Source organism: Bradyrhizobium hereditatis (assembly GCF_020329435.1).
Taxonomy (GTDB): domain Bacteria; phylum Pseudomonadota; class Alphaproteobacteria; order Rhizobiales; family Xanthobacteraceae; genus Bradyrhizobium; species Bradyrhizobium hereditatis.
Window position 1 is genome coordinate 215,172 of record NZ_JAGKJK010000005.1, and the last position, 112,144, is coordinate 327,315.

110 protein-coding genes, 1 tRNA gene and 3 pseudogenes (2 of these 114 only partly in view) are annotated in these 112,144 nt (G+C 63.1%); 48 read left to right on the forward strand and 66 right to left on the reverse strand.

The window, feature by feature from the left end:
• From J6524_RS13690 to argH, 4 genes are all read right to left on the reverse strand, one after another.
• Positions 1-1,014 carry the 5' portion of a hypothetical protein gene (locus J6524_RS13690; RefSeq protein WP_225671240.1) on the reverse strand. Its footprint begins 60 nt before the window's first position, so only the first 1,014 of its 1,074 coding nucleotides appear in the window; it begins with the start codon at positions 1,012-1,014; the stop codon falls past the left edge of the window.
• Positions 1,015-1,241: 227 nt separating this feature from the next.
• Positions 1,242-2,507, reverse strand: coding sequence for a diaminopimelate decarboxylase (gene lysA / locus J6524_RS13695; protein ID WP_225671242.1), 1,266 nt, complete (start codon positions 2,505-2,507; stop codon positions 1,242-1,244).
• Positions 2,508-2,520: 13 nt separating this feature from the next.
• Positions 2,521-2,781, reverse strand: a complete 261-nt coding sequence (gene lptM, locus J6524_RS13700; protein ID WP_225671244.1) for an LPS translocon maturation chaperone LptM — start codon at positions 2,779-2,781, stop codon at positions 2,521-2,523.
• 101 nt (positions 2,782-2,882) lie between these two features.
• Positions 2,883-4,280, reverse strand: a complete 1,398-nt coding sequence (gene argH / locus J6524_RS13705; protein ID WP_225671246.1) for an argininosuccinate lyase — start codon at positions 4,278-4,280, stop codon at positions 2,883-2,885.
• A 130-nt stretch (positions 4,281-4,410) separates the two neighbouring features.
• On the opposite strand from argH, the gene tlpA reads away from it, so the two are divergent.
• Positions 4,411-5,079 (forward strand): thiol:disulfide interchange protein TlpA, encoded by a 669-nt coding sequence (gene tlpA / locus J6524_RS13710; RefSeq protein ID WP_225671248.1) that lies wholly within the window; start codon positions 4,411-4,413, stop codon positions 5,077-5,079.
• A 185-nt stretch (positions 5,080-5,264) separates the two neighbouring features.
• Here tlpA and J6524_RS13715 read toward each other — a convergent pair whose 3' ends face one another.
• The 6 genes from J6524_RS13715 to J6524_RS13740 all read right to left on the reverse strand — a co-directional run bounded on the left by J6524_RS13715 (position 5,265) and on the right by J6524_RS13740 (position 9,341).
• Entirely contained in the window at positions 5,265-5,453 is a 189-nt protein-coding gene (locus J6524_RS13715; protein WP_225671250.1) for a putative motility protein, read from the reverse strand.
• A 201-nt stretch (positions 5,454-5,654) separates the two neighbouring features.
• A complete protein-coding gene (locus J6524_RS13720) occupies positions 5,655-6,536 on the reverse strand; it encodes a 3-hydroxybutyryl-CoA dehydrogenase (protein ID WP_225671252.1) in 882 nt (293 codons plus the stop codon).
• A 194-nt stretch (positions 6,537-6,730) separates the two neighbouring features.
• A complete protein-coding gene (locus tag J6524_RS13725) occupies positions 6,731-7,675 on the reverse strand; it encodes an electron transfer flavoprotein subunit alpha/FixB family protein (protein ID WP_225671253.1) in 945 nt (314 codons plus the stop codon).
• Complete coding sequence (locus J6524_RS13730; protein WP_225671255.1) at positions 7,675-8,424, reverse strand: electron transfer flavoprotein subunit beta/FixA family protein; 750 nt, start codon at positions 8,422-8,424, stop codon at positions 7,675-7,677. The genes J6524_RS13725 and J6524_RS13730 overlap by 1 nt, the downstream gene beginning before the upstream one ends.
• Before the next feature lie 127 nt (positions 8,425-8,551).
• Complete coding sequence (locus J6524_RS13735; protein ID WP_225671257.1) at positions 8,552-9,124, reverse strand: cob(I)yrinic acid a,c-diamide adenosyltransferase; 573 nt, start codon at positions 9,122-9,124, stop codon at positions 8,552-8,554.
• A 22-nt stretch (positions 9,125-9,146) separates the two neighbouring features.
• On the reverse strand, positions 9,147-9,341 hold the full coding sequence (locus J6524_RS13740; RefSeq protein ID WP_225671259.1) for a twin transmembrane helix small protein: 195 nt from the start codon (positions 9,339-9,341) through the stop codon (positions 9,147-9,149).
• 206 nt (positions 9,342-9,547) lie between these two features.
• Here J6524_RS13740 and J6524_RS13745 point away from each other — a divergent pair, with 206 nt between their 5' ends.
• Complete coding sequence (locus J6524_RS13745; RefSeq protein WP_249789459.1) at positions 9,548-10,408, forward strand: YihY/virulence factor BrkB family protein; 861 nt, start codon at positions 9,548-9,550, stop codon at positions 10,406-10,408.
• Here J6524_RS13745 and J6524_RS13750 read toward each other — a convergent pair.
• Entirely contained in the window at positions 10,332-11,588 is a 1,257-nt protein-coding gene (locus J6524_RS13750) for an ATP-binding protein (protein ID WP_225671263.1), read from the reverse strand. The genes J6524_RS13745 and J6524_RS13750 overlap by 77 nt on opposite strands.
• Positions 11,589-11,651: 63 nt before the next feature.
• Positions 11,652-12,554 carry a tRNA glutamyl-Q(34) synthetase GluQRS gene (gluQRS, locus tag J6524_RS13755; RefSeq protein WP_225671265.1) on the reverse strand — a complete coding sequence of 301 codons (903 nt, stop codon included), beginning with the start codon at positions 12,552-12,554 and terminating at the stop codon, positions 11,652-11,654.
• Positions 12,555-12,676: 122 nt separating this feature from the next.
• On the opposite strand from gluQRS, the gene J6524_RS13760 reads away from it, so the two are divergent.
• The gene (locus tag J6524_RS13760; RefSeq protein WP_225671266.1) at positions 12,677-13,330 is read left to right on the forward strand and encodes a DNA-3-methyladenine glycosylase family protein; all 654 of its coding nucleotides are present in this window, start codon (positions 12,677-12,679) and stop codon (positions 13,328-13,330) included.
• Positions 13,331-13,494: 164 nt separating this feature from the next.
• Here J6524_RS13760 and J6524_RS13765 read toward each other — a convergent pair whose 3' ends face one another.
• Positions 13,495-14,382, reverse strand: a complete 888-nt coding sequence (locus J6524_RS13765) for a LysR family transcriptional regulator (protein WP_225671268.1) — start codon at positions 14,380-14,382, stop codon at positions 13,495-13,497.
• A 176-nt stretch (positions 14,383-14,558) separates the two neighbouring features.
• Here J6524_RS13765 and J6524_RS13770 point away from each other — a divergent pair, with 176 nt between their 5' ends.
• The 3 genes and pseudogenes from J6524_RS13770 to J6524_RS13780 form a co-directional block, all read left to right on the forward strand.
• Positions 14,559-15,533: an NAD(P)H-dependent flavin oxidoreductase gene (locus J6524_RS13770; RefSeq protein ID WP_225671270.1), complete on the forward strand. Its 975-nt coding sequence runs from the start codon at positions 14,559-14,561 to the stop codon at positions 15,531-15,533.
• Between the two features lie 55 nt (positions 15,534-15,588).
• A complete protein-coding gene (locus J6524_RS13775) occupies positions 15,589-16,776 on the forward strand; it encodes an ABC transporter substrate-binding protein (RefSeq protein WP_225671272.1) in 1,188 nt (395 codons plus the stop codon).
• Between the two features lie 15 nt (positions 16,777-16,791).
• Positions 16,792-18,339 (forward strand): annotated as a pseudogene (locus tag J6524_RS13780) (acyl-CoA synthetase); the annotation flags it as partial.
• A 32-nt stretch (positions 18,340-18,371) separates the two neighbouring features.
• Here the strand turns inward: J6524_RS13780 and J6524_RS13785 are convergent.
• The gene (locus J6524_RS13785) at positions 18,372-19,778 is read right to left on the reverse strand and encodes a collagen-like domain-containing protein (protein WP_225671276.1); all 1,407 of its coding nucleotides are present in this window, start codon (positions 19,776-19,778) and stop codon (positions 18,372-18,374) included.
• 253 nt (positions 19,779-20,031) lie between these two features.
• Here J6524_RS13785 and J6524_RS13790 point away from each other — a divergent pair, with 253 nt between their 5' ends.
• Together J6524_RS13790 and J6524_RS13795 are read left to right on the forward strand one after the other, a co-directional pair.
• Complete coding sequence (locus J6524_RS13790; protein ID WP_225671279.1) at positions 20,032-21,117, forward strand: DUF2855 family protein; 1,086 nt, start codon at positions 20,032-20,034, stop codon at positions 21,115-21,117.
• A 98-nt stretch (positions 21,118-21,215) separates the two neighbouring features.
• Entirely contained in the window at positions 21,216-22,982 is a 1,767-nt protein-coding gene (locus J6524_RS13795) for a flavin-containing monooxygenase (RefSeq protein WP_225671281.1), read from the forward strand.
• Here J6524_RS13795 and J6524_RS13800 read toward each other — a convergent pair.
• Positions 22,942-23,490, reverse strand: coding sequence for a DUF2380 domain-containing protein (locus J6524_RS13800; protein WP_225671283.1), 549 nt, complete (start codon positions 23,488-23,490; stop codon positions 22,942-22,944). The two genes, J6524_RS13795 and J6524_RS13800, sit on opposite strands and share 41 nt — an antisense overlap.
• 44 nt (positions 23,491-23,534) lie before the next feature.
• Positions 23,535-24,053: a DUF3280 domain-containing protein gene (locus J6524_RS13805; protein WP_225671285.1), complete on the reverse strand. Its 519-nt coding sequence runs from the start codon at positions 24,051-24,053 to the stop codon at positions 23,535-23,537.
• Positions 24,054-24,431: 378 nt separating this feature from the next.
• Between J6524_RS13805 and J6524_RS13810 the strand changes: the two genes are divergently transcribed.
• Positions 24,432-25,400: a peptidyl-alpha-hydroxyglycine alpha-amidating lyase family protein gene (locus tag J6524_RS13810; protein ID WP_225671287.1), complete on the forward strand. Its 969-nt coding sequence runs from the start codon at positions 24,432-24,434 to the stop codon at positions 25,398-25,400.
• 145 nt (positions 25,401-25,545) lie between these two features.
• Here J6524_RS13810 and J6524_RS13815 read toward each other — a convergent pair whose 3' ends face one another.
• Positions 25,546-26,493 carry a LysR family transcriptional regulator gene (locus J6524_RS13815; protein WP_225671290.1) on the reverse strand — a complete coding sequence of 316 codons (948 nt, stop codon included), beginning with the start codon at positions 26,491-26,493 and terminating at the stop codon, positions 25,546-25,548.
• A 199-nt stretch (positions 26,494-26,692) separates the two neighbouring features.
• Between J6524_RS13815 and J6524_RS13820 the strand changes: the two genes are divergently transcribed.
• From J6524_RS13820 to J6524_RS13830, 3 genes are all read left to right on the forward strand, one after another.
• Positions 26,693-27,118 carry a YybH family protein gene (locus J6524_RS13820; protein WP_225671292.1) on the forward strand — a complete coding sequence of 142 codons (426 nt, stop codon included), beginning with the start codon at positions 26,693-26,695 and terminating at the stop codon, positions 27,116-27,118.
• 34 nt (positions 27,119-27,152) lie between these two features.
• Positions 27,153-27,785: a LysE family translocator gene (locus J6524_RS13825; RefSeq protein WP_225671294.1), complete on the forward strand. Its 633-nt coding sequence runs from the start codon at positions 27,153-27,155 to the stop codon at positions 27,783-27,785.
• A gap of 265 nt (positions 27,786-28,050) precedes the next feature.
• Complete coding sequence (locus tag J6524_RS13830; protein WP_225671296.1) at positions 28,051-28,608, forward strand: HNH endonuclease; 558 nt, start codon at positions 28,051-28,053, stop codon at positions 28,606-28,608.
• 157 nt (positions 28,609-28,765) lie between these two features.
• Here J6524_RS13830 and groL read toward each other — a convergent pair whose 3' ends face one another.
• On the reverse strand, positions 28,766-30,406 hold the full coding sequence (gene groL, locus J6524_RS13835) for a chaperonin GroEL (protein ID WP_225671298.1): 1,641 nt from the start codon (positions 30,404-30,406) through the stop codon (positions 28,766-28,768).
• Between the two features lie 133 nt (positions 30,407-30,539).
• Here groL and J6524_RS13840 point away from each other — a divergent pair, with 133 nt between their 5' ends.
• The 7 genes from J6524_RS13840 to J6524_RS13870 all read left to right on the forward strand — a co-directional run bounded on the left by J6524_RS13840 (position 30,540) and on the right by J6524_RS13870 (position 37,294).
• Positions 30,540-30,767, forward strand: a complete 228-nt coding sequence (locus J6524_RS13840; protein ID WP_225671300.1) for a hypothetical protein — start codon at positions 30,540-30,542, stop codon at positions 30,765-30,767.
• A gap of 168 nt (positions 30,768-30,935) precedes the next feature.
• A complete protein-coding gene (locus J6524_RS13845) occupies positions 30,936-32,453 on the forward strand; it encodes an AMP-binding protein (protein WP_225671302.1) in 1,518 nt (505 codons plus the stop codon).
• Positions 32,454-32,608: 155 nt separating this feature from the next.
• On the forward strand, positions 32,609-33,580 hold the full coding sequence (locus J6524_RS13850) for a S1C family serine protease (protein WP_225671304.1): 972 nt from the start codon (positions 32,609-32,611) through the stop codon (positions 33,578-33,580).
• Between the two features lie 63 nt (positions 33,581-33,643).
• Positions 33,644-34,717: a carboxylesterase family protein gene (locus tag J6524_RS13855; protein WP_225671306.1), complete on the forward strand. Its 1,074-nt coding sequence runs from the start codon at positions 33,644-33,646 to the stop codon at positions 34,715-34,717.
• A gap of 112 nt (positions 34,718-34,829) precedes the next feature.
• On the forward strand, positions 34,830-36,167 hold the full coding sequence (locus J6524_RS13860) for a hypothetical protein (RefSeq protein ID WP_225671308.1): 1,338 nt from the start codon (positions 34,830-34,832) through the stop codon (positions 36,165-36,167).
• An 8-nt stretch (positions 36,168-36,175) separates the two neighbouring features.
• Positions 36,176-37,030: a COG3904 family protein gene (locus J6524_RS13865; RefSeq protein WP_225671310.1), complete on the forward strand. Its 855-nt coding sequence runs from the start codon at positions 36,176-36,178 to the stop codon at positions 37,028-37,030.
• Positions 37,031-37,087: 57 nt separating this feature from the next.
• Entirely contained in the window at positions 37,088-37,294 is a 207-nt protein-coding gene (locus tag J6524_RS13870; RefSeq protein ID WP_225671312.1) for a hypothetical protein, read from the forward strand.
• 57 nt (positions 37,295-37,351) lie between these two features.
• Here J6524_RS13870 and J6524_RS13875 read toward each other — a convergent pair whose 3' ends face one another.
• The 4 genes and pseudogenes from J6524_RS13875 to J6524_RS13890 form a co-directional block, all read right to left on the reverse strand.
• A complete protein-coding gene (locus tag J6524_RS13875) occupies positions 37,352-38,020 on the reverse strand; it encodes a DsbA family protein (protein ID WP_225671314.1) in 669 nt (222 codons plus the stop codon).
• Between the two features lie 31 nt (positions 38,021-38,051).
• A pseudogene (locus tag J6524_RS13880) lies at positions 38,052-38,240 on the reverse strand (TSUP family transporter); the annotation flags it as partial.
• A gap of 15 nt (positions 38,241-38,255) precedes the next feature.
• A complete protein-coding gene (locus J6524_RS13885) occupies positions 38,256-38,732 on the reverse strand; it encodes a PaaI family thioesterase (RefSeq protein ID WP_225671812.1) in 477 nt (158 codons plus the stop codon).
• A 5-nt stretch (positions 38,733-38,737) separates the two neighbouring features.
• Positions 38,738-39,163: an acyl-CoA thioesterase gene (locus J6524_RS13890; RefSeq protein WP_225671318.1), complete on the reverse strand. Its 426-nt coding sequence runs from the start codon at positions 39,161-39,163 to the stop codon at positions 38,738-38,740.
• 99 nt (positions 39,164-39,262) lie between these two features.
• On the opposite strand from J6524_RS13890, the gene J6524_RS13895 reads away from it, so the two are divergent.
• The gene (locus J6524_RS13895) at positions 39,263-39,853 is read left to right on the forward strand and encodes a TetR/AcrR family transcriptional regulator (RefSeq protein ID WP_225671321.1); all 591 of its coding nucleotides are present in this window, start codon (positions 39,263-39,265) and stop codon (positions 39,851-39,853) included.
• 41 nt (positions 39,854-39,894) lie between these two features.
• Here J6524_RS13895 and J6524_RS13900 read toward each other — a convergent pair whose 3' ends face one another.
• On the reverse strand, positions 39,895-40,374 hold the full coding sequence (locus J6524_RS13900; protein WP_225671323.1) for a hypothetical protein: 480 nt from the start codon (positions 40,372-40,374) through the stop codon (positions 39,895-39,897).
• 255 nt (positions 40,375-40,629) lie between these two features.
• On the opposite strand from J6524_RS13900, the gene J6524_RS13905 reads away from it, so the two are divergent.
• Positions 40,630-41,712, forward strand: a complete 1,083-nt coding sequence (locus tag J6524_RS13905; protein WP_225671325.1) for an AbrB family protein — start codon at positions 40,630-40,632, stop codon at positions 41,710-41,712.
• A gap of 897 nt (positions 41,713-42,609) precedes the next feature.
• On the opposite strand, the gene J6524_RS13910 is transcribed toward J6524_RS13905, so the two are convergent.
• Positions 42,610-43,167 (reverse strand): disulfide bond formation protein B, encoded by a 558-nt coding sequence (locus J6524_RS13910; RefSeq protein ID WP_376712017.1) that lies wholly within the window; start codon positions 43,165-43,167, stop codon positions 42,610-42,612.
• A 153-nt stretch (positions 43,168-43,320) separates the two neighbouring features.
• Here J6524_RS13910 and J6524_RS13915 point away from each other — a divergent pair.
• Positions 43,321-43,405 (forward strand) — tRNA-Leu (locus J6524_RS13915).
• Positions 43,406-43,449: 44 nt separating this feature from the next.
• Here J6524_RS13915 and arsH read toward each other — a convergent pair.
• The 4 genes from arsH to J6524_RS13935 form a co-directional block, all read right to left on the reverse strand.
• Entirely contained in the window at positions 43,450-44,226 is a 777-nt protein-coding gene (gene arsH / locus J6524_RS13920; RefSeq protein ID WP_225671328.1) for an arsenical resistance protein ArsH, read from the reverse strand.
• Positions 44,227-44,316: 90 nt separating this feature from the next.
• On the reverse strand, positions 44,317-45,357 hold the full coding sequence (locus tag J6524_RS13925; protein ID WP_225671330.1) for a permease: 1,041 nt from the start codon (positions 45,355-45,357) through the stop codon (positions 44,317-44,319).
• A gap of 47 nt (positions 45,358-45,404) precedes the next feature.
• The gene (locus J6524_RS13930; protein ID WP_225671332.1) at positions 45,405-45,716 is read right to left on the reverse strand and encodes an ArsR/SmtB family transcription factor; all 312 of its coding nucleotides are present in this window, start codon (positions 45,714-45,716) and stop codon (positions 45,405-45,407) included.
• Between the two features lie 152 nt (positions 45,717-45,868).
• Positions 45,869-46,252, reverse strand: a complete 384-nt coding sequence (locus J6524_RS13935; RefSeq protein WP_225671334.1) for a YybH family protein — start codon at positions 46,250-46,252, stop codon at positions 45,869-45,871.
• Positions 46,253-46,327: 75 nt separating this feature from the next.
• On the opposite strand from J6524_RS13935, the gene J6524_RS13940 reads away from it, so the two are divergent.
• Complete coding sequence (locus tag J6524_RS13940; protein WP_225671335.1) at positions 46,328-46,702, forward strand: winged helix-turn-helix transcriptional regulator; 375 nt, start codon at positions 46,328-46,330, stop codon at positions 46,700-46,702.
• A gap of 208 nt (positions 46,703-46,910) precedes the next feature.
• Here the strand turns inward: J6524_RS13940 and J6524_RS13945 are convergent, their stop codons facing one another.
• Positions 46,911-48,701 carry a peptide ABC transporter substrate-binding protein gene (locus J6524_RS13945; RefSeq protein ID WP_225671338.1) on the reverse strand — a complete coding sequence of 597 codons (1,791 nt, stop codon included), beginning with the start codon at positions 48,699-48,701 and terminating at the stop codon, positions 46,911-46,913.
• Positions 48,702-49,026: 325 nt separating this feature from the next.
• Here J6524_RS13945 and J6524_RS13950 point away from each other — a divergent pair, with 325 nt between their 5' ends.
• Positions 49,027-50,193 (forward strand): Kelch repeat-containing protein, encoded by a 1,167-nt coding sequence (locus J6524_RS13950; protein WP_225671340.1) that lies wholly within the window; start codon positions 49,027-49,029, stop codon positions 50,191-50,193.
• A gap of 12 nt (positions 50,194-50,205) precedes the next feature.
• Here J6524_RS13950 and J6524_RS13955 read toward each other — a convergent pair whose 3' ends face one another.
• The 4 genes from J6524_RS13955 to J6524_RS13970 form a co-directional block, all read right to left on the reverse strand.
• Positions 50,206-51,840, reverse strand: a complete 1,635-nt coding sequence (locus J6524_RS13955) for a caspase family protein (protein WP_225671342.1) — start codon at positions 51,838-51,840, stop codon at positions 50,206-50,208.
• Positions 51,841-51,890: 50 nt separating this feature from the next.
• The gene (locus J6524_RS13960; RefSeq protein WP_225671344.1) at positions 51,891-52,415 is read right to left on the reverse strand and encodes a DUF3592 domain-containing protein; all 525 of its coding nucleotides are present in this window, start codon (positions 52,413-52,415) and stop codon (positions 51,891-51,893) included.
• Between the two features lie 115 nt (positions 52,416-52,530).
• Complete coding sequence (locus J6524_RS13965) at positions 52,531-53,481, reverse strand: oxygenase MpaB family protein (RefSeq protein WP_225671346.1); 951 nt, start codon at positions 53,479-53,481, stop codon at positions 52,531-52,533.
• 74 nt (positions 53,482-53,555) lie between these two features.
• Positions 53,556-54,659: an MFS transporter gene (locus J6524_RS13970; protein ID WP_376712018.1), complete on the reverse strand. Its 1,104-nt coding sequence runs from the start codon at positions 54,657-54,659 to the stop codon at positions 53,556-53,558.
• Positions 54,660-54,927: 268 nt separating this feature from the next.
• On the opposite strand from J6524_RS13970, the gene J6524_RS13975 reads away from it, so the two are divergent.
• Positions 54,928-55,965: a lytic transglycosylase domain-containing protein gene (locus J6524_RS13975; RefSeq protein ID WP_225671348.1), complete on the forward strand. Its 1,038-nt coding sequence runs from the start codon at positions 54,928-54,930 to the stop codon at positions 55,963-55,965.
• Between the two features lie 67 nt (positions 55,966-56,032).
• Here J6524_RS13975 and J6524_RS13980 read toward each other — a convergent pair whose 3' ends face one another.
• The 5 genes from J6524_RS13980 to J6524_RS14000 all read right to left on the reverse strand — a co-directional run bounded on the left by J6524_RS13980 (position 56,033) and on the right by J6524_RS14000 (position 59,605).
• Positions 56,033-56,344 carry a hypothetical protein gene (locus J6524_RS13980; RefSeq protein ID WP_225671350.1) on the reverse strand — a complete coding sequence of 104 codons (312 nt, stop codon included), beginning with the start codon at positions 56,342-56,344 and terminating at the stop codon, positions 56,033-56,035.
• Positions 56,345-56,737: 393 nt separating this feature from the next.
• Positions 56,738-57,244, reverse strand: coding sequence for a hypothetical protein (locus tag J6524_RS13985; RefSeq protein ID WP_225671351.1), 507 nt, complete (start codon positions 57,242-57,244; stop codon positions 56,738-56,740).
• Positions 57,245-57,342: 98 nt separating this feature from the next.
• Positions 57,343-58,170, reverse strand: a complete 828-nt coding sequence (locus J6524_RS13990; protein ID WP_225671816.1) for an ABC transporter substrate-binding protein — start codon at positions 58,168-58,170, stop codon at positions 57,343-57,345.
• A 17-nt stretch (positions 58,171-58,187) separates the two neighbouring features.
• Positions 58,188-58,910 (reverse strand): ABC transporter ATP-binding protein, encoded by a 723-nt coding sequence (locus J6524_RS13995; protein ID WP_225671818.1) that lies wholly within the window; start codon positions 58,908-58,910, stop codon positions 58,188-58,190.
• A 2-nt stretch (positions 58,911-58,912) separates the two neighbouring features.
• Positions 58,913-59,605, reverse strand: coding sequence for an ABC transporter permease (locus J6524_RS14000; protein ID WP_225671352.1), 693 nt, complete (start codon positions 59,603-59,605; stop codon positions 58,913-58,915).
• Between the two features lie 88 nt (positions 59,606-59,693).
• On the opposite strand from J6524_RS14000, the gene J6524_RS14005 reads away from it, so the two are divergent.
• Together J6524_RS14005 and J6524_RS14010 are read left to right on the forward strand one after the other, a co-directional pair.
• On the forward strand, positions 59,694-60,581 hold the full coding sequence (locus tag J6524_RS14005; RefSeq protein ID WP_225671353.1) for a substrate-binding domain-containing protein: 888 nt from the start codon (positions 59,694-59,696) through the stop codon (positions 60,579-60,581).
• Positions 60,582-60,736: 155 nt separating this feature from the next.
• On the forward strand, positions 60,737-61,129 hold the full coding sequence (locus J6524_RS14010) for a hypothetical protein (protein ID WP_225671354.1): 393 nt from the start codon (positions 60,737-60,739) through the stop codon (positions 61,127-61,129).
• Positions 61,130-61,209: 80 nt separating this feature from the next.
• On the opposite strand, the gene J6524_RS14015 is transcribed toward J6524_RS14010, so the two are convergent.
• Positions 61,210-62,544: a hypothetical protein gene (locus tag J6524_RS14015; RefSeq protein WP_225671355.1), complete on the reverse strand. Its 1,335-nt coding sequence runs from the start codon at positions 62,542-62,544 to the stop codon at positions 61,210-61,212.
• A gap of 26 nt (positions 62,545-62,570) precedes the next feature.
• Complete coding sequence (locus tag J6524_RS14020; RefSeq protein ID WP_225671356.1) at positions 62,571-63,839, reverse strand: threonine ammonia-lyase; 1,269 nt, start codon at positions 63,837-63,839, stop codon at positions 62,571-62,573.
• A gap of 315 nt (positions 63,840-64,154) precedes the next feature.
• Here J6524_RS14020 and J6524_RS14025 point away from each other — a divergent pair, with 315 nt between their 5' ends.
• Entirely contained in the window at positions 64,155-64,832 is a 678-nt protein-coding gene (locus J6524_RS14025; RefSeq protein WP_225671357.1) for a response regulator, read from the forward strand.
• Positions 64,829-66,778: a sensor histidine kinase gene (locus J6524_RS14030; protein ID WP_225671358.1), complete on the forward strand. Its 1,950-nt coding sequence runs from the start codon at positions 64,829-64,831 to the stop codon at positions 66,776-66,778. The genes J6524_RS14025 and J6524_RS14030 overlap by 4 nt, the downstream gene beginning before the upstream one ends.
• Positions 66,779-66,938: 160 nt before the next feature.
• Here the strand turns inward: J6524_RS14030 and J6524_RS14035 are convergent, their stop codons facing one another.
• Entirely contained in the window at positions 66,939-67,229 is a 291-nt protein-coding gene (locus J6524_RS14035) for a hypothetical protein (protein ID WP_225671359.1), read from the reverse strand.
• A 240-nt stretch (positions 67,230-67,469) separates the two neighbouring features.
• Between J6524_RS14035 and J6524_RS14040 the strand changes: the two genes are divergently transcribed.
• A complete protein-coding gene (locus tag J6524_RS14040) occupies positions 67,470-67,703 on the forward strand; it encodes a cysteine rich repeat-containing protein (RefSeq protein ID WP_225671360.1) in 234 nt (77 codons plus the stop codon).
• A gap of 136 nt (positions 67,704-67,839) precedes the next feature.
• On the opposite strand, the gene J6524_RS14045 is transcribed toward J6524_RS14040, so the two are convergent.
• From J6524_RS14045 to J6524_RS14055, 3 genes are all read right to left on the reverse strand, one after another.
• Positions 67,840-68,595: a hypothetical protein gene (locus J6524_RS14045; RefSeq protein ID WP_225671362.1), complete on the reverse strand. Its 756-nt coding sequence runs from the start codon at positions 68,593-68,595 to the stop codon at positions 67,840-67,842.
• Between the two features lie 105 nt (positions 68,596-68,700).
• A complete protein-coding gene (locus J6524_RS14050) occupies positions 68,701-69,378 on the reverse strand; it encodes a hypothetical protein (protein ID WP_225671363.1) in 678 nt (225 codons plus the stop codon).
• 128 nt (positions 69,379-69,506) lie between these two features.
• Positions 69,507-69,755 (reverse strand): hypothetical protein, encoded by a 249-nt coding sequence (locus J6524_RS14055; RefSeq protein WP_225671365.1) that lies wholly within the window; start codon positions 69,753-69,755, stop codon positions 69,507-69,509.
• 148 nt (positions 69,756-69,903) lie between these two features.
• On the opposite strand from J6524_RS14055, the gene J6524_RS14060 reads away from it, so the two are divergent.
• Positions 69,904-70,551: a hypothetical protein gene (locus tag J6524_RS14060; RefSeq protein ID WP_225671367.1), complete on the forward strand. Its 648-nt coding sequence runs from the start codon at positions 69,904-69,906 to the stop codon at positions 70,549-70,551.
• Here J6524_RS14060 and J6524_RS14065 read toward each other — a convergent pair.
• Positions 70,548-71,471, reverse strand: coding sequence for a DMT family transporter (locus J6524_RS14065; protein ID WP_225671369.1), 924 nt, complete (start codon positions 71,469-71,471; stop codon positions 70,548-70,550). The two genes, J6524_RS14060 and J6524_RS14065, sit on opposite strands and share 4 nt — an antisense overlap.
• 95 nt (positions 71,472-71,566) lie before the next feature.
• Here J6524_RS14065 and pdxR point away from each other — a divergent pair, with 95 nt between their 5' ends.
• Positions 71,567-73,003: a MocR-like pyridoxine biosynthesis transcription factor PdxR gene (gene pdxR, locus J6524_RS14070; protein WP_225671370.1), complete on the forward strand. Its 1,437-nt coding sequence runs from the start codon at positions 71,567-71,569 to the stop codon at positions 73,001-73,003.
• Positions 73,004-73,268: 265 nt separating this feature from the next.
• Entirely contained in the window at positions 73,269-74,246 is a 978-nt protein-coding gene (locus J6524_RS14075) for an MBL fold metallo-hydrolase (protein WP_225671373.1), read from the forward strand.
• A 36-nt stretch (positions 74,247-74,282) separates the two neighbouring features.
• On the opposite strand, the gene J6524_RS14080 is transcribed toward J6524_RS14075, so the two are convergent.
• Both J6524_RS14080 and J6524_RS14085 read right to left on the reverse strand, forming a co-directional pair.
• Positions 74,283-76,604, reverse strand: a complete 2,322-nt coding sequence (locus J6524_RS14080; protein ID WP_225671375.1) for a mechanosensitive ion channel family protein — start codon at positions 76,602-76,604, stop codon at positions 74,283-74,285.
• 201 nt (positions 76,605-76,805) lie between these two features.
• A complete protein-coding gene (locus tag J6524_RS14085) occupies positions 76,806-77,786 on the reverse strand; it encodes an NAD(P)H-dependent flavin oxidoreductase (RefSeq protein WP_225671377.1) in 981 nt (326 codons plus the stop codon).
• A 160-nt stretch (positions 77,787-77,946) separates the two neighbouring features.
• Between J6524_RS14085 and J6524_RS14090 the strand changes: the two genes are divergently transcribed.
• On the forward strand, positions 77,947-79,509 hold the full coding sequence (locus J6524_RS14090; protein ID WP_225671379.1) for an AMP-binding protein: 1,563 nt from the start codon (positions 77,947-77,949) through the stop codon (positions 79,507-79,509).
• Between the two features lie 44 nt (positions 79,510-79,553).
• On the opposite strand, the gene minE is transcribed toward J6524_RS14090, so the two are convergent.
• Genes minE through minC form a run of 3 tightly spaced genes read right to left on the reverse strand, consistent with a single transcriptional unit; the run spans position 79,554 to position 81,383 of the window.
• Positions 79,554-79,850: a cell division topological specificity factor MinE gene (minE, locus tag J6524_RS14095; RefSeq protein WP_225671381.1), complete on the reverse strand. Its 297-nt coding sequence runs from the start codon at positions 79,848-79,850 to the stop codon at positions 79,554-79,556.
• Positions 79,847-80,662: a septum site-determining protein MinD gene (gene minD / locus J6524_RS14100; protein ID WP_225671383.1), complete on the reverse strand. Its 816-nt coding sequence runs from the start codon at positions 80,660-80,662 to the stop codon at positions 79,847-79,849. Before minD ends, minE begins: the two co-directional genes overlap by 4 nt.
• A gap of 19 nt (positions 80,663-80,681) precedes the next feature.
• Entirely contained in the window at positions 80,682-81,383 is a 702-nt protein-coding gene (minC, locus tag J6524_RS14105; protein WP_225671385.1) for a septum site-determining protein MinC, read from the reverse strand.
• 597 nt (positions 81,384-81,980) lie between these two features.
• Between minC and J6524_RS14110 the strand changes: the two genes are divergently transcribed.
• Positions 81,981-82,538, forward strand: coding sequence for a hypothetical protein (locus J6524_RS14110; protein ID WP_225671387.1), 558 nt, complete (start codon positions 81,981-81,983; stop codon positions 82,536-82,538).
• 70 nt (positions 82,539-82,608) lie between these two features.
• Complete coding sequence (locus J6524_RS14115; RefSeq protein WP_225671389.1) at positions 82,609-84,177, forward strand: ABC transporter substrate-binding protein; 1,569 nt, start codon at positions 82,609-82,611, stop codon at positions 84,175-84,177.
• Positions 84,178-84,232: 55 nt separating this feature from the next.
• Here J6524_RS14115 and J6524_RS14120 read toward each other — a convergent pair whose 3' ends face one another.
• Positions 84,233-85,006, reverse strand: coding sequence for a thioesterase family protein (locus J6524_RS14120; RefSeq protein ID WP_225671391.1), 774 nt, complete (start codon positions 85,004-85,006; stop codon positions 84,233-84,235).
• 376 nt (positions 85,007-85,382) lie between these two features.
• Between J6524_RS14120 and J6524_RS14125 the strand changes: the two genes are divergently transcribed.
• Positions 85,383-85,637: a hypothetical protein gene (locus tag J6524_RS14125; RefSeq protein ID WP_225671392.1), complete on the forward strand. Its 255-nt coding sequence runs from the start codon at positions 85,383-85,385 to the stop codon at positions 85,635-85,637.
• 38 nt (positions 85,638-85,675) lie between these two features.
• The gene (locus J6524_RS14130) at positions 85,676-86,365 is read left to right on the forward strand and encodes a Fic/DOC family protein (RefSeq protein WP_225671394.1); all 690 of its coding nucleotides are present in this window, start codon (positions 85,676-85,678) and stop codon (positions 86,363-86,365) included.
• A 79-nt stretch (positions 86,366-86,444) separates the two neighbouring features.
• On the opposite strand, the gene J6524_RS14135 is transcribed toward J6524_RS14130, so the two are convergent.
• From J6524_RS14135 to J6524_RS14160, 6 genes are all read right to left on the reverse strand, one after another.
• On the reverse strand, positions 86,445-87,179 hold the full coding sequence (locus J6524_RS14135; protein ID WP_225671396.1) for an SDR family NAD(P)-dependent oxidoreductase: 735 nt from the start codon (positions 87,177-87,179) through the stop codon (positions 86,445-86,447).
• Positions 87,180-87,227: 48 nt separating this feature from the next.
• Positions 87,228-88,196, reverse strand: coding sequence for an NAD(P)H-dependent flavin oxidoreductase (locus tag J6524_RS14140; RefSeq protein WP_225671398.1), 969 nt, complete (start codon positions 88,194-88,196; stop codon positions 87,228-87,230).
• Positions 88,197-88,348: 152 nt separating this feature from the next.
• Entirely contained in the window at positions 88,349-88,927 is a 579-nt protein-coding gene (locus J6524_RS14145) for a hypothetical protein (RefSeq protein ID WP_225671400.1), read from the reverse strand.
• Positions 88,928-88,967: 40 nt separating this feature from the next.
• Complete coding sequence (locus J6524_RS14150) at positions 88,968-89,549, reverse strand: YqaA family protein (protein WP_225671402.1); 582 nt, start codon at positions 89,547-89,549, stop codon at positions 88,968-88,970.
• Positions 89,550-89,611: 62 nt separating this feature from the next.
• Positions 89,612-90,037, reverse strand: a complete 426-nt coding sequence (hisE, locus tag J6524_RS14155) for a phosphoribosyl-ATP diphosphatase (RefSeq protein WP_225671404.1) — start codon at positions 90,035-90,037, stop codon at positions 89,612-89,614.
• A 124-nt stretch (positions 90,038-90,161) separates the two neighbouring features.
• A complete protein-coding gene (locus J6524_RS14160) occupies positions 90,162-90,551 on the reverse strand; it encodes a hypothetical protein (protein WP_225671406.1) in 390 nt (129 codons plus the stop codon).
• Positions 90,552-90,791: 240 nt separating this feature from the next.
• On the opposite strand from J6524_RS14160, the gene J6524_RS14165 reads away from it, so the two are divergent.
• The 6 genes and pseudogenes from J6524_RS14165 to J6524_RS14190 all read left to right on the forward strand — a co-directional run bounded on the left by J6524_RS14165 (position 90,792) and on the right by J6524_RS14190 (position 98,681).
• Positions 90,792-91,868 (forward strand): ABC transporter substrate-binding protein, encoded by a 1,077-nt coding sequence (locus J6524_RS14165; RefSeq protein WP_225671408.1) that lies wholly within the window; start codon positions 90,792-90,794, stop codon positions 91,866-91,868.
• Positions 91,869-92,186: 318 nt separating this feature from the next.
• Positions 92,187-93,965, forward strand: coding sequence for a glucan ABC transporter ATP-binding protein/ permease (locus J6524_RS14170; RefSeq protein WP_225671410.1), 1,779 nt, complete (start codon positions 92,187-92,189; stop codon positions 93,963-93,965).
• 213 nt (positions 93,966-94,178) lie between these two features.
• On the forward strand, positions 94,179-95,654 hold the full coding sequence (locus J6524_RS14175; protein WP_225671412.1) for a D-alanyl-D-alanine carboxypeptidase family protein: 1,476 nt from the start codon (positions 94,179-94,181) through the stop codon (positions 95,652-95,654).
• A 180-nt stretch (positions 95,655-95,834) separates the two neighbouring features.
• Positions 95,835-97,517, forward strand: coding sequence for a long-chain fatty acid--CoA ligase (locus J6524_RS14180; RefSeq protein WP_225671414.1), 1,683 nt, complete (start codon positions 95,835-95,837; stop codon positions 97,515-97,517).
• 22 nt (positions 97,518-97,539) lie between these two features.
• A pseudogene (locus tag J6524_RS14185) lies at positions 97,540-98,082 on the forward strand (DUF924 family protein); the annotation flags it as partial.
• Positions 98,083-98,195: 113 nt separating this feature from the next.
• On the forward strand, positions 98,196-98,681 hold the full coding sequence (locus J6524_RS14190; RefSeq protein ID WP_225671416.1) for a peroxiredoxin: 486 nt from the start codon (positions 98,196-98,198) through the stop codon (positions 98,679-98,681).
• A gap of 294 nt (positions 98,682-98,975) precedes the next feature.
• Here J6524_RS14190 and rnhA read toward each other — a convergent pair whose 3' ends face one another.
• The 3 genes from rnhA to ispH are packed head-to-tail and all read right to left on the reverse strand — an operon-like array spanning position 98,976 to position 101,403.
• The gene (gene rnhA, locus J6524_RS14195) at positions 98,976-99,440 is read right to left on the reverse strand and encodes a ribonuclease HI (RefSeq protein WP_225671418.1); all 465 of its coding nucleotides are present in this window, start codon (positions 99,438-99,440) and stop codon (positions 98,976-98,978) included.
• Positions 99,437-100,417 (reverse strand): homoserine kinase, encoded by a 981-nt coding sequence (locus J6524_RS14200; RefSeq protein WP_225671420.1) that lies wholly within the window; start codon positions 100,415-100,417, stop codon positions 99,437-99,439. The genes rnhA and J6524_RS14200 overlap by 4 nt, the downstream gene beginning before the upstream one ends.
• 8 nt (positions 100,418-100,425) lie before the next feature.
• Positions 100,426-101,403, reverse strand: coding sequence for a 4-hydroxy-3-methylbut-2-enyl diphosphate reductase (gene ispH / locus J6524_RS14205; RefSeq protein WP_225671422.1), 978 nt, complete (start codon positions 101,401-101,403; stop codon positions 100,426-100,428).
• A gap of 218 nt (positions 101,404-101,621) precedes the next feature.
• Here ispH and J6524_RS14210 point away from each other — a divergent pair, with 218 nt between their 5' ends.
• Entirely contained in the window at positions 101,622-102,320 is a 699-nt protein-coding gene (locus J6524_RS14210) for a DUF1013 domain-containing protein (protein ID WP_225671424.1), read from the forward strand.
• Between the two features lie 221 nt (positions 102,321-102,541).
• On the opposite strand, the gene J6524_RS14215 is transcribed toward J6524_RS14210, so the two are convergent.
• The 5 genes from J6524_RS14215 to J6524_RS14235 all read right to left on the reverse strand — a co-directional run bounded on the left by J6524_RS14215 (position 102,542) and on the right by J6524_RS14235 (position 107,507).
• Entirely contained in the window at positions 102,542-102,748 is a 207-nt protein-coding gene (locus tag J6524_RS14215) for a DUF6494 family protein (protein ID WP_225671426.1), read from the reverse strand.
• Between the two features lie 13 nt (positions 102,749-102,761).
• Positions 102,762-103,022 carry a hypothetical protein gene (locus tag J6524_RS14220; RefSeq protein ID WP_376712019.1) on the reverse strand — a complete coding sequence of 87 codons (261 nt, stop codon included), beginning with the start codon at positions 103,020-103,022 and terminating at the stop codon, positions 102,762-102,764.
• Between the two features lie 140 nt (positions 103,023-103,162).
• Positions 103,163-105,073, reverse strand: coding sequence for a propionyl-CoA synthetase (locus J6524_RS14225; protein WP_225671428.1), 1,911 nt, complete (start codon positions 105,071-105,073; stop codon positions 103,163-103,165).
• 191 nt (positions 105,074-105,264) lie between these two features.
• Complete coding sequence (locus J6524_RS14230) at positions 105,265-106,623, reverse strand: tetratricopeptide repeat protein (protein ID WP_225671430.1); 1,359 nt, start codon at positions 106,621-106,623, stop codon at positions 105,265-105,267.
• Between the two features lie 119 nt (positions 106,624-106,742).
• Positions 106,743-107,507, reverse strand: a complete 765-nt coding sequence (locus J6524_RS14235) for a tetratricopeptide repeat protein (RefSeq protein ID WP_376712020.1) — start codon at positions 107,505-107,507, stop codon at positions 106,743-106,745.
• Between the two features lie 215 nt (positions 107,508-107,722).
• On the opposite strand from J6524_RS14235, the gene J6524_RS14240 reads away from it, so the two are divergent.
• Both J6524_RS14240 and J6524_RS14245 read left to right on the forward strand, forming a co-directional pair.
• Positions 107,723-108,490, forward strand: coding sequence for a hypothetical protein (locus J6524_RS14240; protein WP_225671432.1), 768 nt, complete (start codon positions 107,723-107,725; stop codon positions 108,488-108,490).
• Between the two features lie 95 nt (positions 108,491-108,585).
• Positions 108,586-110,124 (forward strand): cation:proton antiporter, encoded by a 1,539-nt coding sequence (locus J6524_RS14245; protein ID WP_225671434.1) that lies wholly within the window; start codon positions 108,586-108,588, stop codon positions 110,122-110,124.
• Between the two features lie 43 nt (positions 110,125-110,167).
• On the opposite strand, the gene J6524_RS14250 is transcribed toward J6524_RS14245, so the two are convergent.
• A complete protein-coding gene (locus J6524_RS14250; protein WP_225671436.1) occupies positions 110,168-110,971 on the reverse strand; it encodes an SDR family NAD(P)-dependent oxidoreductase in 804 nt (267 codons plus the stop codon).
• Positions 110,972-111,230: 259 nt separating this feature from the next.
• On the opposite strand from J6524_RS14250, the gene J6524_RS14255 reads away from it, so the two are divergent.
• Positions 111,231-112,144 carry the 5' portion of a TRAP transporter permease gene (locus J6524_RS14255; protein ID WP_225671438.1) on the forward strand. Its footprint extends 1,114 nt past the window's final position, so the window shows 914 of its 2,028 coding nt (coding positions 1-914); the start codon lies at positions 111,231-111,233; its stop codon lies beyond the right edge, outside the window.

Consider the following 112,144-nt stretch of genomic DNA (forward strand, 5'->3'; position numbering starts at 1 on the left):
GTTGAACAGCCACATCGCATCGAGAATTTCGCGGTACGTCGCGGATGTTTTGGCCCGGTCAGCCTGTCCGAAGGTGAAGACGCTGTTGTTTCGCAGATAGGCCATGATCTTTGGGTCGGAAATTCTGTAGTCGACCAGGTTGCGCGAGCCGAGCGCAGACTTGGTCGGGCTCGGGATAATCTGGATCAGTTCAAACAGCTTCATTTGATCGATCGGATCCGGCAGTGTTTTCACGATCGCCGGCACTTGCCGGAAAATATCCGCGTGTGCGTTCATGAGGCCATCCCGCACGGCGGTCCAGTGGTTGTACCGATGGTCCAAATTGCCGGCCCGGGCCTCTTCCTTGTCGTCGCGGGCGTTCAGTGCGGGATCAAAGGCCGCGATCGACTTCTTTATCGCGGCCCATTTCCTTCGCCCGTTTTGATCCTCGGATACGCCGGTTTGCAAACTGCCCTTGTATTTGTTCGAGCGCGCATTGCCGATGTTCTGATTGCCATTCGTCTCGGCAAAGAACAGGCCCAGGCTGATGCGGCCTGCCACTTCGGCATTGGCCGGATCGAGGCCCCTGGCGCGTGCAATGGCCGTGCCCAGATCGACGACGTCCCTGAATGGCGTATCTGATTTTTGCGCATTGGCGGGCGGCGCCTGCATTAGGTCGAAAAGTCTTCGGTACTCATCGAGCAGCGGCTCATTGTCTGCATCAAAGTAGGCCGGCGGAATTCCATATTTGTTGGGCCCGCCAATTCTGGACGGAAGCGCGTCGGTCAGGTCCTTGTACGCGCTCATCATATTGTTGCGTGCAAGGTAGAGCGCCTGTCCCGGCAAATTTGGCAGCCCCTGGTTCGAATTGATCTGCGCGCGTCGCTGAGCGAGGACCTGCTCAAACTGGCTTTTCGAATTGTTGTACGCATTGAGCGCGTCCGATTGTTTTTTCGTGAGTGGCTCAGCCACTGCAGGCGACATGAAACCGAGATTGCCGAAGGCGACTGCGATGAGCGGCGCGACGGTGCCCATGATCACGTTCGTGGCGATGGCAGCCGGCGGTGTGAACGAGAGGCCGAGAGCAAGAGCTGCCGCGGGCGCCGCAGCATGTTTTCTTATCCCCATGGAGATTTCCCATACCCAGGTTTCATCTGTCTGATAACCGGGCGAGCGCGTAGGATGGGTGGAGCGCAGCGATACCCATCAATCCCGATGAGAAAACGTGATGGGTATCGCTTCGCTCCACCCATCCTGCGGGATCACAGCCAGGGCGCCGGTTTGTCCATCGCGATCAATTCATCGACCTCGATGCGCGGGCGAACCACGGCGTACTGATCGTCCTTGACCAGCACTTCCGGCACGAGCGGCCTTGTATTGTAGAAGCCGGACTGCACCGCGCCGTAGGCGCCGGCGGTCATGATGGCGAGGAGATCGCCGGCCTTGGGCTCGGGCAGGTTGCGGTCGAGCGCGAGATAGTCGCCGGTTTCGCAGACGGGGCCGACCACGTCGGCCGTGATCGTGCGTGCATCCTTGGCCGCCTCCCGCACGGGGAGGATATCGTGATGGGCTTCATAGAGCGTCGGGCGGATCAGATCGTTCATCGCGGCGTCGATGATGACGAAGTTCTTGGCTTCACCCGGCTTCACATAGATCACGCGGGAAACCAGGATGCCGGCGTTACCGACGATCATCCGGCCCGGCTCGAACATCAGCGTGCAGCCGAGATTATGCGTCACCCGCTTGACCATCGCGGCATAGGCCGACGGCAACGGCGGCGCTTCGCGGTCGGCGTGATAGGGAATGCCGAGCCCGCCGCCGAAATCGATGTGCTCAATCTTGTGGCCGTCGGCGCGCAGCGTCTGGACGAAATCGGAGAGAATCCGGAACGCGGTTTCCATCTTCGAGAGATCGGTGATCTGGCTGCCGATATGCATGTCGGTGCCGGTCACCTCGATGCCCGGCAGCCTCGCCGCACGGGCATAGACCTCGCGCGCGCGCAAGATCGGAATGCCGAACTTGTTTTCGGACTTGCCGGTGGCGATCTTGGCATGGGTGCCGGCATCGACGTCCGGATTGACGCGCAGCGAAATCCGCGCGGTCCGGCCGGTCTCGACCGCGAGCTTCGACAGTAATTCCAGCTCGGGCTCGGATTCGACATTGATGCAGAGAATGTCGGCGGCGAGCGCCGCGCGCAGTTCGGCCTCGGTTTTGCCGACGCCGGAAAACAGGATCTTGTTCGGCGGAATCCCTGCCGCCAGCGCGCGCTTGAGTTCGCCGCCCGAGACGACGTCGGCGCCGGCACCGAGCTTGGCCAGCGTACGCAGCACCGATTGATTGGAATTCGCCTTCATGGCGTAGCAGACCAGCGTCTTCTCGCCGGCAAAGGCCTCGGTAAAGACGCGGTAGTGACGCTCCAGCGTCGCCGTCGAATAGCAATAGAAAGGCGTGCCGACGGTTTCAGCGAGATCGGACAGGTTGACGGCTTCGGCGTGAAGCACGCCGTTGCGATAGTCGAAGTGATTCATGGCGCGCCCAGTCTCAGTCCAGCAGCGGATCGAGAACGAATTTCTTCTTGCCACCCTTGGGGGCGCTGGGGCCGGCCTCGGCGCCGTAGGTCGGATTGAAAACGCCGGGCTGTGCCGCGCGCTCGGCTTCCGTATCCGGCGTGGCCTGGGCCGCCGCGGCGTTCGGCGGCAAATCGAGCCCGCCCTTGCGTCCGCAGCCGCCGAGCGCAAGCGCGGTCACGCTGAGCAGGATGATGGCCCATCCCGACGATGACGGGCGGTAGTTACTGATCACGACGAAATCCCCAATGCGCGGCGCACCATACAAAGATTGCCTTGGTCTGGCGAGTGCCGATGCGCCACGGAAACCCAAGAAATCGCAGCGAATTTTTCCGGTCAGCCCAATTTTTGCTCTTTTTCGAGCCGCTTCAGCCAGGCTTTGGCCTGCGAGGCCACGTTCTTCGGCGCCGTACCGCCGAAGCTGGTCCGGCTTTTCACCGACGCTTCGACCGACAGCACGCCCAAAGCATCTGCGGTGATCTTGGGCTCGACCTCCTGCATCGCCTTGAGCGGCAGCTCGTGCAGGGCGACGCCTTGCTTGGACGCGAGCGCGACGATCCGTCCGGTGACGTGATGGGCGTCGCGAAACGGCATTTTCAGCGTCCGCACCAGCCAGTCGGCGAGATCGGTGGCGGTGGCATAGCCCTCGCCGGCCGCCGCCTTCATCCTGTTCTCGTCGGGCACGAGATCGAGGACCATGCCGGTCATGGCGCGAATCGCCAGGGAGAGCGCAGCGAACGCCTCCATCGCGCCCTGCTTGTCTTCCTGCATGTCCTTTTGATAGGCGAGCGGCAGGCCCTTCATCACGATCAGGAGGCCGTTGAGCGCGCCGATCACCCGGCCGGTTTTGGCGCGCACCAACTCGGCGGCATCAGGATTGCGCTTCTGCGGCATGATCGAGGAGCCGGTGGTGAACTTGTCGGAGAGCCGCACGAGGCCCACCAGCGGCGAGGTCCAGATCACGATCTCCTCGGCGAAGCGCGACATGTGCACGGCCGCAATTGACGCCGCCGACAGGGTCTCCAGCACGAAGTCGCGGTCGGAGACCGCATCGAGCGAATTGGCCATCGGCCGGTCGAAGCCGAGCGCCTTGGCAGTCGCCGCACGGTCGATCGGGAACGAGGTTCCGGCCAGCGCCGCGGCACCCAGCGGCGATTCGTTCAGCCGCTTGCGGGCATCGGCAAACCGGCCACGGTCACGCGCGGCCATCTCGACATAAGCAAGCAGATGATGGCCGAAGGTGACGGGCTGGGCGGTCTGCAGATGGGTGAAGCCCGGCATCACGGTCGCAGCGTGTTCCAGCGCGCGGGCCGCCAGCGCGTGCTGGAAGGCGGCGAGCGCGGCGTCGGTCGCGTCGATCGTGTCGCGGACATAGAGCCGGAAATCGGTCGCGACCTGGTCGTTGCGCGAACGCGCGGTATGCAGCCTTCCTGCGGCCGGCCCGATCAGTTCGGACAGCCGGCTCTCGACGTTCATATGGATGTCTTCGAGCGCGCGCTTGAAGTCGAACGAGCCCTTGCCGATTTCTGACAAAATCGTGTCTAGACCCTTGCCGATATTTTTCGCATCACTCGCGGTGATAATGCCTTGTGCGGCGAGCATCGCCGCGTGGGCCTTGGACGCGGTGATGTCCTGGGCATAGAGGTGACGGTCGACGTCGATCGAGACGTTGATTTCCTCCATGATCGCATCGGGACGTTCGGTGAACCGGCCGCCCCACATCTTGTTGCTCATGACTTCCCAAGCCCTGCCATCTATATCGTCGAGGTGCGCGAAACGCCGCGCCGGTTTCGGCCGTACTCGACCGTAATCTTGAGCCCTGCATAGCCATATCTGACACAGGATGACAAACGATATGCTCGAAATGTCCTCGCCCCGCCCGGCCCCAACGCGCCGGATCCCGATCGCCATCGGCGCAGTGGTCGCTGCGGGCGTGGTCGGATTGGGCGCGTTTTACACGGTCGGCGGCCTCAAACGCGGCACGGGCGGTGATCCCTCCTGCACGGGCGCGGTCGAACTCGCCCGCAAGATCGCCCCGCTGGCCCATGGCGAAGTGGCCGCGCTGACCATGGCGACGACCCCGCTGCGGCTGCCCGACCTCGCCTTCGAGGACGCCCAAGGCAAGCCGCGAAAACTGTCGGAGTGGCGCGGCAAGACCGTGCTGCTTAACCTCTGGGCCACCTGGTGCGTGCCTTGCCGTAAGGAAATGCCGGCGCTGGACAGCCTGCAGGCCCAGCTGGGCGGCAAGGATTTTGAAGTGGTCGCCGTCAATATCGACACCCGCGACCCCGAGAAGCCGAAAAACTTCCTGAAAGAGGCCAATCTGACCCGGCTCGGCTATTTCACCGACGCAAAAGCCAAGGTCTTTCAGGACCTTAAGAACATAGGCAAGGCATTGGGCATGCCGACCTCGGTGCTGGTCGACGCCCAGGGCTGCGAGATCGCCAATCTCGCCGGCCCCGCCGAATGGGCCAGCGATGACGCCATCAAGCTGATCAAGGCCGCGATGCAGCCGATGAAGGCGGGGTCGTAGCGGGCCGGAGCGTGTACCCGGACCTCAGCCGTCAGACCTCATCCTGAGGAGCTGCGCAGCAGCGTCTCGAAGGATGAATGGCACCACTGGGGCCGCATGGTTCGAGACGGCGCGAGCCTGTCATCGGGCCCCGCTACGCGCGGACCCGTTGGCGCCTCCTCACCACGAGGGTCGAACAGGGATTTTCAGGCCGTGACGTTCAGATTGCCGCCGACGCCGGGGGCGAGATTGGCGGTTGAGGGGATGCCGAGCAGCGTGTGAACCGCCGCCTTCTCCGCATCTGCATTCTGCTTGATGATCGACGTCTGGATCTGCTGCTGCGTACCCGCCGCCTGCATGGCGAGCATGCTTGAAACCATAGCCATCATATCCATACGCGACACTCCTTACACGCGAGCGCACCCTACCAGAGCACCGGTTAACGAATTTCCAATCGCGTGTCCCGGACGCGGTGCAGCGTTGCGACGCTGCTCCGCTGAGCCGGGACCCATGTGACTGCAGGGGAGTGTGTGGCTGTGGCCCCCGAATCAGCTGCGCACCACTTCGTGCTGCGCAGCATCCGGGGAAGGCGACCGTCAACGCGTCGGGACCGGCTTGTCGCCGCGATAGTCGTAGAAGCCGCGCTGCGTCTTGCGGCCGAGCCAGCCGGCCTCGACATATTTCACCAGCAGCGGGCACGGCCGGTACTTTGAATCCGCAAGCCCCTCGTGCAGCACCTGCATGATGGAGAGGCAGGTGTCGAGGCCGATGAAGTCGGCCAGTTCCAGCGGCCCCATCGGGTGATGCGCGCCGAGCTTCATCGCCGCATCGATCGCCTCGACGTTACCGACGCCCTCGTAGAGGGTGTAGATCGCCTCGTTGATCATCGGCAGCAGGATGCGGTTAACGATGAAGGCCGGGAAATCCTCCGACACCGCGACCTGCTTGCCGAGCTTGCCGACAAATTCCTTGGCGGTATCGAAGGTGGTGTCGTCGGTGGCGATGCCGCGGATCAGTTCGACCAGTTCCATCGCCGGCACCGGATTCATGAAGTGAATGCCGATGAAGCGCTCGGGACGATCTGTCGAAGCGGCGAGCCGCGTGATCGAGATCGACGACGAGTTGGTGGCGACGATCGCCTCCGGCTTCAGGATCGCGCAGAGCTCGTGAAAGATCTTGCGCTTGACTTCTTCCTTCTCGATTGCGGTCTCGATCACGAGATCGCAATTGGCGAGGTCGTCCAGCGACTCGGTGGAGGTGATCCGCTCCAGCGCCTGCTTGCGGGCGTCGTCGGTGATGGTCTTCTTGGCAACCTGGCGCGACAGATGGCCATTGATCGTCGCCATCGCCGATTTCAGCCTTTCGTCGGAGACGTCATTGAGTATCACGTCGAAGCCGGCGAGCGCCGCCACATGCGCAATCCCGTTGCCCATCTGGCCCGAGCCGATCACGCCGACCTTCTTGATTGTCACCGCCATTTTGTCATCCACCGGAACGGCGCGCACATCGCGCCTGTTCATCTCTAAACCCCAGCTACGATATCATCAGACGCGAGGTTTCGGTCCCACCATTGGCACGTATTCTTCACGCGAAGCTTAATCCACTTCGCCCGCAACCGCTTAAGGTAAATAATCGGCCGGACGTTGCCGTCCGGCCGATATCTGGTGCTTTTTTACTTCCCGAGCTTACCGAGCGCCTCGGTGAGCTCAGGAACCGCCTGATAGAGATCCGCGACCAGGCCATAGTCGGCAACCTGGAAGATCGGCGCGTCTTCATCCTTGTTGATCGCAACGATCACCTTGGAATCCTTCATGCCGGCGAGATGCTGGATCGCGCCGGAGATGCCGATGGCAACATAGAGTTCCGGGGCCACCACTTTGCCGGTCTGGCCGACCTGCCAGTCGTTCGGCGCATAGCCAGCATCGACCGCCGCGCGCGAGGCGCCGACGCCCGCGCCGAGCTTGTCGGCGAGCGGCTCAATATACTTGGCAAAATTCTCGCGGCTCTGCATGGCGCGGCCGCCGGAGACGATGATCTTCGCCGAGGTCAGTTCCGGCCGGTCGCTCTTGGCGACTTCCTCGCCCAGGAAGCTGGAAAGGCCCGGATCGGCCGCAGCGGCGGCGTTCTCCACCGGCGCGCTGCCGCCCTCACCGGTCGCGGCGAAGGTCGAGGTGCGCACCGTAATGACCTTCTTGGCGTCCTTGGACTTCACCGTCTGGATCGCGTTGCCGGCATAGATCGGCCGCTCGAACGTATCTGATGAAACCACCTTGATGATCTCGGACACCTGCATCACGTCGAGGAGAGCCGCGACGCGCGGCATCACGTTCTTGAAGCGCGAAGTCGCGGGCGCGACGAAAGCGTCATAGCTGGAAGCGAGCGACACGATCAGCGCGGCCAGCGGCTCGGCGAGGTCGTGCGCGTAGGCGGCGTTATCGGCGAGCAGCACCTTCTTGACGCCGGAAAGCCTGGCCGCAGCATCGGCGGCCGCCTTGGCGTTCTCGCCGGCGACCAAGACGTGCACGTCGGCGCCGAGCGCAGCGGCTGCCGTGAGCGCCTTGTTGGTGGCGTCCTTGATCGACGCGTTATCGTGTTCGGCAATCAGCAGCGTCGTCATCAGAGCACCCCGGCTTCGGTCTTGAGTTTGGATACCAGCTCGGCGACGTCCTTGACCTTGACGCCAGCCTTGCGGCCCGCCGGTTCGGCAGTCTTGAGCACTTCAAGATGCGGCGTGAGATCGACGCCGTAGTCGGACGCGTTCTTGTCGTCGATCGGCTTTTTCTTCGCCTTCATGATGTTAGGCAGCGACGCATAGCGCGGCTCGTTGAGCCGGAGGTCGGTGGTGACGATCGCCGGTCCCTTCAGCTTCACAGTCTGCAGGCCGCCGTCGACCTCGCGCGTCACCTTGAAGTCAGAACCTTCGACTTCGAGCTTGGAGGCAAACGTCGCCTGCGGCCATCCGAGCAGCGCCGCCAGCATCTGGCCGGTCTGGTTGGAATCGTCGTCGATCGCCTGCTTGCCGAGAATGATCAGGCCGGGCTTTTCAGCTTCCGCCACGGCCTTCAGCAGCTTGGCGACCGCCAGCGGCTCCACATGACCTTCGGCCTTGACGAGGATGCCGCGGTCCGCGCCCATCGCAAGGCCTGTGCGGATCGTCTCCGAGGCCTGCGCCGGACCGATCGAAACCACCACGACCTCGGTCGCCTTGCCGGCTTCCTTCAGCCGCAGCGCTTCCTCGACGGCGATTTCGTCGAACGGATTCATCGACATCTTCACGTTGGCGAGTTCCACGCCCGTTCCGTCGCTCTTGACGCGGACCTTGACGTTGAAATCGACTACCCGCTTTACCGGCACAAGAACCTTCATCGATCCTCTTTCGCTTGAATTCTGGGGTTAATTAGCTTGGGTATTAGCTTGGGCGCGGAACCTAAAGGTCCCGCTATCGGCGGTCAACGCGCGAAAGCCAAAAATCAGCCCCGGAAAAGGCCCTACCTTAACGGTTCTGACCCGGCACCCACAACACATCTCCAGCCCCATTATCGTTCATGGCGCGGCTGGCGACGAACAGAAAATCCGACAGGCGGTTCATATACTGAATGGCGGCCTCGCTGACCGGCTCCTCCGGCTGCGCCGCGAGCTCCACCATATTCCGTTCCGCCCGGCGGCATATGGTTCGGGCGAGATGCAGGTATGCGGCAGCCGGGGTGCCGCCCGGCAGGACAAAGGAGGTCAGGGGCGCGAGGTGCTCGTTGAGCGCGTCGATATCGCGCTCGAGCCGCTCGACCTGGCTCGACAGCATCCGCAAGCGCTCCGCCTTGCCTTCGCGCTGGGGCACCGCCAGATCGGCCCCGAGATCGAACAGATCGTTCTGGATCCGCCCCAGCATCGCATCGAGCTCGCGCGCCTCGTTAAGATGCAGCCGCACCACGCCGATGGCGGCGTTAGTCTCGTCGACGGTGCCATAGGCTGCGATGCGCAGATCGTATTTCGGCCGGCGCTCGCCGCTGCCGAGCGCCGTGGTGCCGTCATCGCCGGTCCTGGTATAGATGCGGTTGAGCACGACCATTGGCGCTTTCCTTTGTCCCAGCTTACCTGCTCATCGCCCAGACCACCACCATGGTGATCACGATGGCAATGAATTGCAGCAAGACGCGAAGCCGCATCAGGTTCTGCGAGCGGTTCGGCGAGCCACCCCGCATCATGTTGACAAGGCCGAGCACCAGCACGATGGCCACCGCCGCAAGCGCGATGGGAAGAACGATCGAACTCAGAAAGGATGTCATCGGCGCTACATAACACCCGGAAGCGCCGACTTCCACACGTTCACATCCTCTCGCACAGCTGCTCGACGATCTGGCTTTTAAGCCAATAATATCAGATGCTAGCCCACATCTTGAGACCAGTCTTGAGACCAATCGTTGGACCGGGACCGCCATCCCCCTGATTGAGGTGAGATGTGAGGCTCATTCGCTTTGTTTATCTCGTCGTGATGGAGGCGTTCTATACGTTCCTCGCCGATGACGGCTGGGCGATCGCGAGCCATATCGCGCTATCGACGTTGATGGCGCTCTTCCCGTTCCTGATCGTGCTGACGTCGCTGGCCGGCTTTTTCGGATCCAAGGAACTCGCCGACGGCGCCGTCGCGCTACTCCTGCAGACCTGGCCGCAACAGGTCGCGGACGCACTGTCAGGTGAAATCCACGATGTGCTGACCACGACGCGCGGCGACATCCTTACCGTTGGCGCGGTGCTGGCGGTTTATTTCGCCTCCAACGGCGTCGAGGCGCTGCGGGTGGCGCTGAACCGTGCCTATTCGGTGGTCGAGCCGCGGGCCTGGTACTGGCTGCGGCTGGAATCGATCGGATACACGCTAGTCGCCGCCGTCACCTCGCTCTTGATGGCGTTCCTGATCGTGCTCGGTCCGCTAATCCTTGAGACCGCGCGCCGCCACATTCCGTTTTTCATCGAGAGCAACGAAAGAATTCTGTTTTTCGCCCGTTACGGCATCACGATCACGGCGATGACGGTTGCACTATTCGTGCTGCATGCCTGGCTGCCCTGCGGCCGGCGGAGCTTCCTGCAAATTCTTCCCGGCATCGTCTTCACGATGGTGGCGTCGCTGATCTCGGGCATCATATTCGGCCAGTATCTGGCGCGGTTCGCCAGCAACTACGTGACGATGTATGCGGGGCTTGCCTCTGTCATCATCGCGCTGGTGTTTCTCTATTTCATCTCTGCAATTTTCGTTTATGGCGGCGAACTGAACGCGGCCATCATGAAGTCGCAGCTGCCGAAGGGGATGTCGCTTCATGCAGCGCAGTCGCTAAGGCGCGTGGGGACACGGGTTTGACAAGGAAGATATCGGCGCCCGCGGCCCGAGATGCGGCCTCATCCTCGCTGCGGCCGGATATGCCGATGATCGGAATGCCGCCAAGCGGCGCATCCAGTGCGCGAATACGCCTGATCGCCTCGACGCCATCAATGCCGGGCAGGACCATATCCATCAGCACCGCGTCGAACGCGCCCTGGGCGAGCCGCTCGGTCGCCGCCTCGCCCTGGCCGATGAATTCGGTCTGGTGACCGAGTTCGGTCAGGATTGCGTTGAGCACGACGCGGCCGAACGGATTGTCCTCGACGCTGAGCAGGCGCAGCGGCCGCGGCGAACCGATCGAGGCTTCGCCGTCGGCGCCGGATTCCGCCGCCACCGCTCCCTGTACGGGAGACATCAGGACATTGAGGGTAAAAGTGGTGCCCCCGCCGCGCCGCTGGGTCACGGTGACGTCGCCGCCCATGGCACGCGCCAATTGCCTGACCGACGACAGACCGAGCCCGGCGCCGCCGAAGCGCGAGGCGATGGAGACATTGGCCTGCGAGAACGGCCGGAACAGGCGTTTGATCTCGTTCAGCGTGAGGCCGATGCCGCTGTCGGAGACCGCGAATGCGACCGCGATCTTGCCCTTCGGGCCGCGCACCGGCGTGACCTGCAGCGCGACGCTGCCCTGTTCGGTGAATTTCACGGCGTTGTCGATCAGGTTCTCCATCGCCGCGCGCAGGCGGACGGGATCGCCGATCGCAAATACCGGGAGCTTCTCGGAAATCGTGACCGACGACTGCAGGCCCTTGGCTGCCGCGCGCCCGGTCAGCGAATCACCGACATTGCGCGCGAGCGTACGCAGGTCGAAGAAGTCCTGCCGTACGCTCAGTCCCGGACCGCTACTGCGCGCCGCATCGACGAATAGCGTCGCCAGGCTCGCCAGATGTTCCGCGCCGGCCTTGATGGTATCGACCCAGCGCCGTTCACGCTCGTCCAGTTCGGAGGTCGCCAGGAGATTGCTGATCGCCAGAATGCCTGTGAGCGGCGTGCGGACCTCGTGCGCAAAGGCCGCCAGCGCGGCCTCGACCATGTCAGGAGCTGAGACGGCAGACTTGCGCGCGGCGCGCGCCGTTGCCGCGGCGCTGGATACGCGCTTCTTCGCTCGCCGCTTCTTTATTGGGCGTGTGATGCGCCGTGAACGCCGCTTCGCCGCCATGTTCCCCTTCCTCTGCCGCAACCAGCATGACACGCGATGGCGGCCGGTGTCACGGAGACGTTTTCAACAACCCCCAGTAGAACTACGGGAGTCGTCCAACAAGCCGACGAGGCGGCGGATCTCCGCAGGCGTGGCACCTTGCCCACGCAATTCGCGCAACCCTGTGGCCTTTGTCGATTTCGAGAGCTTCTGTCCCGACGCATCTTCGATAAGTCGGTGGTGCCGATACACCGGTTGCGGGATACCCAGCAGCCGCTGCAACAACAGGTGTACGCTGGTCGACCAGAACAGGTCCCTGCCCCGCACCACGTCGGTGACGCCCTGCACGGCATCGTCGATCACGACCGATAGATGGTAGCTGGTCGGCGTCTCCTTGCGCGCCAGAATGACGTCGCCCCAGGCTTCGGGATGCGCGCTCACCGCGCCGGTCTCGCCATCAGGACCTTCGCCATGCTCGATCCAGATGAGGCGATTCGCCCGCGCGCAAGCTGCGGCCATATCGAGCCGCAACGCGTAAGGCAGCCCCTGTTCGAGCAGCCGGCTGCGCTCCTCCGCCGGCAGTGACTTCGCCGCGCCCGGATAGAGCGGCGCCCCGTCCGGATCGCGCGGCCAGGGCGCGCTGGCCTCACGTTCCCTGACCATGCGAGCGATTTCCGCGCGGCTCTCGAAACTTGGATAGACCAAACCCATCCCCGACAATTGTTCGACCGCCTGCCGATAGCGCGCAAAATGTTCCGATTGCCGCCGGACCGGCATCTCCCAGGAGATTCCGAGCCAGGCGAGGTCTTCATAGATCGCCGCCTCGAATTCCGGCCGGCACCGCGTCGCATCGATGTCCTCGATCCGCAGCAGGAACCTGCCGCCGCTGCGACGCGCGAGGTCGAAGTTGAGCAGCGCCGAATAGGCGTGGCCGAGATGGAGGTAGCCGTTCGGGCTTGGAGCAAATCGGAAAACGGGTGGCGGCATTGGTTGCGAACACTGTCATTGCCGGGCTTGACCCGGCAATCCATCATCTCAAGACTCCCTTATGAGATGGATGCGTGTTCGTGGGTCAAGCCCGCGTATGACGCTTTGAGCAAGAACAGACAATGCACGTTCGCCTCGAAAACCAGTCCGACCTTGAAGACGCCATGCTCGTGCTGGTGAAGCAAGATCCGCGTCTGAAGCCGATCCTGGCGCAGACGGGCATGCCGGCGCTGCGCCAACGCGAGCCGGGCTTCGCGGGCCTTGCGCATATCATCTGCGGCCAGCAGCTTTCGACCGCGAGCGCCGCCGCGATCTGGGCGCGACTCTCGACCGCCTTCGATCCACTCGACCATGAAGCCATATGCAAAGCGCGCGCCGACCGGCTCGGGCGGCTCGGGCTGTCTGCCGCCAAGATCAAGACGCTGAAATTCATTGCAAAGGAACTTGCGGCCGAGCGGCTGAACCTGGAAGTGCTGGCGAACGAGGACGTGGATGCCGCGCACCACGCGCTGACCGCGCTGCATGGCATCGGCCCATGGACCGCCGACATTTACCTGCTGTTCTGCCTCGGCCATGGCGACGCCTGGCCGGCCGGCGACCTCGCCGTGCAGGAGGCGGTCAAGATCGGTCTCGGCCTGAAGGCACGGCCAACCGCAAAGCAGATGGCGCCGCTGGCCGAACCCTGGCGGCCTTATCGGGGCGCCGCCGCGCATCTATGGTGGGCGTATTATCGCATGCTGAAGAAGCGAGAGGGCGTGCTGGCAAGCAAGCCGTGATGCTCTCGCGTCCCGGACGCGGCGCAGCGCGCAAGCGCTGCTCCGCAGTGCCGGGACCCCATCTCACCTCTTGGCTCGAGGTTCGTATGGGCCCGGCTCAGCAACGCATCACTCGCGTGCTGCGCTGCGTCCGGGGAACGAAGACCGTCAGCGCCTCACCTCTCTCATCCCCGCAGCCTCACCCGGTCCTCCCGCGCGCAGGCGGTGACGAAATCGATCACGGCGCGCACCGCGGGGAGTTCGACCAAGTCCGGATGCGCCAGCAGCCAGATATCGGCCACGCTGACGAGCTTTTGCGGGGCGACGCGCACCAGATCCGGATAGGTAGCGGCAACGAAGCAGGACAAAGCCGATATGCCGAGGCCGGCGCGGGCCGCGGCCAGCATGTCGCCCTGCGATGAGCAGCGCATCACCACCTGGCCCTGCCGCGTGATGACATCGCTCCAGCGCGCTAGGCGCTCGTTCGAGGCGCGGTCGGCAAAGCCGATCACGCTGTGGCCCTTCCATTCGTCGCGCCGTTCGGGCAGACGCCGCCCGGCGGCATAGTCGCGCGAGGCGTAGAAGCCGGTGCCGAGGCGGCCGATCTTGCGACCGACTAGGTTTTCCTCGCCGCTGTCGACGGGGCGCAGCACCACATCGGCTTCCCGGCGGCGGACGCTCGCCGGAAACGGATGGGTGATGATCTCGAGCTGGATATGGTCATGCGTGCGAAGGAACGGGCCGAGCCGCGGCATCAGCCAGTGCGAGGCGAGCGTTGCGCCGATCGACAGCTTGACGACGCCCCTCGCCTGCGCGCCGGTGGCGGAGACCGCGGCTTCGGCGCGCAAGGCTGCCGCGGCCATCGCCTCGACGTGCTCGTGAAACTTGCGGCCCTGCGAGGTCAGGGAAAGGCCGTCATTTGAGCGCGCGAACAGGGGAATGCCGAGCTGGCTCTCCAGCTCGGTGATCCTGCGCCCGACCGTCGGATGGCTGGAGCGCAGCCGTCGCGCCGCCGCCGCGAAGCTGCGGGTTTCGGCGACGGCGACGAAGGTCTTGCAGAGGTCCCAGTCCATCGATCGGCTGTGTTCATTCCTGGTGCATTATCTGTTCAATATTGAACAGGCCGAGGGCCGCGTCCAGTCCTATAATGCATCCAACAAACCACGGCCGTCGCCCGTGGCGCAGCAAATCAAAACATCAAGCGCGCATTCCGGAGATCTGTCGGCTTGCGCTGCAGAGGAGGAACCGAATGCCGTTGCCTGCTTCGCTTGCCGACAAGCTCGACCTGCCGGTCGTGGGATCGCCGCTGTTCATCGTCTCCGGGCCCGAGCTCGTGATCGCTCAGTGCAAGGCCGGCATCGTCGGCTCCTTCCCGGCGCTGAACGCGCGCCCGGTGGAGAAGCTCGACGAGTGGCTGACGCGCATCGAGAACGAGCTCGGCGAGTACAAGGCGCAGAATCCTGATCGGAAGGTCGCGCCCTACGCGGTCAACCAGATCTGCCATTCTTCCAACGACCGGCTGATGAGGGACATGGAGACCTGCGTGAAGCATAAGGTCCCGATCATCATCACCTCGCTGCGCCCACCCCTGGAAATCGTCGAAGCCGCGCATTCCTATGGCGGCGTGGTGTTCCACGATGTCATCAACGTCAAGCACGCGCGCAAAGCCGCCGAACAGGGCGTCGATGGCCTCATCCTGGTATGCGCCGGTGCGGGCGGGCATGCTGGCACGCTGTCGCCGTTCGCGCTTGTGCGCGAGGTCAAGCAATGGTTCAAAGGCACGATCCTGTTGTCGGGCGCGATCTCCGACGGCTGGAGCATCGCGTCCGCGCTCGCGCTTGGCGCCGACCTCGCCTATATGGGCACGCGCTTCATTGCCACTGCTGAAGCCAATGCCGATCCGGCGTATAAGGCCGCGCTGATTGGGCATGCCGCGCACGACATCGTCTATTCCAACCTGTTCACCGGCGTGCACGGCAACTATCTGGGACCGTCGATTGCCGCCGCCGGCCTCGATCCCAGCAACCTGCCGGTCGCCGACAAGTCGAAAATGAACTTCGGCTCCGGCGGCAACATGAAATCCAAGGCGTGGCGCGACATCTGGGGCTCGGGCCAGGGCATCGGCCAGATCGCGGACGCGCCTCCTGTCGCCGAACTCGTCGAACGCCTGAAGGCCGAGTTCGCCGACGCCAGCGGCGACTTTCTCAGGCGGGCGAGCGCGTAATCGCGATCGCCATCATCAACAACAAAAAACAAAGCAAAGCAGAGGGACGAAACCAATGAGGCTGTCACGGGCCATATTGACGATTGCGCTTGCTTCTCTCGGCAGCGCCGCAGCGCTCGCCGAGGGAGAGAAGGACGAAATCCGCATCGGGCAGACCCTGCCCTATAGCGGCCCCGCTTCCGGCTTCGGCATCATCGGCCGCGCGCAGGAAGCCTATTTCGAGAAGATCAACGCGGAAGGCGGCATCAACGGCCGCAAAATCAAGTTCATCAGCCTCGACGATGCCTACTCGCCGCCCAAGACGGTCGAGCAGACGCGCAAGCTGGTCGAGCAGGACGAAGTGCTCTTGATGTTCGGCTCGCTCGGCACCGCCACCAACAACGCCGTGCACCGTTACCTCAACAACAAGAAGGTGCCGCAGCTCTTCGTGCTGAGCGGTGCGACCAAATGGGCGGACCCAAAGAATTATCCGTGGACCATGCCCGGCATGGCTACCTACCAGTCCGAAGGCGTGATCTATGCCAAGCACATCCTGCGAACCAAGCCGGACGCGAAGATCGCCATTCTCGCCCAGAACGACGATTTTGGCCGCGACTATGTCGCCGGCTTCAAGCGCGGGCTAGGCGACAAGGCCGCCAGCATGATCGTCTCGGAAGCGAGCTACGAGACGTCAGCGCCGACCATCAGCTCGCAGCTCGCGACGCTGAAGGCTTCCGGCGCCAATGTGCTGTTCGGCGTCGTGCTCGGCAAGTTCACCTCGCAGATGATCAAGGGCGTCGCCGAGATCAACTGGAAGCCGGACCTGTTCTTCGTGCCGACTTCGGCCTCGTCGATCTCGTTCCTGGAGCCGGCCGGCCTCGACAACGCCGTCGGCCTGATCTCGTCTTCTAACCAGAAGGACACGCTGGATGCACAATGGGCCAATGACGAGGGCGTGAAGGAATATTTCGCCTTCATGAAGCAGTATATGCCCAATGCCGACCTCTCCAATTCGAACTACGCCGCCGGCTATCACTATGCGAACCTGATGGTGAAGGTGCTGACCGCCTGCAACGGCGATTTCAGCCGCGCCAACATCATGAAGCAGGCGGCCTCGCTGCGCGAGGTGTCGCTGCCGCTATTGCTGCCGGGCATCACTGTTACGACCGATTCCGAGGATTACCTGCCGTTCCAGCAATTGCGGCTGCGCCGCTTCGACGGCAAGAGCTGGGTTGGTTTCGGTGACATTCTGGACGACCGCTAGGGTTATACGGCCGCGACCGAGGAGGACAATTTGACATCGATTATCGGCGGCGACCGCCAGATCAGCTATCCAGACATCCACGCCCGCATCGCGCGGGCGGCGACGGGCTTTAAGGCGCTGGGCGTCGGCGGCGGAACGCCTGTTGGCATGATGCTGCGCAATGACTTTGCGTTCTTCGAGGTCTCGGCCGGCGCGGCGGCGCTGGGCAGCCCGGTGGTGCCGATCAACTGGCATCTGAAGGCCGAGGAGGTCGCCTATATCCTTGCCGACAGCGGCGCGAAGATCCTGGTCTGCCACGCCGACCTGCTGCCGCAGATCAAGGACGGCCTGCCCGCCGATGTGCGGCTGCTCGTAGTGACGACGCCGCCGGAAATAGCCGCCGCATTCAATGTTGCGCCGGAGCTGACACAGGTCCCTGAAGGCATGACCGATTGGGACCTCTGGCGCGACACGCATGCGCCATCGCAGCAAGCGCCGATCGGCAGCGCGCCGATGTTCTATACATCAGGCACGACCGGCGCGCCCAAGGGCGTGCGCCGCAAGCCGATGACGCCGGAACAGCAGGCGGCCTCCGCGCGCGTCGGCGGCATCGCCTATGGCGTCAAGCCGAACGAAAACCAGGTTATCCTGATGAACGGGCCGATGTACCATTCGGCGCCAAATTCCTACGGCATGCTGGCGTTCCGCAGCGGCTGCAAGATCGTGCTCGAGCCGCGCTTCGATCCCGAGGACATGCTGCAGCTGATCGAGCGACACCGCGTCACCCACATGCATATGGTGCCGACGATGTTCGTGCGCCTGTTGCGGCTGCCGGATGAAATCAAGCGGCGTTATGATCTGTCGTCGCTGCGCTTCATCGTGCATGGCGCAGCGCCCTGCCCGCCAGAGGTCAAGCGCGCGATGATCGAGTGGTGGGGGCCTGTCATCAACGAATACTTCGGCTCGACCGAAACCGGCATTCCGGTGTGGCATTCGGCGGCGGAGGCGCTAGCAAAACCCGGCACCGTTGGCCGCGCCATCGAGGGCGGCATCGTGAAAATCTTCCGCCCCGACGGTTCGCTGTGTGGCGTGGGTGAGCCCGGCGAGATCTTCATGCGGCAGATGTCGGTGCCGGATTTCGACTATCACGGCAAGGCCGAGGCGCGCGCGGAGGCCGGGCGCGACGGCCTCGTCAGCGTCGGCGACGTCGGCTATCTCGACGAGGACGGTTATCTGTTCCTGTGCGACCGCAAGCGCGACATGGTGATATCAGGCGGCGTCAACGTCTACCCGGCGGAAATCGAGAACGCGCTGATCGGCATGGACGGCGTGCGCGACTGCGCGGTGTTCGGTGTGCCCGACGACGAGTTCGGCGAACGGCTGTTCGCCTGCATCGAGCCCGAAGCGGATGCAACGCTGTCGCCAGCCGCCGTGCAGGAGTTTCTGCGCGGCAAGCTGGCGAACTTCAAGGTGCCGAAGGACATCCAGTTCATGGACGCAATGCCACGGGAAGCCACCGGCAAGATCTTCAAGCGCAAGCTGCGGGATTTGTATGCTGAGGGCAAACTGAGGGCCGCAATGTGAGCGCAGATCGGAGAGCTGTCTTGGAGTTGCCGTTAACGCGATTGCTTTCGGTTCCCCCACCGCTGACGAATCTCATCGCGATGCCTCTCCCATAGCGCTGTCGCGACTTCCGCAGCGTTGGGGCTTTGGCCATTAGTACCACTTGTTCCGTCCTTGCCGAGCGGTCCGCGCAATTGGTCGCCATACCGCTTCACGACCAACTCCGCGATCTCGCCAAGTTCCGGACTGACACCATCCCGGCCATTCACGCCGTCCTTGCCGGGTAAACCATCCTTTCCGTCCTTGCCATCGACCCCGTCCTTGCCGTTGATGCCATCCTTGCCGCGAAGCTCCGCTGCATAGGATTTCATCAATACGGCCGCTACCTCTGCTGCGCCGGGACCGTCCTTGCCCGGCAGACCATCCTTCCCGTCCTTGCCATTGGCCCCATCCCTACCATTGCTGCCGTCCTTGCCGCGAAGATCGGCAGCATGAGACTGCATCAACGCAGCCACAAGCTCTGCAACACCAGGGCCATCCTTGCCGGGTAAACCATCCTTTCCGTCCTTGCCATTGACCCCATCCTTGCCGTTGCTGCCGTCCTTTCCACGAAGCTCGGTCGCATAGGATTGCACCAATACGGCCGCTACCTCCGCAGCCCCGGGGCCGTCCTTGCCCGGCAGACCATCCTTTCCATCCTTTCCGTCCTTGCCATTGGCCCCATCCCTACCATTGCTGCCGTCCTTGCCACGAAGCTCGGCAGCATGAGACTGCATCAACGCAGCCACAAGCTCTGCAACACCGGGACCATCCTTGCCGGGCAGACCATCCTTCCCGTCCTTGCCATCTACCCCATCCTTGCCGTTGCTGCCGTCCTTGCCGCGAAGCTCGGTCGCATGAGATTTCATCAATGCTGCCACAACGTCTGCGACAGAGGGGCCGTCCTTGCCGGGGAGACCGTCAGCGCCATTCTTGCCGTCAGCACCGCGCAACTTGTCGGGATAACGCGCGACCAAATCGTCCGCCACTGCCTTCGGAAATGTTTTTGAATCGTTGATACGTTCGACGGCTACTTTGAGCGCGGCGTTGGCATCCGCAAACTTATCCATCTGGCTCGATAACGGCTTTTGCATTTCGTTGAGAGCCGTCTGGATGGCCTTTTCGGTGGCAAGATCCTTGATCATGTAACCCGCGATACCCGAAAGGATTCCAATGACCGTACCGCCCACTGCAAGAAGGCTGAACATGTAGTTCCAGATCGCGTATTTGGCGGCCGTCGAAAGCTCACCCTTGCTGGTTAGGTTAGGCTCCTCGATCTCTGCAGGTGGCGGCAGAATTCCTTTCTTGCGCCAGCCTTCAACCCGCCGGTCCCTCCACCACTTGTATTGATCCAGGACAAGGTATGCCACGCCGGCAAAAATGATGATGAAGACTAGTTGAAAAAACTGCGTGAAATCCATGGCGTCTCTCCCCAAAACGCGTGTGCAGCTTAGGCAGACTGAAACGACTAACGGATGTATTCTTCAATAATACAATTTTACCGAAGTGAGCGCAAAGCGAATTTCCGGCTGCGGGCTTTTAGAACGATCGATGACAGGTCACACCCTCATGATCACGGCGGAAAGGCAAACGCCGTTTAAAACATTGTTGCTCTTGCAAAGCGATCATCGGAGGGCGCAAAGATCGCGGCATGTGAGCAGCAGGGATCGACACATGCCATCAACCGACTTCATCGTCGCCCGTAACGATCTGCAGCAATGCAAGGTGATCGAAACGAAACTGCCCGATGCCCTTCCTGACGACGCGCTGCTGGTGAAGGTTACGCGCTTTGCCTTCACCGCCAACAATATCACCTATGCCGTGCTCGGCGATCATCTGAAGTATTGGCAGCTGTTTCCGGCGCCCGAAGGTTTCGGCAACGTTCCGGTGTGGGGACTTGGCGAAGTGATCGCCTCAAAGCATCCCGGCATTGCCGAAGGCGAAATCCTGTTCGGTTACTTCCCGATGTCGACGCATCTTGTTATCGAGGCCGCCGATGTCAGTAAGCGCGGCCTGCGCGATGCCGCCGCGCATCGGCAAGGAGTGGCGCCGGTCTATAACGCCTATGCGCGCGTCAGCGGCGATCCGGCTTTTGCGGGCAAGCAGGGAGCCTATCAGGCGCTGCTTCGGCCGCTGTTCGTGCTATCGTTCCTGGTCGATGACTTTCTCGCCGAAAATGAATTTTTTGGTGCGAAAAGTGTGATGCTATCCTCGGCTTCCAGCAAGACAGCTTACGGTCTCGCGCATCTCGTGCACGCGAGAGGCATCAGGGTCATCGGCCTGACCTCGGCCGGCAATGTCGACTTCGTCCAATCGCTCGGATGCTACGACGAGGTCGTGACCTATGACCGCGTGAGTTCGCTGCCGGCAGAGCAGCCCGTAGCCTATGTCGACATGGCCGGCAACAGCCCGTTACGTGCGACGCTGCACCAGCACTTCGGGGAGCAAATGAAATATAGCGGAATCATTGGGCTCACCCATCGCAAGTCATCGCCCAATGAACCGCCGCAGGCGCTGCCGGGCGCTAAACCGCTGTTTTTCTTCGCGCCGGATCATATCCGCAAACGCGCCAAGGAATGGGGGCCCGGCGGCTTCGACATGAGGTTTGGCGCGGCATGGGCCGGCTTCGCGCCGAAGCTGGACCAATGGATGAAGGTGAGCGAACACCGCGGGCCCGCGGCGGTTCAGCGAGCCTATCTCGATACCCTCAACGGCCGCGTCCCGCCGGATCAGGGGCTGATGCTCTCACTATCGGAATAGGCGGCATCTCCTCACGCCCTTTCTGCGCCGTCGCGAATGGGTATAGGCTTCGCGGATAAGGGAAACGCCGCGAAGACGGCAGGTGATGGGAAGCGCCCATGCTCGACAGGACGGACGACAGTTCGGTTGCCGCCGACACTTGGCTTGCGCAATTCGAGGAAGCGCTGGTAAAACCCGACGACGACCTGCTGCAGCAGCTGTTCCATTCCGACAGCTACTGGCGCGACGTGCTGGCGCTGAGTTGGAACATCCAGACGCTGAACGGCAGGCACGCTATCTTGCAAGCGCTGCCGTCGCTGGCCCGCAACACGGCGCCGAGTGGTTTCGCCATCGCTCCCGGCCGCGCCGCACCGCGCAAGGTAATGCGCGCCGGCACCTCCGCGATCGAGGCCATCTTCAACTTTGAGACCAAGGTCGGGCGCGGCAACGGCATCATCCGACTGGTACCAGATGAGGACGATGGCAATCGCCTGAAAGCCTGGACGCTGCTGACCGAGCTCGTTGAGCTCAAGGGTTTTGAGGAGCAACTCGGCGTCAACCGGCCGCGCGGCAACGCCTATTCGCGCGATTTTCGCGGGCCCAACTGGCTCGACATGCGCAAAGCCTCGGTCGAATATGCCGACCGCGATCCGACCGTGCTCGTCATCGGCGGCGGACAATCCGGTCTCTCCATCGCTGCGCGGCTGAAGCAGCTAAACGTCGACACCCTGATCGTCGATCGCGAGAAGCGCATCGGAGACAATTGGCGCAAGCGCTACCACGCGCTGACGCTGCACAACCAGGTGCAGGTCAACCACCTTCCTTACCTGCACTTCCCGCCGAACTGGCCGACCTATATCCCGAAGGACAAGCTCGCCAACTGGTTCGAGGCCTATGTCGAGGCGATGGAGCTGAACTTCTGGACCGAGACCGAATTCGAGGGCGGCAGGTATGACGAGCAACAAGGCCAATGGACGGTGACACTGCGTCGCGCCGACGGCGGTAAGCGCACCATGCATCCGCGTCATGTGGTGCTGGCGACCGGCGTCAGCGGCATCCCGAACGTGCCGGAGATTCCCGGGCTGAAGGATTTTGCCGGCAAGGTCGTGCACTCCAGCCAGTATGACGACGGCGAGAACTGGAAGGGCAAGCGCGCCATCGTGATCGGCACCGGCAATAGCGGCCACGACATTGCACAGGACCTCTATTCCAGCGGCGCTGAAGTCACGCTGTTCCAGCGCTCCTCCACGCTGGTGGTCAGCATCGAGCCGTCGGCGCAACTGGTCTATGCGCCCTATAATGAAGGCACGCTGGAGGACAACGATCTGATCGCCGTGTCGATGCCGCTCAAGCTGGCGCGCAAGAGCCATGCGCTGACCGCTGAGAAATCCAAGGCGCTCGACAGGGAGTTGCTCGAAGGTCTCGAGCGCGTCGGCTTCAAGCTCGATTTCGGCGAGGACAATACCGGCTGGCAGTTCAAATACCTCACTCGCGGCGGCGGCTACTATTTCAACGTCGGCTGCTCCGACCTGATCATCAAGGGTGATATCGCGCTGAAGCAGTTCGCCGATCTCGACACGTTCACGGCCGATGGCGCCAAGATGAAGGACGGCGAGACCATCAAGGCCGATCTCGTGGTGCTGGCGACCGGCTACAGGCGACAGGAAGAGCTGGTGCGAAAGCTGTTCGGCGAAGCCGTGGAACAACGCGTCGGCACGATCTGGGGCTTTGGCGAGGAGCAGGAGCTGCGCAACATGTATACCCGCACCAAGCAGCCCGGGCTCTGGCTGATCGCCGGCGGCCTTGCGCAATGCCGCATCGGCTCCAAGCATCTCGCGCTGCAGATCAAGGCGATCGAGGAAGGGCTGCTGCCGCGGAGCGCGTGAGCATCGCTTCGCGCTCGATGATTTCCCGGACGACGAACGATTCCGCGCGGCGCCAGGCTTCGTCATTGCCGCCGCGGAAGCTGAAGAGGCGATCGTAAACCACTTTTTGAGACGTCACGTCGACAATGCTGAACTTCGCCCATTGCACGAGCGTGCTCATTTTGTGAACGCTGCCGATCACGAGAAAGCCGGCTCCGGCCGCCTGCGCCTTGCCGGCCAGTTGGGCGACGTTGATGTCGCCGACCGAGCAGGCGTCAGGCGGACAATCTAGGACGACGCTTCGTATCTTTCCGCTCGCCGCGAGATCGGTCCGCAGCGAAGCTTCGAATTCGCGCAGGCGCCGCTCGTGGTCGGCGCGCTGATCGATGACCTCGCCGGAAGTGTCGACATATTCGATTCCGGCGACCGCAATCACAGGCGGGCCGCCCTGCGCATGGCCCTGTCGAACCGGCCACATGCAGACAACGGCGGCGGCGGTCAAGACGAGGCCAAAGACCCGCAGTTTCATCAGCTTTTCCATTGCAAATGGTTCCTTTCGGCTACGCTTCTATTTCACCGCTCCAGCAGACGGCGCTCGATCAGCCAGCGCGCGCCCCGGCTCCAGGCCACGTTGGCGCCCATGCGCAAATCCGTCTGTTTGACGTCGATCAGCGCTCCGGACCGGGCGTCGCGGATTCTGTAGGTCACCGCATATTCCGTCCGGGTGATGCGCGTAACGATTCCGATCATCGACTGATCGGCGCCAAGGCCGGCGGCGATCCTGGCGTCGCAGCCCTCGCAGTCGCGCAGTTTGCCGGCCTTCGCTGTAGGGTCGTTGACCGTGCTGACGTCAACAAGCTGGTAGCGTCCGGATTCCGCGATCAGCCGTCGCGCCTCTTCCGTCGCAAGCCGCAATTGCTCACGGTCGATCTCGTCAGGCGGGACGTAGGCGGCACCGGCGCTGAAATCCTCAAGTTCAAAAGGAAACACCGCCAGTTTGATCGGAGGCCGCCCAGCTACTTCGACGGTTCCGGCCGCAATGGGTCCTCCAAGCAACATTGCCGACGCGAGAAGAAAGGCGATGTAACGCATGGAGCACCTTGAAGCTGCGAACATGGCGTTTGCCAGGCCATGTCGCCCGATCCGCCGTCACCCTGATACGGCAACTTTCCTTCGATCGGCCGGGTGAAATACCCGATTTTGCCCTGCCGCTTTCTTCCCGGCGAAATTTGCCTTTATAGTCGAGGCAGAGGGAGGAAGCTTGCGACAGGCACTCCACGCCATGGCGGGCCCGCTGCGCGCCATCGATTTGAAGCTGCGGCTGACGTTGCGAGTCGCGGCGGTGGCGGCGGTTTGCTTTATCGCTGTCGCGCGGCCTGGTGGAGGATATGCAAAGCTAGACCAGTAGGCACGGCGCGGCTTCTTTCGCTCCTGACCGTCGCATAAGAACAACAATCTGAGGAAACAGACATGCCAACCATCCTGGGCTCGGGTGAACATCGTTACCGCGTGGTGGAGAACTGGGCGAAGCTGCCTGACGGATGGCGCCTGACCGATGTCGCTTCCGTTGCCGTCGACAGCAAGGACCACATCTATGTCTTCAACCGCGGCGACCATCCGATGGTGGTGCTGGACCGCGAGGGTAATTTCATCAAGAGCTGGGGCGAAGGCCTGTTCAACCGTGCGCACGGTTTGCACATCGACGCCGACGATAATCTCTATTGCACCGATGACGGCGACCACACCGTGCGCAAATGCAGCGTTGACGGCAAGGTGCTGCTGACGATCGGCATCCCGAACAAGCCGGCGCCGTTCATGAGCGGCGAGCCGTTCCACCGCTGCACTCACACAGCGCTGTCGCCGAAGGGCGAAATCTATGTCTCCGACGGCTACGGCAATGCCTGCGTCCACAAATATTCGCCGGATGGAAAGCTCCTGAAGACCTGGGGCGAGCCCGGCACCGACCCCGGCCAGTTCAATATCGTGCACAACATCGCGACCGATGCGGATGGTTGGGTCTATGTCGCCGACCGCGAGAACCATCGCGTTCAGGTGTTCGACGGCAACGGCAAATACGAGACGCAATGGAATTTTCTGCACCGGCCCTGCGCGCTGTGTTGCTGCGGCGGCAAAAATCCCACCTTCATCGTCGGCGAACTCGGGCCCGGCATGGCGGTCAATCGCAAGGTGCCCAACCTCGGCCCGCGGCTTTCGGTCGTCGATTCAAAAGGCAACCGCATCGCCCGCCTCGGCGGCGAGAACGGTCCGGGGTTAGAGGCCGGCAAATTCCTCGCGCCGCACGGTATCGCGCTGGATTCCAGAGGCGATATCTATATCGGCGAAGTCGGCGTCACCGACTGGAAGACAAGCTTTCCGGATGCGCCGATGCCGCCGGAGGTCAGCGTCAGCCGCTGCCTGCAGAAGCTGGAAAAGCTGTAGGCTTCCCCCCTGATCTGCAGCGTGGCCCTCGCGGGGTGATCACTGCGCTCCGCTCCCCGGCTGCTGCGCAGCACGCAGTGATGCGCTGCTGAGCCGGGGCCCCAAGGCAACATGCGGTGAGATGGGGTCCCGGCTCTGCGGAGCGTCACTTCGTGCCGCGCCGCGTCCGGGACGCGGGAGTATTACGGTTTGCTAGCCCGCGAAACAAATTGTGCTCACGAGCCAGGCCTTCGCCGACGAGGTCGAAGAAGGCACGAACACGCGCGGTCCTCTTCAGGTCGGCGTGTGTCACGATCCATAGTTCACCGGCGAGGTCCGGCACCGGATTCGGCAGCGCGCGGACGAGGCCGGATTCTTCATCGCCGAGATAGCAGGGAAGCAGCGCAAGGCCGATGCCGGCCTTGGCGGCCATGAACTGATTGACGAGGCTGTTCGTCCGATAAACGAAGGCATCATCTGACACCGTTCGATTCAGCCAATCTGCAGCCATGATGCCGGCCGCAGTATCCTCCCATCCGATCAGCGCATGGCGGCTGAGATCTTCCGCGGAAGAAACCGCTCCGCCTCTCTCGTCGAGATAGCTCACAGCGCCATAGACCGTCCATGCGACGTCCGCGAGCTTGCGGCCCCAGAGGTCGCCCTCCTTCGGCCGCATCGGGCGAAGCGCAATATCGGCCTCGCGGCGCGAAAGGCTGAGCACGCGGTTATCGATCACGAGCTCGACGATGATGCCGGGATGGGTCTGCCGGAACCTTGCGAGATGGCCGGTCAGCTTTCGATAAGCGAGAGTCTCCGAGGAGGTGACGCGCAAGCGACCGGAGAGGCGGTGGTCGCGCCCGGCGATGTCGCGGTCGATGGCGAGCGCCTCATCCTCCATCCGCTCCGCTGCGGCTGCCATCCGCTCGCCCGCCGGCGTCGCCTGATAGGCTCCGCCGGGAAGCCGTTCGAAAAGGCGAACCCCGAGCCGCGCTTCCAGCGCATTCAGGCGCCGGAACGCGGTCGAATGGTCGATATCAAGCGTTTTAGCGGCGCCGGTAAGGCTGCTTGCCCGATGCACCGCCAACACGAGTTGGGGCTCGTTCCAGTCCTCCATGGCTCGACAGCTATAGAGGACTTGCAACTTCGCAAGTGACGCTGGCACAATTTCAACGTGCTTTCCGTTCCGCCAGACGTTATCTCCAGCAGTGGAGTGATGAGGAACCTGAGATGACGCCGACGCGACTTTGCATCGAAGCATAAGGCCGCTGCCTCATCGCGACGATCAATCAACCTTCAACATGGGAGTCCGAGACATGGGTGCTCCATCACCCGAACTTTGCAATCTCTGGCTGGCACGCGCCTTCAACGCGCAGGATGTCGATGCTGCCGCTGCGATGTACCATCCCGATGCCTCGATCGTTCAGGTCGACGAAGTTCATGGCGGCAGCACGGTGGCGCGGGGTGCCGACGGCATCCGAAAGACGATGGCGGCCTATGTCGGCCTGAAGCCGCACATGGATGTCGTGACCCATCACACGACGGTCTCCGGCGATTTCGCGATGACGCGGTCGCAGTGGTTGATCAAGGGCACTGACAAAAACGGCAAGCCGACCGAGGTCCATCACCACGGCATGGAGGTTCACCGCCGCATGCCCGATGGCACCTGGGTGTTCTTCATGGATCATCCGTTCGGCGCCGACCCGAGCTGGGCAATCGAGGCTCCGCCACACACAGAATAACGAAGCTCGCGCACAGCGACCCGGAGAATTGCCAATGCAGGAACTAGCATCGCTCGCCAGCATCGTCGCCGCACTCAGCATCGGGGTGATCAGCCCCGGGCCGAGCTTTGTGATGGTGGCCCGCGTGGCCGTCGCATCAAGCAGAATCAGGGGGCTCGCTACGGCACTGGGCATGGGCGCAGGCGGCGCCATATTCGGCGCGGCGGCGCTGCTCGGGCTGCAGAGCGTGCTGCTGGCTGTGCCGGCGCTCTATGCCGGCCTCCGCGTGTTGGGAGGCCTCTATCTCTGCTACCTGGGCTTTCTCATCTTCAGATCGGCGCGGCGGCCTCTGATGGTCGTCGACGCCGACGGGCACGCCGGCGCCCGACCCTTCCGCGCATTTTGGCTAGGTCTCACGACGCAGATCAGCAACCCGAAGACGGCGATCGTCTATGCAAGCGTGTTCGCTGCCTTTCTTCCACCTTCCTTTTCCATGGGGTTTGCCGCCGCGCTGCTTGCGGCGGTGTTTTGCGTGGAAACGGCCTGGTATGCGCTGGTCGCCCTGCTCTTCTCGTCGGCCGGGCCGCAACGCGCATATCTGTCGTATAAGTCGTGGGTCGATCGCGCAGCCGGCGCCGTCATGTTCGGCCTTGGCCTGAAGCTCGTGACCAGCGCTGCCAAACCGTAGAGAGCCGCGCGAAGAGCGCCATCGGGAGCGTGAAATGGCAATCAGCGGCCCTGTCCGCCCGCCGCAGGCCTCTATCACGATGGATTGACTACGCGTTCCGGCGTCGGCGAGGCGAGGAACCAAGGCTTTTCCCGGGTCGCGGTGGCCGTACACGCGTTCCCTCTGCTGGATAAGCCCCGGAACGCTCTTCACAATCCCGTCACGCTGCCTGTAGTATGCAGGGCGCATGCTGCTTCGCAGCTAACATGGGGGTCAGGAGCGTTACTTGAACGCACATGTCTCGCAGGGCGGTTGGCCGGTACTGGTGCTGAACGCAGACTTCCGGCCGCTGAGCTACTACCCGCTGTCTCTCTGGTCGTGGCAAGACGCGATCAAGGCGGTGTTCCTCGACCGCGTCAACATCGTCGAGCATTACGATCGGGCGGTACACAGCCCGAGTTTCGAAATGCAGCTTCCGAGCGTGGTGTCGCTCAAATCCTTCGTCAAGCCGACCACGCATCCCGCCTTCACCCGCTTCAACGTCTTCCTGCGCGACCGCTTCGTCTGCCAGTACTGCAACGCGCATGACGATCTCACCTTCGATCACATCATCCCGCGCAGCAAGGGCGGCCAGACCACGTGGGAAAACGTCGTCGCCGCCTGCTCGCCGTGCAATCTGCGTAAGGGCAATCTGACGCCGCAGCAGGCGAAGATGTTTCCGAAGCAGACGCCCTACGCGCCAACGGTGCACCAGCTGCACCGCAACGGCCGCCTGTTCCCGCCGAACTATCTGCACGACAGCTGGCTCGACTATCTGTACTGGGACACCGAACTCGATCCGTAAGTTTCGACCCTGCGCACTTATCGCGCCTTCCATCAGTTGCCTTCGGTTCAAGCTCGCAGCGACATCAAACGCGTTCCGAAGGCGCGCGCCACCGTGAAAATTGAATCTCCGGTGACTGGCGAGCCCATTGCGAGCCTGCCAGTCACGGGCGGTTTGTTTAGATCTGATAGTCCATGTCGGCCATGCTGGCGCCCGGAGCTGTCGGCGGCGCTTTCTTCTTCGGGAGTTCAGCGACCATCGCCTCCGTAGTGACCAATAGGCCCGCCACTGAAGCGGCGTCCTCGAGTGCCGTGCGCACCACCTTGGTGGGATCAATAATGCCCTTTGCGATCAGGTTACCGAACTCGCCGGCCTGGGCGTCAAATCCGAAGGCGTATGTATCGTTGTCCAGGATCTTGCCGACCACGAGCGAACCATCCTCGCCCGCGTTGATGGCGATCTGGCGCGTGGGCCAAGACAGCGCTTTCTTCACGATGTCGACACCATAGCGCTCATCCTCGTTGGCTGCTTTCAGCCTATCGAGCGCCTTGACGGCGCGGAGCAGGGGAACGCCGCCGCCCGGCAAAATGCCTTCCTCGACCGCGGCGCGGGTGGCATGCAGCGCGTCATCGACGCGATCCTTGCGCTCCCTCACCTCGACCTCGGTGGCGCCGCCGACGCGGATCACTGCGACACCGCCCGCGAGCTTGGCGAGCCGCTCCTGGAGTTTCTCACGATCATAGTCGGAGGTGGTCTCTTCGATCTCGGCCTTGATCTGGGCAACGCGAGCCTCGATATCGGCCTTCTTGCCGCCGCCGCCGACGATCGTCGTATTCTCCTTCTCGATCCTCACCTTCTTGGCCTGACCGAGCATATTGATAGTCACGCTCTCCAGCTTGATGCCGAGATCCTCCGAGATCATCGTGCCGCCGGTAAGGATGGCAATATCCTGAAGCATCGCCTTGCGGCGATCGCCGAAGCCGGGCGCCTTCACTGCAGCGACTTTCAGCCCGCCCCGCAGCCTATTCACGACAAGAGTGGCAAGCGCCTCGCCCTCCACGTCTTCGGCAATGATGAGCAGCGGCTTGCCTGACTGCACGATCGATTCAAGCAACGGCAGCAGCGGCTGCAGTCCCGACAGCTTCTTTTCGTGAATCAGAATGTAGGCGTCCTCGAGTTCGGCGCGCATCTTCTCGGCGTTGGTAACGAAGTAAGGCGAGATATAGCCACGATCGAACTGCATTCCCTCGACCACTTCGAGCTCGGTCTGCAGCGACTTGGCCTCTTCCACGGTAATGACGCCGTCGTTACCGACCTTCTTCATGGCATCAGCCAGGAAGCGGCCGATCTCGGCATCGCCGTTTGCCGAAATGGTTGCAACCTGCGCGATCTCGTCATTCGAAGTGACCTTCTTAGAGTTCTTCTCGATATCGCTGATCAGCGCATCGATAGCGCGGTCGATGCCGCGCTTGAGGTCCATCGGATTCACGCCTGCGGCGACGGCCTTCGCTCCCTCTTTCACGATCGCCTGGGCAAGCACCGTGGCAGTTGTGGTGCCGTCGCCAACTCGATCTGATGTCTTCGACGCCACCTCGCGTACCATCTGGGCGCCCATGTTCTCGAACTTGTCCTCGAGTTCGATCTCCTTCGCGACGGTCACGCCATCCTTGGTGATGCGTGGCGCACCGAACGACTTTTCGATTACGACGTTTCGTCCTTTCGGACCAAGCGTGACTTTCACCGTATTGGCGAGAATGTCGACGCCGCGCAGCATCTTCTCGCGGGCATCGACCGAAAATTTGACTTCCTTGGCAGCCATGGTCTTGCTCCTAAGATACTGTTTCTCGGTTGCTCATTTTGCCTAACAGCACGCGATCCTCCATGAGGTCGATCGGAACCTACATCATGCGACCTAGGTGGATCAGAATTGCGCCGCAAGGGGCCCAGCAAAAATGATCGGCAGGATCGGGCTCCATGCGCTGTTATGCCGTCCCTTGCAGCGCAGGACCGCCGCCGCCTTGCCGATCGCATCCCCAGCGGGCATCGTTGTTGCCCCGCACCTCATTTCCGTACCGACGATGGCGACGGGGCGGTTGCGCCGCGCGTCGCCGAAATGGCAGGCCGCTGCAATCTCCGTCTATGCCATTACCGAGACGCGGCTATTACCGGCGAAGGCGTAGCGCTTCATTGAATTCATCGGCGACCCTGGCCGAACGTGACGGCAGCCAAGCCCGGGAGGCAGCAAGCAGCGGCTTCACTCAGCCTTCCAATTCTGCCACGATGTTTTCGGGGCATCCGCCTCATCAGAACCACAAGAGCGGCATCAACGCCCGAACGGAAAACGCCCCATGCTCATCCCCATCGCCGACGTGCCACGCTGGTATGCCGAACGGAAGCCGAAGGACACCATCGCGGTCAGTCACGGGACTGATGCCATCACCTGGGAGCAGCTCGAACGCAACGCCAACCGGCGCGCCCGCGCCTTCGCCGCCAAGGGGGTCAAGCCCGGCGATTTCGTCGCCATCGGTCTTCCGAACAGCAACGTGTTTTTCGAGACAACCTTTGCGGTGTGGAAATGCGGCGCGACGCCGACCTCGCTGACCTGGCGGCTGCCGCGCGGCGAAGCCGCTGCCGTCCTCGACATCCTGAAGCCATCGCTGGTGGTCGGCGGACAGGTGGACTGGAACGCGCCGAATTCGCTGCCGGCCGATTTCATGCCCGACGGCTTTTCGGACGAACCGGTGAACAATCCGGTGGCGCGCTATTGGAAAGCCATGACCAGCGGTGGCTCGACCGGCCGGCCGAAGGTGATCCTCGACCACATGCCGGCGGTGGTGGAAACAACGGCCCCCTCGCCGCTCGGCATTCCGCAGGATGCCTCGCTGCTCAATCCCGGCCCGCTCTATCACAATGCACCATTCATCGTGTCGCATATGGCGCTATTCAACGGCGGCCGCGTCACCGGCCTCGTCAAGTTCGATGCCGAGGAGACGCTGCGGCTGATCGAGAGGAACCGTGTGCAATGGGTCAATTTCGTGCCGACCATGATGCACCGGATCTGGGCTCTGCCGGACGAGGTGCGCAACCGATACGATCTTTCCAGCCTGCACATCGTGTTTCACATGGCGGCACCGATGCCGCCCTGGCTGAAGGAGAAATGGATCGAGTGGCTGGGGCCTGAGCGCATCTATGAGCTCTATGGCGGCACCGAGCGGCAGGGCGCGACGATCATTTCCGGCGCCGAATGGCTGACGCATAAGGGCTCGGTCGGCAAGATCGGCGACACCTGCCGCTTAAGGATCATCGGCGAGGACGGCAATGATGTCGCGCCCGGCGAGACCGGCGAAATCTATTTCCTGCCCAATGACGGCCCCGGCTGCACCTACCACTATCTCGGCGCGGAGCCGAAGCGACGCGCCGACGGCTGGGAATCGCTCGGCGATATCGGACGTCTAGATGCCGAGGGTTATCTCTATCTCGGCGACCGGCTCGCCGATATGATTTTGCGCGGCGGCGCCAATATTTATCCGGCCGAGGTCGAGGCCGCCGTGACCGAGCATCCCGACGTGCGCTCTTGCGTCGTGGTCGGTCTGCCCGACCCGGAATTCGGCCAGCGCGTGCATGCCATCCTCGAGCTTGACCGGAATACCGATGCGCAAGCCGTGGCGGACGGCATGGCCGCATTCCTGGCCGACCGGCTCAGCCGCTACAAACACCCCGAGAGTTTCGAGGCTGTCCACATCGGCCTGCGCGACGATTCCGGCAAGGTTCGCCGTACCTTGCTGCGCGATGAACGCGCCAGCTGGCTCAAGGAGAACCGCGATTTCCGGATCATACCGACCCGGATACGGGCGAACGTAGAATGATCCTCAACCCCGGAACATTTGTGAATCTGCCCTCTTATGAATCGCACACGGCGGTTCATTTTGGGGAACACTTTCAAGACGGCCGTTTGCAGCATAGATTGTCGTGAATTCCCCCGCGCCCGCCGGAAGCGCGCCGGTTCGCCAGGAGACCTTCCATGCCTTCCCTGACCGAATGGAAAGTGCCGCCCGCCAACCAGCCCCGCCCCGGCGATTACGCGTTCGACCTCGACAAGACGCTGTCGTCGGTGGTCGGGCTGCATTCGATCATTCCACCCGATGCCTTCAGCGCCGAGACGCTCGGCACCGAACGTGCTGGCAACGGCGTGCTGATCGACGACGGGCTGGTGTTGACCATCGGCTACCTCATCACTGAGGCGGAAACCGTCTGGCTGCATCGCGCTGACGGCCGCGTGGTGGAAGGCCACGCGCTCGGCTTCGATTTCGAATCCGGCTTCGGCCTGGTGCAGGCGCTCGGCGATCTCGAACTCGATCCTCTGCCGCTCGGCTCGTCCGCCACTGCTGCGATCGGCGATCGCGTGGTGGTCGGCGGCGCCGGCGGACGCACGCGCTCGGTCGCCAGCCAGATCGCGGCAAAGCAGGAATTCGCCGGCTATTGGGAATATCTGCTCGATGAAGCGATCTTTACCCATCCTGCGCATCCCAATTGGGGCGGCACCGGGCTGATCTCGAGCCGCGGCGAGCTGATCGGCATCGGTTCGCTGCAGCTTGAACGCGAGCGCGACGGCAAGGCCGAGCACGTCAACATGATCGTGCCGATCGACCTGTTGAAACCGGTCATCGACGACATCAGGAAATTCGGCCGCGTCAACAAGCCGGCGCGGCCGTGGCTTGGCATGTACACCACCGAAATCGACAACCGCGTCGTGGTGGTCGGCATCGCCAGCAAGGGGCCGGCGGCGCGTGCCGAGTTGAAGACCGGTGATGTCATCCTCGCCGTCAACGGCGACAAGATCACGAGCCAGACCGGCTTCTATCGCAAGCTCTGGTCGCTCGGGAATGCCGGCGTCGACGTGCCGCTCACGGTCTATCATGAGGGCCTCACCTTCGACGTGGTGCTGGCCTCGACCGATCGCGCCAAGCTGTTGAAGGCGCCAAGACTTCATTGAGCAAGGCTTCATTGAGCATGGCTTCATTGAGGCCGGGCGTTCGTTGAACTTAGAGAGTACCCGATGAGTGAGGCCGTGGTGGAGGACATCGTGGCCGTACTGCCGCCGCTGCTGCAATCGCTTGAGGCGCTAGGGTTCGTCGCGCGCTACCTCAACCCGCCCGATTTCGACCGTGTGATGGAAGCGGCTGGCCAGCCGGACGACGACTTGCGCGCGGTTCGGCCGCGACTCGAGCAGTGGCCCGCGGAATTTTCCGACATCAAGACCGCGCTGGCGACGGCGAGCGATGCGGCCCTGGCGGCGTTCGCGGGCCTGCGAGTAGTCCAGAATGGCAGAGGCGATTTCGTCAGCCTGTTTCGTGCGCTGCGTTACGCGCCCCGCGCGCAGGAGGCGCTCTATGCGCTGGCGAAGAGATTGCCGCCGGTCAGTGAGTTCTTCGTCGATCCCTCGCTACGGCAGGATGCCGACCTCGCGGCCAAGCTGGCCGCGCCACCAAACGAGAACACCGGTGTCTTTCATCATAACAACGAGCCCGGCAGCCGCGGCGGCTTCTCGCTTTACGTGCCGGAATACTACACGCGCGAGCGCGTCTGGCCGCTGGTGATGGCGCTGCATGGCGGCAGCGGCAACGGCCGCAGCTTTCTGTGGAGCTGGCTGCGCGACGCCCGCAGCCGCGGCGCCATCCTGGTCGCGCCGACCGCCACCGGTTCGACCTGGGCGTTGATGGGCGAGGATACTGACACGCCGAACTTGATGCGCATCCTGGAATCGGTGCGCGCACGCTGGAACATCGATGCGGAACGGATGCTGCTGACCGGCATGAGCGACGGCGGAACCTTCTGCTACGTGACCGGCTTCGATAGCGCCTCGCCCTTCACCCACCTCGCGCCAGTGGCGGCGGCATTTCATCCGCTGATAGCCCAGATGGCCGACGCCGAGAGGCTGCGCGGCCTGCCCGTTCACATCTCACATGGCCGGCTCGACTGGATGTTCCCGGTGCAGGTGGCGCGGCAGACCGCCCAAGCGCTGTCGGCGGCGGGTGCCAACGTCACCTACCGCGAGCTCGACGACCTCAGCCACACCTACCCGCGCGAAATGAACGCGGAAATCCTCGCCTGGCTACGCGGCGACACCTGACGCCGCCGCTGACACAATCTCGTCGGAATTTATTTCTACGAGTTGAGATACTTAGCGAACAAAATGGGGGCGTTGACCAGAACGGTTCATTTGAACCGCGACAGGATGCAACATGCCGTCAGACACCGGCCTCGCCGCTCCCGCGGCTCCTATGCGTGCCTCCAATTCGCTGCTGCTTTCGAAAGGCGTCACTCGCCTCGAAGTCACGCTGAAACTGACCACCGCGATCCTCGCCCTCGCCGCCGGTGTCTACACCTATCTCGGCGTCCGTGAACTGCTCAATGGCAGCCCGACTACGGTCTTTTTCGCGGCCGTGATCTATTCGGTTGCGGTGTCGGTCGGCATCTACGCCTTCTGGGTCTTCCTCATGCAGTTCATGCCGCATGTGGTTGACCGCACCGGGCGTGCGCTGATGTTCGGCTGCATGCTGCTGGGCTCGCTGATGATCGTGGCGATGTCGTCCTGGCTCAACGCCTCGGCGCTGGCCGGCGCCGCCGCGATCCAGCAGCATCTCGCCATCACCGTGCAGAACTACACCCGCGATCTCGATACCGCCAACAGCAACGCCATCGCGGCGCAAGGCCTGTTGCCGGATATCCAGCTCGCTTCCTCACGGTTTGCGAAATTGGCTGACGCCGAACGCGCGGGATCGCTGACGGGCACGGCGGGCTCGGGCACCGTCGTGCAGCTTCTGACCCAGATGTCGGGGCAGCTCGACAGCCTTGGCCAGGAGGTGCAGGCGTCAGGCAAGCGCGTCTCGGCGCTGTTCGAGCAGGGCGGCAAGCATCTGGCAAAGATGCGCGAACTGATTTCCGACCGTGGGCCGATCTCGACACGCAGCGACGCGTTTGCAACGGAGTCGCTGGCGCTCAGCGGCGTAATCACCAACCTGCAGCAGACTTCGGTGGCGCCTGCCGTCAAGCGTGCGGCGGCATCGCTGTCGTCGGGCTTCATCGCCCCCGCCGCGGGCGGCCGCACCGCCGATCTTGCGGACCGGCAGACCGCCGTCGTCGGTAAGGTCGAGAGTTCGATCGCGGCGCAGGCAGCGTCGCTCGCCGAGGCCGCCGACAAGATCCTGGCCCTGCCGCGCGTCGAGCCGCAGCGCTTCCAGACCATGTCGCCCGCCGAGGCCGTGCTGCGCTACGCCGGCGATTTCATTCCGAGCTGGGCGGGTGCGATCTCGATCGACCTGATGCCGGCGGTGCTGGTGCTGATCCTGTGCGTGGTGCACGCCGCGATCCGGCGCGAGGGCATGCCCGCCTTCAGTGCCTCCGGCATGACGGCGAGCGAGCTGGTCGCGGCGTTGCAGATGGCCCGCGAGGTCGAGGAGGCGCGCCGCAAGCCGCCGGCTGAGGCCGGCGAACCCGCTGCCGACGAGCCGGCACCAGACGCCGCAGCGAAAGCCGAGGAGAACGTCACCCCGCTGTCGACAGCGCGGCATACCAAATAGGCCGTGTCATGCAGCTATCCGCGGCAATTCAGCAGCGCATTCACGCGTTCCTTGCGGGCAATCCCGACGAGGCCATTCTGCGCTGGCTCTTTCGCAGCGTCGTCGCTGTCACGGCCATCGTGCTTGCGGCCGATCTCGCCGGCATGAACGGATGGATCGACACGTCCGACCCTGCGGCCGACGTAAGGCGTGATCCGCCTTCGCTGGAGCTGCCCAGCGCGCTGCCGTCGCTTCCAACGCCCGCGACGCCCGACCACGGCAAACGTCTGACGCCGCGGCCGCCAGCGGATGGAGTAATGGCAGGGCCGATGACCTTCGAGCTGGTCGGCGGCGGCAAACTGATGGCAACTGGCACCATCACGCCGGGCATTTCCGAAGCGTTCGCCGCCGAAGTCGCCAAGCGCGGCGACTACATCAAAACGGTGGTGCTGAACTCGCCGGGCGGCTCGGTTGCCGATGCATTGGCGATGGGGCGATTGATCCGCGAGCGGAATTTCGCGACTGAGATCGAAGCCGGCAAATACTGTGCGTCCTCCTGCCCGCTGGTGTTTGCCGGCGGCGTCGAACGCCGTCTCGGCGACAAGGCGACCGTCGGCGTGCATCAGGTGGCGGCGATCGGCTCGGCAGTCGGCCTGCCACGTGACGACATGAATGTGGCGCAGAACATTTCCGCGCGGTGCCAGCGCTATCTGGCCGACATGGGCGTCAACCTGCAGGTCTGGGTGCATGCGATGGAGACGCCGCATGACAAGCTATTCGTTTTCAAGCCCGATGAATTGAAGTCGCTCAACCTTGTGACGGCTGCGGCGGCAACGCCGTCTGCAACCGCTCCCCGCGCCGCGCCGGCCAAGGTGCGGTCGTAATCCGCGGAACCATGCCTCGACATCTGCGTTGATGGTCGGGTTCACGGAGGAACTGTTATGCAGACGTTTGTCGGGATGATTTTGGGTGCGCTGCTGCTTGTCGGCGGCGTTTATGTCTACGATTCCATGCAGACGTCGAGCGTCGCGAGCGGTCAGGTCGCACAGGCCAACCGCACCATCGTCAATTGGGATGTGGCGAAAGCCGACTGGGACAGGCTGAAGACGCGCGCCCATGAGGACTGGGTGAAGATTTCGTCGAAGTAGTTTACCGGCAGGATAGCGATCACACGCCGTCGTTTCGAACGACGGCGTGTTGTTGTGTCAGTTGGCTTTCTTCGCCTTGCGCGCGTCGGCAATCACCATTTCGAATTGCGCCATCGTGAGAATGCCCGGCACGCGGAACTTGCCGACGATGAAGGACGGCGTGCCCTTGAATCCGAACGCCACCGCCTGATCGTGGTTGCGGGCGAGGATTTTATCGATCGCCTTGGCATTCGCCGTGGCGTCGCGGTTGAGGCGATCCATGTCGATGCCGGCGCCATCAAGCAGTTCGCGGATGCGCGGCTCGGTCAGTTTCGAACTGACGCCGATCATCGCCTCATGCGCGGCCATGTATTTGTCCTGATACTTCGCGGCCAGCGCCATCCGCGCCGCGAATTTCGAGACCTCGCCGAGGATCGGCCAGTCCTTCAGCACCAGGCGGACCTTGCCGTCGTCCTGCACCACCTGCTGGATCTCGGGCGCGATCTTGCGGCAATACGGGCAGTTGTAATCGAACCATTCGACGATGTTGACGTCACCGTCAGGATTGCCGGTTGCGGGCACATCAGGATCGCGCAGCACCATTGCTTCGTTCAGCACATCGTCGACGCGCTGCGCGAACGCCGGTCGCGGGGTGGCACTGAGCAGCGCTGCACCGCTGAGCAGGCCTAACGCTTGGCGCCGTGTGTGCATGGGGCTGATCCCGGCCGGATTGTTCGATCGCTTCATGTGTGTCTCGCGAAGAGCTGCATTCCCCGTTCTACGGATGAGATTGGGATATGTTACGCACCAGCATATAGATCGCTACGGCAATAATGACCACAGCGAACACGATATTGAGCGCGCCGCGGCGCTCGGCGAGATGCCTCGCCGAACGCGTGCCGGCCAATCCGCCGGCGACGCCGCCCGCTACGAACGGCCCGGCCAGCGCCCACGACACCAGCCCGGATGCACTGCAACAGGGTCAAGCCGGCGCGAGCGCCTTATCCTTGACGGCAGCCTCGCGGGGCGCCAGGGCCATCAGGGTGCCGCTCATGGTCGCGATCAAGGTCTCGACGCCGTCATGCACCGCATAGGCGCGCGCCTCGCACACCGTCAGCGTACGGCCGGGTTTGACCACGGTGGCGCGAAAGGCGAACCGCTCGCCGCGTGCTGGGGCCAAGAGGTTGGTCTTGAATTCCACGGTGAGGATGCCTGAGCCTGCGGCCATCAGCGTGAAGGCGGCAATGCCGCAGGCATTGTCGAGACCGGCCGTGATCACCCCGGCATGGATGAAGCCGTGCTGCTGGGTGAAATCGCGCGAATATTCCATCGCGAGATCGACTTCGCCAGGCTCCAGCCGGGCGATCGAAATACCGAGCGTCTTCATTGCGCGCTGCTGCTCGAACGTCTCGATCGAGACCGCGCGATAGTCCGGATTTTTCGGCTGGAAGCGGCTCATGTCGTTCACGCCATCGCCCGTTCGAGATGCCGCATCGCGGCCTCGCGGATCGCGGGCGCGAAGGCGGTCGACTTGCGTGCTTCCCGATCCATGTGGACGCCGACGAACTCGCAAGTCGCTGCGATCTCGCCGGTTTCAGCGTTACGCATCTCGTGCACGAAGCGGATCGACTTGTCGCGGATTTCGAGCAGGCGGCTTTTGACCTCGACGATGTCGCCGGCGAGCAGTTCGCGCTTATAGGTGATGTTCTGCTGCACGGCGGCCATGCCGCGGCCGGAGCCGCGCAGGTAGGACGGTGTCAGACCGAGCCGCGCGAACAGATTCCAGTTCGCCTCGTCGAACTTGCCGACATACCACATGATATTCATGTGCCCGACATGGTCGCACTGCCAGGGATAGACCGTCCCGCGATAGGTCGCGTCCGTCTCCATCGTTCGCTCCCGCCCTGTTATGACGCTGATACGGTAGCGTATCAGGCTGCGGTCGGGTTAGCAATACGGTACCGTATCAATAGTTGGTGAGACCGGGCCATGAGCGACGCCAAGGGGGATGCCAAAGGAGACGCCAAGGCGGAGGTGCGCAGCGAAAGCTGGATCGAGGCCGGCTTCAGGGAAATCGCCCGAACCGGCGTCGAGGGCGTGCGGGTCGAGGTGCTGGCCAAGAACCTCGGCGTCACCAAGGGCGGCTTCTACCGCCGCTTCCGCGATCGCGCGGCGCTGCTCGAAGCCATGCTGCAGCAATGGAGCGAGGGCCGCATCGCCGCGATCGAAAAGCAGACCAGCCTTGATGGCGCCACCGCCCGCGAACGGCTGAAGGCGCTGATCGCGCTCTATTCCGAGCGCATGAATACCGAAGGCATGGCGGTCGAGCTGGCGATCCGGCAATGGGCGCGCTCCGACGAGCTTGCCGCCAACGCTGTAGCCAGCGTGGATGCCGCGCGGCTGAAGAATGTCGGGCAGCTCTATCGCGCAACCGGCTTGGCCGCCGAGGAAGCCGACGCCCAGGCGTTCCTGTTCTACTGCTTCGTGTTCGGCCAGAGCCTCTTGTTTCTCGAACGGGGCCACCGCAGGCGTGCGCAGCTGGTGGCGAAATCGGCGGAGACGTTGCTCCGCGAGATGTAGGCGCGGCCGAAGCGTCCGGCCGCGCCTTTGTTGATCGCCGGTTAGGCCGAGCCCTTCAGCTTCTTGTTGCATTCGCTGTAGTAGCCACCGCCCTTCTGGATCCACTTCATGCCGCCATTGGCGTTGCTGGCTTTGTTGGCATTGTACTGATCGAGGCAGGTCTGCATGCGCTGCTTCGCGGGCTTCTCCTTCGCATATTTCGCATCGACCGCGTTCGGATAGACCGCAGGGCCTGCCGGCGCGGCGGGCGCCGCGGCCTCCTTGGCTTCCTGCTTCGAAGTTTTCTTGGCGGCTTCCTTCGGCTCCGCGGCCGGTGCCGCTGCGGCGGGCGCGGCATCGGCGCCGCACTGCGCCTTGCGGAAGTCGTTCCACTTCTGATCGCCGAGCGTGCCGGCGGCTTTCGCCGCCTGGTATTTGGCGCTGCATTCCTGCGCCGTCAGGGCATTCGCCTGCGCAGTCATCGCCAGCGCAGCCAAACCCGACACTGCAATCGCGCCTAGCAGTCTTGCTTGAATAGTCATCCCTGGTCTCCTTGGGGATAGTCATCTGCGGGCACTATCCTAACGCAACCCCAGCTTGCGACAACGCACCGAACGATCTCTCCGATAAAAATTTTTCTGCCGCGAAAATGCGTCATCTGCCATTGCATTCAGCCTGCGTTCAGCCAACGCGGCGGGATGTCTGTGCAGGCATTGTGCAGACGCTAGCGCTGCATTGCTGCAATCGCGTGACGCATTTGTCCCGCGCGGACGGATTTGCCATAAGGCGGCGTGAGCATGATCCCCTCTTCGATTTCCGCCGCCATGGCCGATCGCGCCAAAATTCTTGGCACGCTGGAAACGCTCGTCATCGGCGTCGCCGGCGGCCTCGCGTTTCTGTGGCTCAACCTGCCTGGCGGGCTGATTTCCGGCGCGATGGCCACCGTCGGCATCGCTGCGCTCGCCGGGCGTCCAGTCACCATGCCGGCGATCCTGACGCAGACCGTACTGGTGCTGCTCGGCATTACGCTGGGCTCGCTGGTGTCGCGGCAATTGATCCAGCACATGAGCGCCTATCCGCTCACCATCGGGCTTCTGGCGCTCGCGACCTTCTGCTCGACCTTCGGCTCGAGCTTCTACCTGCAGCGCGTGCACGGCTGGGACCAGACCTCGGCGCTGCTCGCCGGCAGCCCCGGCGCGCTGTCGCAGATCACGATGCTCGCCGCCGAGAAGGGCGCGGATGTCGCGGCGATCGCGGTGGTGCAGACCATGCGCGTGATCATCCTGACCGCGGCGCTGCCGCTGTTGCTCGCCTTCACGGGCGTGACGCCGAGCGCGCCAGTGGAGCTGATGAATATCGCCGTCGCCTCGCCGCTCGGCCTCGCTGTGATGGCAGCGGCTGCGGTTGCCGTCGCGCTTCTGCTGCGGCTCGCCAAATTTCCGGCGAGCTGGATGTTCGGCGCGATGATCGCCTCCGCCGTCCTGCACGGCACCGGCCTGATCGAGGGCGGCCTGCCGCCCTGGATGCGCAACATAGCGCTGATCGGCATCGGCGCCGTGATCGGCACGCGCTTTGCGCGGATCAGCAAGGCGACGCTCGTCAGCCATATCAATGCCGGGCTCGGCTCGTTTGCCGTTGCGATCGTCATCTCGGCCATTTTCGTCACGGTGATCGTGCTCGCCACCCATGTGCGCTTCGCCGACGTCGTGGTCGCCTTTGCGCCGGGCGCGATGGACGCCATGCTGGCGCTGGCGCTCACGCTGCATATCGATCCGATCTTCGTCGGGGCGCATCACCTCTCGCGCTTCGTGTTCGTCTCGATCACGACGCCGGGAATCATCCACCTGTTCGGCCGTCCGCAGGAGGATGTGGACGACTAGGTGGATTGCTGCGTCACCCTGCGTGTCGATGACATGCCGTCGCCTAACGGACGGTGGGCTCCCTCCCCCCTTGCGGGGGAGGGCTGGGGAGAGGGGTTCTCTCCGCAAGCACTGACAGTGCGGATTGCCGACACGGCGCCCCACGATTTTCATGCAACGAGCACGGCCGATGCCGGCACCCCTCTCCCTAGCCCTCCCCCGCAAGGGGGGAGGGAACAGACCTTTCGTGCGGTGACGGCGTGCGTACACGTTGCCAACAGATATGACTTCGCGATCTCGCGACATGAACTGCCCGAGGTTTGCATCTTCGTTTGCCCTTCTGAAGATCAGAGGGCGCAGGGAAGACCGGGTGCGCGCCGCACCCGCGGTCTCGTGTGCCGTTGCGCATAAGGAAAACGCACACGAGCATACAGGTTCGGCGGGAGCATCCCGGCCTTCCCTGCGCAATGGCTTTACGGCTTACTTCGTGCTCTTCCCGGAGAACGGCTCTTTTGCCTCCGTCGCCCCCGAGAAGCTTTCGCTTCTCGACGGCTTCATGCCAGCACCGCGACATTCGAACCACACGACTTCGCCGTACGCTTCCGGCGCGCAACGTCTCTCGCGCCATCTTCGTCCATCGCATCTCACCGCGCGTTCGTGACGTTCGCGAGCGCCCCTCATCTTGCGGCGAGACGGACGCAGTTATGCCGCTGATTTGGGTGAGAACGAAAGCGGAATATTTTTGCTTCGGGATATTGACACGATTTCTGGAAATCAGAAGTGATTTGCCCGTCGTGCAGTCACAGATGTCGTAGGGTGGGCAAAAGCGACAGTGTGCCCACCACCAAGCAAACTTACTCGGTAATGGATGGTGGGCACGTCGCTTGCGCTCCTTTGCCCACGCTACAGGTTGGCGGCCTACGCGGCCCGCTTCGCCGCCACGATGCCCCACACGGCCATCAGCGCCATCGCCAGCGAGATCAGCACGTTATAGCCGGCGAGCGAGAGGCCGAGGAAGCGCCACTGCACCTCGTCGCAGCGGACCACCTTCTCGGCGTCGAGACGCTGCAGAAGCGTGCCGGCGCTGCCGAGATCGACGACGGAGCCGGCGCAATCGGTCGGGCCGGGCCAGAACTGCCACTCGACGCCGGCGTGGTAGCCGCCTAACCAGACATTGGCGAGCGCCGCGAGCAGCAGCACCGCAAACCCGGCGAGCAGCACGGGCCGCGGCGCCCCGCGCGCGGCGGCGAACGCCACCACCAGAGCAAGCGGCACGGCCAGATAATAGGCGTAGCGCTGTTCAAGGCAGAGCGGACAGGGGCGGATATCCAGAACGAGCTCGAAGAACCAGGCGCCCGCCAGCGTCGCCGCCGCTGTGGCCGCAATCGCCAGCGCCGCCACGGCCGCCGGATTGGCCGCAGGACGCGTCGGCAAGGAATGGGCGGCTTCTGAGGTCACGGACGCTCTCCGGAGCATGATTCACGCTCAAAATAGGCATCAGCCTCCTATCGCGCCACTGGCGACGTGTCGAGCCGCGCCACAATCACATCCGCGCGGGATTGACCCACGCAGGCCGCCCGCTATATTCCGCCCGCTTCGCCGCACCGGGCTTCTGCCCCGCGACCGAAGGCCCCTGTGGCGGAACTGGTAGACGCGCTCGACTCAAAATCGAGTTCCGCAAGGAGTGCTGGTTCGATTCCGGCCAGGGGCACCATCTGCTTCCTAAGCGCCCGCCACCCACGCACCTCGACGCCGTACTCAGGTTCTTCGCCTGTCCACGCCTCTCGACTGAGAGGTGATCGCAATAGCCGAAAGGTCCGAGGCTACATCGCGTAGGGGACCGGCGGCCTCTTTGCGCTCGGAATAACGATCAGTTAGTTGATCGACATGGGGGCGAAGGAGGATTGTGAAGCGAACAAGCTCCTCCACAAGGTCGACGATCCGTTCATAGTAACTCGACGGCCGCATCCGTCCTGCCTCGTCAAACTCCTGAAATGCCTTGGCAACACTCGACTGGTTGGGGATGGTGAACATCCGCATCCAGCGCCCCAGCAATCGCAGCGTGTTGACGGCATTGAAGGACTGCGAGCCGCCGCAGACCTGCATGACAGCAAGCGTTCGGCCCTGGGTCGGCCGCATCCCGCCTATTGTGAGCGGCAAATGATCTATCTGAGCTTTCATCACTCCGGTGATCTGTCCGTGGCGCTCGGGACTGCACCAGATCTGTCCCTCCGACCAAAGTGAAAGCTCGCGAAGTTCGCGGATGGCCGGGTGATCATCGCTGTCGGCCTGATCCGGAAGCGGCAGGTCCGACGGATCGAAGATCCTTGGCTCGGCGCCGAAGAAACGCAATAGCCGAGCGGCTTCTTCGATGGCGAGACGGGAATAGGAGCGCTCCCGCAACGATCCATAGAGCAACAGGATGCGCGGCGGATGCAAGCGGCCGCTCTCAAGGCCGACTCCGGGCCTCTGCCGTGCATGGTGCGTGTCAAGCGCCGGCAGGAAGTCGGGATCAGGTACTGTGCGAAGTCTCATATGCCCTCGGGTACGCGGTCTAATGTAGAGTGAGATTGACGGCGGAGGCCTGCGAGCGCGTGCCGCGCTTGCGGCCGTTATCGCTGTGCATCAACCAACTGCCGCTTGGAATACGACTCCCGCTGCGAGCGCGCCCAACGTGGCAAACGCGAGATAGGCAGCAAACAGCTTTCTTGGCGTGATCGCCCACACGGCGAGTGCTGCGGGAATGGACGTGACTCCACCGCCGATCAGGAACGCCATCGCGGCTCCGGGCGCCATCCCTTTCTCGACAAGGCCGGCGACGAGGGGCAATGCGGCATTACCGTTCATATAGCTTGGAATCCCGACAAGCGTAGCCGCCGCGATCGACAGAAAGCCGCCCTCCCCGGCAACGGATCCGATGAAATCTCTTGGGACGTAGGCCACCATGAGGCTCTCGAGCGTGAAGGCAAGCAGCAGCCACTTGCCGAGGAATAGCGTGTTGTTGCGCGCGGTATTTGCGAATGCTTCGCGACGGGCGGGTTCATTCCAGAACCGCCACTCGACTGCTTTTGGGTTACGAATCTTGGACCCGGCGCAGCCGCCATTGCCGACGCCGTCGCGCAATGGCGGACCGGCGAGCAGCCCGACGCGTTGAAGAGCGAGGATGCCGTAACCGCCGAGGAGGCCAACGCCAATTGCCGCGAGAGTCTTGGCCACCGCGAACTGGAAGCCGAGCACGCCTGCCGTGAGGACAAACATCGACGGGTCCATCAGCGGCGACGAAAGCCAGAATGCCATCACCGGCGCGAGCGGTACACCGCTCGTGAGCAAAGCCGCGATCACCGGGATCACGCCACACGAGCAGAATGGCGACAGCGCGCCCATCAGGCTCGCGAAGAGAATCATAAGGCCGATCCGGCCAGTGAACGCCTTGGCAATCAGATTTTCCGCGCCGCTCGCCTTGGCGTAGGCCGAAAGCGCAATCGATAGAGCGAAGAAGGGCAGCACGCCCCATACGGCCTTTGCCGTAAAGGCTATCGAGGTCGTCGCCTGATGTGGCGCGACGACCGCAAGCGTTACGAGGATTGCGGAGAGCACAATCCATGCGGGATCAAGCTGTGGGGCGGTCCATCGGCGGATTTCGATGGAGGGCTCCTGCGTCGACATTTTGCTCTACTCCTCTAGTTTTATAGATGTTTCGGCGCAAAAAATTTTCAGGCTGCCTCGGTGTCGGTAATATCGAGACCGGCGCAGCATTCGGCCTTCACGTAGGCGAGTAGATCGTTGACCGCCTTGAAGTTTGCCGTGCAGATGACCTCGCGCCCGCGCCGCTCCTGATCGACAAGTCCGGCTTCGGCGAGCGTGCCGAGGTGATGCGCCAATGTGGTCGCCGGAACTCCCAGCACCCGCTGGATGGTTCCGATATTGGTCCCATCGTGTCCGGCGCGCACGAGAAGCTTGAAAATCCGCAGCCGCGTGCGGTTGCCGAGCGCAGCAAGTGCGTCCGCCGCTCCTTGTTCGATCATGTCCTTCCGGCTTGCCATAATGTAACTATAAATCTAGTTCTATGGATGTCAATGCCCCGTGCCGTGAGCGAAGCGGCGAGCCGCAAAATCGCGACAGCATGAGCTTCGGATTCGGTTCAAGTCGCGATCCGACCATGATAGCGCCCTTCCACTTAGATGACGCGTGGCAGGGCGGCGCCCGCTGCGTGGTCGATGACGTAGCGCCAGGTGCCATCGGATTGGCGGCGGACCAACTCGGCCGAGCTGCCGGACGCCACGATGGAGCCGTCCTGCGCACGCAGTTCCCAATCTGCGCGCAGCAGCGCGACGTCACCGTGCTGGACGCAAAAGTTATTGCGCGACGTCATTGTGCCGGGCGCTTGCAGCAGACGCTGCAACTCACCAGCGATCGCGTCCTGCCCTATCAGACTTCGCTCGCTTCCATCCACGCGCAGGACGGCATCCATCTCGTAAAGCGCGAGCAGATTGTCTATGTTACGGCTGTTGAAGGCTTGAGCGAATGCCTCATTCATCTGGGCTGGCTCAGTCACGGTCATGTCTCATCTCCTCGTTGTTGGAGAGAAGAAAGAAGCACGTCCCTTCAGTGCTAACCAAACGGGAAGGAAGCTGCATTGTCATCTGCTGCGCTACGGTTAGAACTCGAAAATCCGCAACCGCGTCGTCCGGCTGATTGCCCGGTCGAGGAATGGCTGGCCTTCCTGGGCCACCGGTGGAACGCACTTGTGCTCTGGCACCTGAAGGACGGTCCGAAACGGCACGGAGAGCTGGCGGAGCTTCTACCGGGCGTATCTCCGAAGGTGCTTTCCGAGCGCCTGGATGGGCTTGAAAATCGAGGCTTGGTGCTGCGCTCCCCAATCGCTGCGTTCCCACGGGGCGTGACCTACTCGCTCTCGCTCAAGGGCACCGAGCTCCTGAGCATCCTCGATCGGCTCGAGCTTTGGTCACGCCGGGATGATCGAGCGGCTGCTCATGACCACGCAAGTTGAGGGGCGTTAAGTATTACGACATTAGGTTTGATTGTCGAACACGAAGAGGCGCTCCCTCTCCCGCTTGCGGGGGAGGGCTGGGGTGGGGGTGTCTCCGCGGGGGATACTGCCGAGTGGAGAGAGCCCCCACCCGGCGCTTCGCGCCGACCTCCCCCGCAAGCGGGAGAGGTGAAGAAGCGTTATCGCCTGCACATCGAAGCCCCGCCTCTCACCCCTCCCGATACCAGCTCGCGAGCTGCCACAAATCAGCGTCCCATCCTGAGATATGCGCGGTCAGCTTGCCATTGAGCGCAGCGACCCGGGTGCGGGACACGATGGGCTGGATGTAATTGTCTGATACGACGAGGTCGTTGAGCTTGATGAACAGAGCCGCGCGCTTCACGGCGTCGAGCTCGCGTTCGGTCTGCCTGTAGATCTCGTCATATTCCTTGTTTTGCCAGCGCGAGACGTTGCGGCCCTGCCACTTGTTGTCCTTGTTCGCCACCTGCCACGACACATACTGGTTCATGAAGAGCTGCGGATCGGCTTGCGGCATGGTGGTGTTGTACATCTGCGCGTCGCAATAGAAATGCGTGTAGGTGTCGGGATTGGCAATGTCGGAGGAAAAGAACACCGACCCCAACACCGCCTTCAGTTCGACCTCGATGCCCGCTTTCTGGCACGCTTGCTTGACGATGGCCTGGGTCTTCTGCCTCGGCGCATTGATCGAGGTCTGGAACACGAACTTCAACTGTTTGCCGTCCTTGGCCCGAATGCCGTCGCCGCCCTTTTTCCAGCCGGCTGCCTCGAGGATCTGGTTGGCCTTCTCGATGTTGAATTCGAACTTGGTATTCTTCGACCGGAAGCGTTCCGGATTGTTGAGGAAGTTCGCGGTGGCCAGCGCCGTGCGGCCATAGATGTGCTTCTCGATCGAGGTGCGATCGATCAGGAGATTGATGGCTTGGCGCACCGCCGGATCAGAGAACAGCGGATGCCTGGTCTTGATGCTGGCGCGCTCGCCATCGACCTCGACCGCGGGATCGGTCGAGTTGAGCTGCATGAATTCGACATTGCCCGATGGCGTGATGCTGATCCTGCCCTTTCCGACGGCTTCCATCTTCAGCAGGATCTGGTCTTCGACCTGCATGTTCCAGGCATAATCATATTCGCCGGTTTGCAGCACCGCGCGCGCCGCCGACACCGCGTCGCCGCCGCCCTTGACCTCCAGCTCATCGAAATGCGGCCGGTTGGCAACGTGGTAGTTGGGATTGAGCTTGGCGCGGAGCATGTCGCCCGGCGTGAAATCCACGAACAGATACGGGCCGGTGCCGACCGGCTTCAGATTGTTCGGCGCCTCGCGCGATTTGGCACCGACGTAATCCTTGAACAAATGCTTCGGGATGATCATGCCGTAATTGCCGACATACGCATCGGCCCAGGACGGCGTCGGCTTGGCAAAGGTGACGCGGACGGTGAACTCGTCGATCTTCTCGACGTTGATATCCCTGTAGCTGGCGATCGACACCGCCGCGGTGTCAGGCGTTCTGGCATATTCCCAGTTGAAGACGACATCGTCAGCCGTGAACGGCATGCCGTCATGCCATTTGACGCCGCGTTTCAGCTTCCAGATCACCGAGCGGCCGTCCTCAGCCAATCCGCCATTCTCCTTGCTCGGAATCTCGGCGGCGAGGATCGGAACGAGGTTGCCGTCGCCATCCCATCCTGCCAGCGGCTCGTAAAAGATCCGGGAGCCCTCCTGGTCCTTGGTGCCGACGGCGAAATGCGGATTGAGCAGGGTGATCGCCTGCCAATACATCAGTTTCAACACGCCGCCGCCGCCGGCTTTGGTCGGCTTGTAGGGAAGCGCGGTCGCAGCCGTCGCGACACCCGACTGGCTCAGCATCATCCCGGCCATCGGCGCGGTCAGGCCGACGGCGACCATTTGCTGGACAAAGGCCCGCCGCGACAGCCGGCCATTCTTGACGTCGGCAATTAGATCTCGAAGTTCCCGTTCTTCCATGGGCCCCACTCCTTAACTGTGCTGAATGCCTCGTCAGGCTAGTTGCGAACCTGTCAAAGCAGGATCGGGGCCATCCCATCACGCTAGATCCAACCGGCGCAAGGTGACATGGTGTCAACCGACGATGGCAACTACGCTGCCGTGCACCCAATCGGCGCGTCACGCCTTCGCGGGCACCGCCTGCGAATTGAGTGCATTCTTGCATCACCTTCAATTGAGTGCATCGGCACCGCCACTCGCGGAGTTGTTGTCTTGACCGTGCTCGCCATTGTCATGACCATTCAGGACCGAGCGACGCCAGCCCAGGAACTCCCCAGGAACTCTCATGGCTTCATCATCCAATCAGCCACATCTGAACCGGAGAGCTTTCGTTGCCGCGGCCGCCGGCGCGGCCATCGGGTGCACGCCGGCACTGGGGCAGCATGCGGGCCATGGCGCGCCATCAGGCGCGGCGCTGCCCGAAGCAGCCCCCTCCGCCGACCCGTTCGCCCGGTTGCAGGGCGGCACGCCGCACCACCTCACGACCGAGCAGATCGCGCAGCGAAAAGTGGACAGCCCCGCGCCGAAGGGCCCGCAGGGACACTGGACGCCGAAGGCGGCGCTGCCTTTGCCGCGAAGCGAAATGGCCTGGGCCACCACCTGGGCGGGACGCATGCATATTGTCGGCGGCTATGGCGAGGGACGCGTCGACCGCGCCTATCATCATGTTTACGATCCGAAGGACGACCGATGGTTCAATGCAGCGCCCTTGCCGCGCGGCGCCAACCACGTCGCCGTCGTGGCAGATGCGGGGCGCGTCTACGCGCTCGGCGGGTTCATCGAGCAGAATCGTAATCCGGACCCGAATGCGTTTTTCTACGATGTGGCTACCGACAAGTGGACCACCATCGCGCCATTGCCGCGTTCGCGCGGTGCTGCCGCGGCGGTCGCGCTTGAGGGCATGATCCATCTGATCGGCGGCGCCGGGGCGCCGACCAACGAGCGCGCCAGCGTCGGCTGGCATGAGGTCTATGATCCGCAAACCGACAAGTGGGAAATCCGCAAGGCGCTCCCCGCCGCGCGCGATCATGTCGGCGCTGTCGCCTATAACGGCATGATCCATGTCATCGGCGGCCGCTTCAACACCTTTGAGTACAACACCGATCTGCACCACGTTTACCTGCCCGCGCAGGACACCTGGAAGGAGCGCGCGCCGCTGCCGACCGCGCGTTCCGGCCATGGCCTCGTCGTCTATCGCGACCGCTTTTTCGCGATGGGCGGTGAATACGGAGTGCAGGATCGAGGCCAGATAACGCAAGGCGTCGTATTCGGTCAGATGGAGAGTTACGATCCAAAGACCAACACCTGGCAGTCTCATGCGCCGATGACCACGCCGCGGCATGCGGTCGGCGCTACGACGATTGGTGATGTCATCTACGTTGCGGGCGGAGGCGCGGTGACAGGCGGAGCGGTCCAGTCGTCGGTGCACGAGGCATTTACGCTGGCCGGTTGACGTGCATCGCCTCTACCGGTTGGCCGTCGCGGCGGTGCGGAAGTAGAAGGGCTCGCTCGGCAGCGAGCCATACACGAACGGTTCCTGCTGCCGTCCGGTGGCGGCCAGCACGTCGTCGCGAACGAAGCGAAACAACATCGATATTTCCAGACCCGGCTGCTTCAACCGCTTGAGCAGCGCTTTCATGAACGGGCTGTTGCCATCATCGCCGTCGTGCGCCACCTGGCCAGCCTTCGCGGCATAGGCGATCATGGTCCCGCCTTCCGGCTCGACCCGCGCCAAGCCCGTTCCCAGCGAACGCGTGCTGTTGGTGAAGCGCATCTGCGGTGCGAAGGGATTGTTGCGACAGGCATCCAGCACGATCAGCCGCAAGCCCCGCACGCCCTCAATCGCCGCGCTAAGTTCGTCGATCGATACCGCTTCGAGGCGCACGTCGCGATCGGTCTTGAACTGCGCATCGACAGGCGCGAGCCAGTTGACGCCGCCCATCTCGAGCCCGTGGCCGGCAAAATAGATCACCGCCCAATCCGACGTTTCGGCGTCCTTAGCGAACGCGCGCAGCGCGGCGAACATCTGTTCGCGCGAGAGATCGCGCAGCAGCGTCACCTTGCGGAAGCCGAGCGCATCGAACTCCGCCGCCAGGGCTTCGGCGTCACGGCCGGCATTCGTGAGCGGCGCCACGTTGTGATAGGCGGCATTGCCGATGACAAGCGCGACCCGGTTGCTGCGCTCGCGGGATGGCTGCGCGGGATATTCGGGACGAGGAGCCATCGCGCTGTCCATCTCGCGCACAAGCTGCTCCGCCTCGCGGAACACGTCGGCGGCATCAGGGCTGGACAGCGGCAGCCGGCGCGCGGTGGACAGCGCATCCCGCGCGGCCGCGACATTGTTCGTTCGGGCCAATGCCACGCTCTTGAGGGCAAACGCTTCGGCGTTCTTGGGGTCGATCCTGAGCAGCGCGTCCAGCACAGGAAGGGCTTCCGAATCTCGCTTCAGCGCCACAAGGGCTTTACCGTGCAGAAGGCCGATGTCGGAATACATCTTCTGCTGCGAATAGTTGCTGGTGGCGCGGGTGGCGCGCGCCCGCGCAACCTGTTGGAGGGCTTCATCGGGACTGCCGAGCTGCAGCAGAAAGTCCGCCCGATTGATGAAATTGTAGACATCACCGGGTTGCAGCCTTGCCGCCTGGTCGAGGTCGGCCCGGCTCTCCGCGATGTTGCCACGGCGGACGAAGGCTGCGGCGCGGTTGCGCAGCGCGCCGGCGCGATCCGAATTGTTGCTCGCCATGGCAAGCGCCTGGGTGGCATCCTTGATGGCGAGATCGAATTGGCCGAGACCACTGCGGATCGTGCTCCGGTTCAGCCAGGCGTCGACGAAGGACGGGTTGTCCTCAAGCGCCCTGTCGCAGCTCGCCAGCGCATTCCGATAGTCGTGCCCTAGAATGTAATGGTAGCAACGATTGTAATAGGCGTTCGCGCGCTCGCGCGCCGGTATGCCGCGCGTGTTGATGATGGCCATGCAGGCGGCGAGCCCGGCCTCGCCGCCGTTGTTGCCGCAGGTCTCCCACAGCTTCGACCTGTCGCCGGGAGCTGCAGCCGATGCATTAAGGGCGGGCAGCAACACCGCGAGCACCAGCAGAAGCATCATGGCTCGGAGCGGGCGCGATACGCGTCGAGGCGTAACCTGCCGGAACGCGATCATGGATGGGTCCTGCCGAAGGCGGCGCTGCTTTCCGGCGCGGACCCGCTGGCACCATCCGTCGAGGGCGGCGCCTTGAGAACCCGTGATGCCCAATTGCTCATCGCGATCATGAACGTCCCGATGCCGAAGAAGATCGTTCCGATGAAGCCCAGGATGATCGGCATAAACCAAAGCGACAGCACACCCCGGATCTTGGCCGCATCCGGCACCGCCGGATCATAGACGACAGCGACGACCTCGCCGGTGCGATAAGCGGGCGGGTTGGTACGCAGGCCGGACTCGAACTCGTGTGTTCTGCCGTCAGCTGTTTCGAAGCGCACAACCGGAGCAAACAGGTAGCCCTTGTCTTCGCTGTCCCGCATGCGCACCATTTCGACCACCACGCCCTCGACTTCGAGGGTGCGTGCAAGCCACGTCTTCGTGCTCCAGACGGACCAGGCGGCTGCGACCAACAGCAAGAGGCCAATCGGTATCAGCGCGAATTTGCCGAGGCGGCTGAGGAAAATCGTCGGGTCTTCCATCGATCGGTCCTGCTGCGGGCGCGGTGCGCTTGAAGGCCTGTATCTGTCTGGAGCGACGGCGAAAGGTTCAATGAATGGCCAAGTTTGGCTTGAGGCAACCGGGCCTCGGAACAGATTACCTCTTCCTGATATCATCGAGCCGCTGCCGCCCGATCCAGGCACGATTGGAATATCGGGTCGCAAGATCAGGCTGCGACTTTCCCTTTAGCCGCGCCTGCGCCTCGTGATAGGGGCCGACATAGCGAAGCCGTTTCGGCAAATGCGGATAGACGCGGCGTATCCACTTGATTGCGCGATCCGCGGCTCTTCTGTCGCGGTCGTCGACATCGAAGCCGAAGCCCGCGCGCAATCGCTCGGGCAACATGCCGACACTCAGGGCCACATACCATCGCGGCGGCCGCAGCCATGGGCGCGCACCGGTGAGGATCTGTCCAGCCACCTCGCGCGCCGCAGCGCTGACGGTCAGGGTATCCGATTGGGCCATGGTGGCGTTGTAGCCGGCGAACGAGGACCAGTCCTCCGGCAAGTCGGAAGGCTTCAGCCCGAACAGTGCCGCGAAACGACGGCTCTCGGCCCAATATTGCTCGCGCTCTTCGATTGAGAGCGGCGGCAGAACAAGGTCGTGTACCATCGCAGCCGTTTCGACCAGCGTGGCGTGAACCCAGCGTAGGGCGGCGATATCATTGGCGCTGTACGACGAGCCGCTGGCGAAAGGGCCGATCGCTTCGGGCAGCACGCCATTGATCATAGTGTGCCGCCGGTGCAGACGCCGCGCGGCAGCGAGCGCGCCCTCGCGCGAGCCGAACACCATCGTGAACATCAGCTCGAACGTTCGATGAAAGCGGCCGATCGGATCGCGGAAGGTACGCGAGTGTTCGGCGACGGCGGCGGCGACCCAGGGATGCGCGAGTTGAAGCAGCAGGGCACGCCCGGCACCCAGGAAGATGACGGCTTCCCGGTCAATCCGCCACGTCACCGACGCCGGACCAAAGATGCCCTCCACCGGTCCGGCGGCTTCGGCGCTGACAACTTCGAGTGCAGAGCTGAGATCGCTTTCCGAGACCAATTTGTAAATTCCTCAAAATCGAGCTGACCGGCGCGCAGCACGTGACCGCGCGTGCATCGGGCCACTAGCGCAAACTAATCCCGCGCGTCGTTAAAGCCAAACCAGGCCAGTGGCAGGGCGATGCAGCAAAGTACGGCCATCGCAACGAATGCCCCTCCTCCATAGCTGGCATAGAAATATCCGGAAAACAGCGTCAGCGCGGCGGTCACTGCGCCTGAACCGAAAGCATAGATTGTCTGGGCGGTCGCGGCCAGATGCGCAGGAATGATACTTCCCATCATGCGCATGCAGGCGAGATGAAGCAGCGCGAACGTCAAGCCGTGCAGCGGCTGCAGGGCCGCAAGGACAATCACGGAGTTCGTTATTCCCGCGATGGACCAACGCAGGATTCCGGCCACCGCCGCCAGGACCGCCGCGCCCCGCGCGCCGAACCGATTGAGCAAGGCCGGGCCGATCAGAACGAACACGATGACTTCCGCGGCGACCGCTTCCGACCACAGCATACTGATAACGGCGGTATCTATTCCGGCATTGCTCCACCGGATCACCGCAAAGGCATCATGCATGGCATGGCTGCCATAGATCAACGCGGAGACGATAACCAGAAGTCGAAAGCGCGCGAGCGCAAGGAGCTTGCGAACCTCGCTCGCAACCTGCGCAACGCCGGCATGCCGGGCCGATTGAATGGCGACTCTCGGAAGCAACGCGGTTGAGCCGGCGGCGACGATCAGCAGCGCTGCGTTCAGCCAGATTACCCGCGTGAGGTCGCTCGAGCTTATGAGCTGCCCGATGATCAGCGTGCCACAGACGAAGGCCGCTGATGCCGAACCGCGTATCCAGCCATATTCAAACGGCCGCCCTGCCAACTGAGGTCTGGCCGCATTGACCGACAAGGCATCGGCAATCGATGTTGTCGGCGCCAGTGCCGACGCTTGCACCAGGGCGACCAACAGCAACAGCCAGAAGCCATCCGCCCACAGCAAAGCAACGGCCGTTGCGGCCGCGAGCGCCGCGCAGAATGCGAGCACGAGGCGCAACGATTGCAGGAAATCCGCAAGCGTTCCGACGAGCGGACCAGCGACCAGCCGCACCAACAATGCAGCCGCCAATATCACACCGATCTGCTCGGGCGTCAGAGCTCTGGTTTCGAAGTATTTCGGCCAGAACGGCGATGCCACGCCGAACGCACCATACAACGCAGCGTACAGCGCGATGTAGGCGACGGGTCCACGAACACCTTTTGCGTTCCGATTGAATCGGAACAGTGCACTCGATTCCCGGTTTGACGCGCTTTCTTGATGCGAACTGGCCTCTACGCGCATCTCTCAGGTTCCCCTCGGTAGAATTACGGGCCAGAAAACACGGCTCTGCCGCAGTTCATCCGCGAAATGTCCACATCCGACTTTTATCCGGCCGGCTAATCACCACACACATGGAAGAACATTGATGCGATATCTTTTCGCCGCCGTGATTGCTGTTTTTGTAGTCGCGGTGGATCTTGAAAGTTCCGACACAAAGTCAGTGTGGATGGAACCATCTTTCGTTGTTGCCGAAGCTAAATCGGAACCTGTCACTCCCACCAACTCGCACACTCCAGGAGATGCGGACTCGCAAGGCGGAACCGCATGGGTCGAACCCTCGCTGACGCCTGATGCAGCAGGACCTGCCATTGCCACAACACCCGAGAACGCGGCGGCAGCCGATGCCGCGGCCAGCGCAACCGCTTCGATCAGCGAAGAGTCAGCAGACCCCATCTGCGCGGCGGTACAAGCGGCTGCGGAGGAACACGATATTCCGATCGGATTTTTCGTGCGCCTGCTCTGGCAGGAAAGCAGGTTTCGAACGAGGGAAGTCAGCTCGGCAGGCGCGCAGGGCATTGCGCAGTTCATGCCGCAAACAGCCGTTGAGATGGGCTTGAAGAATCCGTTCGATCCGCTGCAGGCGATCCCTGCGTCGGCACGATTCCTTCGCAAGCTTTACGATCAGTTCGGAAATCTCGGGCTCGCGGCAGCGGCGTACAATGCAGGTGGTGGCAGAATCGCGAAGTGGCTGTCGCGACGCAGCTCGCTTCCGAAGGAAACGCAGGCGTACGTCAAGATCATTACCGGCCACAAGGCCGAGGCATGGATCGACGAAGAGAGCATCGTCCATATGCCGACCGATCTGCCGCAGAAGGCGCCATGCGAGGGCGTTGGCGGTCTCTCGCGGAAAGATCAGATCGCCACAGTGGATGTCGACCTGACACCTGCGGCGAGCGCGATGTTACGCAAGGTCGAAGCCGATGACACCGAGGACAAGCGGAAGGTGGTCGTCAGGAAGCTGCGGGTCGCAAGTTCGGCGGCGCGGTCCAGCGCGCGGTCGCGCAAGATGCATGGCCGCACGGTCGTGCTCGCAGCGAAGGCATCGCGCAAGCAGGGCAAATCGGTCATGCGCTTCGCAGCGGAATCGGGCCGGACAAAATCGTCGAAGGCTCGGGAACTCTAATTGCTGCCCGATCAAACGAAGGAAGCCCGCGTGTGCCGCAGGCTTCCCCAACCCTTAGCGCGTTTTCTCAGTACCAGCCGCGATAGCCTCCAGTGCCGAAGCTGAAGGTCACGCCGGGTCCACCGCCATAGTAGCGCGGTCCGTAGTAGCCGTACGAGCGCGGCGCATAGTAGCCATAGCTGCGATAGTAGGGCCGGTGGTGATGGTAGCCCCAATGGCGGTGACGCCAGTGGCGGCGATGGGCGCTGAAATCGGTGGAGGAAGACTGGGTGGCATCCGTCGACCCCTTCGACTTCACCGCATTGTCGGTGGCGTTGGCTGCGGAACCGCCGATCAACGCTGCGGCACCCACGGCGAACATGATAGCTAACTTCTTCATCATCGAACTCCAGTGAAACGTGTTGTGGCTAAACTGATCGGCGCACGCGACGTTCCGGCGTGCGACATAAAGACCACGCTTTGCTGCTTGAACAAATATTCACGTAGATGAATGCGAAGAGTTCCTGCGACGAGAGTAGCGTTGTCCGATGAAACGCGAGGTCGTAAGAATTGGTGGTGATCGAGAAGCAGCGACAGTGCAGATGTGGCGCGGTCTACCATCGCACGGAGGCGATGGCGCCCTCGCGCGAGATCGACAGTTTCGAATGCGTGGCTTGCGGCGTGACTCTCGAGAAATGGGACACTGCCTGGGTGCCGACCTATCGGCTGATCAGCGTCCCATCGGCCGAGCCGGACGCCGACGGCGCGCGCAGACCGGATGCTGCGTGCAAGACTATTCCACCGCAGCGATCGTGACGGCAATCGTCTCCGGCGCGACGCCGCTGACCTGCAGAACGATCGGGCTTGCGTCGAGATCGAGCCGCACGCTCTTGCGCACGCCGGGGCAATCGCCGCGACCGGTGCTGCCGACCGAGCGGGCGTAACGGCCATTCTGAATCACGTCGATCCAGGCGTCGTCGGAAAGGGTGATCTGATAGATGCCAGACTTTGGCGGCGCGGGAAGCCGCACCATGCCGCCATGCCATTGCTCCGTTCGCGGCTTGCGCTCCGGCGGCATCGCGAAAGTAGCTTGCGCGCCCGTCTGCAGTCGGATCAGCAGTGCGCCGGCAGGCAGCGCGCTCAGCGTATCGCCGGCGGCGACCGTCGTCTTGTCTGCCGCCGCGAACGCTGCGCGGTCGCGCAAAAGCGGCCAGGCGAATTTCTCGCAGCCATCATCGGCGGCATGGGCCGGTCCGAGCACGGCCATCGACGCGATGGCGATGACGCTCAAGCGAAGCATCGAAATCCCTTATTGCGGCAAAGCGGGCGCGGCGAAGCCGTGTTTCGCCAGCGTGCGCTGGCCCTCCGCCGACAGGATGAAGAGCGCAGGAGTCCGCGTCACGCGCCGGAATCGCTGGCGTTCGGATAGAACAACTGCTCGCCGTTGATCCTGTAGTCGGCGATCGCCCTCTGACCCTCTGAAGACACCAGCCAGTCGATGAACTGCTGGCCGAGATCCTTCTTCACGCTCGGATGCTTCTCCGGATTCACCAGCATGACGCCGTACTGGTTGAACAGACGCTTGTCGCCTTCGACCGCAATCACGAGGTCTCCGCGGTTCTTGAACGACAGCCAGGTGCCGCGATCGGCGAGCACATAGGCATTGGAAGCCGACGCGGTGTTCAGCGCCGCACCCATGCCCTGTCCGATCTCCTTGTACCAGGGCCCCCTGTCCTTTGCGATGTCGACGCCGGCGACCTTCCAGAGGTTGAGCTCGGCCTGGTGGGTGCCGGACTTGTCGCCGCGCGAGATGAAGTCGGCGCTCTTGGCCTTGATCGTGCCGAGCGCGGCAACGATGTCGTTCGAGCCCTTGATGCCGGCCGGATCGCTCTTCGGTCCGATCAGGACGAAGTCGTTATACATCACGGGGTGGCGCTTGACGCCAAAGCCTTCGGCGACGAATTTTTCTTCCGCAGGCTTGGCGTGGACGAACACCACGTCGGCATCGCCGCGGCGCGCGGTATCGAGCGCCTGCCCGGTGCCTTGCGCCACCACCTTCACGTCGATGCCCGTCTTGGCCTTGAACATCGGAAGTAAGTGGCCGAACAGACCGGAGTCCTGGGTCGAGGTGGTCGAGGCCACCACGATCGATTTTTCCTGCGCGACCGCCTGACCGACCAATACGAAGCTGGCCGTTGCCGCAATAATCAAGCGGCGCGTGAGCATGTTCATTTGTTTTCTCCTCAGATTAGAAGCTCTCCGGCAAGGAAGGCCCTCGCCTCGCCAGTCTGCGGCGCATCGAAGAACGAGACGGCAACCCCGCGCTCCACGATGCGGCCGCGGTGAAGCATGACGACATCGCCGGCGAGCCGTCGCGCCTCGCCGAGATCGTGGGTCGCCATCACGACCTTGATGTTGCGCTCGCTCACCGCGCGGATGATGTCTTCCACCCCCTTGGTCGCGACGGGATCGAGGCTCGCCGTCGGCTCGTCCAGGAACAGCACGGCGGGATCGCGCGCGAGCGCGCGTGCCAGCGCCAGCCGCTGCTGCTCGCCGCCAGAGAGCCGCCGCGCGGCACGGTCGGCGACATGAGCGAGGCCGACCAGTTCGAGCAGTTCGCCGGTGCGGCGCGCATGCTCGGCGCGCGGAATGCCGGCCGCGCGCAGTGCGAAGCGGATATTGGCGGCAGCGCTGCGGCGGAGCATCGCCGGGCGCTGAAACACGATGGCGCGCTTGAGCGGTGGAACATCTTCCAGGCCGCCCCAGGTGATGCGCCCGCGCGAAGGTGAGAGCAGCCCCATCGCCACGCGCAACAGCGTGGATTTGCCGGAGCCGTTGGGGCCGATCAGCACCGTCGGCGCGCCCGGCGCCAGCGTGAGCGTGATCTGGTCGAGGATCGTAACGCCGCCAGCCGTCAGCGTCACATGATCGAATTCTATCGGCAGTTCGCTCGACGGCGCGCGCATGGTCATCCCGCCAGTCGCTCGCCGGCGCGGCGTGCGGTCCAGGCCAGCGCATTGACGGCAATGACGATCGCGATCAGCACGAGGCCGAGACCAACTGCGAGCGGCAGGTCGCCTTTGGACGTCTCAAGCGCAATCGCCGTCGTCATGGTGCGGGTAAAGCCCTCGATATTGCCGCCGACGATGATGATGGCACCGACCTCCGCCGCCGCGCGGCCGAAGCCGGCAAGCAGCGCCGTGACGAGGCTGAAACGCGCATCCCAGATCAGCGCCGCGACGCGGCCAAGCGGCCCCAGATTCATCGCGCTGAGTTCATCGCGGTATTCGATCCAGAGATCCTCGATGGTCTGGCGCGCCAGCGCGGCGATGATCGGCGTGACCAGCACGGTCTGCGCGACGATCATCGCGCCAGGGGTGAACAACAGACCGAACGCGCCGAGCGGCCCGGAGCGCGACAGCATCAGATAGACCGCAAGGCCGACGACGACCGGGGGCAGGCCCATCAGGGCGTTGAGCAGAACGATGACGCCTTGGCGTCCCGGGAATTTCGTCAATGCGATCCAGGCGCCGAGGGGAATGCCGATCAGCGCCGCCAACGCCACCGCAGAAAGGCTGACATAGAGCGACAGGCGCACGATGGCGAACAGCGCAGGGTCGCCGCTGAGCACGAGTTGAAGGGCTGTTACGTCTTGAGTCATGGAAATTCCATTTCACGGACATCTTGCGCAGATGCCACCCATATGGTCAATTTTCGTATTATCTGCGCTCCTATGCATACGGGTGCCTATGCCGGAACTACTCACTACCGACGAAGCGGCCGCGTATCTGCGGCTCTCGGAACGCAAGCTCTATGAACTGGTGGCGAATCGCGAAGTGCCCTGCAGCAAGGTGACCGGGCGCTGGCTGTTTCCGCGCACCGCGCTCGACCGCTGGGTCTCCGCCGGGCTGATCGCGCCCGCCGCACTGGCGCAGGTGGCAGCGCCGCCGATCGTCGGCGGCAGCCACGATCCGCTGCTGGAATGGGGGTTGCGCGAAAGCCATTGCGGATTGGCGAACCTGCCCGAGGGCAGCGAGGAAGGCCTGCGGCGGCTAACCCGCGGCGAGGTGATGGTCGCGGCGATCCATCTACACAGGCTGGATGGCGACGACGAAACTGCCAATGTCGAGGTGGTCGCAGCCGCACCAGGATTGCACGATGCGGTCGTGCTCGGCTTTGCCCGGCGCGAGCAGGGCATTCTGGTTGCGCCGGGCAATCCGCTGGCCTTAAGCGACATGGCCTCGATCGCCACCTCGCGCGCACGGATGGCGCAGCGTCCCGCGGGTGCCGGCGCGCAATTACTGCTGCTGGCGCTGCTCGCGCGGGCCGGCATCGCGCTCGACGATCTGAAACTGGCAAAGCCTGCCTTCCCGACCGGGCCCGATATCGCGCAAGCCATCCGCGCCGGCCGCATCGATTGCGGGATCGCCACGCGAAGCGTGGCCAAAGCGGCGGGACTAGATTTCCTGCCGCTCACCTGGGAGCGTTTCGACCTCGTGATGCGCCAGCGCGACTACTTTATGAAGGGACCGCAGGCGCTGTTCGATTTCATGCGACAGGGAGGCTTCCGCGAGCGTGCGGGCGAGCTTGGCGGCTATGACGTGAGCGAAGCGGGGGCAGTGCGGCTGGTGAACTAGGGGGCGCGGCGTTCTCGGTGCGCATATGACGGTCGAAGCTTAGCCGAGCTATCGGGAACTTGAGGCTGGCTCCGGATCGCCACCGCCGCGCCACCAAATCGCCTAACGACTCAACGACGCATTGCACTGGGCCGCGGGCACCAAGGGAGAATCTGATGGATACCCCAACGTCTGCCGCAGTCGACGAGAAAACGTCTCCACCGGAGGAGGCTCTCGCGACACAACCCGGCAAAGAGAAATCGAATCCCGCCAGCCCGCTGGAGATCACCACCGAGCGATTCAACTCGTCCGTCGCCCGGCTGACCTCAAACTCAATAGACGACCTTCATAAGCTGGCTTCCGAACTCCAGAAGATGCAGGAGTTCCTGAAATCCGAGGTCGACAGCGTACAGCGCCAAATCGAAAGCGCGGTAGCCGGAATTAATATCATCGTCGAAACTATCGGCCCGTGGAAAAGCTTCGCCGGCTCACAAGCGCATCCATCAGCCACTCGCAACGTGCGCGCGGGTGGACCGGCGGCCAATCTCGAGCAACGCATTCGCGGGTAGCAAGGGTCGCAGGCGCTGTTCGATCTCAAACGCGAGGCGAACTACCGCAATACAGCCTGGCGGTTACTCCCGCAATCGAGTCATTGTGATTGAGCACTATGCTCGTAGAGATCAGTTGCGCCGTCACCGTGTATCCACACACCACGCCCTCCGCGAAGGAAGCCCATGGAGTGCAACGCATACCCCGGCGACCGGAAAGTTTGCACAATCTTTCCGTCATTCATCGAGATCAAAGCAATTTGTAGATCAGAGCCTTTGTACGGAAGTCCGATGAGTGCATAGCGCCCATCGTCGCTAATCGCCGGATTTGGATACTGAGCCTTTCGATAAACGGTCGCGCGAACGTCCCAAAGCTGGCGCCCTGTTTCGAGATCATGCAGGGCAGCGATAACGCTTTCGACTGGCTTGCAAGGTGGCGTCGTCGGCCTCCTCCGCAACGCGTCATGCTCACTTACGTCCTCATAGCCGCCGTCGCAGTGCTGTCGGGCGACCAAGAGACGCGATCCATCTCGCGATATCGCTATTTTGTTGTGACGCTCTTTGGGGTCAGAATAAGGACTTAATAATATCCGCGGCGGCTCGCCTTGAGTCCACACGGCCCATTGGTTGAGAGCGAGCAGAACGGCGCGCACCTTGCCGTTTTTCAACCTGGTGGCTGCGGCGTTGTCAAGGTTCGCGATGTAATGTTCCTTGCTGATCGCTTTAAAGACATCGAATGGAAGCGTGTCGAGCACCATCCCGCGTCTTGCATCGATGATTGCAAACGTCGGATTTTTGTCGTGACGCTGCGGCTGATATGATGCGCCTCTTGCGCCGAAGCGAGCGAGAGCCAATCCGTTACTATCTGCCCACAACAGCCCGTCCAGTGGACCCGCCGCATGACGAGGCGGCTCAAAGAGCTGGATGCTGTTGTCCTCCAAAGCGATGAATGCGGGTTGCAAGCCCGACCTGTTTATTCCATCGGGGCCGATCTTTTCGCGCGTCGCAGCCCAGACGCCGGACGAGTTCGACGCCCAACCATAAGCGGGGACGGATCGATCAGCATCACTGAATTGCCACAACGCGCCCATGGCCAGCGGATGGCTTCTCCAGTCATTCCCTGCGTCGAGCCGCGCGATGTGCAACACCTTGCGCTCCGCGGCGAAGTGGGAACCGCCCTCGAGGTAGACGAGGGCATTGCCATCCGGCGAAACTATTGCAACCTCCCGGAAATTAAGCGCAACGCGTTGGGAAAAACCCTTCGTACGGTAGTAGGGAACGCTGGGATTGACCGACTCGACGGCGCGCGCCGCTTGGACCGACCCGAGGGACCAAGCGGTCGCACATAACGCTATTGAGATGAGCAATTGACGTCGCATCGTTCGATATTGCGTCCGAGTAGTTAAATGCCTTCGAAGATATTCATTCAAATCCATCAGGGCATGCTCCGCTCGGAAGAGCATCACCTTCGCCCCGGCAGCCACGCGACAAACCCCGCTTCGCCGAGACGTTTCATCACCTCCTCCAGATGCGCGCGATCCCTCGTTTCGATCACGACCTCTAGCAATGTGCCCTTGGCCGGCAAATCAGAGAACGTCCGCTGGTGCGAGACCTCGATGATGTTGGCGCCAGCGTCCGCAAGCAGCGCCGAGACGGCGGCGAGCTGGCCGGGACGGTCGACGATGTCGATGGCGATCTGCGTCAGCCGGCCCTCGCGCGCGAGTTCGCGGGTCAAAACGGAGGCGATCAACCGCGTATCGATGTTGCCGCCGGTCAGCACGAGGCCGACCTTGCGCCCGGCAAAGCGCTCCGGCGCGGCCAGCACCGCGGCAAGGCCCGCCGCGCCGGCGCCCTCGACCACGGTCTTTTCGATCGCGATCAACATCGCCACCGCGCGCTCGATCTGGTCTTCGGTGACGAGCATGATGTCGTCGACCACATGGCGGATGATCTCGGTGGTGATCCGGCCCGGCACCTTCACCGCAATGCCTTCGGCGAGCGTATCGCCGCGCATCGGCAGATGCTGATCCTTGATGGCATTGTACATCGAGGGATAGAGCTGCGCCTGCACGCCAACCACCTGCAGCTCGGGCTTGATCGATTTGGCGGCGATCGCCATGCCGGAAATCAGCCCGCCGCCGCCGATCGGGATCACCAGCGTATCGAGTTGCGGCACCGCCTTGAGCATTTCGAGCGCGATGGTGCCCTGCCCCGCGATGATCAGGGGATCATCATAGGGGTGGATCATGGTCAGATCCTTGGCCCTGCCATGCTCGCGCGCAAAATCGGCGGCGGCCTCCAGCGTCGCACCGGAAATGATTATTTCCGCGCCATGGCGCCTGGTGTTCTCGATCTTCACCATCGGCGTGCCGATCGGCATCACGATGGTAGCGGGAATGCCGAGGCGGCTCGCATGATAGGCGACGCCCTGTGCGTGGTTGCCGGCCGACATCGCGATCACGCCACGCCGTCGCTCCTCCGGCGAGAGCGCCATCAACCGGTTGAGCGCCCCGCGCTCCTTGAAGGTCGAGGTAAACTGCAGGTTCTCGAATTTGAGCCAGAGCTCGCAGCCGCAGATATCGCTCAGCGTGCGGCTTCGATCGCATTGTGTGACGATCACGGAATCGCGGATCGCGGCCGCGGCGGCCGTGATGTCGCCGGGGGCGACGGCAAGGGAAGCAGGTTCGAAAGCGCGCTGGTCCGGCGGAGCGTTCTTGGGAGCTTTTGGCATTGAGCGACCTCGTTGGGAGGCCATCGTATAAGCCTTTTTCGTCCGCCACACCTGCTTCAAATCGCGCCTTGCCCGTTGCCATGTTATTGTCAGGAACTCGTGACCGCAGCAATGAGAGTTTGCGGCGAGAGGGCGGGAGCTTGGGAAATGCAGGATGCCTTGCGATTTCGACGGTCTGATCGAGGGCGTGACGGCACGCCGGGCTGCAAGCTGATGACTGCCGTAATATCCCGTCCCATGAACATGGGTGTCGCAAAAGGCCGCCGCGGGGGTACAGTTGGCCGGGCTGCAGGGACAGGCAGCCGGAGTTCTCAGATGAATTCATTGATCGAGGGGCCGCAGGCGGAGGCCATCACGGTCGTGCTGGTCGAAGACGACGCGCCGACCCTCTGGCGACTTCAGGATGCACTCGTCAAGGCCGGCTATCAGGTCAGGGCCGCAGGCACGCTCGCGGAAGCCCGTGCCTGCCTGGCGGAAGGCGCGCCGCGCGTGCTCCTGACCGACCTTCAACTGCCCGACGGCCACGGCGTCGACCTCATCCGCGAAACGCGGCAGCGCTATCCCGACACCGAAATCATGGTGATCTCGATCCTCGGCGACGAGGAAAGCGTGATCTCGGCGATTACCGTCGGCGCGACCGGCTATCTGCTCAAGGACGCTTTCCCGACCGACATCGCCGCCACCGTGCGCGACCTCGTCGCCGGGCATTCGCCGATCTCGGCCTCGATCGCGCGCTTCATCGTGCGGCGGACCCAGAGCACACCCGAGCCGCCGCCCGGCCCCGCGCTCAACACCGCCAAGCTGACGGCGCGCGAGATCGACATCCTCTGGGGCATCGCCAAAGGTTTCAGCTATGCCGAGATCGCGAGCCATCTCGGCCTGTCGCGCCAGACCGTGCCCGGGCATATCAAGAACATCTATCGCAAGCTCGAGGTTCATACCCGAGGCGAGGCGGTGTTCGAGGCGGTCCAGCAAGGCTTGATCAAGCTGTGAACGATCACGGCGACGACGCGCAACCGGATTTGCCCGGAAGCGAGCGCCGGCGGCTGCAGACATCCCGCCTGATCCAGTACCTCTTGCTGCAGGCGGTGATCGCCGCCGCCTGCGTGCTGGCGCTGCTGCAGTCACTCCCCGGCCCTCCGGCCCAGTATCAGGTCACCGCGTTCAATCTCAGCGAAGCCGGCGTCGAGCGCGCGGTGACGCTGCGCTATTTCTCGTCGCTGCGGAATGCGATGAATGATCCGCCTCGCTTCGCCGGGCACTTTATCCGTCCGGCCGGCGAGGCTGCGCAGGCCTGGTCGGTGTTCCTGCCGCGCTTCACCAACGGCGTCGAGGTTACCGTCAACGGCGTCGTGATCCTCGACAGCCGGCGCGATCCCGCCGCCAACCGCCCCGACCGCAACACCCCGGCGATCGCGGTGATTCCGGCGTCGGTGCTGCGCGACGGCGACAACGCCATTTCGATCCGCCTGTTCATCTGGGGGCCCATCACCGGCTTTCTCGATCGCATCTATGTCGGCCCGGATGAGTTGCTGCGCCCGAGCTATGATCTGAGGACGCTGATCTTCGTCACCCTGCCGGTGGTGTTCTCCTCCTGGCAAGCGATCCTGGCGGTCATTCTCGGCATCATGTGGGTGATGCGACGCCATGAGCCGGCCTATGGCGTGCTCGCAGCCGCAATGGCGGTCGGCGTCGGACAGGCGTTTCTACAAACGCCAATGGGCGGCGAGACGCCGCTCTCCAAACTCAACGTGATCGTGATTTCCTCCGCGCCGATCGAAAGCGCGCTGGTGCTGACCTTCGCGTTGTTGTTCTCGGGCTGGAAATGGCAGCGCTATGGCTGGGTCGTCTTCATTCCCGGCGTCGTGCTGGCGCTGGCCGGGTTATTCGGAGATCAGGCGCTGGTACGCGCGCTGTTTCTCGTTCTCGCCGTTCCGATGGTCGGCATCACGTTGATCATCATGGCTGTTGTCACCGCCCGTTCGGCGCTGAAACGACAGAACGTCGCGAGCTTCCTGCTCGGCTGCGCGGTCACGATCATGCTGACCTGCTGGATTTCCGACCTGCTCTCGGTGTTTCAGGCAGTGCCGAACCGCATCTTCGTTTCGCGGCTGTCCTATTCGGTGATGCTGGTGGCGATCGGCGCGGGATTGACCTGGCGGTTCGCCCGCGCACTGAACCAGGTCGACGGTTTTGCCGGCCGTCTCGTCACACAGGTGCGCGAGGCCGAGGAGAAGCTGAAGGCCAGTTTCGCCCGCGAGGAGGAGCGCGCCCGGGCCGCTGCGCTGGCGCGGGAGCGCACGCGGCTGATGCGCGACCTGCATGACGGGCTCGGCGGCCAGCTCGTCAGCATCGTGGCGCTGAGCGAGCGCGGCAATGGCAGCGCAGGTATCGGCGACGCCGCACGCGCCGCGCTGAAGGATCTGCGCCTCGTCATCGACTCCATGGACGACATCGGCGGCGATCTGATGCTGGCGCTGGGCTCGTGGCGCGAGCGCGCGATGGCGCAACTGCGTCCGCATGACATCGCGCTCGACTGGCGCGCCGTCACCCCGCAGGGCGTGCCGGTTCATCCGGAGCTGCGGCCATGGCACGTCATCCAGATCGTGCGACTGTTGGATGAAGCCGTCACCAATGCAGTGAAGCATGCCGGGGCGCGGCGCGTGACGGTGAGGATAGAGACGCTGGCGGGCCATGACGGCCTGGAGCGCGGCTGCATCACCGTCGAGGACGACGGCAAGGGCTTTGAGATCACGCCTGACGGCGGCGCCGCAGGTGCAGCGAAAGCGGCGCGCGGCCTGCGCAACATGCGAAGCCGCGCTGCGCGCTGTGGCGCGGAGCTGGAATTGAGCTCCTGCGCCCAAGGGACCGATCGAGGCACGCGCGTGAAGCTGACATTGCCTCACCGTTTCCCCGACAGCGACGGCGTTGCGGGCTAAGATCAAAGTGATCCGTCACCCTGAGGTGGCCGTGCGCAGCGCGGCCCTCGAAGGGCGACGGCCACCAGCCGGGCCGCGCATCCTTCGAGGCTCGCTTCGCTCGCACCTCAGGATGACGGGGAGAGTGCGAGCGTGCTGCTTCTACCGAAAAGCATCATAATCAACGACGACCGACGCGGTTGACCGGACCGCCGCGATTCCAGGGGGTGCCGGGACGAACACCGACGCCCGGGGCACCGACGCCAACACGGGCAACGCCGACCGCCGGCGTCACCACCGCAGCCCTCACGACCGGCGTCGGCCGCATCACACAGCCCTTCGGCACGCCGACTGTCTTGCAATACACCACCGCTGCCTGGGCCGAACCCACGCCGCCCAGCGCGAACGACGCAAGGACCGAAACCGCCGCAAGCGTCAGACTAGCACTCAGCCAACCTGTCTTCCTCAACATGTGTCATCTCTCCCGAATTGGGCGTGCAGCTCTTTGCGATGTGCCGATCGGTCACCGCAGCCGACGCGAGATGTACATGGGCCAACGCAGGGCGCGGCAACATCCCATGAAAATGGTGTGGGTGTGCGCAGGACGTTTCAGCGCACTTTCCGAGGCCCATGAACATGGCATGGACCGAAAGCGCAACCTGGACGAGCTTCCGCGCGCTTTCAACCCTCCATTCTTGTCGAAAGGCTCATCATGATGAAATCGATCCCCGCCGCTGCCGCGCTGATCTTCTCGCTCGCCGCCGGCTCGCTGGCTCAGGCGCAATCCGGACCCACCCCGCAGGAGCAGATGGCCTGCCGTTCGGATGCCGGAAAATTCTGCGCCGAGCATATCGGCAAGCCGCCGCAGATGAACGCCTGCCTGCGCGCCAACAAGGCGCAGTTGTCGGAAGGCTGCCGCAAGGTGGTGGAATCGCGCGGCGGTTAAACGGCTGATCTAACAAAGGCCGCCGCCAATTTTCGCTGGACAGACGCGACGCGCCTACCCGACGATCACGCCGCCCATACAAAAGGAGCGCGATGACCTTCCATCGCGCTCCGACATTTGCGATCGCTGCAAAGAATCAATCATCCGGATCGAACAACCTGATCCGCGGCATTTCGCTTCTCATCGGTTCGGCGAACATGTCCCTTCTGGCGGGCTCGCCAAAGAAGCCTCTTGGCTCGCCTTCCTCGCGGATCCTGATCCGCCGCGGCTCCGTCGCTTCCCGGATCCTGTCCTCGACCACATCAAGCTCCGGCTCGCGCGGCTGTTTCCATCGACGCTTGTCGGCCCATTGCTGCCTATCGGTCCATTGCTGACGGCGTTCAGCGCGCCGCTTTTCGACCGCCGCACGCTTAATGTCGCCGTCACTGGCTTTGGCGTAGGACTCCCGAGCCGTAGCGGACTTTTGGTCGGCCTGTTCAGCGGACTTCGCAGCTGGTGACGGTGACGGCGCGGGCTGCGCGGTCGCTACGTTGCTGGCGGTCTTTTCTTCGGCAGGTGGCGTGTTGGCAGCGGGTGCGGCCGCCTGCGTTTGCTGTTGCGGCGGCTGCGTTTGAGGCTGCGCTTGCGACGGCTGAGTTGGCTGCTGCTGTGCTTGCTGCTGCTCTTGTGGCGGAGGTGAATTCGCAGCCGCCGGCGCTGCGGCATAAGGTACCGGCTCCGCGGGTGCGGTGGAGACAGGAATCGGTTCCGCCGACATCCTGCGTTCCAGCTTGGAGACGGTCTGCACAGGTGGGCTGACGATGTTCGCAGCCAGATAGCCACCGCCCAGACCGGCGCCGACCGCTATGACTACAGTTCCCACCCCTGCAAAATAAGCAGTTGATGTCCGCATGCTTCGGCTCCCTCATCCTCGCGGGCAACGCGTGGAAGGGACCGATGTTCCGGCAAGTGTGGGACAGTCGGAAACCAGCGGCGCTGCAATCGCAGCGCTCACTGATCAGATCATCGCCGCGACTTTATCCAGCCCGATGATGCGGGCGAGCGAGCGGACTTCGTTCTTCTGATCTTCGCGCAACTGGAACAGCAGCGGCATCGCCGCCGATTTCAACTGCTGCACTTCCGCGGATTCGGGATCGATCGGCACGCCCGTCGCATTCGGATTAGCCTGGCGGCCTGCATGAATCTTGCGAGCGACAGCGCGCAGCGCGGTCTCCACCGGCGGCCAGTAAGATTCCTGCGACGCTGACAGTTTCAGGCGATCCTTGATGCCAGCAATCTGGGCGTCGCTGAGCAGCGCGTAATTTTTCTGCGGCTGCGGCTTGGCGACAGCCTTGGGCTTCGGCTGCGGAGCAACCGGCGCTGCGCTAGCTGCAGGAGGCGCAACCTCCTTCGGCAGCCCGAGATCGGCAGGCGCGGTCGACGCATAGGCCTGACGCATCGGCTCGCTCAGTGCCGCGGTGGTCTGCGGCGGCTCGTAGGCGGCGGCCGCGTAGCTCACGACGGCGAGCCGGTCCTTCTTGCTTTCCTTGTTCGATACCGGCGCCTGGACGGCAGCAGGAGCGGCAGCCTGCTGGGTCTGCGCCATGGGTACGCTGTCGCGGCCGAGAATCGCAGCGACGGCAGCGCCGACCACGAGAAAACAGATCAGCGCGACGATCGTCATGGTTTTGGTCAAAAAGGTCTCCATTCCCGCCGATGTTTGGCCCTTTTGCCGAAAACTGGAGGACAATTGAGGCTTTACGATGCCAATCGAAGCTGGAATGCCATCGAAAAGATGGAAAAAACGTTCCGAACAGCCCGGAATCAGGCGGCTGCGGCAAGTTCGTAGGCGTCCTGGATATCCGCAACGATCTCGGAGGCCTCCCAGAGGGCGCCTGAGGCAACCGCCTGCAGGGTGACTGTCCAGTTGCTCTTGCGGCTGCGGGGGGTTCTAACGACCTCGAATTCAATGCCACGGCACAGCGGGTGCCGATCGAGCGCAAACATCACCCGTCGCGTGATTTCCTCGAGGGTCGCCGGGGTTTTGGCCGCGAGATACCGATCGAAATCCATTTCAGCCCCCTCATTTGCCGGCCGTCCGACCGTGGCGGCGGACCATCCGCTGGGGCTATTGTTGGGGCGAATATGGTTAACGGCGCGTTAAGCATCGGACCGGGCGACCCCGGACCCGCGCCAAGGACGGAAGCGGAACGACAGCGGTATGGCTGAAGCGATCTCTAAGACAACGGCCGCCGCACCGTCGGTTCGCGCCGCGCTGGTGGCGACGATCGCCATTTCAGCCTTCACGCTGTCGATCGCGACCTTCGAATTGGCGATGGCGGACTGGCCGTCCGGCTTCGTGCTGCTCGTCATCGTGCCGCTTGTCGCGCTATTGTTCTTCGGCTGCATCGTGTGGTCGGCAACGCTGCTCGTGAAGATCCGAACCAGCGGCGCCAAATTCGCCCTGCCCTTCCTGACCTGCGCGTTGACGCTCGCCATCCTCGCCTACGCGCCGCTGCACCAGATCGCCCTGCAGCAGAATTTCTACTGGCACCGGGAAAGCCGCGAGCGGATCGTGGCGCGGGTCGAAGCCGGCGAACTCAAGCCCGATGTCAGCTACAACCACAACCTGATCGCGCTCGGTGACCGCGAGCCCAACGTGTCCGCCGGGGGTAACGACATCGTCGTCGAAGAGGCCGACGAGGGCACCTACGTGCTGTTTTTGACCACGCGCGGGCTGAAGCACTATTTCACCGGCTTCCTGCGCGTGCCGCCGGGCGGCGATCCCAAGAAATTTTTCGAATTCGAGCACAAGCCGCCGAGCCAACTCGTCCGCTACGACAAGGATTGGTATTTCGTGGCGAATTAGGCCGACGGCTTGGCGCTCATCGCCCCTTGCGGCCATCCGCCCGCGACGGTGCCCACCGCGATCCCGCCGATGATCAGCGTCATCGCGAGAAAGAGCGACGGCTCGAGCGGTTCGCTCAACAGCAACGTCGCACTGATAATGCCGAGCAGCGGCGTCGCAAGAAGACACAGCGATGTGGTCACGGCAGGCAGGCTGCGGTTCACCATCGTCATCGCCCAATTGGCGAACGCGGTGCAGATGATGCCGCTAAAGAGCAGAAGGGCGACGAGACGGGTACTCCACACGATGCGCGGCGGGCCTTCCGTAATCAGCGCGCCGGCCGAGAGCAGCGCGGCCGCCAGCAGTACCTGCCAGAACACGAGCTGGAAGGGCGTCGAGATCCATTTATGCGCCCGAACATATACAATGTTGCCGGCCCAGCAGAATGCCGCGAGCAGAATCAGGCTACTGCCGAACAGCGCGTAGCTGTCGCTCCAGTCCAGCGTTTGCGGATTGAAGATGACGGCGAGGCCGGCCAGGCCGAAGCCGATCCCGGTCGCGCGCCAGCGCGTGATGTGCTCGGACAGAAACATGGCTGCGCCGATCGCGACCCATAGCGGCGTCGTGTAACCGAGCACGATCGCCCTGCCCGCCGGCACGAATTGCAGCCCGGCCGCGACCAGCGCCGAAAACGCGACCAGATGCAGGATCGAAGTGCAGAACACGACCGGCAGATCGCCGCGTTTCGGAACGATGAAAGCGCCCTGCGCCCACAACATCGGCGCCAGCGTCGCGGCGGCGATAACGCAGCGCAGCGCGGTCGCCCACAGCGGGGGCACGTCCTGCACGATTATCTTGGTCACGGGCCAGTTGGTCCCCCACGCCAGCACGACGCCGGCGAGCAGTACCGCCGCGTTGCGGGTTGAAAGTCCACCGGCCATGCCAAATGCGTCCCATCCTGATGCAATCCACATTGCCTAGCCATCTGACTGGCCCTAAAGAAAGAACCAGTCCAGACGATTTGATAGAGCCAGTTATGGACGATCTGCTTCCCGGCATGCTGCGCGTGACGCGCGACGGCGGCGAGACGCTGACGCGTCAGCTCACCGACCAGCTTCGCCACCTCATTACGGAGGGACGTCTCGCGCCCGGCCAGCGCCTGCCGTCGAGCCGCCAGCTTGCGCAATCGCTCGGCCTGTCGCGCAACACCGCCACGTTTGCGATCGAGCAATTGGCCGCGGAAGGCTATGTCATCCTTTCGGCCGGACGCCGTCCGCTCGTGGCCGAAGGCCTGTCGCTCGATCGCCGCAAGCTGTCATCGCGAACCAGCGGAAGCGGACGAATAACCGTGTCGGCTTGGGCAAGCAGCCTGCATCGGGCGAATTGGCCGCCTGTTCATGACGGACGGCCCCGGCCGTTTCAGCCGGGGCTCGCGGATGAGCGCGAGTTTCCGCACGATGATTGGAGCCGGTGCCTGCGGCGCGCAGCGCGGAACGCGCCGTTACGGCGCGATCGCCCGATCAACCATCCGCCGCTGCAGGAAGCCTTGCGCAGCCATCTCGTGGCTCATCGCGGGATCAAGGCCGACGCCCACCAGATCCTGCTCGTGCCGACGGCCCAAGCCGGGTTGACCCTGGTCGCCCACGCTCTGCTCGAACCGGGTGATCACGCCTGGATCGAAAGCCCGGGTTATGGGGGCGCCAATGTCGCCTTCCATGCCGCCGGCGCCATCGTCTCCGCCATGCCGCTCGACGCGCAGGGCATGGCTATTGCCGCCCGCAAGGAAACGCCCCGGCTGATCTTCGTCACCCCGTCGCACCAATACCCGACCGGGCGGCTGATGCCGATCGGGCGCCGCCTCGAACTGCTCCGCTTTGCCGAAGTCGCGGGCGCTTGCATCATCGAGGATGACTATGACGGCGAATTCCACTACGAGGCGCGCCCGGTCGCCGCGCTGCAGGGGCTGGCACCATCGCCGCGCGTGTTCTATCTCGGCACCTTCTCGAAAGCGACCTATGCGGACATTCGCATTGGCTACATCGTCATGCCGGAAGCGCTGGTCGAGATCTTTGAACTCGCACAACGGCACATGGGAATGCTGGCGTCGATCACGATGCAGGACGCACTCGCTCATTTCATCAGCGCGGGCGCCTATCTCGGACACATCAGAAGGATGACACGTCTCTACAAGGGGAGGCGTGACCGCATGCTGCAAGCGCTGGCCACTGAGGCCGGCGACCGGCTCGCAGTCGAGGCCCCGGCCGGTGGCATGCAGCTATTGGCAAGGTGCCGTCCCCAAACCAACGACCAGCAACTATCGGCGCGGCTGCTCGAGGCCGGCATCGTCAGCCGGCCGCTATCGCGCATGCTGTATCACAAGACCGGAGAGCGGGGACTGTTTCTCGGCTTCGCCGCGTGGAACGACAAGGAGATTGACCAGGCCGCGCGTATCCTGGGGCGGATCGTGCGCTAAGATTCACGATGGCGAATCTGGCTTACCGCCGACTCTCTCGGGCGACAAAGTGGACGATGGATCCTGTTAGGGACGGCCATCGGGTGTTTTTGAGTGAAGCGCGACGACGTTGCATGCCAGTCTGAGGCGGACACAACGCCGCTGCGCTACGATCGTCCCCACAGGCGGGGGTGAGAAGGAGTAGAATGTGGCTCGCCGGCGGTGCCTGGCGTGACCTCCGGCCAACGGGGACCGAAATTCGGCTCCAAGAGCGGGGAGGAAGATCATGCTTATCACGAGACGTCACGCGCTCGGCAACAGCGCCTTCGTCCTAACCGGCGTCGTGCTAGCCCCGCAACTCGCTGAGGCCGAGACCGCTGCGTTCAAGCAGCGGACCCAGAGCCCCGGCCTGTACCGATTAAAGGTCGGCGCTTTTGAAGTCACCGTGCTCAACGACGGCTTCTTCAGATTGCCCAGTGCAATGCTCGCTACCAACATCGCAGAGGCCGAACTGAAGGAGTTCGTGAAGGCGAACCATCTCGGTACTGACACCTTCCTCGCACAGATGAACGTAGTTTTGGTGAGCTTCGGCGATCGGCGCGTGCTGATCGACCCCGGACGCGGCGGCTCTCCGCAATCTACGACGGGCCGTCTCGCGGCCAGCCTCCAAGCCGCCGGTATCGAGCCGGCTAGCATCGACATCGTCGTCTTCACCCACGCCCATCCCGACCATCTGTGGGGTGCGGTGGATACCAAGGCCGGTACGATGCACTTTCCAAACGCGTGGTATGTCTTGTCGGATATGGAATGGGACTTCTGGAGCGATCCAGAACGCCACGGCTCCTTCCCGGAACGCTGGCGCGGCATGATCCCAGGCACGCAGGCCGCCTTCAAGCTGATCACCGACCGAACGACGCAAATCAAGCCCGGCGCCGAAATCTTGCCGGGAATTGCGACGATTGAGAGCCGAGGCCACACGCCCGGGCACATGTCCGTTCTGCTCGATTCAAACGGTGAGCAGGCTTTGGTCATCGGCGATGCCATCACGAACCAGCTTATCAGCTTCGCTCACCCCGACTGGAAGCCCAGCTATGACGGCGATATGGACCAGGCTGTACTGGCGCGGCGGCGGCTGCTCGATCAGGCGACGACCGACCGTATCCTATTGCTGGCCTATCACTTGCCGTTCCCAGGTGTTGGCAACGTCGCACGCGACGGCTCCGCCTACCGCTGGATACCCGAGCATTGGCGTTGGGACCTCTAACGTCGGCAAACCACAAGTTCGGTTTATGAGTACGCCCTACCCGGCCGCCCGTCGAAGCGAGTTCGACACCACATCGGCAGGCACGGGAATCTGCATCACAATGGTTTGACCGGCTGAAGCGATCTCCACGCCGCACTCCTGGAATCGCCGCTTCATGCGACGGTTGAATTCGCGCTGCACCGGCCAGCGCCCGGCATCAGTGCAGCGGATCTGGCCGACGATCGAGGCCATTGAGCCATCCACCTTGTCGACGCCCCACAATTCGAGATCGCCGCGGATCAGGTGCTGGTATTCGGGCTCGCGGCGCATTTCGGCGACGATCTCCTGCAAGATCTGGCCGGCGCGATCGGTGTCTTCCTTGTAGGACACGTTGACGCTGACAGCAGCATTGCCGGCGCCCCGGCTCGAATTGGTGATCGTCGTCACCGCGCTGAACGGCACGATGTGCACCGAGCCGTCACCGGCCCGCAGGCGGAGCGTTCGGATCGAGACGTTTTCCACCACGCCCGACAGGCCTGACAGCGTGACGGTGTCGCCGACCTGGACGGTGTTTTCGAGCAGGAGAAACAGTCCGGTGATGAGATCCTGCACCAGCTTCTGCGAGCCGAAGCCGATGGCAATACCGACGATGCCCGCGCCGGCGAGCAACGGCGCGACGTTGACTCCGATTTCGCTGAGCGCAGTCAGGCCGACGACGGTGACGATCACGCATAGCAGCGCCGTGCGCAGCATCGGCTGAAAGGTGCGCAGCCGCGCCGCGCGAACGTAGTGGCCCTCGCGCGACAACGCGTTGATCTTGCGGTCTAGCAGCGCATTGCTGATCTCCCAGATCGCCGCCGCCGCCAGCGCGGCAATGCCGACGGTCATCACCGCCGACAGCAAGCGGCTGCCGATCTGCCCGCCATAGAACCAGACGATGGCGTCGATGCCCCAGACCTCCAGCAGTGCAACGAAGCCGATGAAGGCAATTACGGCCGAGACGATGTTGCGGAGCAGCGGCAGATAGCGGTTGGCGCGGGTCTCCAGGCCCGGGAAGCGGCGCAGAAGATCCGGGCTGATGCGAAAGCCGCGATCAATCAGGCTCAACACCAGGATGGTGACGAGGCGCGCGACCAGCACGACCGCGACGGTGCCAACGAAATATTGCAGCAGCAGCGAATAGCCGTTGCGGATATTGAGCGCCCAAACCGCCCACAATGCGAGATCGAGCGCGATCGCAAGGAGGTGCCAGAGGCCTGCGATGCGATTACGTATCCTGGCCGCCAGCCCATCGCGGCCGGCCGGCGCGCGGATGGTGTCGGCGACCTGACGGCGGCACTGCAGGATGACGACGACGACAAAGAGGTGCACGACCAGCATCACCAGGCGGAGCAAGGCGGCATAGCCGGCGCGGTGCAGGCCGAGCAGCAACGCCACATTGGCAAACGCGATGCCCGAGACGGCAACCGTCACGATGCGCCGCGCCCATATCTCGATATAGGCGGCGGTCTCGGCGCGAATCCGAAACAGGCCGAAAGGTCCGGCCAGCGCTCGCACGACGCAGATCAGCGCGCGGGATAGCGCGTAGGCGTTGACGACGGCAAGGATCACGAGCCGGGTGGTCGCGAGATCGCCGATCCCGGTGCCAAGCAGCATCGTGGCAATTCCGATGAAAACGAGCACCGGCAGCAATTCGAGCGCGAGGCGTCCGAGAACGAAAGGCAGCCTGACCAACGATTGCCAGGTCCGCGCCAGGCTGAGCCGCCGCCGCTGCTGCGCGGGCGCCGCGGCAACGTCTGCCACCGACGATGGCGGATCCGCCAACGCAAGCGTCTGCACCGGCGCCTGCGCCACCTGTGGGAGCCGCGCCTCCAACAGCGCCACCGGCCGTTGGATGAAGCGGAAAACCAGCCATTCGGCAGCGAAGGCGCAGATGAACACCAGCGCCAGCTTCCAGGCGATATCGAGCAACTGGTGATAGGCGGAGGGATCATTGGCCGTCCGCAGGAACCAGTAATAGAAGGCACGATAGTGCGTCAGTGTCCGCGCCACGTCGGCGATCTCGCGCGAAATCTCGCCGACCTGCTCGGACACCATCAGCAGGAGTTGAGCGCCAAGACTGTCCGCCGTGAGCGGCACGGCGGATTTCGGTTCGGGCTGCGCTTGCGGCGAGGCATTGGCGACCGCACGCAGCGTCTCGATCACCTGCGCGCGCTTCTTGTCGTCGGAAAGTGTCTCGAGCGCCCGCTTCGCCTGATCGGGCGTCAGGGTCTCCACATTGCCGGCAGCAGGAGTCGGCGCGGAGCCTTGCTGTGCGAAAGCCGGAAACGCGTGCAGGAGGAAGGCCAGCAGGATGGAGAGCAGGAACTTGGACGACACGAGAGCCTCGCTGAATTAAGATGAGCCCGATGGCGAAACCGGAACGGTCTCACCTTCGCGCGCGCGTCATGTCGGATTGCCCGTTTTCGCCGCCATCCTGTGTCGGAAGTTTGCTACCGCGACGGCTTTCTCTTGGCATTTGCTACATCACGGGAACTTCGCGAACTGCCGCAAGATGAAACGGCGCGAAACCTTAGATCCCTAGCCCAGTCTTATGCGCGCGGCGGCCGCCTGATATTCCGCGCGCGTGTGCGCGATCATCTCGTCAACGGATAACACTTCCGTCACGCCGGAGACGGAATGGCCTGCGCTCCAGATATCTTTCCAGCGCTTGGGGCGGTTCTCGCGCGCGCCGATATCGATATCCTTGCCGATATCGATCGCGCCACGCAGCGGCAGATCATCCGGATCAAGGCCGGCGGCCTCGATCGAGGGACGCAACATGTTGGTCTGCAGCCCCGTAAACGCCGACGTCAGCAGAACATCGTCGGCGCTGCTGGCGACCAGCATCTCCTTGTAGCTGGCGTCTGCCATGCTCTCGCGCGTCGCGATGAACTTGGTGCCCATATAGGCGAGGTCGCAACCGAGTGCCTCGGCGGCGCGAAGCGCGTGGCCGTCGCTGACGCCACCTGCCAGTACCAGCGGCCCATCGAAGAAGGCACGCACTGCGCGAACGAAGGCGAAGGGATTGAGCCAGCCGGTCTGGCCGCCCGCGCCTGCCGTCAGCAGCACCAAGCCGTCGGCGCCGGCAGCGATCGCGCGTTCGGCATGGCGGATGGAAGCGACGTCGGCAAACACCAGCGCGCCGGCATCATGCAACGGCCCAACTACCGGCGCCGGCGAGCCGACTGAAGTGATCACCATTTCCGGCCGGTGCCGCAGCAGCACAGCAAGATCCTCCCCGAGCCGCGCGTTGGAGCGATGCACGATCAGGTTGGCGCAAACCGGCGCTGACGCTTTGCCGCTCGCATCGGCATGCGCCTTCAAACTGATATCGATGTCCGTCAGCCATTGCTCTAGCTGTTCCGTGGTACGGCAATTCACCGTCGGGAACGAGCCGATGACGCCATTGCGGCAGGCGGCTACCACCAGCGCCGTTCCGGAGACGAGAAACATCGGCGCTGCGATCAGCGGCAGGCCGAGACGGTCGCGAAAGCGCGAGAGCAGATCGACGGATGGCAAAGCGTTTCTTCCCGGCTTGAGCAGCGTGATCGTTGTGTTAGCGTAGTTGTTGTCTTGACGCGTTTTCTTGACGCGAACCGGTATCCACTTCGCTTGAAAACGCTATGGGCTCAACATTGGCACGACCGAAGGCCAATTACAAAACGGTGGGAGAGAAAGAATGGGCAATCCGCTCTACGCCTTTCCGGTGGCATGCGAGCAGACGTTGCGGGCGCTGGCGCGCTACCCTGAGCGGACGGCGTTTGCCTGGCCGGGCGGATCGATCAGCTATCGCGGCACGACAGACATGATCGGACGCATGCAGGCCGTGTTCATGAAATTGGGCTTTGCCCCCGGCACCCGCGTCGCCTTTCTCACCGCCAACCGTGCCGATACCTGGTGCGCCGGCGTCGCCGCGCAATTGTCGCGACTTGCCATCACCTGGCTGCATCCGCTGGGTTCGCTCGACAATCAATTGTTTCAGCTTGAGGATTCCGAAGCGCAGATGCTTGTCGTTGACGGTGTCACATTCCGCGATCGCGGCGGCGAGCTCGCGGCCAAGGCGTCCGGCCTGAAGACAGTGTTCACGCTCGGGCCTGCCGGCTATGGCGCCGATCTCCTGCAGGCGGTCGAGAGCTCAGGCAGCGCCACGCCGCGCAGCTTCGCCGTACCAGACGATATCGCCATCCTCAATTACACCGGCGGCACCACCGGCAAATCCAAGGGCGCGCTGCGCCATCACCGCGAATATGGCGGCGGCGCCGGTGCGATCCTCGCCGATTTCGAAATTCCGGAGACGCCGCGCTATCTGACGGTGGCGCCGATCAGCCACGTTGCCGGAACGAAAGTGCTGCCGACGCTGATGCGCGGCGGCACCGTACACATGCTCAGAGGTTTCGATCCCGAGGCGGTGTTCAAGACCATCGAACGCGAGAAGATCAATTTCACTCTGTTCGTGCCGACGATGATCTACGTCATGCTCGATCATCCCGCGCTCGACAAGACGGATCTTTCCTCGCTCGAACTCCTGCTGTACGGCGCTTCCGCGATGTCGCCGAGCCGGCTGGTCGAGGGCATCGAGCGGATCGGGCCGGTGTTCTCGCAGCTCTACGGCCAGACCGAATGCTATCCGGTCTCCGTGCTGCGCAAGAAAGATCACAATCCCAAGACGCCGGAGCTGTTTTTATCCTGCGGCTTCCCGATTGCCGCGTGTCAGGTGAAGATCCTGGACAATGACGACCGGGAGGTCGCAACCGGCGAGGCCGGCGAGATCTGCGTTCGCGCCTCCCATGTGATGGCCGAATACTGGAAGCGGCCGGATATCACCGCGGAGACGCTGAAGAACGGCTGGCTGCACACCGGCGATATCGCGCGCGTGGACGAACGCGGCTACATGTTCATTCTCGACCGCAAGAAGGATATGATCGTCTCGGGCGGCTTCAACATTTTCCCGCGCGAGGTCGAGGACGTGCTGTCGCAGCATGCCGACGTCGCGATGGTGGCCGTGGTCGGCGTTCCCGACGACAAATGGGGCGAGGCCGTCACCGCCGTGGTCGTCGCGCGCGAAGGCACCAAGCCGAACGCGGATGAATTGATCAATCTCGTGAAGGCGAAGAAGGGTTCGGCGCATGCGCCGAAACACATCGAGTTCGTTAGCGAGCTGCCGATGACCGGCGTCGGCAAGGTCGACAAGAAGGTGCTGAAGGCCGGCTTCTGGGCCGGCCGCGAGCGAATGGTGGGGTAGCAGCGGCTCCGTGTCCCGGACGCGGTGCGGGGCAGCGATGTCAATTAGCCGGCCATGCGCCTCTGGAGGGCCGCCTTCGCCTTGTCGAAATCATTGGGGACTTCGATATCGACCTCGAGCGTCGAAACGGTCTTGCCCCGATCCAGCTTGACCATGACCTTGTCGGGATCGAGCATCACGTGCTTCGACACGACGGCGAGAATCTCTTCGCGCAGCGTGACCAGGAGATCGGATTGGCCGAGCAGCCCGCGCTCGTGCGCCAGCAAAATCTGCAACCGCTCCCGGGCAACCGGGGCCGTCGCATTGCGGCCGCCGAACAGCCGCAACAGCCTCATGCTCATGCAGCCCTCCGTCCCAGCAGGCGGTCCATGAAGCCCTTGCGCTCGGCCGGCACGACCATGGCGACCTGCTCGCCCATCAGGCGGCGCGAGGCATCGACATAGGCGCGGGCTGGCGCGCTTGCGGCATTGTTGAGCGTCACCGGCGTGCCGACGTTGGACGCCTTCAGCACATCCTGGCTCTCAGGGATGATGCCGAGCAAAGGTGTCGCGAGGATTTCCAGGATGTCGTCGATATTGAGCATTTCACCGCGGGCGGCACGTGCCGGATCGTAGCGGGTGATCAGCACATGCTTTTCCACCCGCTCGCCGCGCTCCGCTCGCACCGTCTTGGAATCGAGCATGCCGATGATGCGGTCGGAATCGCGCACCGACGAAACCTCGGGATTGGTGATGATCACGGCTTCGTCGGCATAGCGCATGGCAAGCGTCGCACCGCGCTCGATGCCGGCCGGGCTGTCGCACAACACCCAGTCGAAGCGCGACGTAAGCTCTGCGATGACGCGGCCGACGCCTTCCTCGGTGAGCGCGTCCTTGTCGCGGGTCTGGGAGGCGGGCAGCAGCCAGAGATTATCCAGCCGCTTGTCGCGGATCAGCGCCTGCGGCAGCTTGGCCACGCCCTGCACCACGTTGATGAGGTCGAACACCACGCGGCGTTCGGCTCCCATCACCAGATCGAGATTGCGCAGGCCGACGTCGAAGTCCACCACCACGACGCTTTGCCCGCCTTGTGCGAGCGCCGCGCCGAGCGCGGCCGTTGAGGTGGTCTTTCCAACGCCTCCCTTGCCAGAGGTAACGACCAGGACCTTGGCCATACGTGATCTCCTTAGCCGGTTAATTCAGCGGGGTAATTTTCATGGTGTCACCCTGCAGCCAGGCCTGCGCCGGGCGATTGCGGAGCGATAGGTCGATTTCTTCAGCAGTCTGGTAGTAGCCGTCGATGGCGAGCAATTCGGCCTCGATCCTTTGGCAGTAGATCCGCGCCGACGAATTGCCGTTGACGCCGGCCATCGCGCGCCCGCGCAGCGTGCCGTAGATGTGGATCGATCCGCCGGCGACGATCTCCGCGCCCGAGCCGACCGAGCCGAGCACCGTGACGTCGCCTTCCATGAAGACGATCGACTGGCCCGAACGCACGGGAGTTTCGAGCAGCAACGAGGTCGGCTTCGGCTTCGCCTCAGGCTCCGACTTTTGCACCGGCTCGCTGCGCGTGATCACACAGGCGCGGCCGCCGGTGAGCAATGGCGGCATGTCTGCGGCCAGGCGCTCTTCGTCCACGCCCTCGATGCCGAGAACACGGATGTTGCGCTCGCCGAGGCTGCCGAGGAGATGGGCGATGGCGGAGCTGGAAAGATCGACGGCGGAAAGATCGAGCACGATCGGCTTGCCGACGAAGTAACCCGGGGAGCGCGCCAGCGTCGCATCGATCTCGGCGAGCCACTCCACGATCGGCACGACGGGGCTGAACACGAACGCCACGTAGGAACGGCCGCGCAGCCGAACCAGTTGACGCGTGGGATCCGCTCGGACGTCCATGATGTTCGACTCGCCTTCCTTAGTGAAAGGTTAAGAATCGACCAACTTGGTTAACGAGTAATTAATGCGAAAACCCGCGCTGCGCGCAGAAACGGGCTCAACACAGGCGGCGAATCCGGCGCATTTGTGGCCGATTCCAGCTAGTAATCGGGGCGGACGTGCACCAAAGCCTTGTAAAACAGGGGTCCGGGCGGTTGTAGTTAACAAGAGCTCAACTTACTTTCGTCACGTTTTCGACCTAAATTCGTCCTCGCGCGGTTCCAACAAACTTATGTGTGCTGCCGGATTTTCTGGGTCTGGCGGCTCATTCCGTCGGGCAGACGGGCATTTTGCCGGCAAGGGACGAGGGCAGTGGCAGCCGTGGGGATGGAGTCGTCGCGAGGTCGCGTCTCGCAGACAGGTGTCGTCGAAAGCAGGGACGACGCCCCACAGTCTGATTCAACTCTTCCAACCAAGCATAGCGACGGGTGGGCGGGCACGGATTCCTCCGAACACCTCCTCCATGAGCTTGAGCTCCTGTCGGATACCTCCGCAGCCGTCTCGCCGCCGACCAATCCGCCGGATCAAGATCCAACAAGCGACACAGGGAGTATGCGTATGAGTAGTGTGAGTGAGCAGGAGCATATCAATCCGCGCGATCCCCTGTACTACGCCCCGCGCTGGCTACGTGAGCGGTCGGCTTCCCAGCGCGATGGCTCTCCCGAGACGCCATTTGCTCCGGCGTCCTTCGACACCCAGCTCGAGAGCGCCGTCTCCAATGCGCTGCGCCATCCGCTCGATCCCGAGGTGATGCAGGAACCCGACCTCGAATCGAAGAAGGCATTGTGGAGCGTCGCTGCGCGCTTCGCAGCCGCGATCGGCGTCGCGGCTCTCGTGGCGCTGTTCTTCGTGGTGGCGGTGCCCGGATCGCGGCAGAGCGACGGCGAGCAGTCGTCGGCGCTATCGAGCTTTGCGCAGTCGATCAAGAGCGCACTGTCCCAATCCGGAGAGACGTCGCAGAAGCCGGCGATCAGCGAATTCCAGTCCCTGCTCGCCTCCACCCCGCCAAGCGCACCGGCGTCATCCGAGCAGTCGGGAGAATTGCTCAAGCAGTTCATGCAGTGGCGCGAAAAGCCTGATGCGGATGCGGCTGCACCACAACGTACCAACCCATGATTGAGACGGAAGGAGGAATGACAATGTCTGAGAACCGACTTTCCGCGATCTTGTTCTCAAGGAGTTTGCCATGACCTCGCACCGGATCGCCTTATTGGTCGGGGCAGTGCTTTTGGGCATCGCAGGCAGCGCCCAGGCTACCGGCGACATCGCGATCGTGCGCGACCTTGCCGGCCGTGTCGGTCCCGTGATCGGCTCGGCACAGGCATGCCGCGACATTGCGCGTCCGCGCATCCAGACCATCGTCGACAAGTTTTCGCAGGTGATCCGGGAAGCCTCGTCGAACGAGGCCGAGCGCTCCGATCTCACGCAGGTGTTCGACCGCAGCGTGGCCGATGGACGCACCGCCGTCACCTCCGGCAGGATCGACTGCATCCGCGCCGACCGTCAGCTTGCCGATCTCGAACGCTCGATCGCAGGACCGAGCCTCTCCAGCGTCATCGGTCCCTCGCCTGCGGCTGCTGCGACAGCAGCGAATGCAGCAACCGCGCCAACAGCCAATGTTCCGGCCGGTCCGCTGCCGCGCGGCATCGGCGAAAAGGAAATCCGCTTCGGTATCGCAGCCCCCTTCTCCGGCTCGTCCCGCGAGCTTGGCCGACAGATGAAGCTCGGCATCGAGACCGCCTTCAACCGCGTCAATGATGCCGGCGGCATCGACGGGCGGATGCTCAAATTGTTCGCCGCTGACGACGGCTACGAGCCCTCGCGCACCATCGAGGCCATGAAGCAGCTTTATGAGAAGGACCAGGTGTTCGGAATCGTCGGCAATGTCGGCACGCCGACCGCAGCGGTAGCGATCCCCTATGCGCTCGAACGCCGGATGTTGTTCTTCGGCGCCTTCACTGGCGCCAACATCCTACGCAATGATCCGCCGGACCGCTACGTCTTCAACTACCGCGCCAGCTATGTTCAGGAAACTGACGCGGTTGTTCGCTACCTCGTCAAGATACGCCGGCTGCAGCCCCGGCAGATCGCGGTTTTTGCGCAGCAGGATTCATACGGCGACGCCGGATTTGCAGGGGTCGCCAAGGCGTTTCGCGCCATGGGCGCGAACGACGGGGCTATCCTCCGGCTCAACTACGCGCGAAACACCGTCGATGTCGACGATGCGGTCAACCAGCTGAAGGCGCAGAAAACGCCTATCAAGGCTGTCGTGATGGTCGCGACCTACCGGGCCGCGGCAAGATTCATCGAGAAGACGCGCGACCTTTATCCCGGGATGATCTATTCCAACGTCTCGTTCGTCGGCTCTACCGCGCTTGCCGAAGAACTGAAACTGTTGGGACCGCGCTACACCAATGGCGTGATCGTGACGCAGGTGGTGCCGGCGGTGTCGGGCTATTCGTCCGCCGTGCTCGAATACAAGAACGCGCTCGCCAAGTATTTCCCAGGCGAAGCGCCCGACTACGTTTCGTTCGAGGGCTATGTCGCCGCCAACGTCCTGATCGCGGGCATCAAGCGAACCGGCCCGCAGATCGATACGGAGAAGCTGATCGACACGCTTGAGACGATGCGCAATCTCGACCTCGGTCTCGGGACCCAGCTGAGCTTCGGCCGCTCCGAGCACCAGGCCTCGAACAAGGTGTGGGGCACGGCACTCGACGAAAGCGGGCGTTACCAGCCGATCGATCTCGAATGATCGAAAGGGGGCCGCAATCCCGGTGATTGCGGTCCCTCCCGTACAAGACACACAGTCAGCGCTTCTCGATGACAAGGCTCTGAACGGCGCGGCCGAAATAGCCGCGCTCATCGGCGAGCCGCGCCATGGCAAGCCCCGCGCCATCGGGACCGATCCAGGACTCGGCGTCGACCAGTATCCAGTCGCCGACCGGTTCACGCGCGAAATTCACCGTCAGGTCGGCGTTGAGAAAAGTCCATTCGCGGAAATCCAGCACCGGCGAGGTGCCGTTGCAGAAATCCGCCGCCGCCATCGCCCGCATCGCCTGCGATACGTCAGCGCCTTCCACGATCGGCCGGTCGACGCGATACCAGATCGCGCCTAGCCCGGGCGAGCCGAACCGGCCACGCGCGGCGCGCAGCGACATGCCGGTAACGAACGGCGAGGAAGAAAAATCCGCAGGCTCGACGCGCGATTGATCGGGCCCCGGCAGTTCGACCGGCGGGATGACGGCATCGGGCGGCAATTCCTTGGCCTCTACCTTGATCTTGAGCACGGTCGCACTGACCACAACCACACCGCCGGCGAGCAGCCTGACGGCGCAAAGCTGGATCTTGCGTCCCTCGCGTAGGACTTCGCTCTCGATCATCAGCGGCGCCACCGGCACGGGGCGCATCAGGTCGACCGTCACGCGGGCCACTCGCATCGGGACCAGCGTCGGAATCCGCTCCGCCGCCCACACCACCAGCGCCGCCGGCGGCGAGCCGTGCTGCATGCTCGGGTCCCATGGCCCCGCGGCAAAAGGGCTGGTGACGACATTGTTGCCGTCAACGCGAAAGATGGCTTCCATCGGATGAGAGGTCCTGTGGCATGGGCAGAGCCGCTTCTTGCCTGCTTCGCCCGAAGGAGTCGAGGCTGCATCTCAGCCGCCCGAGCCGCTGGTTGGCGCATTCGACGCCGCCTGATGATGCGGCCTTTGCTCGGAAAGCTGGGCGCGCGAGGCGATCAACAGATGCTAGCACTCGGCTTGCATACGCCTTCAATCCGATGCGGTGTGGCCGGATAAACGTGCCATGGTGGAGATTTGGAGCTGAGTTCACACATCCAAGGCGGCGGCTCATTAGTCTTTTAAAAACAACGCCTTGATCGAGATTTTCTCCGAATCCGTTCGTGCTTTAATGGATTTTGAGGACAAGGAATGTTATATTTCATAGTGAGGATGAGCCATGGCGGAACGCCCTGAAGCAGTGACGCAGAACTCCACCGCGGCCTATATCCGCAGGCTCGCGGCAAAGCATCACGTCACCTACGTTCAGACCCAAACCGATCTGCTCGCGCAGCACATGACGCGGCTAGCGGACGACGCCGTTCAGCCCGACGAGATCGAGCGCATGCTGTTTGCCTTGCACCGAGCCGGCCATGTTGACCGCCGTCAGCTCGTCCACCTTCAGGTGAAATACCTGCGCGAAGCCAAGTCGTGACTTTCGATCCATTCGGCGATTTCGCGACCGAAGGCTATTTGCGTAACTTCGAAAAAGAGAAAGACCTCGCGATCGTCAAGCGCGCGGAACACGCGTCGTTCATGACAGGCCTCGACGAGGCCTTCGCCGCGCTCGCTGTGGCCAGGACGCTTTCGTTCGAGGACGTGCTGAAGACCCATGGGATCCTGTTTGGCGCGGTCTACCCCTGGGCTGGGCAAGATCGCACCCGCACCGCACCCAAGCTGACCATCAAGAAAGGCCCGGTCATTTTCGCGAACGCGCCGGAAATCCGTGCCGCTGTCGAGTTCGCCTTACGCAAAGGGCAAGACAAGGACTATATGAAAGCCAAGCCCGGCGAGATCATGGGTTACTTTGCCTACGCACATCCTTTTCTCGACGGAAATGGCCGCACGATCATGACGGTGCATTCCGTGCTCGCGCAACGCGCGAGCTTCAGTATCGACTGGTCGGCAACGAAAAAGGATGCATATCTCGACGCGCTCACTAAGGAAATCGAAAATCCTTCGAAAGGCCATCTCGACGCCTACCTGAAGCAGTTCATGCGCGATCCGATCGCCTATGAGCAGCTCGCCACCGCGATCGTGCAGGCACCCGGCTTGGATGGTAGCGTGCAAAATACCGAGCTAAACGAGGTTCTCGGTATGGTCGATGAACCAGCGGTCAAGGCGCGGTACGAAGCCATGCTTGCAAAGCGAACGAAGACATAGACTAGAATCTAGTTCAAAGTTGATTTCAGTGCGGGGAGACATACCCCGCAGCAACGGCTAGGCCGAACGGACTTGTGCGTCAAATGAATGCCATGCCGCCGTTGAGGACAATGGTCTGCCCTGTCATGTAGCTGTTGCCGAGCACCATGGCGACGGCTTGCGCCACTTCCTTCGCCTCTCCCATGCGGCCGAGCGGGATGTTGCGCGCCAGATCGGTGCGGCCGCCCATCATGTCTGTTGCGATCAGCGACGGCGCCACCGCGTTGACGGTGATGCCTTCCTTGACAAGGCGCGCCGCGTAGCCGCGCGTCAACCCTTCCATGCCGGCCTTGGAGGCATTGTAGTGCACGCCGATGGCGCCGGCGCCGCGGGCTGCCCCCGAGGAGATATTGACGATGCGGCCCCATTTGCGCGCCCGCATCGCCGGTAGCACCGCCTGCGTGCACAGGAATGCCGATTTGAGGTTGACCGCGATGGTGCGGTCGAAATCATCTTCCGTGAGATCATCGACACCGCGCACGATCGCAATGCCGGCATTGTTGATGAGAATGTCGATCGGGCCGAGCGCGGCAGAGACCTGTTGGACCATGCCCGTGACGGCCGCTGCGTGAGAGACATCGGCCGCGACCGCAATCGCGCGGCCGCCCTTGGCCTCGATCTCGGCTACGATCGCCTCCGCGTCGGCGGCGCGCTCGCGGTAATTGACCGCGACTGCGGCACCGGCCTCCGCCAGCATCAACGCAATCGCCGCGCCAATGCCGCGGGAGGCACCCGTGACCAGCCCGACATGCGTACTCAGATCCTGTCCGGTCATCACCGATCCTCCGTCGCATTCACGACGGGGCGCATCCCACGACACTAATCACAATGCGGGGTCGACCGCCTCGTCATATTCCTTCTTGAACCGCGCGATCAGTTCGGCTGCCGGCACCACCTTGCCGATGCCGCCGATGCCCTGACCCGAGCCCCAGATCTCCTTCCATGCCTTCGGCTTGGCGCGCTCGCCGGAGGCGTCGGTGCCAAAGCTCATCTTGGAGGGATCTGACGTCGGCAGGTCGTCGGGATTGAGACCGGCCTTGACGATCGACGGCTTGAGGTAGTTGCCGTGCACGCCGGTGAACAGGTTCGAATAGATGATGTCTTCCGCCGACGATGACGTGATCATCTCCTTGTAGGCCTCGACCGCATTGGCTTCCTTGGTCGCGATGAAGGCCGAGCCGATATAGGCGAAGTCGGCGCCGAGAATGCGCGCCGCGCGGATCGCGCGGCCGTTGGCGATCGCACCCGAGAGCGCGATCGGCCCGTCGAACCAGGCGCGCGTCTCCTCGACGAAAGCGAGCGGCGAGATCGTGCCGGCGTGGCCCCCCGCGCCCGCTGCGACGAGAATGAGGCCGTCGGCGCCCTTCTCGATCGCCTTGTGCGCGAATTTCTGATTGATCACGTCGTGGAAGACGATGCCGCCCCAGTTATGGGCGGCCTGATTGAGATCCTCGCGCGCGCCGAGCGAAGTGATCAGCATCGGCACCTTGTGCTTCTCGCAGACGGCAAGATCGTGCTCGAGCCGATTGTTGGATTTGTGCACGATCTGGTTCACCGCGAACGGCGCCGACGGGCGATCCGGGTTGGCCTTGTCCCAGGCGGCGAGCTCTTCCTTGATGCGGGCGATCCATTCGTCGAGCAGCGAGGCCGGCCGCGCATTCAGCGCCGGAAACGATCCGACCACGCCGGCCTTGCACTGGGCGATCACGAGATCGGGCACGGAAATGATGAACAGCGGCGACCCGATCACGGGTATCGACAGGCGGCCCTTGAACAGCGCGGGCATGGACATTGAGAGACGATCCTTTGGTTATTCGGACAGGCAACGTGAGATGCCAGACGTCATACCAACCAACAAGGCGATCTTTCCAGTGTCAAGTATTGCGTTTTAACGCTGGCGGCGATGCGTTTGCGCATGATCCCCTCCAGGTCTGGAGGCGAGCGCTATTGGCAGAGCGCCCGCGTCACGTAGTTCTCCGTCTTGCAGTCGCCCGGCTGCCGCTTGTAGCCGGGCAGGTACACTTTCGGCGAGCACTTCTCGGCCGCATCGGTATCGAGGCTCTTACCTTCCTTGTAGCCCTTGCTCTGGCACAGTCGGTCGGCGCCGGCCTTGCAGTCCGGCGCGCCGTTGGTCGCCACAAGGCAGGCCGCCCGCCCGCCCACCATGATCGAGGGCTTGGCGATGTTCGACAGGCTCTCACCGGCGCCCTTGGCGCCCGCATTGAGCTCCTCGATGGTCTCGCCCGGGCTCTTCAGTGGCGGCAGCAGCGACTTGGATTTTTCGAACAGTTTTCCGATTTCGTTGATCAGGCCCGAATTCTCCTGACGCGGCGGCGCTGCCGGCTCGTTCTGCTGCGGCTCAGGCAGCGGCTGCTGCGCCGGCGACTGTACGCCAAGAGCCGGCGGAGGCGCGGTCTGCGGCCAGCCGGCCTCGGATGAGATCGCCAGCATGGATGCAACGAGGCCTGCGGTCGCAAGTTGCGGCCCGGCTAGTTCGAACAAACGGCCGATTCGATCGGACATGCCGCGAAACGTAGCCTGAAGCCGGGATGCCGGCAAAGCGCTAGACCAGCTTGAATGCGACGTAGAAGCCGAGCACCAGCACGATGGCGCCGATCGCCACCCAGGTGCCGAGGCGCTTTTCCAGCTCGGCTCGGATCAAGTCGCCATAGCGATTGAGCAGGACCGCGACCACGAAGAAGCGCCCGCCGCGCGCCACGATCGAACACAGGATGAACAACCAAATATTGTAGCCGGCGAAGCCCGAGGTGATGGTCACGAGCTTATATGGAATCGGCGTCAGGCCCTTCAGGAGAATGATCACCGCGCCCCATTCGGCATAGGAGGCGCGGAAGGTCTCGACCTTGTCGCTGAGCCCGTAGACGGTGATCAGCCAGTGCCCCACGGAGTCATAGAGCAGCGCGCCGATCGCGTATCCGACCACGCCGCCGGCGACCGATGCGATCGTACAGACAGTCGCAAACCACCACGCCTTCTTCGGCCGCGCCAGCGACATCGGCAACAGCATGACGTCAGGTGGAATCGGGAAGAACGAGCTTTCCGCGAAGGATACGGCTGCCATGATCCAGAGCGCGTATCGCTTGTCAGCAGCGTCGATAAACCAATCGTAAGACCGTTTGAGCATGGCCGCATCAACCATCATAGAGCGGATTTGTCCATGCCGTAGAAACAGGGATTTTGAGAGGATTAGTGCCGTTTTCGTAAGGAGCGGCCTTCCAGCGCGACAATTCGCCGCCTTACAGCCGGGATTGCCGTCGTCTCGGGCAGCCGCTTGCTTGGTGCGGTTTTCGGCGCTTTGACGGCTTTCGGCATTTTCTCGGCGATGCCGAGCAGATCCTCGCGCCGCTCCATCTCGCGCCAGACATCCTCCGGCTTCACGCCGGCCGATGCCCAGAGAACGGTCAGGTTGTAGAGCAGGTCGGCGCTCTCGCGGATCACCGCGTCGGTCTTGCCGCTGACGGCATCGATTACGACTTCGATGGCTTCCTCGGCCAGCTTCTTGGCCATCTTGGACGGGCCACGCTGAAACAGCCGGGCTGTGCGCGACGTTGCCGGATCGAGGTCCCGGGCCGCGAGGACAGCCTGATAAAGCCGTTCGAGCGAATCACTCATCCTTCCAACCTAATGCAAAGCCATGGCGAGCGTGTTAACAGCCGCCCCTGCAACCACAAAAAATCCACCGGGCGGTGCGGGCCGGTGGATTCATCTTTAACGGTTGCGATTTTAGCGGTCGCGTTTACCAGCCGCCGTAATAGGGACTGCCGTAGTAGTACGGGCGGGGCGCGTAATAGTAGCCCGGGCGGCCGTAATAGGCTGGACCGCCATAGTAGCCATAATGGTCATAGTAGTAATCCCGGCGGTTCTGGGCGGCCGCGATCGCAAGCCCTGTGCCGACGATGCCAGCAAAGGCCGCCGCTGCCGCAGCGCCGCCACCGCGATAGTACCTGCGCCGTGCGCTGATATCGGTCGCGTCGCTGGTCCCGGTCGAAGCGGTTATGCCCTTGGTCGGCGTCGCGGAGCCGGCAAAAGCCGGCAACGGCTGGAATGTCGTCAGCGACACCGCCACGACCGTCGCCATCGCGCCGGCGCGGCCGATCGATGAAAACACACCCTTTCGCGCAAACATCTGCACATCCTCCGTGGGAGCTGGCCTGACAGGCCTCGGATAGCTAACCACGGAGGGAATACTAGGTTCCCGAATCCGAACGGCGGCTGAACGATCCCTGGCAAAATCGTGGCAGTCATCGACCATTCAGATAAGATGCGGCACAATCCTTCGCCCAAGGGCGAGAAATGCCAGCGGAGATGTCACGAAGCTGACATCGCCGGCGCGGCAGCTTGTCCCACCTCATGCTGATATAGCCTCATGCGTGCGATTAGGACCAACGCTATCCGCTTTCGTCTCAGCGTTCTCCTGGCTTTCATAGCCAGCCTGTGCGTGATGGCTGGCCTCACCGCGAATGGCGTCTCGGCCGCAGACGAACCCCGGCCTCCGCTTGCGATCCAGTTTTCGCTCGATCGCCCGATCGATGCCGCAGCGGCGCCATTCGTGATGGCCGCCGCGGGCGGCCTGTTCAGCGCCGAAGCGCTGGCGGTCACAACCAACATTGCCAGCGGATCATCGGATGCGATTGCGCGTGTTGCCGCAGGCACCAGCGACTTCGCCCTGGTCGACATCAACGCCTTGATGCGGTTTCGCGACAAGGACAAGCAGGGAGGCCCCCGGATCAAGGCGGTGTTCATGCTGTTCAACAAGGCGCCCTACGCCATTATCGCCCGCAAGAGCCGCGGCATCCGGATGCTTTCGGACATCGAGGGCAAGACGCTCGGCGTGGCCGAAGGCGACCTCTCCGTCCGGCTGTGGCCGGCGGTGGCGCACCAGAACGGAATTAAGATCAAGAACGTCAAGCAGAGCAGCATCAGCGCCGCGGTGCGCGAGCCGATGCTGTCGGCGGGCCAGATCGATGCCGTGACCGGATTCTCCTATCTCTCGGCGATCAATCTGCGGGACCGCGGCGTGCCGGCCGACGATCTGGCGGTGCTGAAATTCGCCGACTATGGCTGCGAGGCCTATGGTTTCGCTGTTATCGTCAATCCGGCGCTGGCGGCCGCCAAGCCCGAGGCGGTGAAGGGATTTGTGCGCGGCGTGATCGGCGGGTTGAACCTGACGATCAAGGACCCGGCCGGCGCCGCGGCCGAAGTTGCCAATCGCATGGACGGCGGATCGAAGGACCTTGAGCTCGAACGCCTGCAAACCATCCTGCGTGACAACATCCTGACCAGCGAAGTGAGACGCAACGGCGTCGGCGCAATCGATCCGGCGCGATTCGAGCGTTCGATCGACCAGGTCGGGGAAGATTTCAAGTTCCAGAAGCGGCCGCAGGCGTCGGACATTTTCGACGACCAGTTTCTGCCGCCGCTCAACGGGCGGCTGGTTAATTGAGCGGGTGGTCTCGTCTTCCGTCGGTGCTCCGGGCTTACCCCTCTCCCCAACCCTCCCCCGCAAGGGGGGAAGGAGCCTGATCGGCGTGCTCACCTCACTGCGCACAACGGCTGCTCACCTTGCATCGCGGCTCCTCTGCGCCGCGAGGACGCGTCAGGCGAGCATTGGCGGTAGGGTTCCCTCCCCCCTTGCGGGGGAGGGTTAGGGAGAGGGGTGCCGCTTGCTCAGGCAGTTGACGAGTGCGGTTACCTCACTATTCGTCGTCGTCGATCCCTGTTTACAATGCGCAACTGATTTTCGCTTCGCGAGTTTCCACGCATGTCTATGGTTCGCCTTTACACCCGCGTCCTCGAATTGCTCGGCAAGGAGGCGCGGTTGGGCTGGATTCTCGCCGTCGCCAACCTGTTGCTCGCCGGCGCCCAGTTTGCCGAGCCGGTGCTGTTCGGCAAGATCGTCGACGTGATGTCGGGGCGGCCGGTGACGGGCCTGTTGGCAACGGACTCACCGTGGCCCCTGCTGGCGGCCTGGGTCGCCTTCGGCCTGTTCACGATAGGCTGCGGTGCCACGGTGGCGCTCCATGCCGACAAGCTGTCGCATCGCCAGCGGCAGGCGGTGCTGACCGACTATTTCGAGCACATCATGCAGCTGCCGCTGACCTTCCACACCGGCACGCATTCCGGCACGCTGATGAAAACCATGCTGAGCGGCACGGACGCCCTGTGGCGCGTATGGATTGGCTTTTTTCGCGAGCATTTTGCGGCGATCATGTCGCTCGTGGTGCTGCTGCCGCTGTCGCTCTACGTCAACTGGCGGCTGGCGATCCTGCTGTTCGCGCTCTGCATCGTCTTCACCCTCCTGACCACGCTCGTGGTGCGGAAGACCTACGGCATGCAGGAGGAGGTCGAGCAGCATTACAGCGACCTCTCTGCCCGCGCCTCCGATGCACTCGGCAATGTGGCGCTGGTGCAAAGCTTCGTGCGCATCGAATCCGAGGTGCAGGGCCTGCGCTTCGTCGCCGACAAACTGCTGGCGGCGCAAATGCCGGTGCTGTCATGGTGGGCGACGGTCAGCGTGATCACCCGCGCCTCCACCACCATCACGGTTCTCGCGATCTTCACCGTCGGCATCGCGCTGCATCAGCGGGGTCTCACCTCCGTGGGCGAGATCGTGATGTTCGTCTCGTTTGCGACCATGCTGATCCAGAAGCTCGAGCAGGTGGTGAGCTTCATCAACAGCGTGTTCATGGAGGCGCCGCGCCTGCAGCAATTCTTCGACGTGCTGGACGCCGTGCCGGCGGTACGCGACCGGCCCGGCGCTGTGGACACCGGGCGGCTTTCCGGCCTTGTTGAATTCCACGACGTTTCGTTTTCCTATGACGGCAAGCGGCCTGCGGTCGAAGACGTCACATTTACCGCCCTGCCCGGCCAGACCATCGCCCTGGTCGGCCCGACCGGCGCCGGCAAATCGACCGCGATCGCGCTTCTGCATCGCGCCTTCGATCCGCAATCCGGCATCATCAAGATCGACGGCATGGATATCCGCGCGTTGAAGCTGACGGCGCTGCGGCGAAACATCGGCGTGGTGTTTCAGGAAGCGCTGCTATTCAATCGCTCGATCGCTGACAATCTGCTTGTCGGCAAGCCCGATGCAACCGAGGAGGAACTGCGGCAGGCGGCCGCGCGCGCGCAGGCGCTTGAATTCATCGAGCGTGCGGAGAAGAAATTCGACACCCATGCCGGCGAGCGCGGCCGCATGCTGTCCGGTGGCGAGCGGCAGCGGCTGTCGATTGCGCGCGCGCTCTTGAAGGACCCGCCGATCTTGATCCTGGACGAGGCGACCAGCGCGCTCGACGCGGTCACCGAAGCCAAGGTGAACGCGGCGCTCGACGAGGTGATGAAAGGGCGAACCACCTTCGTGATCGCGCACCGGCTTTCAACCATCCGCAACGCCACCTGCATCCTTATGTTCGACAATGGCCGGGTGATCGAAAGTGGAACTTTTGATGAACTGGTCGCCAAGGGCGGGCGCTTTGCGGAACTCGCGAAGGCCCAATTCATGGTGCAGGAGAGCGCGCGCGCCGGAATCAAGGTCCAATAGCGCAGCGAGGCCGCCATCACGGTTCAGATACCGTCGAAATTGCGCCCATTTCGTCCACGATTAAGTTGTCAGGCCTCTGTTCTGGACCGGCAAGCCGGTATAGGTTTGCGCCCAGCCGCAATGCGACGGCACCGGACACGCTTGAAACCCGAACGCTAGATCTTACGAGGACCTCCTTCTCGAAAGCAGGTCTCAGAGGACCGGAACGGAAAAGTGCATTTTCTTCGCCCGCTGCTTCGCCATTCGTCGGTAAACTGGATCTTCCCCTCGGTGGCACTTGTTTTGGCGGCGCTAGCCGTCGTGATGCCGCGCGCCGCGCAGGCCGAAGCGTTGCTGCTTGTGGAAGCCGACACCGGCAAGGTGCTGCAGGCCGACAACGCCACGATGCCTTGGTATCCCGCCTCGGTGACCAAGATCATGACCGCCTACGTCACGTTGAAGGCGGTGAAGGAAGGACGTCTGTCGCTCGACACGCTGCTCACGGTATCGCCGGTCGCTGCCGCGGAGTCGCCGTCCAAGATGGGTTTTCCTCCGGGCACCCAGGTCACCGTCGATAACGCGCTCAAGATGATGATGGTGAAGTCGGCCAACGACATGGCCGTGGTGCTCGCCGAGGGTGTCGGCGGATCGGTCGACGGTTTCTCTGCTATGATGAACCAGACCGCGCAAAAGCTCGGCATGACGCAGACGAGTTACGTCAATCCGAACGGCCTGCCGGCGGATGGACAGGTCACCTCGGCGCGCGATCTCGCGATCCTGGCGCGCGCCGTCATCCGCGACCTGCCAGAATACGAATACTTCATGCAGATTCCCTCGATCCGCTACGGGCGCAGGGTGACGCACAATTTCAACAAGCTGATCGGGCGCTATCCTGGCGCCGATGGTTTCAAGACCGGCTTCATCTGCGCCTCCGGCTACAATCTCGTCGCCTCCGCGACGCGCAACGGCAAGCGGCTGATCGCCGTCGTGCTCGGCGCATCCTCAGGGCACGCGCGGGCCGTGCGCGCCGCGCAACTGATGGAACGCGGCTTCGGCGGCAATGGGCTTAGCTGGCTGACGCCCGCGCTCGGCACCGTCGACAATCTCGTTCCGGTCAATGCAACGCCGCCGAATCTGCGCGAGGAGATGTGCAACGGCAAGCGCAAGCGGCCGGCCACCGACGAGGACGCGGATGTCGTCGCCTCGAACGGCAGCGCATCGACTGCCGAGAGCCCGGTTGCGTTCTTCAGCGCCGGCCTGCAGCCGCCGGTGGCCAAGCCTTCGGAATTGCTGGCCGGTCCGCCAGCGGCTTCCGAGCCGGTTCTGGTCTATACCGGGCCGACCAAGACAGGCGCCGCACTGATCGCGGCCGTTGCGGCAGAGGCCGAGAAGCAGGCATCGGCACAGCGCGGCAAGAAATCGAAGATTGCCGCGAAGAAGCCCGACGCCGCGGCGGCGCCCAAAGCCGAAGCTAACGCAAAGCCTGCTGCAGCCAAACCCGCCGCGGCCAAAACCGTTGTGATCAGGCACGCAAACGCGAAGCCGGAGGCTGTCGCCAAGCCGGCTGGCGCGGCCGAAAAGAAGTCGGCTCCCGCGGCCGACAAGAAGCCTGCCGCCAAGCCCACCGCCGTCGGCGACAAACCCGCGCCGAAGCCGGCCAAGCCGAACGCCGCTGCTAAACCCAAGGGCGAAACCAAACCGGCTGGTTAACGCCCCGCGAAACCCGCGTAATTAGGCAGTTTTCCTGTCGTTCACGCGAACTATTCCAGATCGACCAAATGCGTCGATAGCGCGTAGCCGCTTGCCATCGGCGGCGGCATTCACAATACTGCCCAAAACAAGGCGCGCCCGGCCCAGAAACAACAGGGAAACAACCAGAGGGGAGAGACCATGGAGCGGATCTGGCTCAAGCAATATCCGGCAGGCGTGCCAGCCGATATCGACGTCACACAGTACTCGTCGCTCGTCGAGCTGCTGGAAGAGAGCTTCAAGAAGTTCGCCGATCGCAAGGCGTTCATCTGCATGGACAAGTCGATCAGCTACCGCGACCTCGACGAGATGTCACAGGCGCTCGGCGCATATCTGCAGAGCAAGGGCCTACAAAAGGGCGCGCGCGTCGCGCTGATGATGCCGAACGTGCTGCAGTACCCGGTCTCGACCGCCGCCGTGCTGCGCGCCGGCTATGCGGTGGTGAACGTCAACCCGCTCTATACCCCGCGTGAGCTCGAGCATCAGCTCAAGGATTCCGGCGCCGAAGCGATCATCGTGCTGGAGAATTTTGCCACCACTGTGCAGCAGGTGATCGCCAGAACGTCGGTCAAACACGTGATCGTCGGCAGCATGGGCGACCTACTCGGCTTCAAGGGCGTGATCGTCAACCTCGTGGTGCGCAAGGTGAAGAAGATGGTGCCGGCCTGGTCGCTTCCAGGCTCGGTCTCGTTCAACGAGGCACTCGGCGCCGGTCGCAGCATGAAGCTGAACAAGCCGCAGCTCACGCGCGACGACGTCGCCTTCCTGCAATATACCGGCGGCACCACCGGCGTCTCCAAGGGCGCGACGCTCTTACACAAGAACATTCTCGCCAACGTGCTGCAGAACGACGCCTGGCTGCAGCCGGCGCTGAAGAAGCCGCCCCATGTCGACCAGCTCTTCATCGTCTGTGCGCTGCCGCTCTATCACATCTTCGCACTGACGGCGTGCTTCCTGATGGCGGTGCGGGCCGGCGGCGTCAACCTCCTGATCCCGAATCCGCGCGACATACCGGGCTTTATCAAGGAGCTGCAGAAGTACCAGGTCAACAGCTTCCCGGCGGTCAACACGCTCTACAATGCCCTGCTCAACGCACCCGGCTTCGACAAGGTCGACTTCTCCAAGCTGAAGACCTCCTTCGGCGGCGGCATGGCTACCCAGAAGCCGGTCGCGGAGAAATGGCTGAAGGTGACGGGCTGCGCGCTCTCGGAAGGCTATGGCCTGTCCGAGACCTCGCCGGTGCTGACCTGCAACCCCGCCGACACCGATGCGTTCTCCGGCTCGATCGGCATTCCCGTGCCGTCAACCTACATCTCGATCCGCGACGACGAAGGCAAGGAAGTGCCGCTCGGCCAGCCCGGCGAGATTTGCGCCAAGGGCCCGCAGGTGATGGCCGGCTACTGGAACCGGCCGGAAGAGACCGCAAACGTCATGACTGCGGACGGCTTCTTCCGCACCGGCGACATCGGCGTGATGGACGAGCGCGGCTACACCAAGATCGTCGACCGCAAGAAGGACATGATCCTGGTCTCGGGCTTCAACGTCTATCCGAACGAGATCGAAGAAGTGATTGCAAGCCATCCGGGCGTGCTGGAATGCGCGGTGATCGGCGTTGCCGACTCGAAATCGGGCGAGGCGGTGAAGGCGTTCATCGTCAAGAAGGACCCGAACCTCACCGCTGACGACGTCATCAAGCACTGCACCACGCAGCTCACTGCCTACAAGGTGCCCAAGCAGATTGAGTTCAGGACCGACCTGCCGAAGACCAATGTCGGCAAGATCCTGCGCCGCGAGCTGCGCGACGAGAAGAAGGCCGCGGCCTGAACGGGCTTTGCGGACTTCCGACATGACTGAGACGAACGTCGCGCCGGCCGACATTCTGGCGTTCTGGCGCGACGCCGGCCCCGATCGCTGGTACACGCGCGACGACGCGTTCGATGCCGAACTGCGCCGGCGCTATTTGGACCTGTGGCAGAAGGCGTCCGCCGGCGAATTGTCTTCATGGGAGGCGAGCGATGACGGCGCGCTGGCGCTGGTCATCGTGCTCGACCAGTTTCCCCGCAACATGTTCCGTGGCGATGCCAGGACCTATGCCAGCGACGGTCTCGCTCGCGAGGTGGCGCAGCGCGCGGTCGAGCGCGGCGTCGACGCGCGGATCGATCCTGCCTTGCGCGAATTCCTTTATCTGCCCTTCATGCATTCGGAGCAATTGCCGGACCAGCTACGCTGCATCGAGCTATCGCGCGCGGCCGGCCACGCCGAGAACCTGAAATGGGCCGAGCACCACGCCGACATCATCCGCCGCTTCGGGCGCTTTCCCCATCGCAACCGCCTGTTGGGCCGCGCCACCACGCCGGAAGAGCAGGCCTTCCTTGCTGAAGGGGTTTTTCGCCCTGATGACGCAAGCGTGACGGGCCGGCTGTTGCCGTTTCGGACGCCGCGAATATTGTGCCGCCGAGCCGCAGCGGCTACAAAACAGCGCTCATTGAGGGAGAATTGACGATGACGATCCAAGTTGGCGACAAGCTGCCGGAAGCCAAATTTCGCGTGATGACGGCGGAAGGCCCGCAGGTCAAAACCACAGACGACATCTTCAAAGGCAAGAAGGTCGCCCTCTTCGCCGTGCCCGGCGCCTATACCGGCACCTGCGACAAAATGCACCTGCCGAGCATCTTCCTCAACGCCTATGCCATCAAGGACAAGGGCGTCGACACCATCGCGATCGTCTCCGTCAACGACGCCTTCGTCATGAACGCCTGGAAGCGCGAGACCGATCAGCGGGACGAGGCCGTATTCCTCGCCGACGGCAATGCCGACTTCACCAAGGCGATCGGCATGGAGCTAGATGCCTCCGGCAACGGCCTCGGCCTCCGCTCCAAGCGCTATTCGATGCTGGTCGAAGACGGCGTGGTCAAGAAGCTCAACCTCGAGCCGGCGCCCGGCAAGGTCGAAGTCTCCGGCGGCGATACGCTGCTGGCGCAGCTTTGAGCTGAGGCGCGTCGTAGCGCAACGAAGTCACCCCCAACAACGCTGTCGTCGCCCGGCTTGACCGGGCGATCCAGTACGCCGCGGCTTCTCCGTATTCTCAACGTCTCTGGAATACTTGATCACCCGCTTTTGCGGGTGATGACGGCCGTTGGTTGTCTGGCATTTCGTAGATGGGGTAACGGGCCCCGAGGCCTCCCAAGCCAGCCGCGCTAGCTACGGCGCAATGTGGTAGCGCGCGTCGCGCGGCTGGCTTGGGAGGCCTCGGGGCCCGTTACCCCATCTACGAATTCGACACTACTTCCCCACTCTCTCCTGTAGCCGCGCCATCGCCACGCCTTCGCGCGCCAGCTGATCGGCGCGCTCGTTTTCGGCGTGGCCGGCGTGGCCCCTGATCCAGTGCCAGCGCACCTGGTGCGGCTTCAGCGCGGCGTCGAGGCGCTGCCAGAGGTCGACGTTCTTGACCGGCTTCTTATCCGCCGTGCGCCAGCCGTTGCGCTTCCAGCCGTGAATCCAGCCGCTGATACCCTGACGGACATACTGGCTGTCGGTGGTGAGATCGACCACGCAGGGCTTCTTCAGCGCCTCCAGCGCCGAGATCGCGGCCATCAGCTCCATGCGGTTGTTGGTGGTATGCGGCTCGCCGCCCTTCAATTCCTTTTCCTTGTCGCCGAAGCGCAGGATCGCGCCCCAGCCGCCCGGCCCCGGATTACCCGAGCAGGCGCCATCGGTGAAAGCGGTGACGTGAGGCAATTCGTTCAAGCGGCAAATCCGGGCTGGGTCAGGCCGTAATCGCGTACACTCGCGACGTTCTGGTGAAAGCGCAACTTGCGGACATATTCGAGCGGGTCCTTCGGCTTCACCAGCGCGCCCGGCGGCACGTTGAGGAAGTCGACCAGCCGCGTCAGCAGGAAGCGCAACGCCGAGCCGCGCGCCAATAGCGGCAGCAGCTCCTGCTCGGCCTCGGACAATGGCCGCTCGCGGCCATATGCATTGAGCAGCGCGCGTGCCTTGGTGACGTTGAAGGCATGATCCGGCTCGAAGCACCACGCATTCAGGCAGATCGCGACGTCATAGGCCAGGATATCGTTGCAGGAGAACGGGAAGTCGATCAGCCCCGACAGCCTGTCGCCGAGAAAGAAGACGTTGTCGGGAAACAGGTCGGCATGGATGACACCGAGCGGAAGATCTTTCGGCCAGTGCGCTTCGAGGTGATCGAGTTCGCGCGCGATGAAATCCTGCAGGCCAGGGGCGACGCTGTCGGCGCGCGGCGCGGCGACATCAAACAGCGGCCGCCAGCCCTCGACCGACAGCGGGTTCTTGCGGAACATCGGGAAGTCGCGGCCCGCCAGATGCATTTTTGCGAGCGCCTCGCCGACACCGCCGCAATGCGTGACATTGGGCCGCCGCGGCCACATGCCCTCGAGGAAATTGATGACCGCCGCGGGCCGTCCGGCCAGTTCGCTATAGACCTCGCCGTTGCGGTTTCTGGCGGGCTGGGGGCAGCGCACGCCGCGTTCGGCCAGATGCGCCATCAGCGAAAGGAAATACGGCAAATCGTCCACCGCAACGCGCTTCTCATACAGCGTGAGGATGAACGCGCCCTTGCTGGTGTGAACCAGGAAGTTGGAATTTTCGACGCCCTCGGCGATGCCCTTATAAGAGAGCAGCTCGCCGATGTCGTAGCCCTTGAGGAACTCCGCGAGGTCTTCGGCGGCGACGTCGGTGTAAACCGCCATGAGGAACCTCAGGCGGCGTCGGGTCGCAGCGAACGCGGCAGCGGGAAGAATTCGTTTTCTTCCGCGGCCGATACCGTCTCCACATGCAGCTCATAGCGCTCGGCAAAGGCGCCCATGATCTCCTCGACGATCACTTCCGGCGCGGAGGCACCGGCGGTGATTCCGAGGCTCTTGATGCCCTCGAAGCGCGACCAGTCGAGATCAGAGGCGCGCTGCGCCAGGACCGCAATCTTGCAGCCCTCGCGCTCGGCAACTTCGCGCAGGCGCTGCGAGTTCGACGAGTTCGGCGCGCCGACCACGATCAGGGCGTCGACCACCGGCGCCACCTTCTTCACCGCGAGCTGACGGTTGGTGGTGGCGTAGCAGATGTCTTCCTTGTGCGGCCCGTTGATGTTCGGGAAACGCTCCTTGAGCAGCGCCACGATCTCGGCGGTGTCGTCGATCGACAGCGTCGTTTGCGTGACGAAAGCGAGATTGTCCGGATCCTTCGGCTTGAAGGTCTTGGCGTCCTCGGCGGTCTCGATCAGCGTCACCGCGCCCTGCGGGAGCTGGCCAAGCGTGCCGACCACCTCGGGGTGGTGCGAATGCCCGATCAGCAGGATTTCGCGGCCGCGCTTGAAGTGAATCGCAGCCTCCCGGTGCACTTTGGTGACCAGCGGGCAGGTCGCGTCCAGCGAGAAGAAATTGCGGGATTTGGCCTCGGCCGGAACCGATTTCGGAACCCCGTGGGCGGAAAATACCACCGGCGCGTTGGTATTATCAGGGATTTCGGCGAGTTCCTCGACGAAGATCGCGCCCTTGGTCTTCAGGCTGTCGACCACGTAGCGGTTGTGGACGATCTCATGGCGGACATAGACGGGGGCGCCATAGATGGCGAGTGCCCGTTCGACGGTATCGATGGCCCGCACCACCCCGGCGCAGAAGCCACGGGGGGAACAAAGCACGATTCTAAGGTCTGGTTTGGCTGACGTCGGCACAGAAGGCATGGGGGCTATCTCGGGACCGAATCACCCCTAGCCGGCGGGCTGGGAACGGCCAATTCGGATAAGGACTTGGGACTGCTTTCGGCCTGTGTCAAGGCACTTTAGCAGACCATTGCGCCGATGGGGCCGGAAGCCCTATATAGGCGTTGAATTCCCGTCATCACCGATGACCATAGGCTTCGCCTCCGAAAGAGGTGGGCGAGGCACAAAGGAGATTTGCCATGAGCAATGCACCGCTGATGCCCAAGGCGACGGCCGTGTGGCTGGTTGACAACACCGCTCTGACCTTCGACCAGGTGGCCGATTTCACCAAAATGCACCCCCTTGAGGTCCGCGCCATCGCCGATGGCGACGCCGCCCAGGGCATCAAGGGCATGGACCCGATTTCGACCGGACAATTGACCCGCGACGAGATCGAAAGGGGCGAAAAGGACCCGAATTACCGCCTCAAGCTCGGCGAGAGCAAGGTCGTGCTGCCGCCGGCCGCCAAGAAGAAGGGCCCGCGCTACACCCCGGTGTCGCGCCGCCACGAGCGGCCGAGCGCGATCCTCTGGCTGGTCCGCAACCACCCCGAGCTGAAAGACGCGCAGATCATGCGCCTGGTCGGCACCACCAAGACGACGATTGCGAGCGTTCGCGACCGCACCCACTGGAATGCCTCGACGCTGACCCCGATGGACCCGGTGACGCTCGGCCTCTGCTCCCAGATCGAGCTCGATTTCGAGGTGCAGCGCGCGGCCAAGGAGAAGCCGGCGCCCACGGCCTACGGCGGCGCCACGCTGCTGCCGGCCTCCGAGACTACAAAGAAAGAGCCGGAATTCGAGCCGAGCGAGAAGAAGGAAGACGACCTCAACGTCGACGCCGTGTTCGCCAAGCTCAAGACGCTGGGCGGCAAGAAGCAGGACGACCAGGAGGAGTAGGACTCTTCACTATCGATGGGAACTTACAGGACGCGGCGGGGCGACCTGCCGCGTTCTTTGTTTTGAAACACGAAAGAGCTATTCCTCAGTCGTCATGCCCCGCGAAGGCGGGGCATCCAGTACGCCGCGGCTTATCAGCTCAACCTTGACGTCTCTGGAATACTGGATCACCCGCTTTCGCGGATGATGACAGTCGTGCGAGTGACGACGGCTGTTGCGCCTCACCCCAACTCGATCTCGTCATTCACTTCATGCGAGAGCGAGAGTCCGCCGATGGTCAGCACCATCTTTGCCGATAGCTTTTCATGGCCCTTCAGCTTTCCCGTCTCGAGCGCATCGCGCACGGCCTTTTCGATCTCGCGCTGCGAGGTGACGCCGACTTGCTTGAGAAACTTGCGCAGGCTGGTATTGAAGACGTCTTCGTTCATGAGAGCCTCCTGATCACGGCCGGACCGGATTGTTCAGCATCTGCTCGGCCATATTGCGCTGGGCGCGGTCGGCGCGGGCATTGGCATTACCACGCTGCACGTCACGGTTCTTGCGGCAATTGACGTACTCATTCGAGCCCACCGCGACATTGTTGGCGCGGCAGAACGCGTCGTCATCGGCGCTGGAGTCGACCATGGTCGGCTGGCCGCGCTCGAGGCAGCCGGCCAGCAGCGGGGCGATCAAGAGGAGCGCGAGTGACAGGTTACGTCGCATGCTCTGTTCCTTCGGGTTTTTGTCATTACCGGGGCCTGTCCCCGACTTGATCGGGGATGAGCCGGCAATCCATCGAAAAGATGGCGGCTTCTTAAGGCGATGGATGCCCGGGTCAAGCCCGGGCATGACGAGGTGGAACCCTACACCCTCCCCTTCAGCGCATCGCTGATTTCGTCCAGCACCTTGGGGTCCTCAATGGTCGCCGGCATGGTCCAGCTTTCGCCGTCGGCGATCTTCTTGATGGTGCCGCGCAGGATCTTGCCGGAACGCGTCTTCGGCAACCTGCCCACCGTGATCGCAAGCTTGAAGGCTGCGACGGGCCCGAGCTTGTCGCGCACCAGCGCCACGATCTCCTGTTCAATCTCGGCCGGCGTGCGCGCCACACCCGCTTTCAGCACCAGGAAACCGCATGGCACTTCGCCCTTGATGGCGTCCTTGATGCCGAGCACGGCGCATTCGGCGACGTCGGGATGCGAAGCCAGAATTTCCTCCATGCCGCCGGTGGATAGCCGGTGGCCGGCAACATTGATGATGTCGTCGGTGCGGCCCATCACCCAGACGTAGCCGTCCTCGTCGCGGTAGCCGGCATCGGAGGTCTTGTAGTAGCCGGGGAATTCAGAGAGGTAGGCTTCCTTGAAGCGCGCTTCCTGCTGCCACAGCGTCGGCAGGCAGCCGGGCGGCATCGGCAGCTTGATCACGATCGAGCCCATGATGCCGGCGCCCACCGGCCTTGAGGCCTCGTCAACCACGTCGACCTGATAGCCCGGCATCGGCACGGTCGGCGAGCCGTGCTTGACTGGCAGCATGCCGAGCCCCACCGGATTGCCGGCGATGCACCAGCCGGTCTCGGTCTGCCACCAGTGGTCGATCACGGGCACCTTCAACTGCGCTTCCGCCCATTCCACCGTCGGCGGATCGGCGCGCTCGCCGGCCAGAAACAGCGTGCGGAATTTCGACAGATCGTATTTGCGGATGAACGCGCCGTCCGGGTCCTCTTTACGGATGGCGCGGAACGCGGTCGGCGCGGTGAATAGCGCCACCGCCTTGTGCTCGGAGATGACGCGCCAGAACGCGCCGGCATCGGGCGTGCCGACCGGCTTACCCTCGTACATGATCGAGGTAGCGCCATGAACCAGTGGCCCATAGACGATGTAGCTGTGGCCGACCACCCAGCCGATGTCGGAGCCGCACCACCAGACCTCGCCGGGCTTGACGCCATAGAGATTGAACATCGACCATTTCAGCGCGACCAGATGCCCGCCATTGTCGCGCACGACGCCCTTGGGGATTCCCGTGGTGCCTGAGGTGTAGAGAATGTAGAGCGGATCGGTCGCCAGCACCGGCGTGCAGGGCGCCGTCTTTCCGGCAGCAAGGGCCGCGCTGCGCAGTGTTGCCCAGTCGTGGTCGCGGCCGGCCGTGAGCTCGCAAGAATGCTGCGGCCGCTGCAGGATGATGCAAGCTTGCGGCTTTGCGCCGGAAAGATTGATCGCCTCATCCAGCAGCGGCTTGTACTGCACGATGCGGCCAGGCTCGATGCCGCAGCTCGCTGAGAAGATGAGTTTCGGTTTTGCGTCATCAATGCGGGTCGCCAGTTCTTTTGCCGCAAAACCGCCGAACACCACGCTGTGCACCGCGCCGATCCGCGCGCAGGCCAGCATCGCAAACACCGCTTCCGGCACCAGCGGCATATAAAGGATGACGCGGTCGCCCTTGCCGACGCCGAAATCGGCCATCACGGCGGCGAGCGTCTGCACCTCCTTGAGCATCTCGGCATAGGTGAATTTCGAGATGGAGCCTGTCAGCGGCGAATCGTGGATCAGCGCCACCTGGTCGGCCCGTCCGCCCGCGACGTGGCGGTCGAGCGCATTGTAGCAGGTGTTGACCACGGCGCCGGCGAACCAGCGGCCATAGGCGCCCATCGAGGGATCGAAGATCTTTTTCGCCGGCTCGATCCAATCGATCTCGCGCGCGGCTTCGGCCCAGAATCCTTCGGGATCGGCCAGCGAGCGGGCATGGACCTCGTGGTAGCGGCTGTTGGTCTGGACGTTCATGGCGCACTCCCGATCGTTCGCCTATTGTCGTCATGCCCGGGCTTGTCCCCGGCATCCACGTATAAAGAGGCAAAGACGTGGATGGCCGGGACAAGCCCGGCCATGACGGCGGGGCAAGCATTTATTGAAGGCATTGTCACGGGAAGTTGCGCCAGATCAAGCCGGAATAGCTCGACCGTTTGGTCAAAATCCTACCGTTGGGCGATGGTATTGAGTTTCTCCAGCCGCTCCTTCATGGCATGGCGGAGATCGTAACCGCGCTTGCCGAACGAGCTGTTGCGCTTTTCGATGAAGTCGCGTTGTTGCCGGGTCAGCGCCAACGCCGCGCGATGGCTGTCGGCCTCAGCATTGGCAATCACCCGCAGAAACACGTCGTTGATGTCGCGATCGAGCTGGGCCAGGCCAGGATCGGCGCAGATCGCCTTTTCGACCTGACGTTTCGCGGTCGCGCAATTGAAGCTCGGCAGATTCTTCTGGTAGGCGAGCGAACCCAGCCGCTCGATCTCCTGCGCAACTTCTTTGTAATTGGCAGCAGCGGTGCTGTCGGAGGGATTGAGACGAACGGCCTCGGCATAATCCTGCAGCGCGCGCCGGCGGTCGCCCTTCCGGCCCCAGGCCGCGCCGCGATTGTTGTAGGCGCGCTGGAATTTTGGATCCAGCTTCAGCGCCGCGTCGTAATCCGCAATCGCGCGGTCGTAATCCTTGCGTGCCTGATAGGCATCGCCGCGGTTGGTCAAAAATTTCGCCTCGGGACGCAGCTTGATCGCCTCGTCATAGTCGGCGATCGCACGCGCATAGTCGCTATTGCCGGCAAGGTCGAGGCCGCGATTGTCGAAGAACTCCGGCTGCGTCGGATCGATCCGGATCGCTATGGTAACATCCTCAATCGCCCGTTCCGTCCGGCCCAGCTTGCGATAAGCCGCAGAGCGGTTGCTGTAGGTTCGCGCACGGTGCGGCTCGAGACGGAGCGCCTCGTCGTAATCGGCGATCGCCTTCTGATACTCACCCTTGAAATACCAGGCCGCGCCGCGGTCGGAGAACACTTGCGCGAAATCAGGCTTGAGCCGCAGCGCCTCGTTATAGTCTTCGATGGCGCGGTCGTATTTCTTCGAATTGTTGAAGGCATTGCCGCGGTTTGCGTAACCGATGGCATTATCCGGCTCCAGCCTGATGGCCTGATTCAGCGCTTCGAACGCGGCCTCCATCTTGCCAGTCTGGCGGAGAATTTCGCCGCGGGCGCGAAACGCGCGGGCGCGCTGCGGGTCCTTGGCGATGACAGCATCGATTTCGGCGAGCGCCTGCTCGGTCTTTCCGTTGCCATGCAATGCGGCAGCGCGGGTGATCATGGCATCGAAGCGATCGTTGTCTGCCGTCGCAGGATTGTCGATCAGCGCGGTACAGCTTTCGATCAGCTTAATTGGTTCAGCAACCGTCAGGGGTGCGCAGGTGACCGGTGGCTCGGCAGCCGTTTGAGCGCCGGCACCGGCGGAGGCGAGAACGGCAATGGCAAATACCGCACTGGCGGCAAAAGGCGAAACGAATGATCGCATGATCGGCTCATCAATGAATGGAATACGTCGCGGCGAGGCCGCGCCCGATCAGTGTGTCGCCGCTGATCTCGCCGAGGTTCGAATGCCCGGGGCCGCCTTCCCTCGACGCGCCGAACGACCTAGTTACCGTCGATGCCGTTGATCTGTTGCAGGCGGTCGCGCATCGCCTTTTTCAGGTCATAGCCCGGCCGGCCATATTCTCTGTTGCGGCGAGCGATGTATTCCTCCTGCTCTCGCCGCAGCGTGCGCGCGTGCTGCGGGGTCAACTTCCCGGCGACGGCTCTCTGATATGCGCCCTGGACTTCGCGGTCGAGATCGGCAAGTTCGGAATCGGCGCAGATCGCCTTCTCCACTTTGCGGCGGGCGGTGGCGCAGTTGAAGCTCGGCTTGCCAGCGACCGCCTTCAGTGCGCCCTGCCGCTCCGCCTCCTGCGCCAGCGCCCGGTGGTTGGCCCGTGCGACGGCATGATCGGGATTCAGCTTGATCGCCGCAGCAAAATCCGCGACCGCCTTTGGCAAATCGCCCTTCTTGCGCAAGAGTTCGCCACGTGCGTTATGAACATCGGCCTGCGCCGGATCGAGCCGCAGCGCGCCATCGTAATCGGCGATGGCGCGATCGATCATGTCCTTGCGCTCGTATGCGGTGGCGCGCGCAATCAGCGCCTTGATGCGATCGGCCTTCTCGGTCTTGGCGTTGTCGATCAGCGCGCTGCAGAGACTAACAGTCTTGTCGTGATCCTGCGCAAGGGAAGCGGCTAGACAGGGCGCAGGATCGATGCGCAGATCCTTGTCTGGCTCGGTGCTGGTCGCAAATGCGCCATGGGCAAACATCATCGACAGCAGGGAAGCTGCCAGCAGGTTGCGGATATCGGGATGACCTCGCATCGATTGATCCGGGATACGCTTTTCGATTGCCGTCCGTTCTAGCAAGGCCTGCGCTTCTCCGACAACGGCCGGCTTCGAATTCCCTTCTTGTCCCCCGGGGGCAGATTTTGGCCGAACGGTGACCGGCGAGAGAATGTGAATTTCTACACAGAACCGATCGTTTTGATCAGATAATTTTCCATGAACCTTTTGCTGATGTCACGGACTCAACAACCATGACCACATTGACCGACCTGAATCCGCGCATCATCGCACAATCCCAAACCCGTTACTTTTACTTCTACATGGCGCTGGCCTGCATGGCTGTCGCCTTTCTCGGGTTTGCGCCGACCTATTGGCTACCGCTGGCGAAGCGATCGTTTTCGGCCTCGCCGGTCGTTCACTTTCACGGCCTGCTGTTTTTCGCCTGGTCGCTTTACTTCGTATGCCAGAGTTGGCTTGCCGCGTCCGGCAAAATCGCCCGGCACCGCACGATCGGCATGATCGGCGTCTCGCTGGCGACAGCGATGACGATCTTCGGCTTCCTCGTCACCGTCAACGCGATGAAGCGGTCGGCGGCTGCAGGCTTCGCCAATGACGGAATTGCGTTTGCGATTGTGCCGCTAAGCGGAATTTTATTCTTTGCCGTGGTTTTCGCACTTGCTATTGCCGCCGTCCGCCAGCCGGAAACGCACAAGCGGCTGATGCTGCTGGCCGGCATCTCGCTGTTGGATGCGGCGGTCGCGCGCTGGTTTCTCACCTTCCTCGCGCCTCCCGGCCCGCTCGGCCCGCCGCCGGTGCCAGTAACCATTCCACCCGCGATCGTTGCGTATCTTCTCCTCGTGATCGCCATGGTGTTCGACTGGCGCACGCGCGGTCGGCCGCATCCGGTCTATGTGTACGGCGGCATCGCGCTGATCGCGATCAAGTTCCTGAACTGGCCGATCAGCCTGTCTCCGCTGTGGCATTCCTTCGCCGGCGGAATCCTGGCGATGGCGCAGTAGCTGATAGTCGCGACTTTAAGTCAACCGGGAACACCCGCCGGTTTTGGTGCTAGATTGATGGCGACATCGATCTCGACCGGCAGGGAATCCCGGATTTGCTAGCATTCGAATGGATCATCGGGCTGCTGCTTGGCGCGGTGCTGCTCTCCGCGCTGGCACGGCGGCTCAATGTGCCGTATCCAACATTTCTTGCGCTAGGCGGCATGGCGCTGGCCTTTGTGCCGTCAGGCCCGCACTGGATGCTGGAGCCGGATCTGGCGCTGGCGCTATTCGTAGCGCCGGTGCTGCTGGATGCGGCATTTGATACCTCGCTGCGCGATCTCCGGAACAACTGGCTGCCGGTTTCCACGCTCGTCCTGGTCGCGGTGGGCCTCACCACCGGATCGGTTGCAGTGCTCGTGCACTGGCTCCTGCCCGACATGCCCTGGGCCGCAGCGGTCGCGCTTGGCGCCATCGTCGCACCACCAGATGCGGCGGCGGCAACAGCGATCCTGCGCCAGGTCAATCTGCCCTACCGTCTGCTCAAAATCCTCGAAGGCGAGAGCCTGCTCAATGACGCCAGCGCGCTGTTGATCTACCGGGTCGCCGTCGGTGTCGCGACGGCCCTTCATCTCAAATGGAGCGAGTTTGTCCCCTCGCTCAGTTTGGCGCTGGTCGGAAGCTTGCTGGCCGGCTATCTGTGCGCGCGGCTCTGGACGCTGTTAACGCAGCGGATCACGGAAGCGCCGAGCGCGATCATCGTGCAATTCGCCAGCACATTCACGATATGGATTGTTGCCGAGCATCTCGGCCTGTCCGGCATCCTGACCATCGTAGTCTATGCGATCACGCTCGCGCGCACCGCACCGGCGCAAATACCGGCGCGGCTGCGCGTGCCCACCTACGCGGTGTGGGAGACCGTGGTCTTCGTCCTCAATGTGCTGGCATTCGTTCTCATCGGGTTGCAGTTGCGCCCCATTTGGGAACGACTCGATGATCCCGTGCGGTGGAAATATTGCCTGGTCGCCGCCGCCGTGCTCGGCGTCGTGATTCTGACACGCATCGTCTGGGTGATGTCGTATGGAGCGGTGCTGCGGCTGGTGATCGCGCGACACCTCCTCCACCCGGAGCGACCGATGACCGCTCCCACGGTCAAGGGCGGCATCGTCGTCTCCTGGTGCGGCATGCGCGGCATCGTTACGCTGGCGGCGGCTTTCGCGTTGCCCGAAAACTTTCCTTATCGCGATCTGATGCTGCTGACGGCATTTACGGTAGTGCTGGGGTCGCTTGTGATTCAGGGACTGACGCTACGCCCGCTGATCACGGCGCTGCGGCTGAAGGACGAGGATCCGGTGAGATCAGAAGTGGCACGTGGCCGTGCCGTTGGCTATCGGGCGGCGCTAAATGCAATCGACGGCGATCCTTCGGAAGAAGCCGAGCTTCTCCGGCTTGAATACCGCGCGCTGTTGTCGCGCGCCGGCGATGATGGCGGAGTTTCCAGCGGCGAACTGCCGGCCGACCCGCTCCGCCGCCGCGCCATTCGCGCCGCCCGACAATCGATCCTCGACCTGCGGCAATCCGAGGAAATCGGCGACGATGCATTCCACCAGCTCGAGGAAGAACTGGACTGGGCCGAGTTGAGCGCGCGGGGCTGAGCGGCGTCACCGCGGTGCTGCCGTTACCTCGACAGTAAAGACATCAGGTTGATTTGACCGTAATCCCGCCGTCCACCACCAGCTCGATCCCGGTGATGTAGCGGGATTCGTCGGAAGCGAGAAACAGCGCCGCATTGGCTACATCCCAGGCATCGCCCATGTGCCCCATCGGCACCTGCGCGTCGCGCGCCCGCCACATCGCCTCGACGTCACCAGCGGAATAGCTCGCCGCAAGTCCCGCCGAATGTTCGACCATCGGCGTCTTCATCAGCCCGGGGAGTATGCAGTTCACGCGGACATGGTCTTTCGCGAACTGCACGGCGGTGGTGCGCGTCATCTGGTTCATCGCCGCCTTCGAGGCGCCATAGGTGACGTAGGAAATGCCGAGATGGCGGATCGAGGCAATCGACGAAATGTTGATGATCGAGCCGCCGCCCTGCTTCTGCATGATCGGGATGACATGCTTCATGGCGAAATAGGCGCTCTTGAGATTGACTGCGAAGACGCGGTCCCATGCCGCCTCGTTCACCTCGACGACGCTGCCCATCTCGGCGATGCCGACATTGTTGTCGAGCACGTCGATGCGGCCATAGGCCTTGAGGCATGCCGCCACCATTGCTTCGACCTCGGTCTCGCGCGAGACGTCAGCAGTGAAGGCGGTCGCCTTGCCGCCTTCGCCCGTAATGATGTCAACGGTCTTCTGGGCGGCAGCGGCGTTGCGGTCGACGCAAAATACCTGCGCGCCCTCGCGCGCGAAGGTCACGGCAGTTGCCTTGCCATTGCCCCAGCCGGGACCGATCGAGCCCGCGCCCACCACCATCGCCGTCTTGCCCTTGAGCCGTTCCATCGACTTTCTTCTCCCTGACAATTGCGCTCTTGTAGCCCGGGAGAGCGAAGCGACCCCGGGGATTTACAGTCGGCAGTTCTCCCGGAAATCGCTTCGCTCATCGGGCGGCCCCAGGTCAAGCCGTCCGATAAGCTAACGGGATGGTCCCGATATAGGCCTACAAGCCCCTTGCCACGGTTACCCAAATTGGACTGAATGCGCCCCGCGAAAGACCCGCGGGAAAACCGGGTCTGGGAGTTAACGGGTCCCCGGGGAAAGTATGGCAGCAGACAAGACAACGTCGCCCAATGATGAGGTCGTCGCAGTTTCCGACGAAGCCCTGCACAAGGCAGAAGCCTACATCGAAGCGGAAGAAGGCGCGACCAACCGCCTGATGGGGTGGGCAGGAAAAATTTCGACCACGATTGCCGTGGTCATGAGCCTGTTTCATCTCTATGCGGCCTATGCCATCGTTCCGACCCAGGAACTGCGCTACACTCACGTCGCCTTCACGTTGGTGCTGAGCTTCCTGCTATTTCCGTTGGCGACGCGCTTTCGCAACCGCGTGCGCTGGTGGGACGTCGTTCCCGGGATCGTCGCGGTCGCAACCATCGTCTATGCGCTGTGGGGCGGCGAGGACTTTACCGATCGCGCCACCACGCCCGACCGCTGGGACGTGATCGTCGGCATCGTCTTCATCGTGCTGCTGCTGGAGGCGACGCGCCGCACCACCGGTGCGATCATGCCCGTGGTGTCGCTGCTATTCATCGCCTATGCGATGCTCGGTCCGTATCTGCCGGCGCCATGGACCCACCGCGGCTACGATCTGGCTCGCCTGGTCGGTCACCTCTTCATTACGCTGGAAGGCATTTTCGGCGTTGCGGTCGACGTGTCGGCGACGCTGATTATCCTCTTCACGATCTATGGCGCCTTCCTGCAGCATTCCGGCGCCGGCAAATTCTTCATCGATTTCTCGCTGGCGTTGATGGGCGGCAAGCCGAACAGCGCCGGCCGCACCGTGGTGCTGTCGTCTTTCCTGCTCGGCGGCCCCTCCGGATCGGGTGTCGCGACGACCGTCATGATCGGCACCGTGGCTTATCCGATGATGGCCAAGGCCGGCTTTGAGCGAAACGCCGCGGGCGGATTGCTCGCAGCCGGCGGTTTGGGCGCGATCCTCTCCCCGCCAGTGCTCGG

Excerpts from the sequence above, each read along its gene's own strand:
- J6524_RS13850 (WP_225671304.1), top strand. The coding sequence starts at position 32,609 with ATGCCTTCCCTGACCGAATGGAAAGTGCCGCCCGCCAACCAGCCCCGC.
- groL (WP_225671298.1), bottom strand. The coding sequence starts at position 30,406 with ATGGCTGCCAAGGAAGTCAAATTTTCGGTCGATGCCCGCGAGAAGATG.
- J6524_RS13720 (WP_225671252.1), bottom strand. The coding sequence starts at position 6,536 with ATGGCGGTGACAATCAAGAAGGTCGGCGTGATCGGCTCGGGCCAGATG.
- J6524_RS13725 (WP_225671253.1), bottom strand. The coding sequence starts at position 7,675 with ATGACGACGCTGCTGATTGCCGAACACGATAACGCGTCGATCAAGGAC.
- J6524_RS13895 (WP_225671321.1), top strand. The coding sequence starts at position 39,263 with ATGAGCGACGCCAAGGGGGATGCCAAAGGAGACGCCAAGGCGGAGGTG.
- J6524_RS13945 (WP_225671338.1), bottom strand. The coding sequence starts at position 48,701 with ATGGAAGAACGGGAACTTCGAGATCTAATTGCCGACGTCAAGAATGGC.
- arsH (WP_225671328.1), bottom strand. The coding sequence starts at position 44,226 with ATGAGACTTCGCACAGTACCTGATCCCGACTTCCTGCCGGCGCTTGAC.
- ispH (WP_225671422.1), bottom strand. The coding sequence starts at position 101,403 with ATGCCTTCTGTGCCGACGTCAGCCAAACCAGACCTTAGAATCGTGCTT.
- J6524_RS13845 (WP_225671302.1), top strand. The coding sequence starts at position 30,936 with ATGCTCATCCCCATCGCCGACGTGCCACGCTGGTATGCCGAACGGAAG.
- J6524_RS14110 (WP_225671387.1), top strand. The coding sequence starts at position 81,981 with ATGAGTAGTGTGAGTGAGCAGGAGCATATCAATCCGCGCGATCCCCTG.
- J6524_RS13860 (WP_225671308.1), top strand. The coding sequence starts at position 34,830 with ATGCCGTCAGACACCGGCCTCGCCGCTCCCGCGGCTCCTATGCGTGCC.
- J6524_RS13810 (WP_225671287.1), top strand. The coding sequence starts at position 24,432 with ATGCCAACCATCCTGGGCTCGGGTGAACATCGTTACCGCGTGGTGGAG.
- J6524_RS14090 (WP_225671379.1), top strand. The coding sequence starts at position 77,947 with ATGGGCAATCCGCTCTACGCCTTTCCGGTGGCATGCGAGCAGACGTTG.
- J6524_RS14075 (WP_225671373.1), top strand. The coding sequence starts at position 73,269 with ATGCTTATCACGAGACGTCACGCGCTCGGCAACAGCGCCTTCGTCCTA.
- J6524_RS14150 (WP_225671402.1), bottom strand. The coding sequence starts at position 89,549 with ATGCTCAAACGGTCTTACGATTGGTTTATCGACGCTGCTGACAAGCGA.
- J6524_RS13995 (WP_225671818.1), bottom strand. The coding sequence starts at position 58,910 with ATGCGCGCGCCGTCGAGCGAACTGCCGATAGAATTCGATCATGTGACG.
- J6524_RS13950 (WP_225671340.1), top strand. The coding sequence starts at position 49,027 with ATGGCTTCATCATCCAATCAGCCACATCTGAACCGGAGAGCTTTCGTT.
- J6524_RS14210 (WP_225671424.1), top strand. The coding sequence starts at position 101,622 with ATGAGCAATGCACCGCTGATGCCCAAGGCGACGGCCGTGTGGCTGGTT.
- J6524_RS13980 (WP_225671350.1), bottom strand. The coding sequence starts at position 56,344 with ATGAAGAAGTTAGCTATCATGTTCGCCGTGGGTGCCGCAGCGTTGATC.
- J6524_RS14000 (WP_225671352.1), bottom strand. The coding sequence starts at position 59,605 with ATGACTCAAGACGTAACAGCCCTTCAACTCGTGCTCAGCGGCGACCCT.
- J6524_RS14055 (WP_225671365.1), bottom strand. The coding sequence starts at position 69,755 with ATGGATTTCGATCGGTATCTCGCGGCCAAAACCCCGGCGACCCTCGAG.
- J6524_RS13795 (WP_225671281.1), top strand. The coding sequence starts at position 21,216 with ATGCTCGACAGGACGGACGACAGTTCGGTTGCCGCCGACACTTGGCTT.
- gluQRS (WP_225671265.1), bottom strand. The coding sequence starts at position 12,554 with ATGCCGCCACCCGTTTTCCGATTTGCTCCAAGCCCGAACGGCTACCTC.
- J6524_RS13815 (WP_225671290.1), bottom strand. The coding sequence starts at position 26,493 with ATGGAGGACTGGAACGAGCCCCAACTCGTGTTGGCGGTGCATCGGGCA.
- J6524_RS13820 (WP_225671292.1), top strand. The coding sequence starts at position 26,693 with ATGGGTGCTCCATCACCCGAACTTTGCAATCTCTGGCTGGCACGCGCC.
- J6524_RS14170 (WP_225671410.1), top strand. The coding sequence starts at position 92,187 with ATGTCTATGGTTCGCCTTTACACCCGCGTCCTCGAATTGCTCGGCAAG.
- J6524_RS13800 (WP_225671283.1), bottom strand. The coding sequence starts at position 23,490 with ATGAAACTGCGGGTCTTTGGCCTCGTCTTGACCGCCGCCGCCGTTGTC.
- lysA (WP_225671242.1), bottom strand. The coding sequence starts at position 2,507 with ATGAATCACTTCGACTATCGCAACGGCGTGCTTCACGCCGAAGCCGTC.
- J6524_RS14015 (WP_225671355.1), bottom strand. The coding sequence starts at position 62,544 with ATGGATTTGAATGAATATCTTCGAAGGCATTTAACTACTCGGACGCAA.
- J6524_RS13740 (WP_225671259.1), bottom strand. The coding sequence starts at position 9,341 with ATGACATCCTTTCTGAGTTCGATCGTTCTTCCCATCGCGCTTGCGGCG.
- minD (WP_225671383.1), bottom strand. The coding sequence starts at position 80,662 with ATGGCCAAGGTCCTGGTCGTTACCTCTGGCAAGGGAGGCGTTGGAAAG.
- J6524_RS14215 (WP_225671426.1), bottom strand. The coding sequence starts at position 102,748 with ATGAACGAAGACGTCTTCAATACCAGCCTGCGCAAGTTTCTCAAGCAA.
- minE (WP_225671381.1), bottom strand. The coding sequence starts at position 79,850 with ATGAGCATGAGGCTGTTGCGGCTGTTCGGCGGCCGCAATGCGACGGCC.
- J6524_RS13735 (WP_225671257.1), bottom strand. The coding sequence starts at position 9,124 with ATGGTCGTGCTCAACCGCATCTATACCAGGACCGGCGATGACGGCACC.
- J6524_RS14250 (WP_225671436.1), bottom strand. The coding sequence starts at position 110,971 with ATGGAACGGCTCAAGGGCAAGACGGCGATGGTGGTGGGCGCGGGCTCG.
- argH (WP_225671246.1), bottom strand. The coding sequence starts at position 4,280 with ATGAGCAACAAGATGTGGGGCGGCCGGTTCACCGAACGTCCCGATGCG.
- J6524_RS14200 (WP_225671420.1), bottom strand. The coding sequence starts at position 100,417 with ATGGCGGTTTACACCGACGTCGCCGCCGAAGACCTCGCGGAGTTCCTC.
- J6524_RS13900 (WP_225671323.1), bottom strand. The coding sequence starts at position 40,374 with ATGACTATTCAAGCAAGACTGCTAGGCGCGATTGCAGTGTCGGGTTTG.
- J6524_RS14165 (WP_225671408.1), top strand. The coding sequence starts at position 90,792 with ATGCGTGCGATTAGGACCAACGCTATCCGCTTTCGTCTCAGCGTTCTC.
- J6524_RS13870 (WP_225671312.1), top strand. The coding sequence starts at position 37,088 with ATGCAGACGTTTGTCGGGATGATTTTGGGTGCGCTGCTGCTTGTCGGC.
- J6524_RS13770 (WP_225671270.1), top strand. The coding sequence starts at position 14,559 with ATGCCGTTGCCTGCTTCGCTTGCCGACAAGCTCGACCTGCCGGTCGTG.
- J6524_RS13855 (WP_225671306.1), top strand. The coding sequence starts at position 33,644 with ATGAGTGAGGCCGTGGTGGAGGACATCGTGGCCGTACTGCCGCCGCTG.
- J6524_RS13805 (WP_225671285.1), bottom strand. The coding sequence starts at position 24,053 with ATGCGTTACATCGCCTTTCTTCTCGCGTCGGCAATGTTGCTTGGAGGA.
- J6524_RS13985 (WP_225671351.1), bottom strand. The coding sequence starts at position 57,244 with ATGCTTCGCTTGAGCGTCATCGCCATCGCGTCGATGGCCGTGCTCGGA.
- J6524_RS13745 (WP_249789459.1), top strand. The coding sequence starts at position 9,548 with ATGGAGGCGTTCTATACGTTCCTCGCCGATGACGGCTGGGCGATCGCG.
- J6524_RS14240 (WP_225671432.1), top strand. The coding sequence starts at position 107,723 with ATGACCACATTGACCGACCTGAATCCGCGCATCATCGCACAATCCCAA.
- J6524_RS13790 (WP_225671279.1), top strand. The coding sequence starts at position 20,032 with ATGCCATCAACCGACTTCATCGTCGCCCGTAACGATCTGCAGCAATGC.
- minC (WP_225671385.1), bottom strand. The coding sequence starts at position 81,383 with ATGGACGTCCGAGCGGATCCCACGCGTCAACTGGTTCGGCTGCGCGGC.
- J6524_RS13785 (WP_225671276.1), bottom strand. The coding sequence starts at position 19,778 with ATGGATTTCACGCAGTTTTTTCAACTAGTCTTCATCATCATTTTTGCC.
- hisE (WP_225671404.1), bottom strand. The coding sequence starts at position 90,037 with ATGAGTGATTCGCTCGAACGGCTTTATCAGGCTGTCCTCGCGGCCCGG.
- J6524_RS14140 (WP_225671398.1), bottom strand. The coding sequence starts at position 88,196 with ATGTCCATGCCCGCGCTGTTCAAGGGCCGCCTGTCGATACCCGTGATC.
- J6524_RS14115 (WP_225671389.1), top strand. The coding sequence starts at position 82,609 with ATGACCTCGCACCGGATCGCCTTATTGGTCGGGGCAGTGCTTTTGGGC.
- J6524_RS14160 (WP_225671406.1), bottom strand. The coding sequence starts at position 90,551 with ATGTTTGCGCGAAAGGGTGTGTTTTCATCGATCGGCCGCGCCGGCGCG.
- J6524_RS13935 (WP_225671334.1), bottom strand. The coding sequence starts at position 46,252 with ATGACCGTGACTGAGCCAGCCCAGATGAATGAGGCATTCGCTCAAGCC.
- J6524_RS13715 (WP_225671250.1), bottom strand. The coding sequence starts at position 5,453 with ATGGATATGATGGCTATGGTTTCAAGCATGCTCGCCATGCAGGCGGCG.
- J6524_RS13890 (WP_225671318.1), bottom strand. The coding sequence starts at position 39,163 with ATGGAGACGGACGCGACCTATCGCGGGACGGTCTATCCCTGGCAGTGC.
- J6524_RS14230 (WP_225671430.1), bottom strand. The coding sequence starts at position 106,623 with ATGCGATCATTCGTTTCGCCTTTTGCCGCCAGTGCGGTATTTGCCATT.
- J6524_RS13825 (WP_225671294.1), top strand. The coding sequence starts at position 27,153 with ATGCAGGAACTAGCATCGCTCGCCAGCATCGTCGCCGCACTCAGCATC.
- J6524_RS13730 (WP_225671255.1), bottom strand. The coding sequence starts at position 8,424 with ATGAAGGTTCTTGTGCCGGTAAAGCGGGTAGTCGATTTCAACGTCAAG.
- J6524_RS13905 (WP_225671325.1), top strand. The coding sequence starts at position 40,630 with ATGATCCCCTCTTCGATTTCCGCCGCCATGGCCGATCGCGCCAAAATT.
- J6524_RS14005 (WP_225671353.1), top strand. The coding sequence starts at position 59,694 with ATGCCGGAACTACTCACTACCGACGAAGCGGCCGCGTATCTGCGGCTC.
- J6524_RS14145 (WP_225671400.1), bottom strand. The coding sequence starts at position 88,927 with ATGTCCGATCGAATCGGCCGTTTGTTCGAACTAGCCGGGCCGCAACTT.
- J6524_RS13765 (WP_225671268.1), bottom strand. The coding sequence starts at position 14,382 with ATGGACTGGGACCTCTGCAAGACCTTCGTCGCCGTCGCCGAAACCCGC.
- J6524_RS13760 (WP_225671266.1), top strand. The coding sequence starts at position 12,677 with ATGCACGTTCGCCTCGAAAACCAGTCCGACCTTGAAGACGCCATGCTC.
- J6524_RS14035 (WP_225671359.1), bottom strand. The coding sequence starts at position 67,229 with ATGTTGAGGAAGACAGGTTGGCTGAGTGCTAGTCTGACGCTTGCGGCG.
- J6524_RS14040 (WP_225671360.1), top strand. The coding sequence starts at position 67,470 with ATGATGAAATCGATCCCCGCCGCTGCCGCGCTGATCTTCTCGCTCGCC.
- J6524_RS14180 (WP_225671414.1), top strand. The coding sequence starts at position 95,835 with ATGGAGCGGATCTGGCTCAAGCAATATCCGGCAGGCGTGCCAGCCGAT.
- J6524_RS13865 (WP_225671310.1), top strand. The coding sequence starts at position 36,176 with ATGCAGCTATCCGCGGCAATTCAGCAGCGCATTCACGCGTTCCTTGCG.
- J6524_RS13775 (WP_225671272.1), top strand. The coding sequence starts at position 15,589 with ATGAGGCTGTCACGGGCCATATTGACGATTGCGCTTGCTTCTCTCGGC.
- J6524_RS13990 (WP_225671816.1), bottom strand. The coding sequence starts at position 58,170 with ATGCTCACGCGCCGCTTGATTATTGCGGCAACGGCCAGCTTCGTATTG.
- J6524_RS13960 (WP_225671344.1), bottom strand. The coding sequence starts at position 52,415 with ATGGAAGACCCGACGATTTTCCTCAGCCGCCTCGGCAAATTCGCGCTG.
- J6524_RS14020 (WP_225671356.1), bottom strand. The coding sequence starts at position 63,839 with ATGCCAAAAGCTCCCAAGAACGCTCCGCCGGACCAGCGCGCTTTCGAA.
- J6524_RS13925 (WP_225671330.1), bottom strand. The coding sequence starts at position 45,357 with ATGTCGACGCAGGAGCCCTCCATCGAAATCCGCCGATGGACCGCCCCA.
- J6524_RS14135 (WP_225671396.1), bottom strand. The coding sequence starts at position 87,179 with ATGACCGGACAGGATCTGAGTACGCATGTCGGGCTGGTCACGGGTGCC.
- J6524_RS13910 (WP_376712017.1), bottom strand. The coding sequence starts at position 43,167 with ATGCTCCGGAGAGCGTCCGTGACCTCAGAAGCCGCCCATTCCTTGCCG.
- tlpA (WP_225671248.1), top strand. The coding sequence starts at position 4,411 with ATGTCCTCGCCCCGCCCGGCCCCAACGCGCCGGATCCCGATCGCCATC.
- J6524_RS14225 (WP_225671428.1), bottom strand. The coding sequence starts at position 105,073 with ATGAACGTCCAGACCAACAGCCGCTACCACGAGGTCCATGCCCGCTCG.
- J6524_RS14125 (WP_225671392.1), top strand. The coding sequence starts at position 85,383 with ATGGCGGAACGCCCTGAAGCAGTGACGCAGAACTCCACCGCGGCCTAT.
- J6524_RS14190 (WP_225671416.1), top strand. The coding sequence starts at position 98,196 with ATGACGATCCAAGTTGGCGACAAGCTGCCGGAAGCCAAATTTCGCGTG.
- J6524_RS13840 (WP_225671300.1), top strand. The coding sequence starts at position 30,540 with ATGATCGGCAGGATCGGGCTCCATGCGCTGTTATGCCGTCCCTTGCAG.
- J6524_RS13885 (WP_225671812.1), bottom strand. The coding sequence starts at position 38,732 with ATGAGCCGCTTCCAGCCGAAAAATCCGGACTATCGCGCGGTCTCGATC.
- J6524_RS14120 (WP_225671391.1), bottom strand. The coding sequence starts at position 85,006 with ATGGAAGCCATCTTTCGCGTTGACGGCAACAATGTCGTCACCAGCCCT.
- pdxR (WP_225671370.1), top strand. The coding sequence starts at position 71,567 with ATGGACGATCTGCTTCCCGGCATGCTGCGCGTGACGCGCGACGGCGGC.
- J6524_RS14025 (WP_225671357.1), top strand. The coding sequence starts at position 64,155 with ATGAATTCATTGATCGAGGGGCCGCAGGCGGAGGCCATCACGGTCGTG.
- J6524_RS14235 (WP_376712020.1), bottom strand. The coding sequence starts at position 107,507 with ATGCGAGGTCATCCCGATATCCGCAACCTGCTGGCAGCTTCCCTGCTG.
- J6524_RS14065 (WP_225671369.1), bottom strand. The coding sequence starts at position 71,471 with ATGGCCGGTGGACTTTCAACCCGCAACGCGGCGGTACTGCTCGCCGGC.
- J6524_RS14220 (WP_376712019.1), bottom strand. The coding sequence starts at position 103,022 with ATGCGACGTAACCTGTCACTCGCGCTCCTCTTGATCGCCCCGCTGCTG.
- J6524_RS13955 (WP_225671342.1), bottom strand. The coding sequence starts at position 51,840 with ATGATGCTTCTGCTGGTGCTCGCGGTGTTGCTGCCCGCCCTTAATGCA.
- J6524_RS13750 (WP_225671263.1), bottom strand. The coding sequence starts at position 11,588 with ATGGCGGCGAAGCGGCGTTCACGGCGCATCACACGCCCAATAAAGAAG.
- J6524_RS13875 (WP_225671314.1), bottom strand. The coding sequence starts at position 38,020 with ATGAAGCGATCGAACAATCCGGCCGGGATCAGCCCCATGCACACACGG.
- J6524_RS14010 (WP_225671354.1), top strand. The coding sequence starts at position 60,737 with ATGGATACCCCAACGTCTGCCGCAGTCGACGAGAAAACGTCTCCACCG.
- J6524_RS13975 (WP_225671348.1), top strand. The coding sequence starts at position 54,928 with ATGCGATATCTTTTCGCCGCCGTGATTGCTGTTTTTGTAGTCGCGGTG.
- J6524_RS14045 (WP_225671362.1), bottom strand. The coding sequence starts at position 68,595 with ATGCGGACATCAACTGCTTATTTTGCAGGGGTGGGAACTGTAGTCATA.
- J6524_RS13930 (WP_225671332.1), bottom strand. The coding sequence starts at position 45,716 with ATGATCGAACAAGGAGCGGCGGACGCACTTGCTGCGCTCGGCAACCGC.
- J6524_RS14060 (WP_225671367.1), top strand. The coding sequence starts at position 69,904 with ATGGCTGAAGCGATCTCTAAGACAACGGCCGCCGCACCGTCGGTTCGC.